121 protein-coding genes and 7 tRNA genes (2 of these 128 cut by a window edge) are annotated in these 112,152 nt (G+C 50.7%); 34 read left to right on the forward strand and 94 right to left on the reverse strand.

Translation table 11 applies throughout. The features are described 5' to 3' along the window. From ACFOUO_RS07020 to ACFOUO_RS07060, 9 genes are all read right to left on the reverse strand, one after another. A protein-coding gene (locus tag ACFOUO_RS07020; RefSeq protein ID WP_380704776.1) for a lysine N(6)-hydroxylase/L-ornithine N(5)-oxygenase family protein crosses the window boundary here: on the reverse strand, window positions 1–328 show its start. 1,001 nt of this gene lie to the left of the window's left edge; 328 of the gene's 1,329 nt are visible here — the first part of the coding sequence; it begins with the start codon at window positions 326–328; its stop codon lies off the left edge, out of view. A 31-nt stretch (window positions 329–359) separates the two neighbouring features. Further along, the gene (locus ACFOUO_RS07025) at window positions 360–1,868 is read right to left on the reverse strand and encodes a pyridoxal phosphate-dependent decarboxylase family protein (RefSeq protein ID WP_380704778.1); all 1,509 of its coding nucleotides are present in this window, start codon (window positions 1,866–1,868) and stop codon (window positions 360–362) included. A 50-nt stretch (window positions 1,869–1,918) separates the two neighbouring features. Next, window positions 1,919–2,374: an OsmC family protein gene (locus ACFOUO_RS07030; RefSeq protein WP_380703631.1), complete on the reverse strand. Its 456-nt coding sequence runs from the start codon at window positions 2,372–2,374 to the stop codon at window positions 1,919–1,921. A 4-nt stretch (window positions 2,375–2,378) separates the two neighbouring features. Continuing rightward, window positions 2,379–3,530: an N-methyl-L-tryptophan oxidase gene (solA, locus tag ACFOUO_RS07035; RefSeq protein ID WP_380703633.1), complete on the reverse strand. Its 1,152-nt coding sequence runs from the start codon at window positions 3,528–3,530 to the stop codon at window positions 2,379–2,381. A 68-nt stretch (window positions 3,531–3,598) separates the two neighbouring features. Next, window positions 3,599–5,209, reverse strand: coding sequence for a class I tRNA ligase family protein (locus tag ACFOUO_RS07040; protein WP_380703635.1), 1,611 nt, complete (start codon window positions 5,207–5,209; stop codon window positions 3,599–3,601). Next, window positions 5,206–5,559: a cupin domain-containing protein gene (locus ACFOUO_RS07045; RefSeq protein ID WP_380703637.1), complete on the reverse strand. Its 354-nt coding sequence runs from the start codon at window positions 5,557–5,559 to the stop codon at window positions 5,206–5,208. The genes ACFOUO_RS07040 and ACFOUO_RS07045 overlap by 4 nt, the downstream gene beginning before the upstream one ends. A gap of 18 nt (window positions 5,560–5,577) precedes the next feature. Further along, a complete protein-coding gene (locus ACFOUO_RS07050; RefSeq protein ID WP_380704780.1) occupies window positions 5,578–6,027 on the reverse strand; it encodes a GNAT family N-acetyltransferase in 450 nt (149 codons plus the stop codon). A 246-nt stretch (window positions 6,028–6,273) separates the two neighbouring features. Beyond that, a tRNA-Ala gene (locus ACFOUO_RS07055) sits at window positions 6,274–6,349 on the reverse strand. A 110-nt stretch (window positions 6,350–6,459) separates the two neighbouring features. After that, window positions 6,460–7,098 (reverse strand): MBL fold metallo-hydrolase, encoded by a 639-nt coding sequence (locus ACFOUO_RS07060; protein WP_380703639.1) that lies wholly within the window; start codon window positions 7,096–7,098, stop codon window positions 6,460–6,462. Window positions 7,099–7,269: 171 nt separating this feature from the next. Between ACFOUO_RS07060 and ACFOUO_RS07065 the strand changes: the two genes are divergently transcribed. Beyond that, window positions 7,270–7,854: a YhcN/YlaJ family sporulation lipoprotein gene (locus ACFOUO_RS07065; RefSeq protein WP_380703641.1), complete on the forward strand. Its 585-nt coding sequence runs from the start codon at window positions 7,270–7,272 to the stop codon at window positions 7,852–7,854. 66 nt (window positions 7,855–7,920) lie between these two features. Here ACFOUO_RS07065 and ACFOUO_RS07070 read toward each other — a convergent pair whose 3' ends face one another. Continuing rightward, window positions 7,921–8,376 (reverse strand): pyridoxamine 5'-phosphate oxidase family protein, encoded by a 456-nt coding sequence (locus ACFOUO_RS07070; protein ID WP_380703643.1) that lies wholly within the window; start codon window positions 8,374–8,376, stop codon window positions 7,921–7,923. Window positions 8,377–8,552: 176 nt separating this feature from the next. Between ACFOUO_RS07070 and ACFOUO_RS07075 the strand changes: the two genes are divergently transcribed. Further along, window positions 8,553–8,744, forward strand: coding sequence for a DUF2197 domain-containing protein (locus ACFOUO_RS07075; RefSeq protein WP_380703645.1), 192 nt, complete (start codon window positions 8,553–8,555; stop codon window positions 8,742–8,744). Here the strand turns inward: ACFOUO_RS07075 and ACFOUO_RS07080 are convergent. The 8 genes from ACFOUO_RS07080 to ACFOUO_RS07115 all read right to left on the reverse strand — a co-directional run bounded on the left by ACFOUO_RS07080 (window position 8,741) and on the right by ACFOUO_RS07115 (window position 14,309). Then, entirely contained in the window at window positions 8,741–9,043 is a 303-nt protein-coding gene (locus tag ACFOUO_RS07080; RefSeq protein WP_380703647.1) for a hypothetical protein, read from the reverse strand. The two genes, ACFOUO_RS07075 and ACFOUO_RS07080, sit on opposite strands and share 4 nt — an antisense overlap. A gap of 202 nt (window positions 9,044–9,245) precedes the next feature. Continuing rightward, entirely contained in the window at window positions 9,246–9,530 is a 285-nt protein-coding gene (locus tag ACFOUO_RS07085) for a YlaH-like family protein (protein WP_380703649.1), read from the reverse strand. Between the two features lie 37 nt (window positions 9,531–9,567). Continuing rightward, on the reverse strand, window positions 9,568–10,410 hold the full coding sequence (locus ACFOUO_RS07090) for a deoxyribonuclease IV (RefSeq protein ID WP_380703651.1): 843 nt from the start codon (window positions 10,408–10,410) through the stop codon (window positions 9,568–9,570). 125 nt (window positions 10,411–10,535) lie between these two features. Then, complete coding sequence (locus ACFOUO_RS07095; protein WP_380703653.1) at window positions 10,536–11,318, reverse strand: glycerophosphodiester phosphodiesterase; 783 nt, start codon at window positions 11,316–11,318, stop codon at window positions 10,536–10,538. Between the two features lie 12 nt (window positions 11,319–11,330). Then, on the reverse strand, window positions 11,331–11,639 hold the full coding sequence (locus ACFOUO_RS07100) for an iron-sulfur cluster biosynthesis family protein (protein WP_380703655.1): 309 nt from the start codon (window positions 11,637–11,639) through the stop codon (window positions 11,331–11,333). 3 nt (window positions 11,640–11,642) lie between these two features. Then, window positions 11,643–12,308: an endonuclease III domain-containing protein gene (locus ACFOUO_RS07105; RefSeq protein WP_380703657.1), complete on the reverse strand. Its 666-nt coding sequence runs from the start codon at window positions 12,306–12,308 to the stop codon at window positions 11,643–11,645. Window positions 12,309–12,463: 155 nt separating this feature from the next. Beyond that, window positions 12,464–13,963: a leucyl aminopeptidase gene (locus tag ACFOUO_RS07110; RefSeq protein WP_380703658.1), complete on the reverse strand. Its 1,500-nt coding sequence runs from the start codon at window positions 13,961–13,963 to the stop codon at window positions 12,464–12,466. 154 nt (window positions 13,964–14,117) lie between these two features. Beyond that, window positions 14,118–14,309: a hypothetical protein gene (locus ACFOUO_RS07115; RefSeq protein ID WP_380703660.1), complete on the reverse strand. Its 192-nt coding sequence runs from the start codon at window positions 14,307–14,309 to the stop codon at window positions 14,118–14,120. Window positions 14,310–14,611: 302 nt separating this feature from the next. Between ACFOUO_RS07115 and ACFOUO_RS07120 the strand changes: the two genes are divergently transcribed. Both ACFOUO_RS07120 and ACFOUO_RS07125 read left to right on the forward strand, forming a co-directional pair. Continuing rightward, window positions 14,612–15,241 (forward strand): YktB family protein, encoded by a 630-nt coding sequence (locus ACFOUO_RS07120; protein WP_380703662.1) that lies wholly within the window; start codon window positions 14,612–14,614, stop codon window positions 15,239–15,241. A 140-nt stretch (window positions 15,242–15,381) separates the two neighbouring features. Then, window positions 15,382–16,845, forward strand: a complete 1,464-nt coding sequence (locus ACFOUO_RS07125) for an aminotransferase class I/II-fold pyridoxal phosphate-dependent enzyme (protein WP_380703664.1) — start codon at window positions 15,382–15,384, stop codon at window positions 16,843–16,845. Between the two features lie 78 nt (window positions 16,846–16,923). On the opposite strand, the gene ACFOUO_RS07130 is transcribed toward ACFOUO_RS07125, so the two are convergent. The 3 genes from ACFOUO_RS07130 to ACFOUO_RS07140 form a co-directional block, all read right to left on the reverse strand. Beyond that, window positions 16,924–17,052 (reverse strand): GapA-binding peptide SR1P, encoded by a 129-nt coding sequence (locus ACFOUO_RS07130; RefSeq protein WP_380703666.1) that lies wholly within the window; start codon window positions 17,050–17,052, stop codon window positions 16,924–16,926. Window positions 17,053–17,221: 169 nt separating this feature from the next. Further along, entirely contained in the window at window positions 17,222–17,521 is a 300-nt protein-coding gene (locus ACFOUO_RS07135) for a DUF3055 domain-containing protein (protein ID WP_380704782.1), read from the reverse strand. A 141-nt stretch (window positions 17,522–17,662) separates the two neighbouring features. After that, entirely contained in the window at window positions 17,663–18,103 is a 441-nt protein-coding gene (locus ACFOUO_RS07140; RefSeq protein WP_380703668.1) for a hypothetical protein, read from the reverse strand. Window positions 18,104–18,433: 330 nt separating this feature from the next. Between ACFOUO_RS07140 and ACFOUO_RS07145 the strand changes: the two genes are divergently transcribed. Beyond that, entirely contained in the window at window positions 18,434–18,871 is a 438-nt protein-coding gene (locus ACFOUO_RS07145) for a DUF1885 family protein (protein ID WP_380703670.1), read from the forward strand. 130 nt (window positions 18,872–19,001) lie between these two features. Further along, a complete protein-coding gene (gene dinB / locus ACFOUO_RS07150; protein WP_380703672.1) occupies window positions 19,002–20,222 on the forward strand; it encodes a DNA polymerase IV in 1,221 nt (406 codons plus the stop codon). Window positions 20,223–20,294: 72 nt separating this feature from the next. Here the strand turns inward: dinB and ACFOUO_RS07155 are convergent, their stop codons facing one another. The 7 genes from ACFOUO_RS07155 to ACFOUO_RS07185 form a co-directional block, all read right to left on the reverse strand. Next, on the reverse strand, window positions 20,295–20,828 hold the full coding sequence (locus tag ACFOUO_RS07155; RefSeq protein ID WP_380703674.1) for a phosphatase PAP2 family protein: 534 nt from the start codon (window positions 20,826–20,828) through the stop codon (window positions 20,295–20,297). A gap of 149 nt (window positions 20,829–20,977) precedes the next feature. Beyond that, window positions 20,978–21,052: transfer RNA gene (locus ACFOUO_RS07160), tRNA-Val, on the reverse strand. Between the two features lie 17 nt (window positions 21,053–21,069). After that, a tRNA-Ile gene (locus ACFOUO_RS07165) sits at window positions 21,070–21,145 on the reverse strand. 20 nt (window positions 21,146–21,165) lie between these two features. Continuing rightward, a tRNA-Asp gene (locus ACFOUO_RS07170) sits at window positions 21,166–21,242 on the reverse strand. Window positions 21,243–21,246: 4 nt separating this feature from the next. Next, window positions 21,247–21,322, reverse strand: a tRNA-Met gene (locus tag ACFOUO_RS07175). Window positions 21,323–21,394: 72 nt separating this feature from the next. Then, a complete protein-coding gene (locus ACFOUO_RS07180; RefSeq protein WP_380703676.1) occupies window positions 21,395–21,565 on the reverse strand; it encodes a hypothetical protein in 171 nt (56 codons plus the stop codon). Window positions 21,566–21,896: 331 nt separating this feature from the next. Beyond that, window positions 21,897–22,439: a phosphatidylglycerophosphatase A family protein gene (locus ACFOUO_RS07185; protein WP_380703678.1), complete on the reverse strand. Its 543-nt coding sequence runs from the start codon at window positions 22,437–22,439 to the stop codon at window positions 21,897–21,899. Between the two features lie 240 nt (window positions 22,440–22,679). Here ACFOUO_RS07185 and ACFOUO_RS07190 point away from each other — a divergent pair, with 240 nt between their 5' ends. Further along, window positions 22,680–23,189: a YjcG family protein gene (locus ACFOUO_RS07190; protein WP_380703680.1), complete on the forward strand. Its 510-nt coding sequence runs from the start codon at window positions 22,680–22,682 to the stop codon at window positions 23,187–23,189. Window positions 23,190–23,379: 190 nt separating this feature from the next. After that, complete coding sequence (locus ACFOUO_RS07195; RefSeq protein WP_380703682.1) at window positions 23,380–23,724, forward strand: hypothetical protein; 345 nt, start codon at window positions 23,380–23,382, stop codon at window positions 23,722–23,724. 50 nt (window positions 23,725–23,774) lie between these two features. Here the strand turns inward: ACFOUO_RS07195 and ACFOUO_RS07200 are convergent, their stop codons facing one another. Next, entirely contained in the window at window positions 23,775–23,978 is a 204-nt protein-coding gene (locus tag ACFOUO_RS07200) for a hypothetical protein (protein WP_380703684.1), read from the reverse strand. 62 nt (window positions 23,979–24,040) lie between these two features. Next, the gene (locus tag ACFOUO_RS07205; protein WP_380703686.1) at window positions 24,041–24,559 is read right to left on the reverse strand and encodes an AAA family ATPase; all 519 of its coding nucleotides are present in this window, start codon (window positions 24,557–24,559) and stop codon (window positions 24,041–24,043) included. Between the two features lie 129 nt (window positions 24,560–24,688). Here ACFOUO_RS07205 and ACFOUO_RS07210 point away from each other — a divergent pair, with 129 nt between their 5' ends. Further along, window positions 24,689–26,065: a sodium-dependent transporter gene (locus ACFOUO_RS07210; RefSeq protein WP_380703687.1), complete on the forward strand. Its 1,377-nt coding sequence runs from the start codon at window positions 24,689–24,691 to the stop codon at window positions 26,063–26,065. Between the two features lie 251 nt (window positions 26,066–26,316). Here the strand turns inward: ACFOUO_RS07210 and ACFOUO_RS07215 are convergent, their stop codons facing one another. From ACFOUO_RS07215 to ACFOUO_RS07230, 4 genes are all read right to left on the reverse strand, one after another. Continuing rightward, window positions 26,317–27,783: an SEC-C domain-containing protein gene (locus tag ACFOUO_RS07215; protein WP_380703689.1), complete on the reverse strand. Its 1,467-nt coding sequence runs from the start codon at window positions 27,781–27,783 to the stop codon at window positions 26,317–26,319. 167 nt (window positions 27,784–27,950) lie between these two features. Further along, window positions 27,951–28,964, reverse strand: a complete 1,014-nt coding sequence (locus ACFOUO_RS07220) for a G5 and 3D domain-containing protein (protein WP_380703691.1) — start codon at window positions 28,962–28,964, stop codon at window positions 27,951–27,953. A gap of 316 nt (window positions 28,965–29,280) precedes the next feature. After that, window positions 29,281–30,363, reverse strand: a complete 1,083-nt coding sequence (locus ACFOUO_RS07225) for a VanW family protein (protein ID WP_380703693.1) — start codon at window positions 30,361–30,363, stop codon at window positions 29,281–29,283. Between the two features lie 90 nt (window positions 30,364–30,453). Next, window positions 30,454–30,717: a DUF1294 domain-containing protein gene (locus tag ACFOUO_RS07230; protein WP_380703695.1), complete on the reverse strand. Its 264-nt coding sequence runs from the start codon at window positions 30,715–30,717 to the stop codon at window positions 30,454–30,456. A gap of 171 nt (window positions 30,718–30,888) precedes the next feature. Here ACFOUO_RS07230 and ACFOUO_RS07235 point away from each other — a divergent pair, with 171 nt between their 5' ends. Together ACFOUO_RS07235 and ACFOUO_RS07240 are read left to right on the forward strand one after the other, a co-directional pair. Continuing rightward, window positions 30,889–32,217, forward strand: coding sequence for a cytochrome ubiquinol oxidase subunit I (locus ACFOUO_RS07235; RefSeq protein WP_380703697.1), 1,329 nt, complete (start codon window positions 30,889–30,891; stop codon window positions 32,215–32,217). Window positions 32,218–32,233: 16 nt separating this feature from the next. Next, complete coding sequence (locus ACFOUO_RS07240; RefSeq protein ID WP_380703699.1) at window positions 32,234–33,247, forward strand: cytochrome d ubiquinol oxidase subunit II; 1,014 nt, start codon at window positions 32,234–32,236, stop codon at window positions 33,245–33,247. Window positions 33,248–33,276: 29 nt separating this feature from the next. Here ACFOUO_RS07240 and ACFOUO_RS07245 read toward each other — a convergent pair whose 3' ends face one another. The 7 genes from ACFOUO_RS07245 to ACFOUO_RS07275 form a co-directional block, all read right to left on the reverse strand. Then, window positions 33,277–33,999, reverse strand: a complete 723-nt coding sequence (locus ACFOUO_RS07245) for a gamma-glutamyl-gamma-aminobutyrate hydrolase family protein (RefSeq protein ID WP_380703701.1) — start codon at window positions 33,997–33,999, stop codon at window positions 33,277–33,279. 181 nt (window positions 34,000–34,180) lie between these two features. Then, window positions 34,181–34,408: a DUF378 domain-containing protein gene (locus tag ACFOUO_RS07250; RefSeq protein WP_380703703.1), complete on the reverse strand. Its 228-nt coding sequence runs from the start codon at window positions 34,406–34,408 to the stop codon at window positions 34,181–34,183. A 223-nt stretch (window positions 34,409–34,631) separates the two neighbouring features. Then, window positions 34,632–35,729 carry a flavodoxin-dependent (E)-4-hydroxy-3-methylbut-2-enyl-diphosphate synthase gene (gene ispG, locus ACFOUO_RS07255; RefSeq protein WP_380703705.1) on the reverse strand — a complete coding sequence of 366 codons (1,098 nt, stop codon included), beginning with the start codon at window positions 35,727–35,729 and terminating at the stop codon, window positions 34,632–34,634. A gap of 135 nt (window positions 35,730–35,864) precedes the next feature. Next, on the reverse strand, window positions 35,865–36,110 hold the full coding sequence (locus ACFOUO_RS07260) for a YkuS family protein (RefSeq protein ID WP_380703708.1): 246 nt from the start codon (window positions 36,108–36,110) through the stop codon (window positions 35,865–35,867). Between the two features lie 11 nt (window positions 36,111–36,121). Continuing rightward, entirely contained in the window at window positions 36,122–36,289 is a 168-nt protein-coding gene (locus ACFOUO_RS07265) for a hypothetical protein (RefSeq protein ID WP_380703710.1), read from the reverse strand. Next, window positions 36,289–36,492: a YqzE family protein gene (locus tag ACFOUO_RS07270; protein ID WP_380703712.1), complete on the reverse strand. Its 204-nt coding sequence runs from the start codon at window positions 36,490–36,492 to the stop codon at window positions 36,289–36,291. The genes ACFOUO_RS07265 and ACFOUO_RS07270 overlap by 1 nt, the downstream gene beginning before the upstream one ends. Before the next feature lie 42 nt (window positions 36,493–36,534). Further along, entirely contained in the window at window positions 36,535–37,080 is a 546-nt protein-coding gene (locus tag ACFOUO_RS07275) for a shikimate kinase (RefSeq protein ID WP_380703714.1), read from the reverse strand. Between the two features lie 375 nt (window positions 37,081–37,455). Between ACFOUO_RS07275 and ACFOUO_RS07280 the strand changes: the two genes are divergently transcribed. The 3 genes from ACFOUO_RS07280 to ACFOUO_RS07290 all read left to right on the forward strand — a co-directional run bounded on the left by ACFOUO_RS07280 (window position 37,456) and on the right by ACFOUO_RS07290 (window position 41,435). Further along, entirely contained in the window at window positions 37,456–38,700 is a 1,245-nt protein-coding gene (locus tag ACFOUO_RS07280; protein ID WP_380703716.1) for an amidohydrolase, read from the forward strand. Beyond that, window positions 38,675–39,472, forward strand: a complete 798-nt coding sequence (locus ACFOUO_RS07285) for a PhzF family phenazine biosynthesis protein (protein ID WP_380703718.1) — start codon at window positions 38,675–38,677, stop codon at window positions 39,470–39,472. The genes ACFOUO_RS07280 and ACFOUO_RS07285 overlap by 26 nt, the downstream gene beginning before the upstream one ends. Before the next feature lie 151 nt (window positions 39,473–39,623). Next, a complete protein-coding gene (locus ACFOUO_RS07290) occupies window positions 39,624–41,435 on the forward strand; it encodes a S9 family peptidase (RefSeq protein ID WP_380703720.1) in 1,812 nt (603 codons plus the stop codon). Window positions 41,436–41,537: 102 nt separating this feature from the next. Here the strand turns inward: ACFOUO_RS07290 and ACFOUO_RS07295 are convergent, their stop codons facing one another. Then, a complete protein-coding gene (locus tag ACFOUO_RS07295; protein ID WP_380703721.1) occupies window positions 41,538–42,242 on the reverse strand; it encodes a DUF421 domain-containing protein in 705 nt (234 codons plus the stop codon). Window positions 42,243–42,408: 166 nt separating this feature from the next. On the opposite strand from ACFOUO_RS07295, the gene ACFOUO_RS07300 reads away from it, so the two are divergent. Next, entirely contained in the window at window positions 42,409–43,752 is a 1,344-nt protein-coding gene (locus ACFOUO_RS07300) for an esterase/lipase family protein (RefSeq protein WP_380703723.1), read from the forward strand. Between the two features lie 50 nt (window positions 43,753–43,802). On the opposite strand, the gene ACFOUO_RS07305 is transcribed toward ACFOUO_RS07300, so the two are convergent. The 7 genes from ACFOUO_RS07305 to ACFOUO_RS07335 are packed head-to-tail and all read right to left on the reverse strand — an operon-like array spanning window position 43,803 to window position 47,948. Next, window positions 43,803–44,192 carry a hypothetical protein gene (locus ACFOUO_RS07305; protein ID WP_380703725.1) on the reverse strand — a complete coding sequence of 130 codons (390 nt, stop codon included), beginning with the start codon at window positions 44,190–44,192 and terminating at the stop codon, window positions 43,803–43,805. Then, a complete protein-coding gene (locus tag ACFOUO_RS07310; protein ID WP_380703727.1) occupies window positions 44,189–44,713 on the reverse strand; it encodes a pilus assembly FimT family protein in 525 nt (174 codons plus the stop codon). Before ACFOUO_RS07310 ends, ACFOUO_RS07305 begins: the two co-directional genes overlap by 4 nt. Further along, window positions 44,650–45,015, reverse strand: coding sequence for a type II secretion system protein (locus ACFOUO_RS07315; protein WP_380703729.1), 366 nt, complete (start codon window positions 45,013–45,015; stop codon window positions 44,650–44,652). Before ACFOUO_RS07315 ends, ACFOUO_RS07310 begins: the two co-directional genes overlap by 64 nt. After that, entirely contained in the window at window positions 45,012–45,464 is a 453-nt protein-coding gene (locus ACFOUO_RS07320; protein ID WP_380703731.1) for a GspH/FimT family pseudopilin, read from the reverse strand. The genes ACFOUO_RS07315 and ACFOUO_RS07320 overlap by 4 nt, the downstream gene beginning before the upstream one ends. Then, window positions 45,454–45,795, reverse strand: a complete 342-nt coding sequence (locus ACFOUO_RS07325; RefSeq protein ID WP_380703733.1) for a competence type IV pilus major pilin ComGC — start codon at window positions 45,793–45,795, stop codon at window positions 45,454–45,456. Before ACFOUO_RS07325 ends, ACFOUO_RS07320 begins: the two co-directional genes overlap by 11 nt. 25 nt (window positions 45,796–45,820) lie before the next feature. Next, window positions 45,821–46,855: a type II secretion system F family protein gene (locus ACFOUO_RS07330; protein ID WP_380703735.1), complete on the reverse strand. Its 1,035-nt coding sequence runs from the start codon at window positions 46,853–46,855 to the stop codon at window positions 45,821–45,823. A gap of 4 nt (window positions 46,856–46,859) precedes the next feature. Further along, window positions 46,860–47,948 (reverse strand): GspE/PulE family protein, encoded by a 1,089-nt coding sequence (locus tag ACFOUO_RS07335; RefSeq protein WP_380703737.1) that lies wholly within the window; start codon window positions 47,946–47,948, stop codon window positions 46,860–46,862. 307 nt (window positions 47,949–48,255) lie between these two features. Between ACFOUO_RS07335 and ACFOUO_RS07340 the strand changes: the two genes are divergently transcribed. Genes ACFOUO_RS07340 through ACFOUO_RS07350 form a run of 3 tightly spaced genes read left to right on the forward strand, consistent with a single transcriptional unit; the run spans window position 48,256 to window position 49,971 of the window. After that, the gene (locus tag ACFOUO_RS07340) at window positions 48,256–48,861 is read left to right on the forward strand and encodes a TetR/AcrR family transcriptional regulator (protein WP_380703739.1); all 606 of its coding nucleotides are present in this window, start codon (window positions 48,256–48,258) and stop codon (window positions 48,859–48,861) included. A 30-nt stretch (window positions 48,862–48,891) separates the two neighbouring features. After that, a complete protein-coding gene (locus ACFOUO_RS07345; protein WP_380703741.1) occupies window positions 48,892–49,320 on the forward strand; it encodes a GNAT family N-acetyltransferase in 429 nt (142 codons plus the stop codon). 21 nt (window positions 49,321–49,341) lie between these two features. Then, window positions 49,342–49,971, forward strand: a complete 630-nt coding sequence (locus ACFOUO_RS07350) for a YczE/YyaS/YitT family protein (RefSeq protein WP_380703743.1) — start codon at window positions 49,342–49,344, stop codon at window positions 49,969–49,971. A 55-nt stretch (window positions 49,972–50,026) separates the two neighbouring features. Here the strand turns inward: ACFOUO_RS07350 and ACFOUO_RS07355 are convergent, their stop codons facing one another. After that, window positions 50,027–50,521 carry a GyrI-like domain-containing protein gene (locus tag ACFOUO_RS07355; RefSeq protein WP_380703745.1) on the reverse strand — a complete coding sequence of 165 codons (495 nt, stop codon included), beginning with the start codon at window positions 50,519–50,521 and terminating at the stop codon, window positions 50,027–50,029. 279 nt (window positions 50,522–50,800) lie between these two features. On the opposite strand from ACFOUO_RS07355, the gene ACFOUO_RS07360 reads away from it, so the two are divergent. Beyond that, window positions 50,801–52,306: a Na+/H+ antiporter NhaC family protein gene (locus ACFOUO_RS07360; protein ID WP_380703747.1), complete on the forward strand. Its 1,506-nt coding sequence runs from the start codon at window positions 50,801–50,803 to the stop codon at window positions 52,304–52,306. 115 nt (window positions 52,307–52,421) lie between these two features. Here ACFOUO_RS07360 and ACFOUO_RS07365 read toward each other — a convergent pair whose 3' ends face one another. Then, entirely contained in the window at window positions 52,422–53,342 is a 921-nt protein-coding gene (locus ACFOUO_RS07365; protein WP_380703749.1) for a proline dehydrogenase family protein, read from the reverse strand. A 210-nt stretch (window positions 53,343–53,552) separates the two neighbouring features. On the opposite strand from ACFOUO_RS07365, the gene ACFOUO_RS07370 reads away from it, so the two are divergent. The 3 genes from ACFOUO_RS07370 (at window position 53,553) to putP (ending at window position 58,417) form a co-directional block, all read left to right on the forward strand. Continuing rightward, entirely contained in the window at window positions 53,553–54,932 is a 1,380-nt protein-coding gene (locus ACFOUO_RS07370; protein ID WP_380703751.1) for a sigma-54 interaction domain-containing protein, read from the forward strand. Window positions 54,933–55,150: 218 nt separating this feature from the next. Then, the gene (gene pruA, locus ACFOUO_RS07375; protein ID WP_380703752.1) at window positions 55,151–56,698 is read left to right on the forward strand and encodes an L-glutamate gamma-semialdehyde dehydrogenase; all 1,548 of its coding nucleotides are present in this window, start codon (window positions 55,151–55,153) and stop codon (window positions 56,696–56,698) included. 252 nt (window positions 56,699–56,950) lie between these two features. Further along, a complete protein-coding gene (gene putP, locus ACFOUO_RS07380; protein ID WP_380703754.1) occupies window positions 56,951–58,417 on the forward strand; it encodes a sodium/proline symporter PutP in 1,467 nt (488 codons plus the stop codon). Between the two features lie 122 nt (window positions 58,418–58,539). Here the strand turns inward: putP and ACFOUO_RS07385 are convergent, their stop codons facing one another. Continuing rightward, on the reverse strand, window positions 58,540–60,243 hold the full coding sequence (locus ACFOUO_RS07385) for a thermonuclease family protein (RefSeq protein ID WP_380703756.1): 1,704 nt from the start codon (window positions 60,241–60,243) through the stop codon (window positions 58,540–58,542). 190 nt (window positions 60,244–60,433) lie between these two features. Then, complete coding sequence (locus tag ACFOUO_RS07390) at window positions 60,434–61,171, reverse strand: N-acetylmuramoyl-L-alanine amidase family protein (protein WP_380704784.1); 738 nt, start codon at window positions 61,169–61,171, stop codon at window positions 60,434–60,436. A 216-nt stretch (window positions 61,172–61,387) separates the two neighbouring features. Between ACFOUO_RS07390 and ACFOUO_RS07395 the strand changes: the two genes are divergently transcribed. Together ACFOUO_RS07395 and ACFOUO_RS07400 are read left to right on the forward strand one after the other, a co-directional pair. Continuing rightward, window positions 61,388–61,462 (forward strand) — tRNA-Gln (locus ACFOUO_RS07395). Between the two features lie 124 nt (window positions 61,463–61,586). Further along, window positions 61,587–62,411 carry a metallophosphoesterase gene (locus ACFOUO_RS07400; protein ID WP_380703758.1) on the forward strand — a complete coding sequence of 275 codons (825 nt, stop codon included), beginning with the start codon at window positions 61,587–61,589 and terminating at the stop codon, window positions 62,409–62,411. 45 nt (window positions 62,412–62,456) lie between these two features. Here ACFOUO_RS07400 and ACFOUO_RS07405 read toward each other — a convergent pair whose 3' ends face one another. From ACFOUO_RS07405 to ACFOUO_RS07415, 3 genes are all read right to left on the reverse strand, one after another. After that, window positions 62,457–63,569 carry an MGDG synthase family glycosyltransferase gene (locus ACFOUO_RS07405; RefSeq protein WP_380703760.1) on the reverse strand — a complete coding sequence of 371 codons (1,113 nt, stop codon included), beginning with the start codon at window positions 63,567–63,569 and terminating at the stop codon, window positions 62,457–62,459. After that, window positions 63,554–64,153, reverse strand: coding sequence for a YkoP family protein (locus ACFOUO_RS07410; RefSeq protein ID WP_380703762.1), 600 nt, complete (start codon window positions 64,151–64,153; stop codon window positions 63,554–63,556). The genes ACFOUO_RS07405 and ACFOUO_RS07410 overlap by 16 nt, the downstream gene beginning before the upstream one ends. Before the next feature lie 117 nt (window positions 64,154–64,270). Further along, window positions 64,271–64,939, reverse strand: coding sequence for a TerC family protein (locus ACFOUO_RS07415; RefSeq protein ID WP_380703764.1), 669 nt, complete (start codon window positions 64,937–64,939; stop codon window positions 64,271–64,273). 139 nt (window positions 64,940–65,078) lie between these two features. Here ACFOUO_RS07415 and ACFOUO_RS07420 point away from each other — a divergent pair, with 139 nt between their 5' ends. Then, entirely contained in the window at window positions 65,079–65,351 is a 273-nt protein-coding gene (locus ACFOUO_RS07420; RefSeq protein WP_380703766.1) for a 4a-hydroxytetrahydrobiopterin dehydratase, read from the forward strand. Here ACFOUO_RS07420 and ACFOUO_RS07425 read toward each other — a convergent pair. From ACFOUO_RS07425 to ACFOUO_RS07455, 7 genes are all read right to left on the reverse strand, one after another. Continuing rightward, entirely contained in the window at window positions 65,348–67,003 is a 1,656-nt protein-coding gene (locus ACFOUO_RS07425; protein WP_380703768.1) for a M20/M25/M40 family metallo-hydrolase, read from the reverse strand. The genes ACFOUO_RS07420 and ACFOUO_RS07425 overlap by 4 nt on opposite strands. Window positions 67,004–67,098: 95 nt before the next feature. Further along, on the reverse strand, window positions 67,099–68,295 hold the full coding sequence (thiI, locus tag ACFOUO_RS07430) for a tRNA uracil 4-sulfurtransferase ThiI (RefSeq protein ID WP_380703770.1): 1,197 nt from the start codon (window positions 68,293–68,295) through the stop codon (window positions 67,099–67,101). Next, complete coding sequence (locus ACFOUO_RS07435) at window positions 68,292–69,455, reverse strand: cysteine desulfurase family protein (protein WP_380703772.1); 1,164 nt, start codon at window positions 69,453–69,455, stop codon at window positions 68,292–68,294. The genes thiI and ACFOUO_RS07435 overlap by 4 nt, the downstream gene beginning before the upstream one ends. 212 nt (window positions 69,456–69,667) lie before the next feature. Beyond that, entirely contained in the window at window positions 69,668–70,702 is a 1,035-nt protein-coding gene (locus tag ACFOUO_RS07440; protein ID WP_380703774.1) for a LacI family DNA-binding transcriptional regulator, read from the reverse strand. A gap of 201 nt (window positions 70,703–70,903) precedes the next feature. Next, window positions 70,904–71,410 (reverse strand): DUF1641 domain-containing protein, encoded by a 507-nt coding sequence (locus ACFOUO_RS07445; protein ID WP_380703776.1) that lies wholly within the window; start codon window positions 71,408–71,410, stop codon window positions 70,904–70,906. A 2-nt stretch (window positions 71,411–71,412) separates the two neighbouring features. Beyond that, window positions 71,413–74,349, reverse strand: a complete 2,937-nt coding sequence (gene fdhF / locus ACFOUO_RS07450; protein WP_380703778.1) for a formate dehydrogenase subunit alpha — start codon at window positions 74,347–74,349, stop codon at window positions 71,413–71,415. A gap of 240 nt (window positions 74,350–74,589) precedes the next feature. Beyond that, a complete protein-coding gene (locus ACFOUO_RS07455; RefSeq protein ID WP_380703780.1) occupies window positions 74,590–75,546 on the reverse strand; it encodes a helix-turn-helix transcriptional regulator in 957 nt (318 codons plus the stop codon). Between the two features lie 86 nt (window positions 75,547–75,632). Here ACFOUO_RS07455 and ACFOUO_RS07460 point away from each other — a divergent pair, with 86 nt between their 5' ends. Both ACFOUO_RS07460 and ACFOUO_RS07465 read left to right on the forward strand, forming a co-directional pair. After that, on the forward strand, window positions 75,633–76,580 hold the full coding sequence (locus ACFOUO_RS07460) for a DMT family transporter (RefSeq protein ID WP_380703782.1): 948 nt from the start codon (window positions 75,633–75,635) through the stop codon (window positions 76,578–76,580). A gap of 97 nt (window positions 76,581–76,677) precedes the next feature. Further along, a complete protein-coding gene (locus ACFOUO_RS07465) occupies window positions 76,678–77,025 on the forward strand; it encodes a general stress protein (protein ID WP_380703784.1) in 348 nt (115 codons plus the stop codon). A gap of 90 nt (window positions 77,026–77,115) precedes the next feature. Here the strand turns inward: ACFOUO_RS07465 and ACFOUO_RS07470 are convergent, their stop codons facing one another. The 17 genes from ACFOUO_RS07470 to ACFOUO_RS07550 form a co-directional block, all read right to left on the reverse strand. Next, entirely contained in the window at window positions 77,116–78,345 is a 1,230-nt protein-coding gene (locus ACFOUO_RS07470) for an FAD-dependent monooxygenase (protein WP_380703787.1), read from the reverse strand. Window positions 78,346–78,373: 28 nt separating this feature from the next. Beyond that, a complete protein-coding gene (locus tag ACFOUO_RS07475; RefSeq protein WP_380703789.1) occupies window positions 78,374–79,060 on the reverse strand; it encodes a TetR/AcrR family transcriptional regulator in 687 nt (228 codons plus the stop codon). A gap of 164 nt (window positions 79,061–79,224) precedes the next feature. Further along, window positions 79,225–79,587, reverse strand: coding sequence for a DUF3888 domain-containing protein (locus ACFOUO_RS07480; protein ID WP_380703791.1), 363 nt, complete (start codon window positions 79,585–79,587; stop codon window positions 79,225–79,227). A gap of 107 nt (window positions 79,588–79,694) precedes the next feature. Continuing rightward, a complete protein-coding gene (locus ACFOUO_RS07485) occupies window positions 79,695–80,561 on the reverse strand; it encodes a VOC family protein (protein ID WP_380703793.1) in 867 nt (288 codons plus the stop codon). 189 nt (window positions 80,562–80,750) lie between these two features. Then, the gene (locus tag ACFOUO_RS07490) at window positions 80,751–81,929 is read right to left on the reverse strand and encodes an MFS transporter (RefSeq protein WP_380703795.1); all 1,179 of its coding nucleotides are present in this window, start codon (window positions 81,927–81,929) and stop codon (window positions 80,751–80,753) included. 113 nt (window positions 81,930–82,042) lie between these two features. Next, complete coding sequence (queF, locus tag ACFOUO_RS07495) at window positions 82,043–82,462, reverse strand: preQ(1) synthase (protein WP_380703797.1); 420 nt, start codon at window positions 82,460–82,462, stop codon at window positions 82,043–82,045. Between the two features lie 143 nt (window positions 82,463–82,605). Next, entirely contained in the window at window positions 82,606–84,120 is a 1,515-nt protein-coding gene (locus ACFOUO_RS07500) for an AbgT family transporter (RefSeq protein ID WP_380703799.1), read from the reverse strand. Then, a complete protein-coding gene (locus ACFOUO_RS07505; RefSeq protein ID WP_380703801.1) occupies window positions 84,113–85,495 on the reverse strand; it encodes a M20/M25/M40 family metallo-hydrolase in 1,383 nt (460 codons plus the stop codon). Before ACFOUO_RS07505 ends, ACFOUO_RS07500 begins: the two co-directional genes overlap by 8 nt. Window positions 85,496–85,597: 102 nt before the next feature. Beyond that, complete coding sequence (locus ACFOUO_RS07510; RefSeq protein WP_380703803.1) at window positions 85,598–86,782, reverse strand: CaiB/BaiF CoA transferase family protein; 1,185 nt, start codon at window positions 86,780–86,782, stop codon at window positions 85,598–85,600. Window positions 86,783–86,801: 19 nt separating this feature from the next. Further along, window positions 86,802–87,734 (reverse strand): hypothetical protein, encoded by a 933-nt coding sequence (locus ACFOUO_RS07515; RefSeq protein WP_380703805.1) that lies wholly within the window; start codon window positions 87,732–87,734, stop codon window positions 86,802–86,804. Continuing rightward, on the reverse strand, window positions 87,685–88,491 hold the full coding sequence (locus tag ACFOUO_RS07520; protein WP_380703806.1) for an enoyl-CoA hydratase/isomerase family protein: 807 nt from the start codon (window positions 88,489–88,491) through the stop codon (window positions 87,685–87,687). The genes ACFOUO_RS07515 and ACFOUO_RS07520 overlap by 50 nt, the downstream gene beginning before the upstream one ends. Before the next feature lie 144 nt (window positions 88,492–88,635). Continuing rightward, the gene (locus tag ACFOUO_RS07525; protein ID WP_380703808.1) at window positions 88,636–89,295 is read right to left on the reverse strand and encodes a GntR family transcriptional regulator; all 660 of its coding nucleotides are present in this window, start codon (window positions 89,293–89,295) and stop codon (window positions 88,636–88,638) included. 348 nt (window positions 89,296–89,643) lie between these two features. Beyond that, window positions 89,644–90,264 carry an N-acetylmuramoyl-L-alanine amidase family protein gene (locus tag ACFOUO_RS07530; RefSeq protein ID WP_380703810.1) on the reverse strand — a complete coding sequence of 207 codons (621 nt, stop codon included), beginning with the start codon at window positions 90,262–90,264 and terminating at the stop codon, window positions 89,644–89,646. 16 nt (window positions 90,265–90,280) lie between these two features. Then, entirely contained in the window at window positions 90,281–90,487 is a 207-nt protein-coding gene (locus tag ACFOUO_RS07535) for a hypothetical protein (protein ID WP_380703812.1), read from the reverse strand. Window positions 90,488–90,577: 90 nt separating this feature from the next. Continuing rightward, window positions 90,578–91,555: a hypothetical protein gene (locus tag ACFOUO_RS07540; protein ID WP_380703814.1), complete on the reverse strand. Its 978-nt coding sequence runs from the start codon at window positions 91,553–91,555 to the stop codon at window positions 90,578–90,580. Window positions 91,556–91,920: 365 nt separating this feature from the next. Next, window positions 91,921–92,688, reverse strand: coding sequence for a 2,4-dienoyl-CoA reductase (gene fadH, locus ACFOUO_RS07545; protein ID WP_380703816.1), 768 nt, complete (start codon window positions 92,686–92,688; stop codon window positions 91,921–91,923). Window positions 92,689–92,693: 5 nt separating this feature from the next. Next, complete coding sequence (locus ACFOUO_RS07550) at window positions 92,694–94,439, reverse strand: acyl-CoA dehydrogenase family protein (protein ID WP_380703818.1); 1,746 nt, start codon at window positions 94,437–94,439, stop codon at window positions 92,694–92,696. Between the two features lie 224 nt (window positions 94,440–94,663). Between ACFOUO_RS07550 and ACFOUO_RS07555 the strand changes: the two genes are divergently transcribed. Next, window positions 94,664–95,332 carry a CBS domain-containing protein gene (locus ACFOUO_RS07555; protein WP_380703820.1) on the forward strand — a complete coding sequence of 223 codons (669 nt, stop codon included), beginning with the start codon at window positions 94,664–94,666 and terminating at the stop codon, window positions 95,330–95,332. A gap of 41 nt (window positions 95,333–95,373) precedes the next feature. Here ACFOUO_RS07555 and ACFOUO_RS07560 read toward each other — a convergent pair whose 3' ends face one another. The 4 genes from ACFOUO_RS07560 to ACFOUO_RS07575 form a co-directional block, all read right to left on the reverse strand. Continuing rightward, window positions 95,374–96,567 carry an McrC family protein gene (locus tag ACFOUO_RS07560; protein ID WP_380703822.1) on the reverse strand — a complete coding sequence of 398 codons (1,194 nt, stop codon included), beginning with the start codon at window positions 96,565–96,567 and terminating at the stop codon, window positions 95,374–95,376. Further along, entirely contained in the window at window positions 96,560–98,149 is a 1,590-nt protein-coding gene (locus tag ACFOUO_RS07565; protein ID WP_380703824.1) for an McrB family protein, read from the reverse strand. Before ACFOUO_RS07565 ends, ACFOUO_RS07560 begins: the two co-directional genes overlap by 8 nt. Window positions 98,150–98,262: 113 nt before the next feature. Next, a complete protein-coding gene (locus ACFOUO_RS07570) occupies window positions 98,263–98,475 on the reverse strand; it encodes a hypothetical protein (RefSeq protein WP_380703827.1) in 213 nt (70 codons plus the stop codon). After that, window positions 98,472–99,260, reverse strand: coding sequence for a ParM/StbA family protein (locus ACFOUO_RS07575; RefSeq protein ID WP_380703829.1), 789 nt, complete (start codon window positions 99,258–99,260; stop codon window positions 98,472–98,474). Before ACFOUO_RS07575 ends, ACFOUO_RS07570 begins: the two co-directional genes overlap by 4 nt. Before the next feature lie 243 nt (window positions 99,261–99,503). On the opposite strand from ACFOUO_RS07575, the gene ACFOUO_RS07580 reads away from it, so the two are divergent. After that, a complete protein-coding gene (locus tag ACFOUO_RS07580) occupies window positions 99,504–99,755 on the forward strand; it encodes a DUF454 family protein (RefSeq protein ID WP_380703831.1) in 252 nt (83 codons plus the stop codon). 100 nt (window positions 99,756–99,855) lie between these two features. Continuing rightward, window positions 99,856–100,284 (forward strand): organic hydroperoxide resistance protein, encoded by a 429-nt coding sequence (locus ACFOUO_RS07585; RefSeq protein WP_380703833.1) that lies wholly within the window; start codon window positions 99,856–99,858, stop codon window positions 100,282–100,284. 48 nt (window positions 100,285–100,332) lie between these two features. On the opposite strand, the gene ACFOUO_RS07590 is transcribed toward ACFOUO_RS07585, so the two are convergent. The 5 genes from ACFOUO_RS07590 to ACFOUO_RS07610 all read right to left on the reverse strand — a co-directional run bounded on the left by ACFOUO_RS07590 (window position 100,333) and on the right by ACFOUO_RS07610 (window position 104,100). Then, window positions 100,333–101,877: an AbgT family transporter gene (locus tag ACFOUO_RS07590; protein ID WP_380703835.1), complete on the reverse strand. Its 1,545-nt coding sequence runs from the start codon at window positions 101,875–101,877 to the stop codon at window positions 100,333–100,335. A gap of 117 nt (window positions 101,878–101,994) precedes the next feature. Further along, window positions 101,995–102,672: an O-methyltransferase gene (locus ACFOUO_RS07595; protein WP_380703837.1), complete on the reverse strand. Its 678-nt coding sequence runs from the start codon at window positions 102,670–102,672 to the stop codon at window positions 101,995–101,997. Between the two features lie 8 nt (window positions 102,673–102,680). Next, window positions 102,681–103,136, reverse strand: coding sequence for a DinB family protein (locus tag ACFOUO_RS07600; protein WP_380703839.1), 456 nt, complete (start codon window positions 103,134–103,136; stop codon window positions 102,681–102,683). Between the two features lie 140 nt (window positions 103,137–103,276). After that, a tRNA-Gly gene (locus tag ACFOUO_RS07605) sits at window positions 103,277–103,350 on the reverse strand. A gap of 144 nt (window positions 103,351–103,494) precedes the next feature. Then, window positions 103,495–104,100, reverse strand: a complete 606-nt coding sequence (locus ACFOUO_RS07610; protein WP_380703841.1) for a hypothetical protein — start codon at window positions 104,098–104,100, stop codon at window positions 103,495–103,497. Between the two features lie 208 nt (window positions 104,101–104,308). Here ACFOUO_RS07610 and ACFOUO_RS07615 point away from each other — a divergent pair, with 208 nt between their 5' ends. Beyond that, a complete protein-coding gene (locus ACFOUO_RS07615; protein ID WP_380703843.1) occupies window positions 104,309–104,890 on the forward strand; it encodes a YqaA family protein in 582 nt (193 codons plus the stop codon). 57 nt (window positions 104,891–104,947) lie between these two features. Here ACFOUO_RS07615 and ACFOUO_RS07620 read toward each other — a convergent pair whose 3' ends face one another. Beyond that, window positions 104,948–106,567 carry a peptide ABC transporter substrate-binding protein gene (locus ACFOUO_RS07620; RefSeq protein WP_380703845.1) on the reverse strand — a complete coding sequence of 540 codons (1,620 nt, stop codon included), beginning with the start codon at window positions 106,565–106,567 and terminating at the stop codon, window positions 104,948–104,950. 168 nt (window positions 106,568–106,735) lie between these two features. Here ACFOUO_RS07620 and ACFOUO_RS07625 point away from each other — a divergent pair, with 168 nt between their 5' ends. Next, window positions 106,736–107,653 (forward strand): C40 family peptidase, encoded by a 918-nt coding sequence (locus ACFOUO_RS07625; protein ID WP_380703847.1) that lies wholly within the window; start codon window positions 106,736–106,738, stop codon window positions 107,651–107,653. Window positions 107,654–107,655: 2 nt separating this feature from the next. Here ACFOUO_RS07625 and dacB read toward each other — a convergent pair whose 3' ends face one another. Continuing rightward, complete coding sequence (gene dacB, locus ACFOUO_RS07630) at window positions 107,656–108,972, reverse strand: D-alanyl-D-alanine carboxypeptidase/D-alanyl-D-alanine endopeptidase (protein ID WP_380703849.1); 1,317 nt, start codon at window positions 108,970–108,972, stop codon at window positions 107,656–107,658. Between the two features lie 106 nt (window positions 108,973–109,078). After that, window positions 109,079–109,357 (reverse strand): DivIVA domain-containing protein, encoded by a 279-nt coding sequence (locus ACFOUO_RS07635; protein ID WP_380703852.1) that lies wholly within the window; start codon window positions 109,355–109,357, stop codon window positions 109,079–109,081. Window positions 109,358–109,485: 128 nt separating this feature from the next. Between ACFOUO_RS07635 and ACFOUO_RS07640 the strand changes: the two genes are divergently transcribed. Beyond that, entirely contained in the window at window positions 109,486–109,659 is a 174-nt protein-coding gene (locus tag ACFOUO_RS07640) for a hypothetical protein (protein ID WP_380703854.1), read from the forward strand. Between the two features lie 39 nt (window positions 109,660–109,698). Here the strand turns inward: ACFOUO_RS07640 and ACFOUO_RS07645 are convergent, their stop codons facing one another. Together ACFOUO_RS07645 and ACFOUO_RS07650 are read right to left on the reverse strand one after the other, a co-directional pair. Continuing rightward, window positions 109,699–110,205 carry a YhcN/YlaJ family sporulation lipoprotein gene (locus ACFOUO_RS07645; RefSeq protein ID WP_380703856.1) on the reverse strand — a complete coding sequence of 169 codons (507 nt, stop codon included), beginning with the start codon at window positions 110,203–110,205 and terminating at the stop codon, window positions 109,699–109,701. Between the two features lie 131 nt (window positions 110,206–110,336). Next, complete coding sequence (locus tag ACFOUO_RS07650) at window positions 110,337–111,020, reverse strand: zinc metallopeptidase (protein ID WP_380703858.1); 684 nt, start codon at window positions 111,018–111,020, stop codon at window positions 110,337–110,339. A 686-nt stretch (window positions 111,021–111,706) separates the two neighbouring features. On the opposite strand from ACFOUO_RS07650, the gene ACFOUO_RS07655 reads away from it, so the two are divergent. Further along, window positions 111,707–112,152 carry the start of a cation:proton antiporter gene (locus ACFOUO_RS07655; RefSeq protein WP_380703861.1) on the forward strand. 790 nt of this gene lie beyond the right edge of the window, so the window shows 446 of its 1,236 coding nt (coding positions 1–446); it begins with the start codon at window positions 111,707–111,709; the stop codon falls past the right edge of the window.

Here is a 112,152-nt window from a genome sequence, read left to right on the forward strand (position 1 = left end):
ATTGACAGTAATGGTTGTACTCCGCTCTCGGAATGTGAAACTGTTCTAGAAAGTAAAACTGATAGAGACGATTTCTCTGTTGCAAATAGTTCAAAAAGCTGTATGGACTTGTCACATCCACCATACTTACCAAATCCGCCAGAAAAGGTACTTGCAAAGTGGTCCCTTCAATGAGCATACCTTCATGCCAAGTGAATTGTTCCTTCTGTTCAAAGAATATGGCATCGACTTCCGGAGCTTTCTTTAATAAAGCGGCTAATCCTAAATTAAAGGGACCCAATCCGATGCCAAGCAAATCATAGATTACCTTTTCGTCTCCTTGCTCCATTTTTTCCACCCTCTCGGATCCTTCTCATGAATCATCCTGCTATATCTGATTTGTTGACCGTAAGCTTTTTCCCTAGCAAGGATATTTCCTGTAAAACCTCTTCAACATCGCTTAATTTGGTCCTTGGGTTTAAAAGTGTAAATTTCAAGCATGTTTTTCCGTGAACGCTCGTTTTTGCTATCACCGCCGAACCTTGTTGAAGCAGGGATTGTTGGATTTCTCGGTTCAATTGGTTCTCTTTATCGACATCACCCATGCCGGTAATATACCGAAAGACCACGGCGTTCAACTCCGGCGTTCCCGTAATCACTTCAAAATCTGGGATCCCTTTTATAAGGTTTGCCACCTCATTGGCTAAATCGATCGTATGATCGATCATCTTGCCGAAGTTTTCCACACCGACGATTCTCAAAGAAGCTAAGATTTTCAAAGCATCAAATCGGCGAGTGGTTTGTGTGGACTTCCCAACAAGGTTAACGATCCCTTCCCACTCATCGACCTTTGGATTTAAATAATCCGCATGGAGCGTGATCAATTGCAAATGAGATCCTTCTTTCAGCAGAAAGGCTCCACAGCTGATCGGCTGATAGAAAAGCTTGTGAAAATCAACGGCGATGGAATCTGCTTCCCCGATGCCATGCAGTTTAAAACGGTGCCGATCACTTAAAATTAACGCTCCTCCATAAGCGGCATCCACATGAAGCCACAGCTGATTTTTTTTGGCCCGTTCAGCGATCCTTGCGATCGGGTCGATGCTTCCAAAATCCGTCGTTCCGCATGTCGCCACAATGGCAAAGGGAAACAACCCTTCTTCGAAGAGCTGATTCAATTTTTTGTCCAGATCCTTCAAACACAGGCGAAAATCTTCATCCGTTTTAACCGGTATCACGGCTTCTTCACCGAGTCCCAGTTGAGCGGCTGATTGCCTGACTGTAAAATGGGCATTTTCTGAACAGAGGATCCGCATCCGATGCGCTTCTCTGGGTAAACCTTTGGTTTGCACATCCCATTTGAATTGGGTTTGGCAGAAATGATCACGAGCCAGCAACAATCCCATATAATTGGATTGTGTTCCGCCGCTTGTAAAGATGCCGTCGGATGCTAATGAATAACCGAATTTCCTGCAAAACCAACGAACCATTTCTACCTCAGCATAAGTAGCGGAGGGACTCTGATCCCAAGAATCCATTGATTGATTCAACACACTAATCATCATCTCAGCGGCAAGAGAAGCAATCAGAGGTGGACAATGCAAATGGGCGATATTTTTGGGATGGGAGACGCGTACGGTATGGTGCAAAATTGTTTCTTGAAGATCGCTGAGGACATCGTTGATCGCTTCCCCTTTTTGTGAGACAAGCATCAGATTTTGGCTGGCTTTTTCCAATTCAAGGGGCGTCTTCCCGCTGTATGGAGTCAAATGGGTTGCCACTTCCGCCATGAGCATCTCTTTTGTTAACCGGACAGCTTCCTCATAAGCTGAAAGCCCACTTTTCCCCTGATGAAAAAAATACCCGCCAAAGGGATCCGTTTTTCGCATATATTCCATGGATTTGGCAACTCCCAACTAATGAAATGAAGACCAATGTTTTAAATTTTAACCCACTCAGATGTCAAGTGAATGTTCGCATCGATTAAGAGATTAAATATGGGACACCTTGCTTCCACTTGCTCTTTTAGTTCCTGGAGTCTATGATCCGGTTCCGTCGTATGAATCGTGATTACATGATGGATGCTTTTGAAATGCGTACAGATATCGGGTTCCCCCATAAACCCCCGGGTATCCACAATTCCGCTGCTATCAAAACTGATCGCCGAAAAAGAGAAATTACATTCTTTGGCCACGAGCGGGATCATGATGCCATTACATCCATTTAAGGAAGCGAGAATGAATTCCAGCGGATTTGGAGCCTCATCCTTTCCGCCTAGCTCTTCGGTATCATCCAAGGATAAAAGCGGAAAATCACGAATCTGAAGATCCGTTTTCACGTCACCAGCCCATGTCCCCTTCACACGAAGCTCACAGATCGAATCATTCGTTTCCACTCGATCACCTCTTTATTGAATATCGATGATCAAACCGCTTTATCGAAAAAGGGGATAGATCATAGGTACTTTGGCCTGACACGATAAGCTCGCTTAAGATCTCCCCCACCACACTCGAAAACTTGAATCCATGACCGGAAAACCCTGCTGCAACAGCCACATGGGGATATTCCGGATGCAAGTCAATGATGAAGTTTTCATCAAGGGTCATCGTATAGATGCAAACTTGACCTTGCTTCAATCTTTTGATATGCGGCATATAGGTATCCAAAAACCCTCTCAAAGGCTCCTCGTCCGCTCCCTCAAACTTACGAATCCTTTGATCCGGATCAATCGCTTTCCCATCGTTATGAAATCCCACTTTTATTCCACTGCCATGGAAACTTGGAAAGCCGTAAAATTGGCCACCTTCTACATGAAAGTTAAAAGCCGGAAACCGCTTTGCTTCATATAATTCTTTTGCAGCATCAAACCAAGCAAAGGCTGTCCTTATCGGATGAAGCGGAACCTGGATATTGACTTGAGAAAATAGCTTCGGAGACCATGCTCCCCCACATAAAATCAAAGCATCTCCCAAAAACGTTCCCTCATCGGTTTCAACCCTTACCCCCTGTTTCAGTACCGATAGGTTTTTTACAGGGTGCTGGGTCAGGATCGTTGCACCATATGCCAAAGCCTGCTGGCGGTAGGCCCGTATACATTCTTCACTTTTAAGCACCCCAGAAGCCGACTCTAAGCAGCCGATAGTACTTCCGGGCAAGGTGATCCCAGGCCATCTGTCCATGATTTGCTGTGAATCCATGATTTCAAGGGGGAGAAGGAATTCCTTTGCAGAGGAAATCACTTCGTGAATAAATGCAGATTTCGAATCGCCCACATTTAATACACCTGTGTTATAAAATAACTTCTTCCCCACTTGCTCTTCTAAATCCAACCACAACGCTTGTGCTCTCAAAGCTAACGGTACATAATTCTTTCCTTCACCATAAGCGTGTCGAATGATTCTCGTATCTCCATGGTGACTTCCTTTGTTATGGGGCGGATTTAAAGAATCCAGCAAGAGGGTTTTTCTTCCGTTTTTAGCCATAAAATAGCCTGCAGACATCCCCATCGATCCTGCACCAATAATAATCACATCATAGTTCTTCGCACTCATCCTCTACCACCTAATGACTGGTCTCTTTTACAAATGGCCTCCCTGGCTCACAGGGAGGCTTTTACTCTTTAATCATGCAATATCGAGGAGGCGGTTTCTTTGAAAAACTGGTTTTCATAGCTGTCTAGCTTATTTAGTACTGAATTTTGCAGGGACTTTTCTACAGGCAGAGGGGCCTGATCGAGGCATTCCCATTTGATTGGATTGGAATCTTGATAACCCAGGTACTCCCCAAGATCGGAACTGAATATCGGCGTAATGGGAGCTGAAAAAACAGCTAACGCCCGTAAAAAGTAGTACGCATCGATGGCACTTTGTGTCTGTTCTATGATTTGATCGGCTCCAACCATGAATTGGTGAAGATCATCCGCCGCGTTTTTCAGCGAAAAGGATTCCACCCCGTAACAAGCCGAAAATTTTCGACGGAAATGGGCTATATGATCTTCAGCAGCGCTCGATATCTCCTGACCCTTGGAGTTCCTGCCGCATAAGGAGGTGAGTTTAGCCAAATATGCATGCCATTCTTGACCGATGCGCTGTTCGACGATTTGCGTATACTCCGTTAAAGAAAAATGCGTCTGCCGGTTTTCTGGGTTGGAGTAGCACAGATAATACCGCACCCAGTCACTATGCTCGGTTTCTAAAAACTCAGAACCCCAGATCGCATTCCCACGGCTTTTCGAAAATTTCGCCCGATCCTGTAAGTAAAATTGATTGGTAATTAAGCCATCGGCCGCTTTGTGATTACCTAAAGCTGCTAGCATGGCTATATGGACGACAGCATAGTAGAAGCTGTTATCAAACCCAAAAAACTGTACCATTTCCGTTGGGCTGTTTTTCGCCCAAAAGTCCTGCTCCAAACCGTTTTCTTTAGCCCAGACACTCGCTGTCTCCATGTGTCCCGGCAACATTTCGAACCATACATTGATTACATGACCTTCAAAATCAGGCAGAGGCACGGGGACGCCCCAATCTTCTAAGTTGGTTATCGGAACATCCGGAAGCTTCTTCGACAATAACTCTGAATATAGCTTTTTCAATTGGGGCTTCCACTGATAACTATGCTTCTCGTAATAACGCGTTAACTCTTCTCGGTAGTCTTCGAGTGAAAACACCACGCGTTTGAAGGTTTTGATCACAGGAGGATGATGGCATATGGTGCATTGGGGATTCTTCAGATGGATCGGATCACTAGGATGGCCACACTCTTCACAATAGTTTCCTCCCGATGGCGCATCGCAATGAATACACGCCCCCTTTACATAAGCCTCGAATAAATAGCGATTACATTCTAAACAAAAACAAGTAGGCTCTTCATTGACTTGAAGTTTACCAGCTTTGTAAAGGTCGAGGAAAAGCTTTTGTACTCGTCGGAAATGTTCTGGTCTTCGGGGGCTTGTAAAGCAATCCATCCGAATGTTCGCAGCCAGCAAAACATCTTGAATCCGGGACGAATAATCACCTATCGCTTCTTCGACGGTTCGTTTTTCTTCAATCGCTTTGGTTACACAATAGCTTTGGTGATCATCGGTGCTGCATAGATACACGACATCGTTTCCAAAACTGCGTTGAGCTCGGGTAAAAACGTCTGCCCCCAAATACGGCCCGGATAAATGACCCAGATGCAACTCACCATTCGGCGTTGGGGGAGGAGCAGTAACCAAAAAGCTTTTTTTCATTGTCCACCCTCCTGGGGGATATCCCATGATACGGTGATAAAGACCAATCGCGCATCATGGGGGTTACTGATCTGATGCTTGGAAAAGGCGGGGATATATACGACATCCCCTTTTCCTATCGCTCTTGCTTCATCATCGATGTTCATCACTCCGCTGCCCTCAACGATAAAAAACGTTTCAGCATCATGATGATGATGCGGGTCTGTGGACTGGCCGGATTCGACTATGACCCAAGCCGCTTCGAAGGGGGTAGGAACGGTGATATCCTGATTGGGATACAAATACCGCAATTGGACGCCATAATCATTAACGATAAACTCCGGTTCCAATTTCTGCACATACATTTTCATTCACTCCCCCTAAACTAATTACTTGATTTCGTAGTTTAACCAAACGGATTTTTCGGCCCCCATTTTATTGTAAAAAGATTGGGCGGCTAAATTATCATGGGCCGTTTCCCAAATCATATGGGAATAACCGTTTTCTCTAATAAAAGAAAGACAACTTTTGAATAATTTTTCGCCGATTTGGCGACCTCTTTGATTGGGTGATACAAATAAATCATACAGAAACGCCATTCTCTTCACTTCTAAGGTGTTAAAAGTAAAGTACAAAGTAGCGAATCCAACTAACCGATTGGTTTCTGTTTCGGCAACAAACTGAATGCCATCCCACGGATGTTCCAGGAGATGATTCACTAATTTTTCGAGTGAACCATCACTCGGACGGGGGTATTTATAAAAATCGACGATATATTCCATCATAAGGGGCAACAAGTGTGGGACATCCCTCTTTTCGAGTTTTCTGATCCTTTCCAGGAAACCTCATCCCTTCCCTGTTTTTAGTAAATGAATGAAACAATATACAGGATACATTATTTTTGGTATTATGGCAACGCTTTTCGCTATTTTTTAAAATTACTGTTTCCGACACAAATGAAAACGCTTTCTAATCGTTTTTTAATAGTTAATTAATAATTCCCTGCAAAACGAGTTTTCATTTTCCGAAGGGGATTTTTCATTTCTAACAAAACAAAAAACCCCCGAGATCTCGGAGGTTTTCTTTGGTGGAGCATAGCGGGCTCGAACCGCTGACCTCTACACTGCCAGTGTAGCGCTCTCCCAGCTGAGCTAATGCCCCGCACTTTTAATTTTATGGTCAACGAGAATTATTATACACAAAAAAGGAGGTCTGTGCAAGGTTTTTTCAAAAAAAACGGGAGGGAATTTCATCCACCCCTCCCGTTCTCCTTATAGCATACCCGCCAAAAAGGGATTGGATTGCTGTTCTCTACCAATCGTGGTGACCGGTCCGTGGCCGGGATAAACGCGAGTCTCTTCGGGAAGCTCCATCAACGTGTCATGAATGGTTCGCATCAATGTACGGTAATCCCCACCTGGGAGGTCCGTACGGCCAATGGAGCCGGCGAAAAGAACGTCACCGCTGAATACGAGTCCGTTCAGGTGATACGAGACACTCCCTGGGGAATGGCCAGGAGTATGGGCGACGGTGAATGTTTCATCCAGGAAGACCAACGATTCCCCTCCCTGAATAACACTCTCCGCTGGCTGACAGCGGGTTTCCGCGATTCCAGGAAAAAGCGCTGAACCGTTCAATTGCGGATCAGTCAACCAATCCGTCTCCTCCCGGTGGATATAAACAGGAGCACCCGTTAATTCTCGCACCGCTTCCAACCCGTCAATATGATCAAAGTGAGCATGGGTCAGCAAGATCCCCTGCACGGACAGATTCCGTTCAGTAATCCGTTCCATGACCTGCTGTGGTTCACTGCCCGGATCAATGACAAGCGCGTCTCCTCCTACCTCCTTGTAAAGGAGATAACAGTTGGTCATCACTGGACCAAGTGTGAAACTTTCTACTTGAATCAAGGAAAAAACCACCTTTCATAACGCAGCGCTTCCCTTCCATTCTACATCGAAAAACAAATGGCTCCAAACGGAGATCTTTATCCCGGAGAAAGGAAGCATGGGATATACATGGTTTTTTCGTAGAGGGTTACACTATGTCTAATAACCCGACCTGGAAAGGAAGGAACAGCCATGATCCGAATCCTGACTCTCCTCCTGGCGGTGGGCTTCCTGTTCGGATGTCAGCCGGCAAATAAACCACCGGGCAACGAATCAGCCCCTCCCCCAGGAAATGCACCTCATACCCAAAGGGTGAAGCAGACCGCTCCAGACCCTCGTCAAGCCCAAAATCCACGGGCAAAAGCCCGAAGGATGGTGGAGATCGCCACGGATATGCCGCAAGTAAAGGGAGCGACGGCGGTAGCTGCAGGCAACTATACCATCGTAGGGATCGACGTGGATCCAGCTCTCGACCGGGGACGTGTCGGCACCATCAAATATTCTGTGGCCCAAGCCTTAAGAGAGGATCCTCAGGGAGCCAACGCTTTGGTAACAGCAGACACGGATCTGGTACAGCGGCTTCGAGAACTGGCCGACGACGTGAACCATGGCCGCCCCCTCGGTGGGATTGCCGAGGAGTTGGGGGAAATCGCCTCCCGGATCATTCCCCAACCCTCTAAAGATACCCCTCGCAAAGAACAAACGCCGTCCCGCACAGACCAGGAGAAGTTTAACCAAACTCCCAACCCGAAACCACCGAAACGGGACTCCCGCTGATGCAACAAAAACAACTTCCGAACAATGAACAATCCCGGAGTATCGACCTCCGGGATTGTTCATTTCTCAGCTGCGCTTCAAGGCTTCCAAAACCTGTCGGTCCAATTTGTCGGCAGCTTCTTTGTCATAGGTTTTTTCGACTTTTACTTCTTGCACGATCTTCGCCCCGTAAAACATCACACTCTTCACCGTTTCCACTTTAAGTTCGAGGCAGGCCAGCTTAATCTGAACCCCTTCGAGGGGTGCCTGAGTCACTGTCGCCTTTCCCGTAATTTCATAGGTGGTATCCGGCCCGATCATGGTGACACAAGCTCCAGGATGAACGGTTACATTGCCGATCATGCGGGATTTGTGACCCACAGCGATGCGGATTCGTTCGGTATCAGGGGCGTAAACCCAGGAAACAGCGTTGACTGCCGGTACCCCCGTCTCCTCATCGATGGTGGCCAGCAAAACAAACTGTTCCCCCTGCAATTTTCTAAGCAAGGGCTCTGTCAGGGCATGAGAAATCAATTCTGCCAAATCGCATCCTCCTTCACGGGGCCAGACGGATTTTCGCAGACCCGTCCAGGTGTTGTATACTGAAAAGTGCAGACCGGCTTACCTCTCCGCCATGTTAAGATCACGGAATCCAGGGGCCGATCATCACATCCAGTCCCGGCTGGAAAGTCGGGCGGAAAGGAAAGAAGGAGCGCGTCATGAATGTATCCTGTGTGCTGTGCGACCGATTGTTTTCCCCTACGTCTTTCCAGGAGAAAAAACTACGCAAACATCCCCACCGAATCTTCCTCTGTCCTGATTGCCACCGGCGTATTTCGGAACGGACACGCGCCCGCAAGAGAAGTCCACAGACCCGCCGCAATTATGGAGTGAAAGGTTCTGAGGCTTAACCCTCGCGTTCCGGGCCGCAATCAAAAGCCTTGTTGTATTTCGGCTCCGCCTCGATGCTTCGAAGCAACTGTTCCACTTGCTCCCGTTCAAATTCCCGGCATTGTTCCTGCCCCTTTTGCTGCCAGCGAACCGTGTAACGGTCTTTTTCCATCATCACGTACAGCTCTTCCACCCCATGATCTTCGGCAAGGATCTCATAGAAAAAGCGAGTTGTCTCCTCTGCTGAACGATCCTGAGGACGGGCATTCCATACCACGCGAATTTGCAACCAGTTAAACAGAGCATCCTCGAGCCTCACCTTATTCCCCTCTCTCTTTCCACCAGTCATCCGGACCTAAACCCGGTAAGCTCTGCACTCGGGGGTTCTACCAAGTCCAGGCCGGAATGAAAACGGCCTTTTCCCGACAGGTCATGACCTCCAAACCAGGATAACCCGTTTCCCTTTTCGAGGAAAAACCTCCGAACTCCTTTTTTCCGTTAGCCTGGTGGTACAAGTTTAACTAGGATTTGTCCGTTTGATCGTTCCGATGGCTTATTCCCATCCGGATCCGAGCGATGGCAATCAGGATAACTGTCACTGAAAGAATCTCCAAGATGGGGAACCTCAAATAAAACAGGATCCAAAATAAAACACATCCAATCGCAAGGACCATGTATACAATGAGGGACTTAAGCACAGGCAACCGCCGGGCAAAGGCTACCTTGTAGATGATTGCGGTCATGGCCAGGATAACCAGATAGGATAGGAGAGGTATCTCCCTCAGCCATTCATTAATCCCTTCCATCTCCAACCTCCTCTCCCTGGGGATCAGCCGATCCGTCTTAGGTTGTCGCCCCCTCCTTCAACCGGTGCAGATAGCGAATTTCCTCTGCGTATTCATCCTCTTTATCCACCGGGGTCTCTAGGATGACAGGAATCCCTTCCAGGCGTTCACAGCGAAGGAATCGGGTCAGTGCTTCAGCCCCGATCTCTCCTTGGCCAATCTTTTCATGACGGTCTTTCCGGGAACCGAAGGGCGCCTTACTATCATTGAAGTGGATAGCCACCAGGTTGTCCAGATAACCGGTTTTCTCCATGGTCCCAATCAGGTCTTCGAAGGTGTCCAGGTCCCATGCACCCGCTGCAAAACCGTGACAGGTATCGAAGCAGAAGCCGATTTTTTCCGGGTGATCGGTCGCTTCCCTGATTTCCACCAGCTTTTCAATGGTCAACCCCAGCTCTGTTCCTTGGCCAGCGGTGTTTTCCAAAAGAAGCAACGTTTTTCCATCGTAGTCGGCCAAAATCTCATTCAGGGTCTCCACCATCAGCCGAGTACCCTTTTCCTCTCCTTCACCTACGTGCTTACCGCAATGGACGACAGCACCGACGGCCCCGTAGGTTTCCGCGATGTGCAGATCTTCTTTAATCGAGCGCACCGTCACCGCGTGCAAATCTTCTTTCGGGGTAGACAGATTGGTGATGTATGGGGTATGGGCGACCAGGGTGATGCCTCGATCCCTACAAAACTCTACCCCTTTTTCCGCGTCGGCGTAGTCCACCTTTTTCGGTCGTAACCCCCGGGGATTTTTCGTAAACACCTGGAAAGAACCCGCCCCTAATTCCAGCGCCCGTTGGCTCGCCTTGTAAAAGCCTTTGGCAACGCTGATATGACATCCCAACTGCATCGCATTCCCTCCTCTAAACAAAGAAGCGCCTCACGTGCCGCGGGCGCCTCTCGAACCTTTTTTATCATACCATTTTCAGCGGACAAGCCGCAACCAGACGGGATCGACCGGATAGTAAGAGTTACTCAACCGGCCTCTCCAGGAGTACCGATTCCACAGGATGTGGAATGGCATTCCTTCGCGTCACGGATTTCCTTTAGCAGTCGGTCTACTTTATCCGTGATGATCGCATCCACTTCTAGATGGATCATCCGCCGCATTTCCTTGGTTTGATTAACCGTAAAAGGCCGGACGGGAACTCCCGCCTCCTTAGAACGCTTCACCATATCTTCGACGGTCGTCGGCCAGTAGGAATGGATGGAAGTCGCCCCGACGTTCCGGGCGTAATTCCATGGCTCGAACAAGTTGGCCATGTATAAGATCGCTGCATCCACCTCCGGCCGAAGATCCCGTATTTTCCGCAGGCTGTAATGATTAAAGGAAGAAATCACGGTGCGATCGACCAACCCGAAACGGCCGATCCACTCCAGAACGGCTTCCTCTAGGCCCGGATAGGCTGTTTTATTGTTCTTCAGTTCAATGTTAACAGACAGACCTCGGTCGGCGACCAGTTCCAGCACTTCCGAGAGCAAAGGAATTTTTTCCCCTCGGAACTCCCCGTCAAACCAGCTACCCGCATCCAACCTCCGAATTTCTTCTAGGGTGAGTTCTCGCACCTTCCCTTTTCCATCGGTTGTCCGTTTGACGGTCTCATCGTGGATGACCACGATTTGATCATCCCGAGTGAAGTGAACATCCAATTCTAAGCCGTGGGCCCCGGCTTCCGCTGCCTTCCGGAAGGCAACCATCGTATTTTCCGGAGCCACTGCGGAAAACCCGCGATGGGCATAAACAGTTATGGGATGCATGCCAATCTCCTTCTATAGATGAATATGATTCAAATAGATCTGGTTTCGGCTTTTTAGTGAAAAGGCGTCTTTCTCCAGCTGATGGGATACCATCAGTACAGGATCGAAAAATTCCCGGCTCCGGGGATCAATGAGAACCGTGATTCCTTCCGTCTTCAGAGAGATATCATCAGAACGGGGGGAGTCCCAGTTCATCTCGAACCAGACATCTGCTCCGCAACCGCAGCCTTCATTCAGCGCTGCCAGACGCAAGCCTGCCTGGGGCTCGGGTCGCTTCGACCTCAATACGCCGGCCGTTTGCGGATCGATATGGACTTCCATCGGTTAACCTCCCTTGCTATATCGGTCTTCCGAGAACTTGCACGAATGTTGAAGGGGGCAACCCGTGCAGCGAGGTCGACGTTTATGACAGTGCTCTTTACCCAATTCCACAAGGAGGGCATGGAAGAGTTGCTGATCAGCAACCTGGGAAAGAGTCCTCATCACCTGCGTTCGAATCTCTTCATAGCGAGGCTCGGAAACACCCTGCCAGCGGGAGATAATGCGCCGGGTATAAGCGTCACCGATAAATGTAGGTTTTTCAAGTACATAGAGCAAAACCATGTCCGCCGTCTCCGGTCCAATCCCTCGGATGGACAAAAGCTCCCACCGAAGTAGGTCCCCATCTCCGGCAAACGCGCCGTCAATGCCTCCGTGATCGAGAAACCAATGGGATAGGCCTCGGATGGCTTCCGCCTTTGCCCGCGGAAAGCCCGCAGGCCGGACCCCTTCTTGTAGGGTTTCCACAGGGGCGTCCAAAACAACTCGAGGACAAGTGAGGCCCATCAGCCGAAGGGAGTCAATCGCCCGGACGGCATTTGTCCAAGCGGTATTTTGCACCAGGATACTTCCCAAACCTTTTTCAAAGGGATGAAGAAGTCCCCACCACGCTTCGACGGTCCAACCCGGCTTCCACTTACGCAGCCCTTCGTATAACGCCTTCCATTCCACATCTTCGCCCCCTTTCAGGACCGAAGATTTAAGAAATCATTGGCGTCAGTATAACTCAAAACGTGACCCAATGCACGTTCTCACGAGATCTTCTTCCCTCTAAAATAGAAGCAACCCCCCCTTTCGGGGCGGTTGCTTCTGTCTGTTAACGAGGTTTACTTGCCGGGAAAACGCATCGCCAGCTGCGCCAGGGTTCGTACGGCTACTCCCGTCGCTCCCTTAGCATGGATACCGTCCCCTTTTTTCGAATCGGCTGTCCCTGCGATATCCAGGTGTGCCCACGGCGTTTCTTCCGCAAAATTCCGCAGGAACATCCCTCCTTGAATCGCTCCCGCCGGACTTCCTCCCTCATTTTTCAAGTCAGCGATATCACTTTGCAAGTACTCCCCATATTCTTCATACATGGGAAGTTCCCAAACCTTTTCTCCTGCAATGCGCGCCGCCTCCTTCACTTCTGCCGACCACGTTTCATCATTAGTCATTAACCCGGTGGCCGTATGGCCGAGAGCCACGATCACCGCCCCCGTCAGAGTGGCTATATCCACCAGGGAGGTGGCCCCCAGACGCCGAGCGTAGGCGATCCCGTCAGCCAGGATCAGCCGCCCTTCGGCGTCCGTATGCTGAATCTGGATGGTTTTCCCGCTGAATGAACGGATAACGTCACCAGGACGATAGTTATCGCCGCCCACCATATTTTCACAAGCGGGAATGACTGCGATAACATTGCAGTGGGGTTTCAACGTGCCGATGGCTTCCATCGCTCCCAGCACAGCAGCGGCACCAGCCATATCTCCCTTCATCTCTTCCATCCCACGGCTCGGTTTCACCTGGATACCGCCGGAGTCGAAGGTGACTCCCTTTCCTACCAGCCCGAGCACTTCCTGACTGTCGGGTGCCCCCCGGTATTGAAGGACAATCATCCGGGCTGCCTCTCCGCTTGCCCGGGTGACGGCGAGGAGCGCATCCATCTTTAGATCCGCAAGACGGTTCTCATCCAACACTTCCACATCCAACCCTTTTTGCTCCGCCACTGCTAGCGCTTTTTCCGCTAAAGCAGAGGGAGTCAGCCTGTTGGCGGGTTCATTGACCAAGTCACGGGCGGTATTAACAGCAGAGGCAAAGGCTCTTCCTCGTTCTATACCCGCTTCGAAAGCTGAATCGCTGACCCCTTCCATGGCAAGCCAGACCGATTCCAGGCTCTTCTGTTCCCTTTTTTCCGTTTTAAAGCCCCGATAGCGATAAACGCCCAATTCGGCACCTTCCACCACAGCCTGAACGAGATCGGCGGAATTCCAACGTCCGCTAAGATTCCGGGAGCAGCCGACGGCCATCTGCTTCACTCCGGCCTCCCTCGCCCGGCGAGCAGCAGCGGCGATTCCGTTCCGAAGCTTTTCCAGATCAAGGCCACTTTTTTTCCCCAGCCCCAGGATCAACAAGCGTTTGGCAGGAATTTTCCCCCAGTTGTGAAGGAGAGTAACTTCTTTATACTTACCCGTCACTTCACCTTCGGTGATTAGTTGGGAAATACGATGATCCAGCGCTTCATCCACTTCCCCCACACAACCCTTGACCGATTCCTCATCTTGGGTGTGGAAGACGACGAGGCAATCTGTTGCCAGCGAAGTCAGCGATTCTTTCGTGACTTTCCACTCCATTGAAGCACCCCTCCCGAATGATTTCTTTTCTCTGTTCAGGCATTTCCCTGGATGGAGGCATACAAAAAGTGCATCCCAGGGGGACACACTTTTCTTCGACATCTGAAGGGAATATCCTCTTTTACAGACCAAGGGCCTGAGCGTTGCTTCCCGTTTACAAAGCTTCCAACATGAGCATTTCCTGACGAAGTTCCCGGAGGCGCGCTTTACACTGATCGATGCGATGGGTGTTACGCTCGATCATCGCCTCATGCAGCAAGGCCAGCTCGTAATCCAGTTCCAGTCGCAACACAGGGATCCGCTTTTCCGGCTCCCGACACCGAAACGCTTTGATCACATCTTCCACGGCAACGCTGCACCCCTTTTCCATCAATTTTCTGTTTGTATTCATATCCAACATTTGGCATGTATCAAACTCTGGCTACAGGATGCCCGTCTCCACCGAGAAATAAACCTCACCTCATACCAGTTTTCGGGTTGTTTTTGATCGAATATTTTTTCTATTTTACGCATGGTTTTCTCCTGTGGTCACGGTGCTGTCCCAGATTGGGATGATTCCGGCAAGCGCCCGCCGGAGCAAGTTTGAGCACCTGTCCTTTGTGATATGATAGACGGGAAACCTTATCTGATGGTGGTGAGAAACGAAACATGGCATTTACAGGGTTTGAGATTTCCGATTTTGATGTCTTCACCATTCCTGGATTGGATCCCCGGATGGAAGAGTTGAGAGAACGGGTTCGCCCCAAGTTACAAGCACTAGGCGAAGCTATCGCTCCGCGGCTGAGTGAACAGACCGGGGAAACCATGTATGTGCATGTTGCGAAGCACGCCCGCCGGAGCGTCAATCCCCCCGACGAGACCTGGGTTGCTTGGTCCGATGGTAAGCGGGGGTATAAATCCCGTCCCCATTTCCAGGTAGGCCTGCGGGAGGCCAACCTATTTGGGATGTTCGCCCTGATCTACGAATATCCGAACAAGCCCGGCTTCGCTCGGGACATGCTGGAACAGCTAGATGAAATCCTGCCTGCCCTCCCTGGTACCTTCGTGGTCTCTCCCGATCACACCAAGCCGGAAACCCATTCGCTGACCGAATTGGGCAAGGAAGGCCTGGAACAGATGCTAAAACGCTTGGGGAACGTCAAAAAAGCGGAGTTTTTGATCGGCATCGAGTTGAACCGCGAAGACCCGACGGTCCGGAATGGAGAAAAGCTGATAAGAAAAGTGGAAGAAACCTTTACTACCCTGCAACCCTTGTATCAAATAGCCTCGCTCGCCTAACCGGCATTTGTCTTTCTCCCCTCACCTCCGTGGGGGGGATTTGTTTGACTGGCCCCTTTCCTTTCATTCCTCTCTTTTCCGAAAGGTTCGACTTTGCTATACTCAGCTTTATGGAGTTTGAATGAAAGGCAGGCCTGCCCTTGAACACCAGACAGGAACGAACCCCCCTCTTCACCCGATTAAAGGAACACGCAGCCCGAAACCCGGTCCAGTTTCACATCCCTGGCCATAAAAAGGGCCAGGGAATGGATCCGGAATTTCGCGCCTTTATGGGGGAGCCCGCTTTATCCATCGACCTGATCAACATCCAGCCTCTGGACGATCTGCATCACCCTCATGGCGTGATCCAGGAAGCTCAGGAGCTAGCAGCAAAAGCTTTCGGCGCCGATCACACCTTTTTTTCAGTACAGGGCACTAGCGGCGCTATTATGACGATGGTTATGTCCGTCTGCAACCCCGGGGAAAAGATCATCGTTCCCCGAAATGTCCATAAATCCGTCTTATCTGCGATCATCTTCGCGGGGGGACATCCGATCTTCGTTCACCCGGTTATGGATGAAAACCTCGGAATCGCTCATGGGGTAACCCGCCGGGATGTGGAACGCACCTTGGCTCTCCACCCAGACGCCAAGGGGGTTCTCCTGATCAATCCCACCTATTTCGGGGTGGCGGCCCACCTGAAAGAGATCGTGGAGTGCGTTCACAGCTACGATATCCCTGTCTTAGTGGACGAAGCCCATGGGGTACACACTCACTTTCATGATCGTCTCCCCCTCTCCGCTATGCAGGCAGGAGCCGACATGGCCGCCACCAGCATGCACAAGCTGGGCGGTTCGCTCACACAAAGCTCGGTCCTCAATGTCCGCGAAGGAAGAGTCCATCCCCAGCGTGTCCAGACCATCATCAGTATGCTAACCACCACTTCAACCTCCTACCTGCTGATGGCTTCCCTGGATACTGCCCGCCGTCACTTGGCCATCCGAGGACCGGAACTGATTGAGAAAGCTTTGCGTCTAGCGGATACCGCCCGCAAGCGGATCAATGAGATTCCTGGTTTTCGTTGCGTCGGGCGGGAGTTGGTCGGCTCTGAAGCCACCTATGACATCGATGAGACCAAACTAATCATCCACCTAGAAAGTCTAGGTATCAACGGCTTCGAGGCCGAGACATGGCTCCGAGAAAAGTGGAACCTCGAGGTGGAATTATCGGATCTGTACAATATACTCTGCTTAATTACTCCCGGAGATAACGAACAGACCATCGACACGCTCGTCCGTGCCCTCACCGACCTGTCCCAGGCGTTTTACACCGAGGAAAAGCGGTTCGGCGGAGCCGTCAGAGTTCCGGAGATTCCCTTGTTGGCCGTCTCCCCCCGGGACGCCTTCTACGCAGAGACCATCTCTGTCCCCTTCGCAAAATCAGCGGGACACATTATCGCCGAGTTTATTATGATCTATCCTCCAGGGATCCCGGTATTACTTCCCGGAGAACAGATCACCCAGGAGAATATCGATTACATCCTAGAGCACATGGAGGCGGGTCTCCCTGTCCAGGGACCCGAAGATCCAAATATCCGCATGGTGCGGGTCATACCCGGGAGATAACCCGCAGCGGAAAGCTCCCTCTCCAAACAAAAAAAGGCCCACAACCTTCGGTTGTCGGGTCCTTTGTTTATTCGCTGATCATTCGTGATCATGGTCAGAACAATGTTGGTCCATGCAGCCGGAGCATCTGCCGTACAGCGTGCCGGCTTTTTCCCCGTCGACGTAACTGATCACTTCGTCACAGGTCTGGCAAATAATCGCTTCCATCTCGACATCCCTCCGGGTGGATAAAAGTCTGTAAGCGCTTCAATTAATGTGTCACATTGATTATATTATGATATACCAATGCTGTCAATGGGTTCATTCAGTGATCCGACCGCCTGTTTCCGTCCATAAAAAACGGGCGAACCGGTAAACGGTTCGCCCGTAGGAGCCCTCAACCCGATTCCGCCTCCGATTCCAGGGTGAGCGCCGGTAAGTTGTTGCAAAGAAAAGCAGAAACCTCTTCCGCTTCTTCTCTTGACTTCAAATTAAAAAGTTTCTGGAGGTACTCGAGATTGTCCACATCATCTAGAGCGAGGAGCGAAGAACGTCCGGTCTGCATACAGACAACCAATGGTTTTCCAAAAAACATCCGTGAATAGACGATACCAAAATCGTATCGACCCTGGTCAGAAACAAATCCGACAAAGCGAACATTGGCTTGTTCCGTCTCATCATACAACCGCTCGTGCAGAATCATCCGATCTCCTCCCCTATATAGCATCCTATGCAGCGAAGATCCTTTTCAAACATTCCGAAATTTATACTAACAGAGGGTTGTCTTTTTGATTTACCCGGCCTGACCGGATGGTAAACCCTGTTTTTCACTGAGGTTTCAGGAGTTACACTCTTCCACTTTGCTTTCAAAAAGAGAAGCCAGCTCACAGAAAAGGGCGATATCCTCATCATCGATACTATCCGTTGAATCCCCGATGATGACCAGTTCTCCAATCAAGTGGTGACTTCGGTAAAAGGGGACGTAAACTTCCGTACGTCCACCGACTTGTTCACGTACCACGCCGCCCCTCGCCGCCGCCAAGCTGAATAAACCCTGTCCAAACCGAACGACAGGGGATAGGGTACTGCTCCCTGCCCGACAAAAACACCGGAACATTCCCGGAGCCGTTAGGTAAATTCCCGCATAGCGATAACCCGGCACTCTACTGTGAAGAGTCTGGATGACGAACCGGTACAGCGTATGCACTTGCCGATCCACTTTGTCTGACACGACGCCGATCTCCGCGCGGAGCTCATCCAGCAGGTCCGCTTTTCGCATCAGGTTCATCCCCCATGCTATATCGAGTACATAATAGTTTAACACAATGATTCCTGCAAAACAATATAGTTTCCTAATATTTTATTGATTTCAGTCAAGTCTTACACGCTTGGCTTTCCCTTCTCTTTCACCTGGGATTGCGATCCCCATACTAGACCGGGCCTCCCCCCTTTCAGTCGACTTTTCTTCTACCCGAGGAATTTATTGGTATGTTAAAAATACTAACTGCCCGTCTCTTTTGAAAAATTCCGCTGAAAGCGCTCTCTGATCGTGCTAATATAGGGAGTGTGCCACTTCCGCCCATCCGGGCGATACCAAGAGACCGAGGTGATGGAAGAAGTGGGCAAAAGCGCCTATATCAAGCTGGTCCAAGGGCCTTCCCTGCAAGAGCTCACATTGGAAGATGTGAAAAAGGAGCTGGATCGCTACATCGGGATGACCGCCTTAACGGGGGAGCAGCTCGGCTGGCAATACGCCAACGCCGCTTTTCCTTACACGGTAGAGGAACGTTCCGAAGGCGAGATCCGATATCTTTTGCTGAAAGGAAAGGATCCTCACCTCTACAAACACCTGATCCTGGGTGTCGGTAGCGAAGCGTTACCGGCAGGCGGCGAACGCCCCTTTATTCAACTCGCCCTTCCCGACGATGCCACCCACGGTGATACCGCCAAAGCCAATGAGTTCAGCCGCTATCTCGCTCGGACTTTCCAAGCAGAACTCCATATGCTGAACGGTCGAGTCATGCATTTTAACCCGCGAAAACCGTAAGGGTATTTCAGAAGCCGGTGGACAGCCGGCTTTTTTATTTCCTCCCTTTTCCACTTTTCATTTTCTCTTTCCCGGCATATGCTAGTAACGGAACACATGTTCCTCGTATGATGCATGGGAGGGAAGCAACATGACCGAGGGAAACCGAATTGTTCTGTTAGCGGATATGAACGCTTTTTATGCCAGTATCGAGCAGGGAGCTAACCCGTCCCTCCGCGGAAAACCGGTCATTGTATGCGGGGATCCAGCTCGCCGCCACGGGATTGTTCTCGCTGCTTCTTACGAGGCGAAAGCATACGGTGTTCAAACGGGAATGGCTGTCTCTCAGGCTACAGAACTATGCCCCGCAGCACAGCTTGTTCCCCCTCGCATGAGAGCCTATGTGCAGATGTCGGTACGCATCGTTGACCTCTTGAAAGAGTTCTCTCCTCTCGTTGAACCCTTCTCGATCGATGAGGCTTTCGTGGAATTGACGGGCTGCGAAGCCCTTTTCGGCGATGGAAAGACCGCTGCCGTCCAGATTCAGGAACGAATTTTATCGGAGACCGGCATTCCTTGTTCCATCGGTGTAGGCCCCAACAAACTGATGGCTAAAATGGCAGCAGGATTCGATAAGCCCAGGGGGCTGACCGTCCTGACACCTGGGGATGTAGCCAACCGGCTGTGGCCCCTCCCCGTAAAGGAGCTCTTTGGTGTAGGGAACCGAATGACCTCTCATTTCCATCGGATGGGGATCCGTACCATCAGAAACCTGGCCCACACAGATCCCGGCCTTCTCGCCCACCGTTTCGGCGTCATCGGACGGGTGTTACACCAATCCGCCCACGGGATTGATAACAGCCCCGTCGACCCCTGTTCCCTAGATGGAAGTCAATCGATTGGCCACCAGTTTACTCTACCCCGGGATTACCACTTGGAGACGGAACTTTCCCTTGTTTTGCGTGAGCTCGCGGAAGAAGTGGGCATCCGCGCCCGTAAAATAGGCTGTGTCGGTCGTACCGTCTCCCTTACGCTGAAAGGAACCGACTTCCGTTCTATCCATCGCTCCCTCACTATGCCCGCCCCCTCCAACATCGGTCGCCGCCTGTTCCAAACAGCGACGGAGCTTTTCCACCGCCACTGGAACCAACATCCTGTCCGCCTCGTCGGAATCACTCTGAGCAACCTTTCCCCTGATCAAGGGACTCAACTCAATCTCTTCGAAGAGACGGACAAGGAACGCCGCCTTACCGAGACCCTTGATACCATCCGGGAAAAATTCGGGTCCGGGAGTATTTTCCTGGCCCAATCCCTATCCGAGGCCAGCGTGTTCAATGACCGAAGAGGAAAAATCGGGGGCCACCGGATATAATCCCCGACCGAAACAAAAAACTCCCAGACTTTTCCGGGAGATCGATGTAGGTTCAAATGTAGAACTGGAGCCTCAAAGCATCCCCAATCCGTAATGGCTACCAACAGCAAAAACCGATCCCAACCAGGCACCGACAACCACATCGGTTGGGTAGTGGAGACCCAGGTACATCCGAGACAGCCCGACCACCCCCGCCGCAGGAATGGCAATCCAAGCCGTCCAGGGAGCATGAAGGACAAAAACCACGGCGACGGAAAAAGCAGCGGTGGTGTGGCCGGACGGAAACGAGTAATCCGTCAGGGGATCGGGAAATGTATTCAGCCCATGCAGGTGGAGATAGGGCCGCACCCGCTGCCAGAAACTTTTGCAAAGACGGACAGCCAAGTGACTTCCGGAAAGAGCGATTAGTCCTTCTACAGCCCAATACCGGAGCGGAGAGGTCATCAAAACCAACCATCCCAACAAGAAGGACAAAGTGAATCCCGCTCCGCCAATATGGGTAAAGCGGGGCATGAGCCAGTCCATGGTCCGACATTTCCACTGCTGGTTGATATGGCAGATCCACCGATCGTCGACATTCCGCAGTCTCGTCACCAACCGTTTCATGCCTCATCCCCTCTTTTACCATCCTTCATTTCCATCCTACCGGAATGGTTTAAAAAAAGAATAAACAAATTGTTAACCTTGTATGGAAGGACCTTGTTGCATAGTCAAAGAAAAGGCCGCTCCCCTGTATGAGGAACAGCCTTTTTAGCTGGTGGGCAGTACTGGGATCGAACCAGTGACCTCTACCGTGTCAAGGTAGCGCTCTCCCCCTGAGCTAACTGCCCGGATAGATTTCCGATGTTGGTGGGCCCAACAGGACTCGAACCTGTGACCGATCGGTTATGAGCCGACTGCTCTACCAACTGAGCTATAGGCCCGCTAAGATAAATATAAAAGTTGGCGGAGCTGACGGGACTCGAACCCGCGACCTCCGGCGTGACAGGCCGGCGTGAACTCCAACTTCACCACAGCTCCAGGTTGGTTGCGGGGGCAGGACTCGAACCTGCGACCTTCGGGTTATGAGCCCGACGAGCTACCAACTGCTCCACCCCGCGGCAGCGACAATTAATAATATACATCATATCTCGAACCAATGCAAGGGTTTTTACAAACTTTTTTTGTTACAGTCATTTCCAAACGTATCGGACTCCGTAACGGCCCCGCTTGGATTGGAAAACTTCCACCTCCGCGGGGCTGTCGTATCCGTATACCCACCAATCTTCCTGCATACGGGCTGCCAGGCACCGTGCTTGAAACCGGGTATCATAAAGCTTGGCCCAATAAATCCAACAGGACACAGAGGGCTCCTCCTTTTCCAGCTTCTAGACCAGCCGCCCTCAGGACCGCCGTCTGAGCCTGTACTGTCTTCCTTTGCGGTCACCCCCCCAAAGGTATGGTTAGTCTGCCATTTTCCTCTCGGTTTCATCCCCTGTTACAAACGTACATTTTACGCACTGTCGCTTGCCTTTCCTCTTCTTCGAACATACGATGAATGAACAGTCGGATCCGATTGTTGATCCATCTGACCTCCATGGACAGATGTTCCCTCCTCTTTCACCGGGCTTTTTCGCCCGGGTTTTTTACGTAAAAAAGCCCGTCACCCGATGGAGACGAGCTTTCGTTTCCTCATCAACCGGCGTGCTGTTCCCCGGCAACCGCTTCTGAAGCCTCTTCCTCCTCGTCCCGAATCCGGTGAGCCAGACGGCTGGATGCGGAAGCCGCGATACTGGCAACCAGATCGTCAAGAAAGGTGTGGACGGGCCCCTCCTTTTTTGTATCCAGCTTCTCGATCAGACCGATTTTATGTTTATCCAGATAACCGAAGGTTGTCACTGCGATACTCCCGTAACCGAATACCGAGCCTAAGGCGAGGGTTTCGTCACAACCGAACAGCCCTTCATCGGTTTCGATAATGGATTGGAGCGGTTCTGAAAGCTGGCCTTTTTCCGCAAGCATGTCCAGCTCCACTCCAACCAGGATAGCATGCTGGATCTCTCGCTTTTCCAAGACGGCGTGGACGCTCTCCACACAACTGACCATGGTCAAGGTCTCGCTGTAAGGAGATTGCATGCGGTAGACGATCTCAGCAATTCCTTCGATGGTAACACCGCGTTGATGCAGCCGTTCAAGGGCCGCGGTTTTCACTTCGCGGCTATGGACCTGCCTCTTCATTCCTTCTCCTCCCTCCGGCCTTCCTGCGAAGACCTGCATTTATCTTAACACAATTCCCAACCTTCAACATTCCCTGTCCTCTCGATACGAAGGGATGCTTTATACCATCTGGGATAGGGGGTATAATAAGAAAGAAGGAAGTGTGGAAGCAAAACTTGAGGCTTTCCGGAAGCCGGACGGCTAGCAAACCCATGATGGAACCCTTCATCTTTCATAGGTATAAAAAAGGAGGGAACAACCATGAAATATGGTGTCGTCATATTTCCTGAGAAAAAAATCCAAGACATCGCCAACTCCTACCGAAAGCGCTATGATCCTCACTACGCCTTGATCCCGCCTCACATCACCCTCATGGAAGCCTTCGATATGAATAAAGCAGACCTCGATAAAGCGACGACTCATCTGGAACAAGTGGCGCAAAATACCACCCCTTTCGAAATCGCTTTCCACAAGGTCAGTACCTTTCATCCGACCAATAACGTCATATACATCGCCGTCAAAGAAAACGATGCCATCAAGAATCTTCACGAACAAATCAACTCCGAGGTGTTGTATCACCAACGAGCCTACAAATTTATCCCCCATATTACGATTGGACAGAAACTGCCTGAAGATGAGTTGCACGATATTTACGGTCGTCTGCGAATGGTCAACGTGGACCTGAAAAACCAGGTCGACCGCTTCCACCTTCTCTACCAACTGGAAAACGGCTCCTGGACCATTTACCAAACCTTTTTGCTGAGGGGCTAAACACAATGGATAAAAAAATCACCTTCTCTAAGGTTTAAGTGGGATCTCATCCTACCTTAAGCTCACCCGCCCTGCTGCGGGTGTTTTTCATACACAAAAATAATTTCCGAATACACCGAATTGACCGGTTATACCAGGGAATTCAACGGTATACAATGAGGAACGAACCCAACGGCGAGGAGGTTCCGACTTGAACCTGAAGATTAAGCGTATCACCGGTCTGGTGCGCACCAGCGGTCAAATCGATCGCACCCTCAGGTCACAAGGTTTTATCAGCAAAGAGAGACTACCCCCTGTCTATGATATCCGGATTCAAGACAGCGCCTCTGGCCGGGCCTACCGGCTGCGGATCCCCACACGAATCTATCTCGGCGGGAACGGGAAAAACGGATCGTTCCTTCGCCTTGGAAAGCCCTCCATTGCATGCTCGGACGGCAAAGGGAACATTCCCGACTCCGTCTTCGAAGCCGCCAACCATATCCTGGCTGAAATCGTCTCTTACCTGCAACCCAGCCCGGGCTCCTCCCGATATTAAAACGGAAAAGCAACACCCCTGAAGGGGTGTTGCAACACTCAACATTCTTTTCAGGTGCGCTTTTTGACCTCTTCTTTCACTCGGTCACCCAGGTCTTCGGCCTTTTCCCGAGGAAGAGAACGGGTGTCTTTATCGACTCCCAGTTCACCGGCCACCTCATTCATCATCTGCTCGATTTTCCGGTCGTCGGCGGTTTTTCCTCGAGCTTGCTCTTGCCCATGCTGCTTGGATCTGTTCCTATTGAATCCAAACAAAACGAACGCCCCCTTCATGATTTTGTTGAGTGCTTCCTTATTATCACTCGCCTCTCTTTTCATTATGTGCGTTGGATCAAGGAGATTTGGACCTCTTTGATCTCCTCTTCCGTAAGGATGTGAATGTTATCAAAGTCCTCTTTGGGAATTTGCTTTTTAGCCGTCTGAAGCTGCTGATGATAACGGCGAATCACCGCTGGGGCCACCACACGGTCCCGGCGTTCATTTTGCCCGAGACAGGTCTCGAGGCGGAAATCCAATACGATAATAGTTGTCTGAAACCCATATTCCCGAGCCAGTTTGACCATTCGTCGCCGCAGATCCCGGGAAAGCGCCGTAGTATCCAGCACGGTCATCTTCCCAAGGCCCAAACGAAGCCGGGTAATATGCGTCAAAAGGGAAAAGGCTTCACCGTGAACCTTCATATTGTTGACATCATCACACACCATGGCTCGGCATTCATCGGATGAGACCACTTGAGTAGGAAGGAAGTGCCGGCTGGCAAACGTAGATTTTCCACATCCAGGAGCGGAACAGAGTAGAATAAGGCATTTTTCCGGAAAATGAAGCGTCACCGGCACAGGGATCCCTCCTTAATTTGTGGCAGGATCATCCATAGGATGAGAGCTACAGGGAACGATTATACTGTGTTACACTAAATCAATGTTATGACTCAATCATCCCTGGTTCTACAGGAGGTCGAAACAGACTTGGCACAAGACTCTGCAGAAAACCAAGGCCAACCGAGAGAACAATGGTCCGGAACCTTCGGTTTTATCCTCGCATCCATCGGCTCGGCAGTCGGATTGGGAAGCATCTGGCGCTTCCCCTTCGTCACAGGTGAAAACGGCGGAGGCGCATTTGTCCTCATTTATCTCGCCTGTATCCTTCTCATGGGGATCCCCGTCCTGCTCTCCGAGATCGTCCTCGGCCGAAGCACTCAACGCAACCCTGTTGGGGCCTTCCGGAGAAAAGCACCTGATACCCCCTGGTTTCTAGCCGGTTTCATCGGTATTACAGCCACCGTCCTCATCCTCGCTTTTTACAGCACAGTCGGCGGGTGGACTCTCGCCTATACTTGGGATGCCCTTTCCGGGGAGTTCGGTTCAATCACGGTCGGCCAAGCGGAGGCGCGTTTCGGTTCTTTCATCGGGGAGCCGGAAACCCCTTTATTGTGGCAGGCTCTTTTTATGGCTTTAACGATGGCAATTTGCTATTTTGGACTAGAAAAGGGAATTGAACGAACCAACAAGTTTTTGATGCCCATGTTGGGCGTCCTGCTTTTCGTTCTCGTTCTTCGTTCTGTTACCCTGCCTGGGGCCATGGAAGGTGTGCATTTTCTCCTGTATCCTGATTGGTCCGATGTCTCTCTCACGACGATTTTCGAAGCTTTGGGAATGGCTTTTTTCTCTCTGAGTGTCGGGGCTGGGGCTATGATTACTTACGGGAGCTTCCTCTCCAAAAAGGAAAGTGTACCAAGTGCCATTGGAAATGTAGCCCTTTTTTCCACTTTGGTTTCCTTGGCGGCGGGCCTCGCTATTTTCCCCGCTGTCTTTTCCCTTGGCTATGAACCCAGCACAGGACCGCCTTTGGTATTTATCACCTTACCGGCTGTGTTCGCCCACATGCCCGCAGGTGCCTTGTTTGCCGCATTGTTTTTCCTTTTGTTGACCGTTGCTGCCCTTACTTCCGCCATTTCTTTGTTGGAAGTTCCGCTCCGCTATGCAGGAGACGAATTCGGCTGGCCCCGCGGAAAAGGAACCCTCCTGATTGGCGGATTCATCTTCTTGCTCGGGATTCCGGCAACGTTGTCCTTTAATCTTCTCTCCGATGTAAAAGGATTGGCGGGACTGCCCATCTTCGATTCAATGGATTTTCTCGCTTCCAACGTATTGCTACCCCTTTCCGGCTTGGTCATCGTTCTTTTCGCCGGTTGGAAATGGGGGGTTTCTCGTCTACTTTCCGAGGCAAAGGGAACATCGGATAACGGAATGCCTTTTAAATTCATGTGGGGATTCATTCTCCGTTGGATTGCCCCCGCATTAATGGCTATTGTGTTTATATTCCAGATTGTTTCCAGTTTATAAGCCTCTGTTTTGAGTATCCCTGCTGATAGCAGGGATTTTTTTGTGGGAAGGAATGCTATTCCATGAAAAAAAGCCCGGTACAGAGTATAACCAGGCCAATGGGATTTACAGCATGAACCTCTCCCACTTACGCTAACGCTAAGAAGTGGGAGTTTCTCACCATCAGAACCAAAAAAAGCTCTCATGTATCGAAAGGGTTTGCCTTCCATACTCGAATCGAACTGATTCGGAAAGCCCTTTTGGATTCCTAATTAAACGGTTTCTACCTGAGCCATGGGAAGGAATGGGTAAACTGTCTCGATTTCCGTGAAGCAGCTTTCGTTGTCATGGACAGCGACGGTTCCTCTTACCCAGAATCGGTTCTCCATCCAGGAGGGGGGTAGCCCACGCAGGTTCATATGCACGGGAACCCACTTTTCTCCCACATCCAACGTCGCTCCAGCCGGTGATACAGAAAGCATATAGGTTCCGCCCAAAGTGGGTTCATGGATATTTCCCTGCATCACCCCGTTCTCCTTCAGCCAAAGTTTGGCGTCAAAAGCGAGGGGGAGAGTCCGAATCAGTTGCCGGTAGACCTCAGCAAAGGAAGTGTACACATCGCAGATAGCTTCTTCCTGAAGCCAACGAAATAATCCCTTCAACGTGTTGAGAAAGATTTTAGACCGTACGGGACTGCTCTGCTCTTGATCGACATACCAAACACTAAAGAAATGGGAAAGGCTTTCTTCTGTCAGAAGTGACCAAGTGAAAGATTTCCCAAAATGGGTGGCAATATACGTCCGAAACAAATCCAGGGAATGTCTGTACAACTCCTGAGTTTTCTTTTGGAAACCGCTCACGAACTTCGAGTCAAACTGCTCCAGTTGAAGCTCGACCATCTCGGGGATTCCACGGTCTTCCTCAGGAAGGGGAAGAACACGGGGAAGCCAATCTTTCGGTTCAGTTGTTTCAATCTTTTCAGCTGTGGGGGCGGCTTCTTCCGCTGTACCGGTGGATGCCATCATCTTTTCCAGTTGTTCCATCTCCTGTGCCCTTTGCATCAACCAGCCGATAACTTGCAACCCGTTCCGGTGCCAAAACTCCTGCTTCAGTTCTCCTTCTTTCTGCGCCTGATTTTTTAAGTACACAAAGATCTCCCCTCTCATCTCGTCCCCGAAAGATGTATAAGGGCCAAACAACTCGTAACGGTTTCCTAAGCGGGAGAGGCGAGCAAACATAAGCGTTCCACGCCGGGTCGGCTCCGCGACCCGAACCCGGTATTGTTCATGATCGGTTAGTGATTGGAGTGTAACTTCACCCTGATTGACATGCAGAATCTCATAACAGCACAGATGTATGTCACACAGTTCTTCTGCGATCCGGAGGGCATCCGGTTTATTTTCTAATGTGCTTTTCCAAGCATCGACAACACGCTGTCCATTGAGACAAGGAGCGTCAAACAGCAACCAAAAGCGAAAGGAATACGTAAAATTCGGAGGGATGGGTTGATTAACCTCCAGATTTAAATCCTCTTTAAACTTTCTCGACCACTCATATTCTGATTCCCTGGAGAGCTGCCCCTCAAACCAGCGGTTCAGCTCGCTCACCACTTGGGTTTTGGTGTTCAGCTCTCTCTCCTCGCGGAGCTGTTCGGCCGATTGTATAGCGACGACCCGCTCACAGCATTTTTTGTATTTTTTTCCGCTCCCGCAGGGACAAAGATCGTTGCGTCCAACCATATAGACACATCCCGTCAAGAGTCCTTTTCTGTAGTATATATGAAATCCATGCACCATTACAAAAAAATTTGGAAAAGACTGATGCAATTACCACTGAGAAACCCTCGGCTTATAATAAAAAGAAAAACCCCGCGGTGTAAAGGCCCGCAGGGCATTTCCATCACTAACTATTCGAGGATATAAGCCGTTACATTGCGTCGGCCCCATTGGATGGCTTCCTCACGTGTATCAAAGAAGAGGTCGATAACATTTCCATTGACGGCACCGCCCGTATCCTCAGCTACAGCTTGGCCATACCCCGGGATGTACAATCGGGTGCCCAGAGGGATGACGCTGGGATCCACAGCGACCGTTCCGCGACGGGGAGTTGTTCCTGTTGCGGTCTTATTGCCGGTGGCAGTATAGCCGGTGGTTTCCGCCGCCATCGTCTTCTTATATTTCAACCCGGCGATCCGGGAACCGGAGGACAACTGTGTATCCTCCTTTTCGGCAGCGGTTTCCTTTGCTTCTCCTGAACCCACCATGACAACCTCGGCCACAGGATCGACTTTTTCCACCAGCTTCTTGTCTGTAACCATCGATTTTCCATTTTTGTAAATCGCGATTACCTGATAGATGGATTTCCCTTTTTTTCCCTTTTTGGCGACTTTCTTTTCACCTTTCGGTAAATCGGGGTCTTCCTTTTTCTTGGTGTCGTAATCGATGGGTTCCACTTTCTTCTGAACCCGTTTTTCGACTTTGTCGATGATGATCGCCAGATCATTGGTAATCTTTTGATCCATCGTAGCGTTCATCTGATCGCTTTTATCAACCTTTACCTTTTGTTCCTTGAGAAAATCGCCGACCGTGGGCTCGGTCGTCTTCATCTTTTTCTCTTTCTTACCTCCCACTTTTAGTGAGACAGAACAATTACAGGCGAGGTTGACTTTGGTCCCGTCCTTTTTGATAGGGCTATCCCACTCTACACTGGGCTTATATTGACTCTTTAGCTTGGCCGGATCAAAACCTTCCTTCTCCAGGGCGTCTGACAGCGATCCGCTCAGGACGTCTGTTTGGACAGTTTTCTCTTTATCGCTGAACGTGATGGTTACTTCCTTGTTCATCATCGCATAACCGATGGCGGTACCCGATAAGAGTAGGATGGTGGTAACCCCCAAAAAGATGACCAGGGTTTTTTTCATCCAATACCTCCTTCGTTCTCCGACTGGTCGAAAGACGTTTTATATTATAGCAGAGTGACTAGCAAGGATCTATGAAAAATTTTCAATTAATCCCTCGGAAGTGTCTGAGTACATGGAATCAAGACCGTCAAATTCGGTGATAAACCCTTCCCCCAACAAGACTATCCGCAATTTTCATTTGCATCAACTCCCATCCTGGTGAAAACGAAAATAAAGGACCTTCTTATTTTTAAGCCTATGAATGAGTAGGAAATTCGTGTCAAGAAAAACAGGAAAAAAGGCGGGAAAAGCCCGCCAATCAGATAAATGCTCCTGGTCAACCGGAAATTTCGAACCTGGTCTGAGGCAGAGGGGCTTTCTTGTATTCCTTGGCCCTGTTTAGGGGTTGACGCCTTTTTGGTTTCGGTACCTTTTCTGTTTTTGGCTCCTCTGCAGGGGGCTCCGGTGTCGGACGAGGCTTGTAGAGGATATCCGAGGAACCGTATATCGAGACGGTCAGCAACCCACCTTTAGCTTTAGCGCGGATTAGGATGGGTCGGTTCAACTGATTTTGAAACCGAAAGTCCGGTCCCCCCCAGGAGACTGTAGCATCCTGTCCAGCGGGGACATAAGTAACCTGTTTGCTATGGCTCACCCGTTGCAGGATCCGAAGTCCAGCTCTTTCAACACTGTTGAACAGCGTGGTCGAAGTCTGGCATATCCCACCGCCGATCCCTTCTGTATACTCCCCGCGTACAATGACAGGTGCCGGGCGGTAACCCCGCTCCGTCGTTCGAACACCAACAACTTGATTAAAAGAAAAGACCTCGCCCACCGGAATCACTCGATAATCAATAGCAAGGGTGGACAAATCAATATTATGTGTCCGATTCTCATTGTGTGGATTATAACGGGTTGTGTAAATGGAAAGCCGTTTTTCCCGAATCCGCTTCAGTGTCGTCGTGGTGATCGGCGGCTTCCAGACCTGAATCGGTGCTTCCAGGGTCCGACCCGTGTAATCGTGAATATGGTCTAGCCATCCTTCCACCACCGACCGATCCAGCTTTCGGCCATCACGGTGAGAAAGAATTTTCCCCTTTTCAAAATGAGCAGATTCGGGTGGGCGGTTCACCTCTTTCTCCACATCAGACAGCCACTGGTAAAAAGCCTCCCGGTCCAAGGTGGTGGGATCGATTCCATCAAACCCCACACTAGCGAGATTTAAGCTCCATTCCTTTCCCTCATAAGCCATGGAAAAACGGGTATCGGGTCGATCACCCTCCTCTTCTAAGGAACGGGATAGATCCGATTGCTCCAGGGAAGATGGTTGTTTTGTCTGCGGTGGATAGGAGTGGCTAGAACTACATCCGCAGATCAAGAGCAGTACCATATACATCAGGATCGTATACTTCAACTTCACCCATAATCACCCCCTCTTGTCCACTTTTTAGTCTTTGTCGAAAAGAGGAGGTTCACTGCTGGCAACATCATACAAGGGTTGGGATCTTTGTCAACGGGAGAATAACCAAGTCAGCAAGATCGTCTGCAGGAGAAAAAGGGTCGGGATTCCGTAACGGAAAACGCCATGGCACGTCTTGTGCCGAAAATGGTACATACCAGCCCATACACCAGCAGATCCACCCGCCGCGGCTGCCAATAAGAGAGTTCTTTCTGCAACCCGCCATTCTCCCCGCTGGGCTTTTCTTTTATCCCAGCCCATCAGTAAATAACTCCAACCATTGATCAATATCAGATAAATCCACAGAAGTCCCATATTTCCAAGAGTAACCCAAGCTTTCCGATTTGGCCATACATCGAATGGCTGATATTTATCCGCAAGAAGTCATGACCGTTTCATGAACGGCTAAGTTTGTGTATTATTTCACATACTGAATCGGGTATAGTTAGGGTAGAAGCAGATTGAAATGGATAGGAGGAGACATTCTTGGATCCCGCAACGTTGAGTCGAATATTGACCGCAGAAACCCTCGCTTTTCACATCATCTGGGCCACGATCGGCGTCGGTGTGCCGATTTTCATCTCCCTCGCCGAAGGATGGGGCATCTATAAGAAAGATAACCATTACATCTTGATGGCCCGTCGTTGGACACGCGGCTTTGTCATCACCGTAGCTGTAGGAGTTGTAACCGGAACCTGCATTGGATTAATGCTGAGCCTTTTGTGGCCTCGCTTCATGCAGCTTGTAGGTAACCTGATCAGCCTGCCCTTATTTCTGGAGACCTTCGCCTTCTTTTTCGAAGCCATTTTTTTGGGGATCTATCTGTACACGTGGGACCGGTTCAAAAAACCCATCATTCACTGGCTAACCTCTATTCCGATTATCATCGGGTCTTCGCTTTCTGCTGTCTTCATCACCACCGTCAATGCCTTCATGAACACCCCAGCGGGCTTTGAAGTAGGGAAAGACGGGGGGTTCACCAACTTTCAGCCACTAGAAGCCATGTTGAACCCGGCCACGCCAACCAAGGTGGCTCACGTTCTCTCCTCAGCTTATGTCACTTGTGCCTTCCTGCTGGCAGGGATTGCAGCTTGGCATTTGTTAAAGGGCAAAAGAAGTCTCTACTTCAAAAAAGCACTCAAACTGACCATGATCGGCGGGTTTATCTTGGCACTACTCACCGCCCTCGCCGGTGACCTCTCTGGAAAATTCCTTGCGGAACACCAACCGGAAAAACTGGCCGCGGCTGAATGGCATTTTGAAACGCAGAAAAAAGCCCCGTTGATCCTGGGCGGCTGGCTGGATGAAAATAACGAAGTAAAAGGCGCGATTGAGATTCCTTACGCCCTCAGTATTTTGGGTAAGGGGACCCCTAACGGGGAAATCAAGGGGCTAAACGAGTTTCCGAAAGATGAGTTGCCACCCCTTTACGTTCATTATCTCTTTGATGGAATGGTCGCAATCGGCTCATACTTGATCTTGATCGGCGCCATTTTTCTTTTCCTGTGGTGGCGGAAGAAAAATCCGTGGGAAAAACCTTGGGTACTGCGGGGAATCGTATGGGCTGCACCCCTTTCATTTATCGCGATCGAATTAGGTTGGATGTATGCGGAAATTGCCCGTCAGCCGTGGATCATTCGGGGATTCATGAAAGTAACGAAAGCAGCCACCACCGCTGAACACGTCGGTGTTTTGCTGGTGATTTTCACTTTGCTTTATGCATCCCTCGCTGTTATTGCTGTCTCCGTCCTCATCCGTATGTTTAAGGGTAAAAACCCGGAAAAAGAGCTGGAGGAACGGGGTATCATTTTATAGAAAGGAGGCGTCTGACTTGCCCCTTGAAATTATCGGTATCACGGTTTTGTGGACATTCCTTTACGGATATCTGATTGTGGCCTCTATCGACTTCGGGGCCGGCTTTTTTTCCTATTACAGCATGGTGACCAAACAGGAACATATTATCAATCAGGTCATCAACCGCTATCTTTCCCCTGTCTGGGAAGTAACCAATGTCTTTCTCGTCTTTTTCTTCGTCGGGATCGTCGGTTTCTTTCCGGATACGGCTTATTATTACGGAACGGCCCTTCTGCTTCCTGGGGGGATCGCCCTGTTACTGCTGTCGATTCGCGGTTCCTTTTACGCTTTCGCCAATTACGGGGCACGCAAGAGCCGAACCTATATGTTCTTGTATGGGATGACTGGTCTTTTTATCCCGGCTTCTCTATCAACAGTGCTCACTATCTCCGAAGGGGGATTTATCGAAAAAACAGGAGAGTATATACGCTTCATTCCTTGGAAACTCTTTACCAGTCCCTATTCTTGGTCCGTTGTTTTCCTTTCTTTAGTCAGCGTCCTCTTCATCAGCGCTAGTTTTCTCACCTACTACGCCTTTAAGGCGAAGGACAGCCAAGCGATGGAAGCCTTGCGTAAGTATGCCCTAGCCTGGAGCGGTCCCACCTTGGTGGCCAGTGTCGGAGTGTTTGCTGCTCTCTCTCAACACAACCCCGGCCATTTTTCCAATATGTTGGACATGGCCTGGATGTTTCTTCTATCCCTTCTCTGTTTTCAGGGTGCTGTATGGCTGATCTGGAAACGAAAAGCCCTCGGTTGGTCTTTTATACTGGTGATGTTCCAGTTTGCTTTCGCTTTTTTTGGATATGGAGCCTCCCATCTGCCTTATCTGCTGTATCCCTATGTGACTGTCCAGTCGGCGCTGACCAATTCGGTCATGGGGACAGCCTTGGTGGTCGCTTTTATCGCAGGACTTTTGTTGCTGATCCCCTCTCTGATCCTGCTGATGCGCCTGTTTTTATTCAGTGCTAAATACGTTCAGGGAGAAAAGTGAAACCGCAGACCTCAGTCTGCGGTTTCCCCTTATGTTTGAACCTTTTGACTTTCACCGGCGCAAGCACGGACAAAAGCGTTGAAGATCTCCTGGGAGACGGAATCGGTGGCGGCAGTGTTTTCCGGATGCCACTGAAGGCCGAGAAGGAAGGAGGTGCTTACGCCTTCAAAGGCTTCCACCACCCCGTCCGGAGCAACTGCGGATACGCGACAGGTTTCCGGGATATCCCGAACAGCCTGGTGGTGAAAACTGTTCACCCTTCCTGTTCCCCATCCAGTGATGCGATGCAACAGGGTACCTTCCATGACCTCTACCCCGTGGGCAGGGTGATCTCTCGGGGCTAACTGTGCATGTTGAAGCAGACCTTCCCGCTGATGGGCCAGGTCTTGGTACATATTTCCTCCCAGGGCGACAGCAAGGATCTGACAACCTCTGCAAATAGCCAAGATCGGTTTGCTAGCTTTAACCATGAAACGGACAAGGATGATTTCCATCCGATCCCGTTCCGGCTCAACCTTACCCAGGCCAGGAAGCGGTTCCTCCCCGAACAGTACAGGGTCGATATCCCCGCCTCCAGTGAGAAGCAAACCGTCAACTTGAGTAACAAGGTCCCAAAGAGCCCCTTCATCGAGGGTAGCGGGAAGCAGCATGGGGAGCCCCCCTGCACGGTAAATCGCATCGCTATTATCCCTGTGAAGCGTCATCCTTTTGTCTTCCTGCAGAGATAACGTCAGACCGATCACAGGCCGCATGGGTTTTCTCTCCTTTTCCGCCCTCTGTCACAGCGGGGCGGCGGGATTCTCTCTCCCAGTATAGACCCAGCCTCCACCCTCGGTGAGAAAATTTCCTTGCTAAAAAGCGCCGATAGCGGCCTTTCCCTCCGGATCGGTGCCTTCGGCGCTTTTTATTTTACGGTTTTCCTTGGAAAATCCCTCATTCCACGTTGTGGGCGGGTGTTCTCTCTTCAAATAGAAATTTGATGGAGTAAATGCCAGCCAAGCCGACCAGAGAATAGATCACACGACTAAAGCCGGAGGATTCGCGTGTCGCATCCCCACCGAACAAAGCCGAGACCAAGTCCCACTGAAACAGACCGACCAACAGCCAGTTCAACGCTCCAACAATAACTAAAATCAAAGCGATTCGAGACAAAGCGTTCATGGTTCAAAAACCCTCCTTTTTATGGTCTTAGTATGTAAATCTTGGGCCAAGCCTATCCACCCGGATAAAAAATTTTTATCTGGTCCGGCCCGAAAGCCGAATTCAATTTCGTTTCATCCCAAGTGCTTTCTGGTGTTAACAGCACAAAACATCCTATATATTACCATTTTATATATAAAAAAAAGACCCCTCCCCAAAGGCGATGGGTCTATCATGTCCATGATCAGGCTTTTTGTGCTTCCAGTTCCTGTTTTTTTCGATGCTCTTCGGCCAGCTTGTCGATCTCTTTCTTCAGTTCTTCCACCATCGTTTCCTCCGGTACCTTACGGATGATTTCCCCATGGCGGAAAAGGAGTCCTTCCCCACGAGCTCCCGCGATACCGATATCGGCTTCCTTTGCTTCCCCCGGGCCGTTGACGGCACAGCCCAGGACAGAAACCTTGATCGGCGCTTGGATTTTGGAAATGTATTCTTCCACCTCGTTGGCGATTTTAATAAGATCGATCTCGATCCGACCGCAGGTGGGACAAGAAATCAACGTAGCGGCGTTGGCAGCCAGGCCAAAGGTCTTCAGAAGTTCACGGGCCACTTTTACCTCTTCCACCGGGTCGGCGGAGAGGGAAATCCGCATGGTGGAACCAATCCCTTTAGAAAGGATAGCCCCCATACCGGCGGAACTTTTCACGGTACCGGAGAAGAGTGTCCCCGATTCGGTGATCCCGAGGTGAAGCGGATACCGAATGGTTTCTGCCGCCTTCGTGTAAGCTTCAATAGCCAGACGGACGTCAGAAGCCTTCAAGGAGACCACAATATCCTGGAAATCTAAATCCTCTAGAATCCCGATGTGGTAAAGGGCACTTTCTACCATACCCTCCGCTGTTGGGTAACCATACTTCTCTAGGATCCGCCGCTCCAGAGAACCGGCGTTTACGCCAATCCGCATCGGAATGCCGCGCTCCTTAGCGGCTTTCACAACTTCTTCCACCTTTTCCCGCTTTCCGATGTTCCCCGGGTTGATTCGGATTTTATCGATGCCACCTTCGATCGCCTTCAGGGCCAGCCGGTAATCAAAGTGGATGTCGGCAACCAGCGGCACATTGATTTCTTTTTTGATGTGTGGGATCGCTTCAGCAGCCCGCATATCGGGACAGGCCACACGAACTATCTGGCAGCCCGCTTCAGCCAGACGGTTGATCTCTTCCACCGTCGCTTTTACATCGTGAGTTTTGGTCATCGTCATACTTTGGATCACGACCTGATCATTGCCGCCAATCTGGACATTGCCTACTCGAACCGGTCGTGTCTCCGTGCGATGAAACATGTTATAATCGCCCCTTATTATAGAGAGACTCAATCTTGCACTTCGTCTATTATATCACTTTGCATCCGAAAAAAAAGGAGCCATTCTTACTTAGGCTCCTTCCTCCTACAATTTCATCCTTTGTTCATGGAACCTTTACGAAAGGTTCAGACGCGATTGGACCATCTGGTATACTTCTTCCGGAGTCATACCCTCGGCGTTGATGACAGCCATATCCGAAGCCGTATCCTGCATCCCCATCATATCCTTGTCCCCACCGGTGATGACACAGCAGTTGCATCCGTCTTTATCCGATAGGGAAACTACTTGGCACCCTTGGCTCTGCAAATAATCACTTACATTCTTCAAGCTCTCTTCAACAGCGACACGTTGATTGTTCATCTCCATCCTCCTTACGGAGCGGTTCGGGAAGGATTGTCTCCATCCTCAACATAGGCAATGAGAGCCACATTGGCTTCCAGCATCCGTTTGAGTTCCCGTTCCGCCTGTTCAATTTGTTCCAAAGCATCCGATCGGTTCTTCAGATTGACTAATTTAAATTTGTCCGTACTTCGGTCCATCAGGAATCACCTTTTACCAAACGGGATTTTTGTTTTCGGGCATACATCCTCAAACCGAAGGGGACCATGCCAAACCAGCGGAATGCCCAGGATGGCCGTTGTGCCCGTCGTTTCTGTTTGGCTTCTTCTCGTTCGGCTTTCGGTGTATCCATATAACGGACCATCCGCTGAACCCAGAATTTCAGATAATCCTGCGAAGACACGGGATCACCCCCTGGTTCTAGCATAACCAGAGGGTGATCCTTTCAATCCCCTTCCCCATCGGAGCGAGAGAGAAACGCTTTCCATTCCTTCCAAATCCATTCTGCCGCTTCTTTTGGACTCATCTGTGTCGTATCTAGTTTCCGGTGAGCGAAATCATACCGACCCTGCCGTTCCCTTTTTAACCGAGCCACCCGTTCCCTCACATCCCCGGTAAGCAGGGGGCGGGAACGGTCCGCTGACAATCGGCGTGTCAACTCTTGTTCGGAGGCGTCCAAAGCAACCACCCAGCCTTTTTCTCGAAGCAAACGGACATTATCCGGACGGAGAACGACCCCGCCCCCCGTGGTAATGATCTGTGAACGACGACCGAGCACCTGTTGCAATACCTCGTGTTCCCGTTCGCGAAACCCTGCCTCCCCTTCCTCTTCGAAAATCTGAGGGATCGACATATCCGCTTTCTTTTCCACTTCACCATCGGTATCGGTCACCGGTAACCCTGTTTTTTGACCGAGATATCGACCAACACTGCTTTTTCCCGTCCCCATAAACCCGATTAGAACTAAGTGTCGTTGCTGTTGCTCTGTCATCTGTTCACTCCTGTGTGCATGTTTCGCCCATTATAACACGGAGATTCAGGAGGAGATTGGCGTACCCGGAGCGAGGACTTTCAAGGTAAATGGTGGTACAATATCCGTATCCATACGATATGGAACAGGGAGCGATCTAGTTGGGTCAAATTGCTTGGCCTGGCCTCATAGTTCTTGTCCTTGCGCTTCTTTTCCTGTATTTTGCTATTAAGAACTGGATTCGCTTTTTTTGTAACCGAAAGTGAACCGTTATGCTTTTTCTACCCAATCGTTGATGTCTTACGATATGCCCTTCCCTTCGTCCCCTTCCGGCAGAGAGGCTGATACCACCAAATCGAAGGGGATAGAGAAGCAGCCGGAGAAGGAGGAACCCCCATGAACGCATCCTGGACTGATTCTAAAAAAAAGCGGGAACTCCTCGCTCAAGTTATCTTCTGGCGGAGACACCTTCACCAATATCCGGAACTCTCTTTCCAGGAACGAAAAACAGCTGATTTCGTCTTTCATACGTTATCTTCATTCAGGGGTTTGACGATCACCCGACCCACGCCAACCAGCGTCTGTGCCACTCTAAAAGGAAACCTCCCCGGCCCTACTGTTGCTCTCCGAGCCGATATGGATGCTCTGCCTATCCAGGAAGAAAATGATGTCGACTACGTCTCACGCCATCCAGGTGTGATGCACGCATGCGGCCATGATGGTCACACAGCCATGCTCCTCGGTGCCGCCCGATTTTTCACCGATATGCGGGAAGAGCTTCGAGGGGAACTCCGTTTCCTCTTTCAGCACGCCGAAGAAATCCCGCCCGGGGGAGCGAGAGACTTAGTGGCTGCGGGTGCAATGGAAGGCGTTGACGCTGTCCTCGGAACCCATCTTTGGTCCCCCCTTCCCACGGGAAAAGTGGGCGTTGTCTACGGGCCAGCTATGGCCAGTATGGACACCTTCATGATCACCATCCGCGGTAAAGGCGGTCATGCCGGTGCTCCACACCAAACCGTGGATAGTATTGCCGTCGGTGCCCAAGTGGTATCCAACTTACAGCATGTAGTGGCCCGCAACATGGACCCCCTCTCCTCCACGGTCCTCTCCATAACCAAATTCCTTGCCGGAACCACCCACAATATCATCCCTGGCTCCGTCCTGATCGAAGGTTCCGTCCGAACATTGGACGAGGAAGCTCGTCAGGATCTCCCTGCTCTCATGGAGCGAGTCATCCGCGGCATTACCTCCGCCCATGGGGCCGATTATCAATGGCATTATAAGCAGGGGTACCATGCTGTCGTCAATGAAGGTCGAACCACACAACTCGTGGAAGAAACGGTCCGTGAATGCCTGGGAACCGAAGCTCTCGTCCACATGGATCCCATTATGGGCGGAGAAGATTTTTCCGCATATCAGCGAGAAGCTCCGGGTGCCTTTTTCTTTACCGGGATCGGCAACAAAGGAAAAAGTACCGACTATCCTCATCACCACCCTCGCTTCAATATTGATGAAGACGCGCTGGAAACCGGGCTCATCGTATTGATCCACACAACCCTCCGCTTATTGGAAAACGAGGACCAACCCAACATCCATGACCTGGGAGGTTCGCACCATGGGCCAAAGCATCATCCAGGTTAACGCCTTTACAAACCGGCCTTTTACCGGAAACCCTGCTGCCGTATGCATCCTACCCAACTCTAGGGAAGACCGTTGGATGCAGCAGATCGCCAAAGAAATGAACCTTCCCGAGACCGCCTTTCTCTACGAACAACCAGGCGGGTACCGACTACGTTGGTTTACTCCCCTTGAGGAGGAAGACCTTTGCGGACACGCCACCCTGGCGACTGCTCATGTCTTATGGGAACAAGAGCGGGCTGATCCGGCCCAAACCCTCTATTTCCATACAAAAAGCGGCTTGCTGACCGCCCACCGGGAGGGAGAATGGATCGTTCTTGATTTTCCTGCTGAGCCAATCCGCCTGTTGCCCGAAATCCCCGCCGCCCTGAAGGATCGTTATGGAGATATCATCAAACGAGCAGGATCTAACCGGTTGGACCATTTCCTTGAGTTGGAATCGGAAACAGAGGTCCGCCGCTTCAACCCTGAAAAAGCCCTAGGAACCCTGCCGATCCACCGCGGATTGATCGTCAGCAGCCAAGGGGATCAGGGTCCGTATGACATCGTCTCCCGCTTTTTCGCCCCCAACCACGGTATTTCCGAGGACCCCGTCACCGGTTCCGCCCACTGCGCCCTGGGGCCCTATTGGACGGAGCTGTTGGCTAAAGATGAGCTCCTCGCTTTCCAGGCTTCGGAGCGAGGCGGCACGCTTCGCGTGCGTAACCGGGGGAATCGTGTCCAGTTGCTCGGGCAGGCAGTCACGGTATGGAGAGGAGAGCTAGCGAAAGCATGAGAAAAGAGGGTTTGTCAGTAGCCTTAAGCAGCTCCGGCTGCTTTTTTGTTTTGGCACGGGTACACCATGAAATGCGATAGGAAGGATATATGCAGAAGAAGGTGAATACGAGTTAGGGAGATTGAACATGAAAGAACAAGGAGGCGGTCCAATGAATCGCCAACAACCCCTGAAAGATACGCTACGCCGATACATGGAAATCCGCTCGGCATATGCCCCCGCTTTCAGCTGTGACAACCGGGAAATGCTGTTCCTGTGTACCATTAGCGGAACCCCACAGGTTTGGAGTCTTGGACCGGAATCCCCCTGGCCGAAACAACTCACCTTTTTTTCCGACCGGGTCATGGATGGATTCCCTTCACCGACTGTTGAGAAAATCTGTATCCGTATGGATCAGGGGGGAAATGAACGGGCCCAACTGTTCCTCATGGGGTCGGATGGGCAGAATTTGGAGAATATATCCCAAGACCCTGACCATATCTATCTGTTCGGTGCCTGGTCTCCCGACGGTCGTCGTTTTTCCTATAGTTCCAACCGCCGGGACTCTATCCATTTCGATATCTATCAATATGACATTGATAGCGCAAGCCATCGATTACTTCATCAAAGCGATCATACGAACTATGCCGGGCAATTTAGCCCTGACGGAGGGAAACTCCTTTTCTCCCGCCATCATACGAATGCGGATAACGATCTCTATCTGCTGGAGATCGAAACGGGGGAGATCACTCTCCTCACTCCCCACGACCGTGAATCGGTTTTTCATCACGCCTGCTTTGCCAAGGATGGCAAGTCTCTCTACTTATTGTCAAACCGGGACAGTGAGTTTACCCGAGTAGCCCATCTTTACCTTGACAGGGAACACTGGGTTTGGCTGACAGATGACCGTTGGGACGCGGAGAATCTTACTTTGTCCCCGAATGGAAACGCCCTCGCTTTCAGCCTTAATATCGAAGGAACCTCCCGAATCGCTATTTGGGATTGCAAGGCTTCCCAATCGATCGCCTTGCCGGAAATTCCCCAGGGGTTTGTCATGGACCTAGAGTGGAATCGAGAGAGCTCAGCTCTCGCTTTTACACTTAGCAGCCCCCGATATGCCAATGAAATATGGCAGCTCGATTTACGGAAGAATCATTTGCTCCGACGGACATACGCCTCTATCTCCGGAATCCCTCAGGAACGTTTCATTCAACCTGAATGGGTCCACTTTCCTTCCTTTGATGATCTCTCGATTCCGGCTTTCTACTACCGCCCCAACCATCAGAAAACACCTTACCCGGTGCTCGTCTGGGTGCATGGGGGGCCGGAATCCCAAAGCCGAAACAGTTTCAACAGTCTGATCCAATTTTTCCTTCAGCAAGGAATCGCGGTGTTCGTGCCCAATGTGCGAGGAAGTGATGGATACGGTCGGACCTATGTACACTTGGATGATGTCCGTAAGCGGATGGATTCCGTAGCGGATTTGGCTAAAGGGGTGGAGTGGCTAGTTTCCCATGGAGATGCTGATAAGAAATCCATCGCTGTCATGGGAGGAAGTTATGGTGGGTTTATGGTTCTGGCTGCCCTTACCCACTATCCGGACTTATGGGCGGCAGGGGTGGACATTGTCGGAATTGCCAACCTTCGAACGTTTATCCAAAACACCAGCCCTTATCGCCGTCACCTGAGAGAATCTGAATACGGCACCGTGGAAAGAGATGGTTGCTTTTTTGACACCATCTCCCCCATCCACCACGTCGACAAAATCAAGGCTCCTCTTTTTGTTATCCACGGGGCCAACGACCCTCGGGTCCCCGTCGATGAAGCGGAACAAATCGTCAGGGCCCTTCGAAAACGAAGCCATCCGGTAGATTACCTTCGTTTCGAGGATGAAGGACATGGCTTGGTCAAGTTGGAAAACAAGGTGAAAGCGTACGGGGAAGTTGCGAAGTTTCTTGATCGGTGGTTATTGAACGAAATGTGAGAAGGAAACAAAGAGGTGAAAAAAGGGGCCTCTCCCTAGAGTGGGAGTAAGGCCTCTTTGCGTGGAGGTCACTCGATCAAATGCACCGGGGATCGTTCGAAGTTATTGGTTATCTTTCTTTGTACCATCATCCCGAAAGTCCATATACAAATTTCCGTCCGTTTCCATCAGAACATAAAAGACCTCATCAATCGAGTTGACAGGCTTTTGTTTTCGAACCTCCTTCAATAACCATTCTTCCGATTGACCGATTTTACGTAGATTTTCTGCAATCACCTGGCCGTCCACTACTAGATCAAGCGGTTCTTGGGGTACCGATGATGGCTTGAATACATTTTTAGGCGTGGTTGGCTGATAATCCGGCTTCATCATGACTGAAAGGGACCCGTCGTTTTCCAGGATGCCAAACTGGACCTTAGACATGTCAAAGACATCTTTTTGTCGCAGTAACTCCATGATCTCCCCCATCGTAAACCGGGTTTTCTTCATGTTGTCTTCCATAAGCTTGCCCCCCGAGATCACAAGGACAGGCTCCCCCTCCAGCCATTTCCGGGCTTTGCGACTTTTCATAGCGATAAAGGACATAGACAGAGTCAAAAACCCGAACAAAATCAAGCCAAACCAATGATAGCCCATATTGCGATCCAAATCTGTGGCCATGGTAGCCGCAATGGAGCCAAAGGTAATCCCGTTGACGTATTCAAAAAAAGTCATCTCGGCCATCTGTTGTTTTCCCAGGATCATCGTCAATACCATAATGGTTCCGAAAGCAAGCAGCGTTTGCAACAGAATTTGAAGATATTCCATGATACTCCTCCTACCGTAACGTCTCCCTATGTCCTTGTATGGACTTTCCCCCCTTTTTTTATACAACCAAGCGTGGGTCGAGCACCCCATATGGGTTCCCATAAGTCATAATTTTCGAAATTAATAATATTTATTAATCGGACTAACGGAATGGAGGTTGGCAGGTATGATGTTTTTTTACCGTCTCATCATGTCGGGGGTGGCGGTGATTCTCTGCAGCGGGCTTTCCATAGGATTAGCTCACGCCACAGAATTATCGTCCACCAGACTCCCGTACCACTCATCTCTGAAAGCGGCTAGTCAGGAAAAAAAGATCCGCCCGTCCGTGAAGTTTACACCCGTCAACAGTTCCCCGCAGAACACCTATCCCATCATATTGGTTCACGGTTTGGCCGGTTTCGACGACCTTTATGGATTTTTTCAATATTGGGGAGGTCTGACCGATATTGAAAAAGATCTGCGGAAGCGGGGATATCACGTCTATACGGCGGATATCGGCACTTTTTCGAGTAATTGGGACCGGGCGGTGGAGTTATATGCCCAAATTAAAGGGGGACGAGCTGATTACGGGGCTGCCCACGCGAAGAAACACGGGCATGATCGCTACGGAAGAACCTACCCTGGCCTCTATCCAGAGTGGGGGAAAGTCGACGAAAAGACAGGGAAAGTGAACAAAGTCCATCTCATCGGCCACAGCTTAGGTGGACAGACGGTACGAACTTTGGTTCAACTTCTGGAACACGGGGACAAAAATGAAAGCGCTTTCAAAAAGGGCGTTGGCCTGTCTCCTTTATTCAATCATGAGCAAAAATCATGGGTGTCTAGCGTGATGGCGATTTCCAGCCCTCATGACGGGAGCACCTTGACTTATCAGATTGAAGAGATGATGCCGAAAGCTCAACAATTAATCGCCGCTTTTGCGGCTATTTCGGGAAACCGCAGTTTCGTTGATTATGATTTTAAATTGGACCAATGGGGACTAAAACGGCACCCCGGAGAACCCTTTAACGATTACATGAAACGGGTGTGTAAAAGCTCTATCTGGAAGAAGACCAAGGATAGCAGTGAATGGGACACCAGTTTGCCGGGGGCCATTGAATTAAATCAGTGGGTACAAGCACAACCGCAAGTCTATTACTTTTCAGTGGGAACGGAGCAAACCTATCGCAGCCCTTTTACAGGACACGAAGTCCCAGAACTCCTGATGAATCCCGCTTTTTACTCCTTTTCTTTCTATATGGGAAAATATACACGCAACTTCGATGAAATGATCGTGGACAAAGGGTGGTTCAAAAATGACGGAATGGTCAACACCCGCTCGATGGCGGGTCCGACAATGGGATCGACTGACCTCATCGTTCCATACAACGGTACACCCCAGATCGGCAAATGGAATTACCTTGGGACGATGAAGTCCTATGACCATGTCGATATTATCGGAATGGGGATACGCGATATGAGACCATGGTATCGTGGCATGGCCGCCTTGCTCGCCTCCCTCCCCGAATAAACCCGAGGGAATCAAAAAAACGGGATGAGCGATGCTCATCCTTTTCCATCCTAGCGACTCCATTCCCGTATTTGACAGGTTTCTCGGTCTACTTCCACTCGAATCGTCTGCTTGATTCCTCTCCCTCGAGCAACGGAAACGAGACGGATCGCATTCCTTGCCCGCCCCTCCACTTGGGTTTTGGCTTGGATGCCGTTTATACGGGTGGTAATCGGAGTGATGTTTTTTCTAGAAGTGCACAGGTGGTTCTGTATGCGGGCCAGACCGCTTTCGGCAGCGTATTGGGCTCGGAGTGTCTTCCACTCGGCTGAAACCGTGTGGCCTGAGCGAAAGAGTTGGGAGAGGGCTGCTGTCAGCAGGATAAAAAGCAGAACGGAAACCGCCAATACGAAGGGAAGGGCGATACCCCGTTGATCGTTGAAGGGGAACCATCCGGTCATGGAGAAACCCTCCCCCGAAAATACCTTCGGATCGAGAGATCACTGTGCCAGTTTTGCAGTCGGGTCTCCACCCACACCCCTTCACGGTCAGGCTCAAACCCACTGAAGTAGACGTTCTGCAGAACGATTGTCGTACCGCGGAACTTCCTTTCGCTCGACGGTCGAATGCTGCGAATCAAGCGTCGTCGGTATTGTTTGTAACGCACCGTATCTCCGGAGGGAAGATCGAAGAGGAGCCACCCTTCAGAAGAGAGGCGAAAACGCCTCCCCCGGCGCACCTCGTTCCGAACATCAGCTGTAAACTGGGCGACCTCCGCCTGCAGTTGGTGACGATAGAATCCTTTTTTCAGTTCCTTTTCCATGACATATTCCAGGGAAAAGATGACCGGAATCAGGATCACCAAGACAGCCATTACCACAGCCAACTCGACATAGGTGAACCCCCCTTGGCAACTGCTTACGGCTGGTACTGAACGCTTTTTAAGGAGAGTTTTCGTGCCCGTTTCTCGCGGTCCTTCCACCGCACCTCCACCTCGCTTCCCGTAAGTCGAGGGCCGATTCGGCTTTTCCGCCACTTTATCCGGTACCGAACCCCGTTGCTTTGCTGGACCCGCTTCCCACTAGCCGGGGCTTCCAGAGAGGAGCGCTGAACCTCTTCCATCCGGGACTCCAGAATGGCCATCGCCTCCATCTGACGTCCCCGGGAAACCAGCTGGCCGTTTATCTCTAGGGCTACCGGCAGGGCCGTGGAGAGCAGGATGCCAACGATCAACATCGCTGTCACCGTTTCTGCCAGGGTAAACCCCTTCTGATCCCAAATCACGGATCCACCTCCACCTTGGGCCGGCCCGAGGCTACCTGTACAATCACACGCCCAGCCTGTGTACTGCCGACAACCAGCCGGAAAGTGCCACCTCGCACCTGCCCCGTAGGCCGAAAGGTGACCCGATTTCCCGGGTAGTTGCTCGTCAGTTTATATCGCGGCGGAATTGCTTCCCTCCGTAGCGTCCGTCTTCCTTTCTTCACGGTGTAGGTCTGCCTCTTTTCGTCCAGCTGTAACACCGTTTTCTCCTCGGTCAATCGGGCCTCCCGCTGGGCCAGGCGCAGATCCTCCGCTAACCCTCCCAGGAAGAGTTCCCGCTCCAAACGATCTCCCCATTGGACAAAAGCGGGCACAGCGAGAGACACTAAGAGACCAATCAGAGAAAGGGTTAAGGCCAGCTCTACCAGCGTCCAGCCCTCTTCGTCGCTTTTTAAACGGTTAGTCACCATGTTTCGTACACTTCACCCTTTTTTCTACTGAGGCCCCTTTCCGAATCGTATATTTCCCCTTGGCCGGACAAGTCGGCTTCGTACGAAGGTAACCTCGGCGGTGTAAGATAGCAACACTCTTTGGATAAGAGCCCATTTCCAGATAATGATTATCCGCCTGGGAACCGATCAGTTTTCGGTTGGCCTCACAGGCCCGTTCCTGTGCAGATTGGCCCGCGGCCTTCAAATTGGGCAGGGCGATTGCGATAATCACCCCGATGACAAAGATCACTACCAACATCTCAATCAAAGTAAACCCACGTTGATCCTTTAACAACTGTTTTCCGTTCATCCCTGGGCACCTCTTTCATTCGAGATCATATGGCTCGGACTAGATGAAGCATCGGAAGAAACATGGCGAGTACCGTTCCCGTCATCACTACCCCTATCCCAAAAATCAACAGAGGTTCCAAACTGCGGGTAAAGCGTTGCATCCGCTCCCGGATCATCATCTCCGTTCCCCTAGCCAAAGTGAGCAGGGATTGATCCAGCCGCCCCGCTTCTTCCCCGAGAGCAACTAGTTGTTTTAGAGAGGGAAGAAAAAGGTTTCCCTCCTTCGCTAGGCTTTTATGGAAAAATTCGCCCCCCAGCAGTCTCTCTTTCACCCGATGGACACCCTTAGCCAAGGGATACCAGGGGCTGAAACATTCCACCATCTCTACGGCCTTGAGAAGAGGAACGCCTGACCGGAGTAATGATCCCAGCTGAACGGACAGGTAGTGTGTAAAACGGAGGGCAAAATAAGAGCGCACCAAAGGCAGGCGGTACCACCAGGCCATCCATCGGCTCCGCTCCCCTGGGGGAAGACGACGAAGGATAAGAAAAATGAGAGCACCCAACAAAATAGCAGCCCCTGCCATATAGAACCCTCCCCGTACAATGCTATAGAAGGAAAGGAAGAGTTGTGTATACAGAGGCAACGTGAGCCCCATCGTTTCATACATCTCGGTAAATCGGGGTACCACCGTCGTCACCAGAAAGAAAAATGCGAATCCGACTAGAACCAACACCACCGCCGGGTAAGTGAGCGCCTGAATCATATCCCTCACCAGCTTCCCCTGTTCCCTGTAGTAGCTTTCACCCTGCCGTAGACCAAAGGCATAATCCCCATGTTCCTCCGCCGCCTGTAAAAAGGAAACAAAAAGGAGCGGCAACCCCTCCTCCGCCAACGCATCCGGCAGGTTTTTCCCCTCATCCAGCCCCTCGGTGATCCGGTCGGCTTCCCCCTTCTTCAAGATTCCCTGCTCCCCCAATAGGCGGACACTGGGCAGCAACGGAAACCCGGCCTCCAGGAGATTGGCCAGATGTTGGCTTAACGGAACGATCCGGTCATGGTTCCATCGGGATTTCACCCACCTACTCATAGGAATCCACGACCCGGTGATACTCTGAAATCGTCGTCTCCCCGGTCATTACCTTCTCCAGGATCACATCGGACAACGAGCGCATCCCCGCCTTTTGGAAACTTTGTCGAAGCCGAGAAAGGGGAGCACGCTCCACAATCATGGGTTGGAATTCCTCCTTTAGGGAAAGCACTTCGAAAGCACCCGTCCGGTTCCGATAACCCATTTGACGACAATCGTGGCATCCCTTTCCGCGACAATCGCGGCAAATGAGACGGACCAGCCGTTGGGCGGCTACTCCGATCAAGGAAGAGGCAATCCGGTACGGCTCAATGCCCATGTCGAGGAACCGGGTGATGGTAGAACTGGCATCTGCCGTGTGCAATGTCGACAACACCAGGTGCCCTGTCAAGGCTGCCCGGATCGCGATGTCCGCCGTCTCCTGATCCCTGATTTCCCCCACCATGATGATGTTGGGATCTTGGCGTAAAACGGCCCGCAAGCCTCTGGCAAAAGTGAGACCCGCCTTCGGGTTAATCTGGATCTGGTTGACCCCGGACAACTGAAATTCAATCGGATCCTCTAAGGTCACCAGGTTGACTTCCTCCCGGTTCAACTCCTGTAGGATGGCATACAAGGTCGTGCTCTTCCCCGCTCCCGTCGGCCCCGTGACCACTAGCAGCCCACTCGTCCGTTTGATCAGCTGAGTCAACCGTTTTCTTTCCTCCTCCCCCATCCCCAGCTCCTGCAAGGACATCAGTTCCGATCGGTTACGAAGGAGCCGGAGCACCACCTTTTCCCCATGGAGTGTCGGCATACTAGATACCCGGACATCCACGCGCTCACCGTCGACCGTCAGGGTTAGCGCCCCATCCTGGGGTAGCCGTTTCTCCCCGATGTCCAAATTCCCCATCACTTTCAACCGTGAAATAAGCGGGTACATCGTCTCCTTCTCCAAGCGATCGACCTGAACTAAAAACCCGTCTACCCGTTGCCGGATGCACAGATGATCCGAACGCGGCTCGATATGTAAGTCACTCGCCCGCATTCGAACCGCCTCTTCCAACAAACCCGAAACGTAAGCCGCCGCATCCAGTTCCACCACCCCCTAAATGATTCCATTGTGTTGCATGACCAATTTCTACAAAAATATCCAATCCCCTGCCGGTTGATGTCGATTTTTTTCGAAAAATGACCCTTTAACGCTGATGTCTTTTAACAGCCTCCAAACACAGCAAAAGCTCCGACCCCAAATTATGGGTCAAGCTTGTGCCGGTTCCGAAATATGGACGCCTCCATGGACAAGGTTTGATTTTTTTATTGCTCCCTTTTTTGTAAGCCTTGCTTCTGGTCGCCCCTTCCTATATAATGTGCCTAACTAATATTCGTTAGGCAATGGAGGTGATCCAATGCATACAGCCGATCAAATAAAAAAAGCGGCACGTAAGCTTTTTTCCCAACACGGATACAAGGAAATTACTGTTTCAAGAATCGCAGAAGAAGTGGGAATTAAAGCCCCCAGCATTTACTCCCATTACAAGAACAAAGAGGATTTGTTTCTTCAGGTTTTTGAGGAAACCATCCTCGAACACGTCCATCATGTTAAAGAAACGATTAAAAAAACCGAAAATATGGATGTAGAACGACAGTTGTTCCATATGCTTTACGAAGCTTCTCTATATTACACGCATGACGAAGACAAGATTCAGTTCTTGAAGTACACCATGATTTTCCCACCCCAAAAGTTAAAAGCAGAAATAAAGAGAAGCTTTTATGAAGCTGAAAAGATGTTTTCCGATATGTTGCGACGCTTATTTGCAGAGGGAATGAAGCAAAAAAAAATCAGAGAACTTCCCATGGAGCACCTTCTGAGTTCTTTCTACTGTTTGTTGGACGGGCTGTTCACACAACTCCTTTACAACAACAATCGGACAACCTTCGAGGCGAAACTCCAGCATCTCTGGTCGATCTATTGGACGGGCATACGGTCTTCCTCTCTAGATTTATGCGAATGATCCATCATCAAGCGAAAAGGTGGAAACCAGATGAAAACCAAACGTGTCACAACATCTTCAGAGTTAGAAGAAGTCTTTCGTATAAGAACCACGGTGTTTGTGGAGGAGCAGGGGGTTCCTCTTGAAGAAGAAATCGATGCGTTTGAGAAGGAAGCTGTTCACGTTCTTGCTTTTTACCATGAGCAAGCGGTTGGTACAGGACGATTACGAATCGTCGAGGATACGGCTAAGCTGGAAAGAATCTGTGTGTTGGATTCCTACCGTCAATATGGCCTCGGAAGAGCGATCGTCCACGCTCTAGAGGAAATCGCCAAAGAAAAAGGCCTAACCAAAGTCAAGTTACACGGCCAAACCCATGCCGAGCGTTTCTACAGCCAGTTGGGATATCAAAAGGCCTCGGATGTCTTTATGGAAGAGGGGATCCCTCATCGGTTGATGGTCAAAGATCTGGGTCAATAAGAAAGGAGTTAGAGAAGGGACATGCAAGAAATCCGTACAAGGTTTCTCTTTTATATAGTGGGGATTCTGTCCTTCACCCTCGGGATTGTTTTAACCATTCAGTCCCATCTAGGGACATCCCCCTTTGATGCCCTCCTTGTCGGTTTGTTTCAAACGGTAGGTCTCACCCCGGGAAGTTGGGAAATGATTATCGGAGGAATCATGGTTCTCTTCAACGCCATGGCACAACGCCAACCTCCCGAGTACTTAGCGATCCTAACAGCTGTAATCACCGGTGTCTTTATAGACTTTTGGCTTTGGCTTTTAGGGGGATGGGTTCATCCCGACATGGTAATCAGTCAGTCGTTTTGCGTCGGTTCCGGATTGATACTGGTAGGACTGGGGATTGCCATCTATCTAAAAGCTCATTTCGCTCCACTTCCAATCGACCGGATGATGCTGGTAGTGCAAGGCTTGACCGGATGGAATGTAGCTGTCTCTCGTACCATGATCAGCATCGCAATCTTGGTGCTGGCGTTTATGTTTCAGGGACCCATCGGAATCGGAACGATATTGAGCGTGATTTTTACAGGAACGCTGATCAAATGGTTCATCCCTTTTGTCGCGAAAATGAGCGCATGGGTATGGCCTAGCCAATATCGTAGTGAATAGGAAAAACCGGCCCGAGTAAGGTGGCCGGTTTTTGCTTATATAGGCCAGCCATCCTTTACAAAACAGCTGGTTGGTCTACACCGATATAGATCTCCACAATCGCTTGCTCGGGATTGCATGCCCGTCCATCATAACGTTCAAAATCATACAGGAAACTTCGGTGAATCTGGTCTGTCTGCTGAAACCACTCCCAGATCTTCATCCATGTTTCTGGAACCACGCGGGAGATTGGACCCTTGTTAGAAGTAAACACTGCATAGGTCGACACAGGGATATGTAGCTCCTCGATACCCTCCGCCATTTTCACGTGATCGCTTGGACACCCCGCCAACACACGATAACTTCCGTTAACCCCCTCTTCATAACGGTGGTATACCCCATAGACCACCGGAGCCGTATCTCCGGCGTTTATCGTCCATATCTTACGGTTGTGAAATCGTTCCCACAGATGAGGGATTTTCGGTTCTGCTCCCATTTCACAGGCATTGTCTGTCGTAACAGAAATCCCTCGAACATCAAACGCATCGACTGTTACCCATTGCAGTTCCATCCATGGTTCCTCCAATCTGGATAGGTGCCAACCACCACGAAGGGAAGTATTTCACTCCTCCTTTCCCATTCGGCACGACTGTTGTGTATCCTTTCAAGAAAAATCGCCAAACCTAACGAATAATGTATTCCCTTCTGATGCCGTCAGTGTTGAGAACCCATTTCCATATTTCGTCCCCCTCCTTTTGTGTCTGTTTTGTTAAAATGGGTAATGGGGTTTTTGGCACAAGTTTAACCGAATGATTCGAAAGCGATTTCAAATGAGTTGTGGAGGGAAACCATGGAACCTACTAACGAAAATTCGAACAATCGTGAAGAGCAACTTGCAGAAGCCGTCGGCAGTAAAAAAGTCCGGAAGCTGGACTTCCGGCTGGGAGGTTTCGGCGCTGCGGTGCCGATGCTGTTTTTTGTTATTTGGGCTGTGTCCACCAGCCTGCTAAACATTACCTCCGAATTGGGACTTGTTCTGGGTGGCGTGCTTGGTCTGGCTCTCGGACTCTTCCTGTGTAAAAGCAAATGGGAGAATTATGCCCAGGGCATATTTGACGGGATGGCTCAGCCTGTCGGTGTCGTCGCCATTATCGCCTGGTTCTGGGCAGGGATGTTTGCCCAGGTTCTCCGGACCGGCGGCCTAGTGGAAGGGCTCGTCTGGCTAGGTGAAACTTCAGGCATGACAGGAGCGATGTTCACCGCTCTCACCTTCCTTCTCGCCGCTGTCTTCTCCACAGCAGTCGGCACAGGATACGGTACCACCGTGGCCTTTTGCACCCTGATGTACCCGGCGGGAATCGCTATGGGCTCCGATCCGGTGGTTCTCTTTGCCGCTATTTTGAGTGGAGCGGCATTCGGTGACAACCTAGCCCCCGTTTCCGACACCACCATTGTTTCCGCCGTCACCCAAGATGCGGATGTACCGGGTGTGGTGCGTTCACGGTTTAAGTACAGTATAGTAGCCGCTATACCGGCCTTTGTTCTGTTCCTCGTATTTGGTGGGGGGACTGCCCACGGAGTGGATAACCAAGCGGCAATGGCAATGATGCACGAAGCCTCCAATCCAACCGGGCTCATACTTTTACTTCCTTTCGCCTTGGTCATCTTCCTCGCCTTAAGGGGTCAGCACCTGATCACTTCGTTAACATGGGGAATCATCTCTTCCATCCCCTTGGTTCTAATTGCGAATCTGGGAACACTGGGGGATTTTATCCGGTTTAACCCCGACTCGGATACCATTGTAGAAGGAGCTCTGGTGGAAGGCATCTCCGGATATATGAATATGGCCATCCTCATCCTATTAATTGTAGCCGCTTCTCATTTGTTGGGACTGGGCGGTACGATGAATGCCATTTCCAGTGCTTTAACCCGGTGGATCCGTGGGATCGTCCGTAGGGCTGAATTGGCGATCTGGGGAATCGTAACGATCCTAAACAGCGCCATCACCATCAATACCGCGGCCGAAATTGCCGCCGCACCGTTCGTGCGGGAAATTGGTGAAAAATACCGAATCCACCCCTACCGGCGGGCCAATTTCCTCGATGCCGTCAGTTCTGCTCTCGGCTATATCTTTCCTTGGAGCGCAGCGCTTCTCCTCGGGTGGACGACCATCAGTGACTTGAAAGGCAAGTATGACTGGCTGCCAGTCGTTTCCCCGACAGAGGTCTTCCCCTATGTCTTCCATGGCTGGTTCTTACTTCTCGTGATGCTGTTCGCCGCCCTTACTGGATGGGGCCTCCGCTTCAAAGGAAAAGCGGGCGAGGAATTAAAAGAGCCTCCCCAGGATGAAAGATAAGAAACAACCCCATCCGTCGACAGCAGCTTGAACAACTCCGGCTCTGTCGGCGGTTTTTTTCGTAAAAAAACCGCACAACATGTGCGGATGTACAAATTAGATATCGGCCTTCCTTTCAGGATTTGAACATCGACTTTAGTACGAAGCCGACATTGGCCGGCCGTTCAGCGAGGCGACGCATAAAATAGGCGTACCAGTCTCGGCCAAAGGGCACATAAACCCGAACGGGATATCCTTCCCTCACCAAACGTTCCTGCAACTGTGTCCGAATCCCGTATAGCATCTGGAACTCATACTGGTCTTTTTGGATTCCCCGGTTCGCGATGAATTGCTTCATATGGTCGATAACCGTGTCATCATGGGTGGCAATGGCAGTAAAGCATCCATTGGTCAAGTGCATCTCGAGAAGATGAATAAAGTTTTTATCCACATCTGCCTTATCTGGGAAAGCAACACGGGGCGATTCTTTATAGGCCCCTTTGACGAGGCGGAGATTGACTCCCTCTTTACCGAATACTTCCACGTCCTTCTTGCTTTTGTACAAGCAGGCTTGGATGACCAGACCGATGTGGTCTGGAAATTCGGACCGCACCCGGTTAAACAATCGGAGCGTGGCTTCATTGTGGGCATAATCTTCGATATCGATCCGGACAAAATAGCCATACCCGGCTGCCCGGGCAACGATCCCACGTACCTGTTCCAGGCAAAACGCTTCGTCGATGTCGAGGCCCAATTGCGTAAGCTTAATGGATAAATAGACGGTAAGCTTCTCTTTGGCCGCCGCATCCAAGGTCCGGAGGCAATCTTTTGCCGCTTCTTCGGCCTCTTTACGTGTAAAAACGGATTCTCCCAAATGGTCGAGGGTTACTTTGAAGCCTTGTTCATTGAGTGCTTTCGTCTTCGTTACAGCATTGTCAACCGTTTCCCCCGCCACGAACCGTCGGGCTCCAAAGCGCAGTCCGTAACGTTTTGCCAGCCGATTGGCCGATTGATTTTTAGCCATATACAAAAACATATTTCGCATGATTTGTTCCATCCTGAACACCCTCCCGCGGAAAAAATGAACCTGTCGGTAACCAGATAGCACGCAAAAACCGTGCCATGTTTTACCTGACCGAATCTTCGCCGAAAGAGTGGACGCAAAATAGACATGGTTGTTAAAATTGTGTTAAGGGACTGTTCAAAAAGTGTCTAAACATCTGTAAGCCCTTTCATAATGAAGTCAATTCAACGGGAGGTCGATGGAATGCCAAACGATCCGATCGACAAGGTCGTTTTATCCACGCTTCTAGAAAGTGTGGAGGAAGCCGTCACCATCGTGAATGAGGAGGCCAAAGTTCACTACTGGAACGAAGCAGCGGAACAACTCTATGGCATTTCTAGAAACGAAATTGTCGGAAAGTGCATCCTCGACCTCCCGTGGAAATCTCTGATGATACAACGCGTTCTGGAGAATGGTATCCCTATTCGCCACGCATATCACGAGCCCAAGCCAAACGTGCACGTACTCATCCATACCACTCCCATTATCGTCAACGGCAAAATCAAAGGTGCCATCTCGACGGAACGCGATGTCACGCAAATCGTTCGGCTCGGCCACGAATTAATGCACCATTCAAGCCGGGTGGACGAAACAGTTGAAAACCCTCCTGTGCAAGGGGAGAGCCAGCCGTGGCACCGCATTTTCGGAAGAAGTCCAGCCATCCTGGAAGCCATCAGTATGGCACAAAAAGTGGCCAAAACGGAAGCCAACGTGCTGTTGACCGGGGAATCAGGGGTCGGCAAGGAACTGTTTGCCCATGCCGTTCATCAATCCAGCCTGCGGGCAGAGGGCCCATTTATCGCGATCAACTGCGGGGCCATCCCTGCTCCCCTCTTTGAGAGCGAACTTTTCGGATATGTACCCGGTTCTTTTACCGGAGCAGCCCGGAAAGGGCAGGTTGGAAAGCTGGCGCTGACAGACGGGGGGACCCTTTGCTTAGATGAAGTGGGGGAACTGCCTTTGGAGATGCAGGTAAAGCTCCTGCGTGTCTTGGAAGAAAAAAGTTTTTACCCGATCGGCAGTAATAAACCCGTTCGTGTCAACGTACGAATTATCGCCGCCACCAATCGGGATTTGCTGAACGAAGTGCGACAAAAGCGATTTCGGCCAGATCTTTATTACCGATTAAACGTCGTGAATCTCCACATCCCCCCTATTCGCGAACGAATCGAGGACATCCCCATACTGATGCAACATTTTTTACGAGAGTTCTCCGCAAAATACAACCGCCCCATCCCAGAGCCAGAACCCCAAATGATGATTCACCTCATGCAGTACCCCTGGCCGGGAAACGTAAGGCAACTGCGAAATACAATGGAACGGCTAGTTATCCTTGCTGTGGATGGGAAAGCCCAGCTCGAGCATTTGCCGGAGGAAATCCGTTCAGACGAGCCCGGGGCCCTTACTGAGAGAGGCCATAACACGCCCATGCAAACTTCAGCACACCGGAGAAAGTTGAGTCGGACCGAAATCGAACGTGCGTTGGAGCGAACATATGGCAACAAATCCGCTGCATCGAAGGAGCTCGGCGTGTCCCGAGGCACCTTGTACAATTATTTGAAACGGCACGGCATCAATAAATAAAGAAAGTTAACAAGGTTCAATCCATGGGTTTAAACAACAATGTTCAATAAGTGTTCAATGATGAAAATCCAGCCCTCCCGTAAAACCGGTCAAACGTGTTATTTTCTCATCAGATCCTACTTGGCATGAAAATTGTTAATTACCAATACGGAGACGGGTTTGACTGGCTAAGCACCGCAACCGAACCCGTAATCCCCTAACCCAAGGAGGCTGAACCAATGAATCTTACACCCTATCAAAACGAACCTTATCTGGACTATACGGCACCTGACAACAAGGAAAAAATGCGACAAGCGCTGGAAAAAGTCCGAAACCAATTAGGACAAACCTACCCGCTTTGGATCGATGGAAAAGAACTCCGAAGCGATAAGGTCGAGCAATCGGTCAACCCAGCCAGACATAAAGAAGTCATTGGCTATGTGAGCCAAGCGGATGCTTCCGCTGTCGAGAAAGCGATTCAGGCTGCTTCCTCCGCTTTCGAAACCTGGCGACACACTTCCTTTGAAGAGCGGGCCCTCTACTTGGTGAAAGCAGCGGCGATCATGCGCCGCCGCAAGCAGGAGTTGTGTGCCTGGCAAATCCTCGAATCCGGCAAGAATTGGGCAGAAGCGGACGCCGACGTCGCTGAAGCGATTGATTTTCTCGAATTTTATGCCCGTCAGGCGGTCCGCCTGGGTAAGGGTCAGAAGTTGCATCCTTATCCAGGGGAAGATAACCGCCTAGAATATCTTCCTCTGGGTGTCGGTATCGTGATCCCGCCATGGAACTTCCCCCTCGCTATCCTGGCAGGAATGACGACCTCTGCCATTGTCACAGGAAATACCGTCCTCTTAAAACCGGCTCCCCAGTCTTCGGTGATGGCAGCGAAGTTTATCGAGATCCTGCAGGAAATCCACCTTCCCCAGGGCGTTGTCAACTTCGTACCCGGCCCGCCGGAGGAAATTGGAGATCTCATGGTCGGCCACCGGGATACGCGATTCATTTCCTTCACCGGCTCCAAGGCCACCGGTTTGCACATTGACGAGCTAGCTCACCGAAAACTGGATGGTCAGCGCTGGTTAAAGCGTGTAATTGCCGAGATGGGCGGCAAGGACGGGATCGTCGTCGATGAAACCGCAGACTTGGATGCTGCCGCAGAGGGAATTGTTAAGTCTGCTTTCGGCTTTCAGGGGCAGAAGTGCTCTGCCGGCTCCCGGGCCATCATTCATGAAAAAATCTACGACGAATTGGTCAAAAAAGTGCTGGAAGAAACGAAGGCCCTCAAGATGGGAGCTCCGGCAGACAATTATCCAGTCGGTCCCGTCATCGATAGGAAAGCCTTTGACAAGGTGACCGGTTACATCGAAATCGGCAATCAGGAAAATACGCTTCTCCTAGGCGGTCATGCCGATGATTCCGAGGGTTATTACATCCAGCCCACCATCTTTGGCGACTGCACCCGGGAATCGCAGATCATGAAAGAGGAAATTTTCGGCCCTGTTCTCTCCCTTTGCAAAGTGTCCAGCTTTGAAGAGGGGATCGACGTATACAATGATACCGAATACGGCCTCACGGGCGGTGTGTTCAGCCGTGATCGCTCCCGCTTGGAATATGCCCGTAAACACATGATGTGCGGTAACTTGTATCTCAATCGTAAATGCACGGGAGCCCTCGTCGGCGTACAACCCTTTGGCGGATTCAACATGTCCGGTACAGATTCTAAGGCAGGTGGTGAGGATTACCTGCTTAACTTTGTACAAGCGAAAGTGGTCACAGAGGCATTTTGAGGGATTCCTTCAAAGGGGGCCATCCGTACGATAGGGGATATGGCTTATCATAGAAATAAGCGGTACGGTCCTTTAAAAAAGGACCGGAGCTTTCTTGACTCCATTCGCAATTTCATGCTTACTTGAAGTACGCATACGGGATTATGATCGAGGCCGTCGGGACGAACATTCCGGCGGCCCGACCATGATCACCAAAACAACGTGCGTTCCCGGCACGAAAGAGCCCTTTGGTTATAGAAAGGAGAAGATAGCATGGAATATGGCGTTATCCTATCCATTATCGGATACTTACTTCTTATGCTCGCGATTGGTTATTTCGCCTATAAAAAAACATCGGATCTCTCTGATTATATGCTTGGAGGACGAAACCTCGGCCCTGCGGTAACCGCTTTGAGCGCAGGGGCATCCGATATGAGCGGCTGGCTGTTGATGGGACTTCCGGGTGCGATGTACGCTACAGGATTGAGCAGCGGTTGGATTGTCATCGGACTGACAGCGGGTGCTTATCTCAATTGGCTGTTTGTCGCTCCCCGGCTGCGGACGTATACGGAAGTTGCCAACAATTCGATCACCATTCCCGATTATTTTGAAAACCGATTCAAGGATGGGTCCAGGCTCCTTCGAATTGTTTCCGCTCTCGTCATCTTTATCTTCTTTACCTTTTATACCTCATCGGGGATGGTTTCCGGTGGAGAGCTATTCAAGAGCTCCTTTGGCATGGATTATCTGTGGGGGGTATGGGTGACAGCCGGCGTTGTCGTCCTGTATACCCTATTCGGAGGATTTTTGGCCGTCAGTTGGACAGATTTCGTACAGGGAACCATTATGTTCATTGCGTTGATTCTCGTTCCTATTGTGGTCATTACACAAACCGGGGGACTCGGTTCGACTTTCGATGAAATCCACTCGATCGACCCCGCTTTGTTGGACGTGTTTAAAGGGACGAGTATCATCGGTATCTTTTCCCTTTTAGCCTGGGGTCTGGGATATTTCGGTCAGCCGCACGTCATCGTCCGATTTATGGCCATCGGTTCAGTGAAGGAGATGAAAAAAGCCCGTCGCATCGGGATGGGGTGGATGATTTTTTCCATCGTGGGTGCCATGTTCACCGGCTTGGTCGGGATCGCCTATTTCAACCAGTCCCAAATGACTTTGGATAATCCGGAAACGGTTTTCATCGTATTGTCGCAAGTATTGTTTCATCCTCTTATCACCGGCTTCCTCCTTGCTGCCATTCTGGCGGCTATCATGAGCACCATTTCGTCACAGCTGCTGGTGACCGCCAGTGCCTTAACGGAGGATTTTTACAAATCGTTTTTCCGCCGTTCTGCCACCCAGAAAGAGCTGGTTTTAGTGGGCCGCCTTTCTTTATTGGGCGTATCCATCATCGCCCTCTACCTGGCGCTAAACCCGAGCGAAACCATTTTGAACCTGGTCGGTTACGCCTGGGCAGGATTTGGTTCTGCCTTCGGCCCGGTCGTCCTGCTTAGCCTGTACTGGAAGCGTATGAACAAATGGGGGGCACTGGCAGGGATGCTCACTGGGGCATTGACCGTGATCGTGTGGGAGCAAATCAAAGCCTTTGAAAACATCTATGAGATGATCCCCGGGTTCATCGCCTGTACCATCGCTATCATTGTCATCAGCCTGATAACCCCTCGTCCGGAACCAAAAGTGGAAGCCGAATTTGACGAATCGGTCAAGCAAACCACCGTATAGAATCCTTGGTGTTTAACCGATCCGAGCAAAGAAAAAGCCCCTCCTCTTTTTATGGGAGGGGCTTTTTTGTATCCGCTTTCACTCAAAGGCTATCGTTCATGCATCAACGGGTAGCCATGGTTTTACCCTGCATTCGCCCCCAATTGCTCTTTCACTACTTCGGGTCGAAGGAGGTCAGGGAAAGCTTCGATTTGCTCCTTAGCTGATTCCGAGAGACGGTGATAACAGGTTTCTCGGAGGATGTCCCATTTCATCTTATCCACTGCTCTTTCTACTTTCTTTTGATGAAAAAGGATCGCCCGTGGATTTTGATCCTTTATGGCTTTTTCCAGCTTTCTTAAGTGGCATTCAATCGTGCTTAATCGCCATGTCAACCTTCGATAAGTCCATTTGCTCATTTCGCCTTCACCGTACAATCGGGTCAGTAGCGACTGAAAATCCTTCGCTCGCTCCAGACGAGAGAACGGCAACGGACGATAACCCGCACGCTCCGCTTCTTCTTCGTCATTGAAAAACACACGATTTTCATCGGGGACGGAGGCCCATTCCCGTGCTGGTACCACATATCGGGTTCTGAAATCACCGACAGGACGGTACAACTCGCTCCCCCGCTCTCTCGCCCGGAAAACAAAGGGTAGCTCCAGCAAGGGCTTTTCTCGGTTCCAAATCCCAAGCCCTTTTTCCTTCGCTTCCTTCAACGCTTGAGAATACGCCTTCACTGTATTCCCTTGAAAAGGCCAGATAAAATACGTGGAGGCAGCCCCTTTTCTCACCATCTCCATATTGGTGTTTAACTCATCCTTGTCGCGGATTACTTCTGCCAATATACGGCCATAACCATCCAGGGCTTCTTCCCCTATCCTCAACTTAACTTTATCTCCCGACGACAGGAGTTGACCCAAATGTTCCTTCGCTCTTAATCCATGATCCAACTGATTTTGGTCTCGCTCATCCTTCACTTTGTGGTAGGTTTCAGGTGTATCCATATTTAAAAAGCGGACCGTGGAGGTTCCTAAAACCGGATTCGCCAAGTGAATCGTATCCCCGTCCACCACACGCTCCACGACAGCTGCCACTTCTTTTCCTTCTCCGATCGGCTTCTCCTTTTGCACCTTGGACAACCGGATATCCCGCTCAGAACGGGGAAGGATCTGATAGGTATTTCCATATTGGCTGGAGATGCCTGTCACGTGAATCCATCGGTTGGATTGAATGTTACCTAGATCGATGCCGGTGCTTTCCCAAACCCGTACGGTAACCACCCGCAGATTTTCATCGATCAGGATCAGGTTTGCTCCCCCGTTTATGTATTCCGGCACTCGAAGCATATACCCTTCTAAGGTCACCAGTTTCCCTTCCAAAGCTTCGGCAGTCGAGGGTTCGGTGTAGTCCGATAGGTTCACGGGTTCAGCCTCGACCGAACCGCCCCTATTTAGGACTTCAACATCTTCCACCATGATTTGGGTAACTTTGCGATACTCCCCGACTTTCCCTGTGACACGAACCCGATCCCCTTCGCGAAGCGAAGGGTACCGCTCAGCCTGGTGACTGAATAACTGGATCCCTGCCTCCTCGTCCTGTATGTATACCGAGAGTTTGCCCGGTTGCAGGAGACCATTGTCCACATTGACGACTCCTTCTGTCGTCACGTTCTTTCCGATCAGAGAACGGGCTTCCTTGATGGAGACCGCACCGGATTCTGTCGCTTCCGCAACAGTAATCGCCGTGTTTCCCTTTTCAGCTCCGGCTACAGGGGCGAATATACCCGTGACACCCATCAAGAGGATCAACATAACAACCGTTCGCTTCCACATGGCATAACTCATTTGTATAACCCTCCTTTTTTATCGAACAACAGATTTCAGATAGGACACTAAGCTATCATACACCTTTTTTCATTCGATGACTTATAAATTTTTGTAGAACTTATGTTTAAATTTAATCAGTTGAAATGAAAAATGACAGATCCTCCTTTTGCGTAGAGGAAATCTGCCATCCTGTTCATCCACCGAAATATTACGTTTTTCGAACACGTTCGTAGGTAATGGTGACTTCAGTTTCATTGCTTGTCAGTCCCGCCTTAGCAGCATAATATCCCGATTGTAAGGCGTTCATTGGGTAGTCGAAAAAGCCGACCATTTCTCCGTTTTTGTATACATGCCAATAATCCGGAACGGGCTCGTTCTCCGGCACCGTCGTCCCCTTATGCTGAAGATTGTAGGCTTTTGCAATCCCTCGAGAATATGCTTGCGCCAATCGCCGCAGAAATTCTATATCCTTCAGGAGCGCATTTTCTTCCGGATTGGTAATGAATAGATTCTCAAACAGAATGGCAGACATATGGGTATAGCGAAGAACATAAAATCCCGCTTCTTTTTTCCCCCGATCACGAATGCCGGCGTCATCGAGGAAATCCATGACAGATCCATGGATGATATCCTGCTTCCGAGCGGCGTTGGTCATATTCTTCCTCGCTCCGTATACCACATAGGACTCGAAGCCCTCGGCGGACTTATTGCTGAAACTGTTTGTATGCAAGGAAATAAACAGGTTCGCACCGGAAGCGTTCGCAATCTCGCATCGCTGGTCCAGACTAAGGTAACGGTCATCCCAACGGGTCAGACTCACTTTAACCCCTTCGTAATGTCCCAACTCTTCATTGATCATTTTGGAAAGTTTCAGGGTCACGTTTTTTTCCTCGATACCGTAACCAGAGGCACCAGGATCGTAACCACCGTGACCAGGGTCGACCATGATATACACCACTGGCCCTCACCTCATTCATAGGATACCTTTACTATACCTCACTAAACAGAAAATTTCAACTATTTTTTCAATTAATAGGAAATCGACAAGCCTCCCCGGCGTCACCCAACACCGGGTATTTTTTGTCCTCCCTGTATAAATCCCATTTTTTCTGCACATCTTAAATTTGCCGGCACCCATTTGCCGGAAAACTGATAGAAAAGATGGGGAGTAGCCAAGTGGTAAGGCAACGGACTTTGACTCCGTGATTCGCAGGTTCGATCCCTGCCTCCTCAGCCAGGAAAACCTTGGATGAATTCCAAGGTTTTTTCACGTTTTTTTAACGTAAATAGGCTCGACGAAAGCCTTCCAATGAATTAAGATAGTAAGGTAGCTTGGAGTAGATTGGTGGTGAAAAACAACAATGACGATTCTGACAATCGCCGTCATCGCCGCACTCACAATCATCTGGGCAGTCGCCCGTTTTAATACGTTCCGCCCGCTCATCAAACGAGTCAACATAGAAATCTCCCATCCAATGGACCACAACGGACTGCGTATCTTGCATTTGTCCGACCTTCATATGGAAAAACTCTCGATCAGTCCGGAATCTCTCCTGGAACGCATTAAAGGGGAGCCCATCGACTTGATCGCACTCACCGGGGACTACTTGGACACGGCCCCCATGCGGGCCCGTTTCCTGGAATACCTGGAGAAGATCCAGACACTTAACCCTCGCTATGGAACCTATGCTGTCTTTGGCAACCACGACTACTGCATCGCAGACCACTTGCCTGCTCTACAGAAAGAAATGGAGAAACGCGGCTGTATCGTTCTGAAAAACGAACACCGCAGCATCGAGTTAGGTAACCGAAAGCTGAACATCATCGGCATCGATGACTACTACACCCGTCGCAGTGATGTGGATCAAGCTTACCAAGGTGTTGAAGAAGGAATAAACCTGGTTCTCACCCATGATCCCAACATTGTGCTGGATATGGGTTACCACTTTGATTACCTGCTGTCCGGTCATTTTCACGGCGGGCAGATCCACTGGCCGAAGCCCTACCATCTGAAAAAAATGGGGAAACTACCCCATTTGAACATGATCAGTGGGCTCCATTATCATGAACAACGTGCGTTCTACATTAGTGATGGCCTGGGACAGACAGGAATTAATCTCCGTCTGCGTTGCCGTCCGGAAATCACCCTCCACAGTCTGGGGGGCGGCGTTTCCATCGATGGGTAAAAGCAAGGAAAACCGACCGCCGCTGGTGGTCGGTTTTTTTATCCTTCACATGTGCTGCAGGATGATCTTGACAGCATCTCGTGCTGAATGGGGTTTCCCTAACTGCCGTGCTCGTAGGCTCATCTCTTCCCACCGCTTGGGTGCTTGCATCAAGGGATGGATATGCTGAGGGATCGCGCCGGGACAATCCTGGCGTAAAGCCACCCGTTGTTGTATAAGAAAACGGCTGTTTCGCTCTTCTTGTCCTGGAATAGGACGGCAAATCAACATCGGTAACCCGGCAGCGAGGCATTCAGAACTGGTTAGCCCACCGGGCTTGGTGACGATCAAATCAGCCGCTCCCATCCAGTCGGCCATCCCGTGGACATATCCAAAAAGATGGATGTTCTCCGACTCCCCGAAGCGTGCTGTCAGACGCTCGAGGAGGCTCTTGTTTTTACCCGTAATCACCAATAATTGGGATTCCGGCATATCTGCTTGGAATTGGGTGATAGCTCGTTCCAATGGTCCAAGGCCCACCCCGCCTCCCATCAACATGATCGTAAATGGATCGGGTTTGATCCCCTTCTGTTCCCGTACCTCTTCCTTGGAAGGGCGATCCTTGGCGAAATCCGGGTCGATTGGGATCCCCGTCCGATAGATCCGTTCCAAAGGAACACCGTATTTTTGATGGAGCTTTTCTTCTACGTTCTGATGGGCTACCAGATAGAAATCCACCGCAGGATGAACCCAGAAGCCGTTGACGTCAAAATCAGTGATCGAGGCTCCCAGACGAAACGGATGGGTAAGCTTCTCTTTCACCAGCCCAGCCGCCCCCAAACAAAAAGCATGAGTACAAATCACTACTTGCGGCTGAATCTGTTCCAGATAATCTTGTAGTTTCCGGGAGATAACTTTACTTAAATGATCTCGTAAAGCTTCACTAATCTCCTCTTCTCGGCTGTAAGCTGCCCCCCACAAACCAGGGGCATACTGGAGCGTGTTTAGATAAACCTTGCGTACGACTCCTTCCAGTTGACGACTGAAATGGGGAAGTCCACAAGAGATATCAACCGCCACACTGGGAGCTTCATGATCCAAGGCTTTAGCAAGCGCCTGAGCCGCGCGAAAATGCCCGTTTCCGCCAATCGTTTCAGTTAAAATCAGGACTTTTTCCATGTCGAAGACCCCGCATTGCAAAGCTTTTCTAGTTGATCACGTGTAAGAAAAACCCTTTTCGGAGCCGGGAAATGTTTCTCTTTCCAGGATCCCCGCCAGCGACCCGGGCTGCACATGCGGACAATCCACCGGAAGTAAAAAAATTTGAATCGCCGGATACGGGGATCTTCGATCTCCTTAATCACGAAACCGAGACGTTCTGCTCCCCGGTGCAATAGGGTCGTCCCCATCAGCACTCGAATCATAGCCGAGTGGGGGTGTTCATTCAGGTAACTGGCGAGAGCCGGCAAGGATTTGTGGGTTTCCCGCAACACCAGCCGAGCCATACCCACCTCCCCGTCTACTCCGTCATAGACAGCTTTCTCCAATAATTGAGCGATTCGCAGATTATGAAGATGTAATTTTGCGTACCAGTCCCCCGGTTCCAGCATGATGCGATCCCCGATGATGACCGGTTTTCCCCGGTAGCGTTTTACCACGATCCGAAACAGATTCCCCTGCTGGCGATCTACGTATTGAAGGCGGCTGGCCAGACAATACATCCGGTCCCAGATCCGCCACGCCGTCAAAAAACCGGCGGTCACCTTGTTTTCCCCCTTCCCTCTGACTATGCCGCCATAGTATCCGTCAAAAAGGGAAAAGGCATACAGCAGTCAACTCACCATTCCGACAGGAAAATCAGCTTATGCTCGACCGGTTTCTTACCGGGGTCTAGTCCGACGGTGCTTCAACCCATAGCCAAATATGAAAGTAAGAGCAATCAAAAGGATGGGAACCATCCCGGAAAGATAAGGAGTCCCTCCCAGTAGATTCCTATGGATGATTGGGTCCTCTACCAGCAGTTGCCCGGCGGTGTATGCCAAGATCGCCGCTCCGATGTAAACAAGCCATGGCATCCGGTTCATAATCGAGGCAACCAATTTGCTCCCCCACATCAGAATGGGGATACTGAGTGCCAGGCCAAAGAGTACCAGCCAAAAGTTCCCATGAGAAGCGCCAGCCACGGCCAGGACATTATCCAAACTCATGACTACATCCGCGATTAGAATCGTCTTGATAGCCGATTTTAGCCCATTACCCAGTTCCACATGGGCCTCCCCCTCCTCCTCTGCCAGAAGTTTGACAGCAATCCAGAGAAGGAGCAGCCCACCGATGGCTTTTAACAAGGGAATCTCCAATAACCAAACGGCGACAAGGGTTAAAGCCACCCGCAACAGCACGGCAGCCAGCGTACCGTAAAAGATCGCTTTTTTTCGCTGGACGGGTGGTAACCTACGGGCTGCCATTCCTATGACAACAGCGTTATCACCGCTTAGTACTAAATCGAGAATAACAATATTTAAAAAGCCAATCCAAAACTGTGCATCCATCTGTTTGAACAACCCTTCCTAACTTCCTCTTTTCCACTTGTTCACTACCCTGATTGTTTTTCCTTAAACGTCCATACCACATTTACTATTGATCCTAACAGGGTAAGGAATGGGTAGATCCCGATAAGGAGGAATCAAAATGAAAATGTCCGACCAGGAAATCGCCTCCCGAATCAAAAGCTTCGCCGGGTGGGAAGTACAAGACGATCGTCTCACCAAAACCTTCCGCTTCCATTCCTATATGGAGGGGGTAGACTTTGTCAACCAGATAGCAGCCGCCGCAGAAAGCTTGCAACATCACCCTGATTTGCTTCTCGGTTACTGCCAGGTGAAAGTTGCTGTCACCACCCATGATGAAGGGGGAATAACGGAAAAAGATTTCGAGTTGATCCGCCGCATCGAGAGGGGTTAGTTATTTGGCTCAAGGAGATTTTTGATCACGTGATAGTTAAGTTCCGGAACCACCTGCATGGAATAGGGGATCTCTACCCTCTCCCACTGTTTATGGGCATCCATCCCATAGGGACCGATATTGACTACCGGAACATCCAATGATCGAATAGCGTCGACATCCATCTGATGTTTTGTGCCCCAAGCGGGCATATTTTTCGTGAGAGCCTCGATGCCTTCCTTATCATCACTGATTGCGACAAAGCTCATATCGGAAATATAAGGAAAAAAGTTACGAACCTGAATCGGATGGGGACAATCGGGCTGTGCCCGTTCCACCGCTTTGCGGACGGACTGGATCATGCGTTGATCTTTCTCTTCCGCCTCAGACAATACAACACGGGGCATATAGACCGATGAGAAGAAAAGAACAATCGCCGGTCCTTTCCCATCCCACCAGTTCCATAGTTCTTCCACCATACGGCAGCTATATTCCCTGAGATCCAACTCCTCTTCATTGAGGAGGTTCATCGCGTAAACACGCATACTCTCTTCAAATTCCGTCCCATGCAACTTTCGACATTGCTCAAACAGTTCTTCATAGGTAACAACCAGAGACGGCCATTCCCGGGTTTGGTAAGGATCTCCCGTCAGGTCGCAATAGCGCCGGTACCGCTCCCGATAGAGGTCAAAAGCGTCTTCCAGTGCCTCTTCAGCCGTCTCTTTCAACCGTTCCAATACATCCTTGGGCGACCAGCTGTGAACGAAGAAATTATAATAAACGAAAGCGGACAAAGGAGTCTGGACATCATACTTTTTCTTCAAATCCGTCTGTTTTAGAGAAACGGGGGGCAATGTCACCTCCCCATACAATTCATCGCAAAAATCCGGGTTGTAATCAATGCGGCGCGTCAACTCAGCCGCCACCAGATTGGGATCAAACCCCTCGAAAGCTTGCCCTGCATGGGTTTCTCTTCCGACGATAAAGAAGGAAGGCAAGAGTTTTCCCACCGTTCCCAAGTAGACGTACCGAGCGGGATCTCCGTCAAAACGGGGGGAAGTGTAGTCGGTATTGATCGCTCCAACGTAACTCAGCTCTTCCTCCCGTGCCAGATGCTCCAAATCTCGAACGGCTGAGAGAATGCCCCGTGAATTATCCTCTTCATCACAGGCGACAAGAAAGAGGACATTCCCGCTTAATTCCTCCCGGTGACCGGCAAAATATCGGGTCAAAACCATATTGGCTGCAACACCGCTTTTCATATCGACCGAACCACGGCCCGCCAGCCATCCACCGTCCGCTAAATCCTCCGTAACACGGGGAGCCGCCCCTCCAACCTTCCATTTGGCGAGTAACTCATCCGGCGAAAAGGCAAACCGTTTCCATTTCCCGTAATCTTCCACCCCGACGGTGTCCAAATGTCCCATCAGAATAACCGTTTCTTGCGACGAAGATACCCCCTTGACCAAAGCAGCCACATTATATCGTTCTCTTTCATCCCCGACGGTTTTCCACAAAAGGAGGTGACCTGGATTCTCCTGAAAATAGGGGAGTTGCCGGAAGTACTCGAAAATGTGGTAGGCGATATCCCGTTCGCCGATCGTACCGTTGATACTGGGGTGCCGTACCAACTCTTTGGTCAGTTCCAATGTCTCTTCTCTCCAGGAACGCATAAGTTCTCTCCTTTCCTTCTTTTCAGCCGATTCAGAATCTGTTATTTAAAGCTAGCCCCGCTAAAAAAAGCGGGAGCTAGATACCGGCTAGAGGGTCAAAAGTAGGAAAACTCCTCTTCTTCCCGTTCCGGAGTCAGCCTGATCGTCTCGATGCCTTCCACCGCCTGTTTCACCAACCCCTCTACATCCAGCTTTTCCTCCATCGATTCACACATCGACAGATTCGGCTTTGTAACGGGTGATTTGGGTTGAAAGACGGTACAACAATCCTCATAAGGCTGAATGGAAGTTTCATACGTTCCAATCTTCTTCGATATCGTCATGATCTCCTGTTTATCCATTCCAATAAGGGGCCTCAATATCGGGATCCGGGCTACATGATTAATCACATTCATGCTTTCCAAGGTCTGGCTTGCTACCTGGCCCAGACTTTCCCCAGTGACCAAGGCAAGAGCCTTTTGACGACGGGCCGTTTCTTCAGAGATCCGGACCATCATCCGGCGCATAATCGTGATTAAATAGGAATCCTTGCATTTTTCTCGGATCTGGGTCTGGATCTCCGTAAAGGGAACGATGTGAAGATGGACAGTGCCGGCATAGCGGGTGAGATGCTGGGCGAGATCCACCACTTTTTGCTTGGCCCGCTCGCTGGTGAAGGGGTAACTGTGAAAATGGACCGCCTCCAAGGAAGCACCTCTCTTTAAGGCCAAATAAGCCGCCACAGGGCTGTCGATTCCCCCGGAGAGCATCAGCATCACTCGTCCGCTGCTTCCCACTGGCAATCCCCCCGGGCCGGGGGTATCCAAACCGTACAGATAGGTTTCCTGCCCACGGACTTCAATGCGTAACTCCAGTTCCGGATGATGAACATCCACCCCGATCCCTTCGATGTGGCGGAGCACCTCTCCGCCGACGGTGCGGTTAATCTCCGCCGACGGATGGGGAAAGGTTTTGTCAGCTCGCCGCGCGATAACTTTAAAAGTACTGGGCTGAGGATTCAGTTCCTGAACCAGACGGACAGAGGCCGCTTGAATAGCTTCCAGATCGGATTTTACCCGCTTTGCCGGACAGATACCGACGACGCCAAACACTTCCGTGAGTGCCTGGATCACCGGTTCCATGGGCTGGCCTTCCAGTTCCACAAACATACGGCCAAAGGTCTTGCTCGCCTTTACACCAGGGAACGGCGTTAATTTGTGACGAATGTTCTGTAAGAGACGGTTTTCAAATTCGGAGCGGTTTTTCCCTTTGAGGGCCAACTCCCCATATCGAACTAATAACAAATTGTTCATGATTCATGCACCTTCATTACTTGTTGTAGTCTGGGAATAACCCGACGGAAGATTTCAGCGGTGCGATGCACGTCATCCTCCGTCGTTTGATGTCCCATGCTGAGACGGATCGTGCCAACAGCCGTTATGGCATCGATACCCATCGCGGTTAGGATACGGCTCGCCTTTTCCCCTTTGGAAGAGCAAGCCGACTGACTGGAAACGACGACTCCTTCTTCTTCCAGGGCGTGGACCATCACTTCGGACTTAAGGCCTGGAAAGGACAGAGAAAGGATAAAAGGAGCCCCTCCCGCATCCGAGATATCCCCGTTAATCCGAACGTTCGTCAGTCCCTCCTTGCACAGCTGGATGAGTTCCCGTTTCCACTGCTGGAACAGGGGGAGCCTCTGCTTTCGTCGCCCGGCGGCCAATACCGCCGCTTTGGCGAATCCAGCAATCCCCGGCACATTTTGCGTGCCGGAACGGAATCCCTCTTCCTGGCCCCCGCCGGACAGGAGAGGGGAAAGTCGAACACCTTCCCGAATGTATAAGCAACCCGTCCCCTTCGGCCCGTGAAACTTGTGCCCTGAAAAGCTCATGAGATCGACGCCCCATTCCTGAGGGCGAACATCCATCTTGCCGAAGGACTGAACCGCATCCACATGGAATAGAACCTTCGGATGGCCCGCTAAGAGACGCCCGATCTCCGGAATCGGCTGAATAGTCCCTGTTTCATTGTTGACATGCATTACGGAGACAAGGACCGTCCCGTTTGTCAGGGATCGTTCCACATCTTCCGGTTGAACACGCCCCTTCTCATCCACCGGCAGCCGGGTTACCCTCCACCCTTCCCTCTCCAGTTGTTCATAAACCTGGTGAACGGAAGCATGTTCCACCTGGGTCGTAATCAGGTGGCGACCCCGGTTTTGAAACTGGAGGGCTACTCCCTTGATCGCCATGTTATTGGACTCCGTCCCGCCCGAGGTGAAAACGAGGCTGCGTGGTGAAACACCCAGTACCTTGGCTGTCGCTTGCCGCGCCTGTTTTACGAGACGCTCGGCTTTCCCCCCCAGGCCATGAAGCGAAGAGGGATTCCCATATACGTTTTCCATGACCTCCGACATAACCCGGATCACTTCCGGGTCAGGGCGCGTGGTAGCACTATTATCCATATAGATCATGACTCATTCAATCCTTCTATCGGTTTCGGTTTTCTAGTGTCAAGCCTTCTGCCATCATACCATAGGTAAGCCCGTCCTCCATAGCCTCCCGGATCCCACCGAGTGCTATACCGTTCAACAAGATCTTCGCCCACAGAGAAAACCGGTCACCGTGATGGGGGACCGGCTACTCGATAGGTTCTACGAACCCCAGGATCCTCGTCTGTCGTGTTTTAGTCGATAATCGGAGCCGCCTCTTTCTGTGTCGATTGGCGAACTTCCAGTAAGGATGGAAGCACTACTTCCTTTTTTACTTGCCGTTTTTCCGGCTGTTCCAACCCCTCGATCAGCAGACTGATCGCCTCCATCCCCAGTTCATAGGAAAGAATGCGTACACTGGTCAACGGAGGGTAGGTATAGGGCATCATCGGTGTATCATTAAATCCGAGAATACCCAACTCCTCCGGTACAGAGATGCGATAATGCCGGGCAAAACGCAGAGCGCCGAGAGCGAACAAATCATCAGAAGCCAGAACCGCATCAAAAGCCACCCGATTTTCACGAAGGGTACAGAGGGCAGAAAATCCTTCCTCTTCCGAGAAATCCACAGACACGATGCGTTCCGGCTTAACGGGGATCCCCCTTTCAACCAGAGCCTGTTTATATCCCTCTAGACGGTCCAAGCTGACAACCAGATCCCTAGGTCCACTGATGAAAACGATGGACCGATATCCCTCGTCTAGGAGGTGGCAGGTTGCCTCCTTGGAAGCCTGTCTATTGTCATTATTGACGGAGAGGACAGGAATACCCATACTGCGTCCGATCACAACAAAGGGAGCTTCCTCTTTTACCAAGGCTGAGATAAGCGTATCCTTCACCCTGGAAGTAGAGACGATCAAACCATCCACTCGCCGTTCTCGGATCAGTTGGAGGCATTTTTCTTTCTCTTCTTGTTCATCCCTGCTGATGGAAAGCAGGATATTATAATCCTTTTGTTGGGCGATGGAGGATATCCCCCGCAAGACCTCAGAAAAAAAGGGATTGGAAAAAGCCTGATCCGCGCGACGAGAGAGAGTGAAGCCAACGCTCCTCGTATTGCTTCGCGCCAAACTCCGGGCAATGGCATTGGGAACATAGCTCACTTCTTCCATCGCATACCTTACTTTTTCTTTCGTACTGGCGCTAATTCGGCTGCTACCTGCTATTACTCGGGATACCGTAGAAGGGGAAACCCCGGCAATTCTAGCAACGTCCTTTATCGTAGCCATGGCTCTATTCTCCTTCTCTCCCTGGTTCGATACACAAGCGGATGAAACCGCTTTCATTTTTTATTATAAACGATTGTTAGCTCATTTTCCTGTATTTTTCTCGTATTTACCATCTTTTTCACCAGGAGCAAACGATCCAAAGATAAAAATAAAAACCCACAGATAAACCCGTGGGTGATTGAAAAAATCGAGCAAACCGGCTTAATCCGGTTGCTGCTCTTTCACGGACTCCGCAACGGAGAGAGCAGACCCGATTCCCTTCAGCATGGCGAGGATGAAGGAGAGTCCCTGGGCCACTTCGGGATCCTTCAGCGTGCGCAGAAGATCCCAGATTCCCTCCACAGGTGGGGCTTCCCCCTGTTCTACCCTTCTCCACCCCCGTTCCATCCCTTCGGAGAGGGAAATGATCAAACGGCTGTCCATTTGCATCAAGGCTTGGAACAAGGCACTTCCTACTTTCAGCCCCTCTACGGCTCCCGGTCGGTTCGCTTGCTGGATCAGTTGCTTGACAAGAACATCCCCCCGCTCTAAAGCGGCGGTTCCCATTTCAAGCGCTCCCCTCCGATCGAGCCATTCCAACAACTCCAATGCCCGTTCCAAACTACCCTGCCGTTCGGCCAATGACTCCAGCAGGGCCTGCAACTGTTCCTCCCGTTCCACTCCAGACTCCAGCGGTTTCTCCTCAACTCTATCCATCCGTTTCGCCACTCTTATCCTCCTTTCCGTTGCGTAACGAGGGGTGTGTAATCTTCCCGGTTCCACTTTTCCTCTACCTCGACCCCCGACCGAGGATTAGGGTGAGCCCGGCGGGGGTTCCCTACTTTCATAGGCGATTCCCCGCTTCGATTCAATACCTCCATCCGCACGGAAAGTTCTTTATAAGCGGGCGTTCGGGTATGCTTGTCATGGTGACTGCCGGTGAGACGGTTGATCGCTCCTTCTCCAGCATCGTTCATGGGGATATAGAGTTCCTTGCCTTGCACCCGATCCGTGACCACCGCCCTCAACTTGACTGCACCCCAAGGGGAGACGAGACGCACCTGAGCCCCTTCAGAGATCTGGCGTTCCCTGGCGAGATCGGGAGAGATTTCCACGTACGTCTTTGGCACTTTCTCCTCCAACCCCGGAACGCGCTGAGTCATGTTCCCTTCATGAAAATGCTCCAACATGCGGCCATTGTTTAGATGCAAATCGTATTCCTCGGAAAACCGTAAGGGTTCTGTCCAGGAGACGGGCAGGAAGCGGGCTTTTGCCCCTGGGCGCGGGAACCCGTCAGTATAGAGGAGAGGGGTGTCGCTTCCATCAAAATGCACAGGCCATTGCAGGCTTTGATACCCATCCAGCCGCTCCCAAGTAACCCCTGCCATCAAGTCGGTCAGAGTGACGGCCTCTTCCAGGATCTCTTTTGGGTGGGAGTAATTCCAATCGGCTCCCATCCGGTTTGCAAGGTCGACGAGAATCTCCCAGTCGGGCCGGGAGTCTCCTAGAGGAGACAGGACCCGGCTCAGGCGCTGGATTCGGCGTTCCGTATTGGTGAATGTCCCTTCCTTCTCCAGACTTGGACTGGCCGGTAGTACCACGTCAGCGTATTTGGCAGTCTCTGATAAAAAGACCTCTTGCACGACGAGGAAATCGAGCTTTTCCAATGCACGGGTTACATGGCCAGCGTTGGCATCCACCAAGGCGATCTCTTCCCCCTTGAGAATAAGCGCCTTCAAATCGCCTTCATGAATCTTTTCGATCATCGTGAAATTATCGTAACCCGGACCCGTGGGCAACTCCTTTCCCCAAGCCTGGGCAAATTTTTTTCGGATGGATTCATCCGCCACGCTCTGGTAGCCGGGGAGAAGATCCGGGGCACAACCAAAATCGCCGGCTCCCTGGACATTATTGTGGCCCCGCAAAGGATACACACCGGTGCCGGGACGGCCCACCTGTCCTGTCGCCAACGCCAGGTTGCAGATGGCGGCACTTGTTTCGCTTCCCCCTGTGTGCTGGGTCACTCCCATCGCCCACAAAAAGCAGACCCGGTCGGCGTCTCGGATCATTCGGGCAACCCGCTCCAGTTCCGTGCGGGAAACCCCTGTGATTTCTTCTGCGTATTCCACCGTATAGGGAGCGAGGGATTCCTTCCAGTCTGATAAACCCTCCACCCAACGGTCGACGAAGGCTTCGTCATGCCAGCCACGGTCGAGAAGAATGTTCGACACGGCGGCCAACCAGACCAGATCCGTTCCGGGAGCGGGTTTTACCCACAGATCCGCCCGGGCAGCCAAATCATTTTTGCGGATGTCCCCCACCAGTAATTTTTGTCCCCGCATCTTCTGAGCTCGGCGAATCCGCGTGGATAACACAGGGTGGGATTCCGCTGGATTGGCTCCGATCACCACCACCAGGTCGGCACGAGCAATATCAGTGATCGACCCACTGTCTCCTCCGTACCCCATGGTGTTACGCATCGCCCAAGTGGCCGGCGACTGGCAATAACGGGAACAGTTATCGATGTTGTTGGTCCCGATCACGGAACGGGCAAACTTCTGCATCAGGTAGTTCTCTTCGTTGGTACATTTGGAGGAGGCGATACAGGCGATCGCATCGGGGCCATGCGATTCCCGAATCTCGTCCAGACGCCCCGCCACTAGATCCAAGGCTTCCTCCCATTCCACATGAACGAAACGGTCCTCTTTTCTCACGAGGGGTTTTACCAACCGTTCTGAGCTGTTAACAAAATCCCAGCCGAATTTTCCCTTCACACACGTAGAGATCTGATTGGCAGGTGCCTCCATCCGTGGTTCTACTTTCAGGATCTTTCGATCCTTTGTCCAGACATCAAAGGAACAACCAACGCCACAATACGTACAAACCGTTTTCGTTTTGCGTACCCGTGCCTCCCGCATCTCCGCTTCCAGCTCCGAGACGGCGAAGATCGGACCATAGCCGGGTTCAACTTCCTTGGTTAACCGGATCATCTCCGTCAATGTCCCTTTTTCCAGGCCGGAAAGAAAGCCCGCCTCCCCCAGCATCGATTTTTCCATTAAGGCATTACACGGACAGACGGTGACACAGTGACCACAGGATACACAGGACGATTCACCGATCGGCACATCTTGATCCCAGACAACCCGTGGGGATACCGCTTTCCAATCGATGGACAAGGTCTCGTTGACTTGCAGGTTCTGACACGCCTCCACACACCGCCCGCACAAAATGCACTGGTCGGGATCATAGCGATAAAACGGGTTGGAATGATCCTCTTCATAAGGCTTGGACACAAAGGGGTAACGCTGATGTTCCACACCCATCGCAACAGCCGTGTTATGAACCGTGCAGTTGCCGTTATTGTTGTCACATACGGTGCAGTAAAGCTCATGATTTTTCAAGATCCGGTCCATCGCCTCATGCCGGGCAACCCGGGCAGCTCCTCCGGTCCGAATCTCCATTCCCTCTCCAATCGGTTCAGCACAAGCCCTCACCAAGCGACCATCCACTTCGGCGATGCATGTATCACAAGTTTCAATCGGCCCCAATGCGGGGTGGTAACAGATGTGGGGATGGTTCTCCTCCACCCGGAGGATCGTTTCCAATACCGAGTCCTCTTCCCCCGCCCGAACCGAGCAGCCGTTTACCCGTACTTCGATCCCTTTCATCCTATGGCCCCCTCTCTCGAAAGAACGCCGCGAAAACAGGCGAAGCCCGTTCTCGCGGCGTCCGGTTTCCCATCCAACGGGGATTCAGCAACCGTAATCCACTGAGGGCCAAGGCCCCCGTCTGAGGCATCGGCCCGTTATTTGTATTTTCTTCATTTACAGAATACCAAGGCCATCTACGGGGCGTCAAGGTAACCTTGGTGAACTCCCATCCTGTCAACGTTCTTTTGTAAGGGTTTCTCAATACAATGACAATATTTGCTTCGCCCGATTCACCATCTTTTCACCCAGTTCATCCGGTTCGATAACCTTCACCCTCTCTCCCAATTGCAGAAGATGTCCCAGGGCGTCTTCTTCGGAAAGAAAATGGACGTTGAAAACCATCTTTCCGTTTCGAGTGAACGGGGAATCAATATGTTGGATGCGATTCCCCAATTTCTCTTGGACTCGTGCTACATGGCGTTTAGGTACCTTTACGATCACAGAATAGGCCTGAGAATGTTCATGTTCTAAACACCATTTTATCCAGTATTGCGCCAAATCGAACGCCTTGGGACAAACAAACCGTTCACTCGTAACCTTTACGTATTGCACTTGAGAGACCCGATAGACATGGATATCCATCTCCGACGCAGTAGCTCCTACCATGTACCAAATGTTCGATTTTGCAACCAGACCATAAGGTCTTACAATCTGGGGCTGAAGGACCCTTCGGTTAAATGAATAAGTCAGTTGAATACACCGGTTTTCCCACATCGCGCTTTCAATGGCAGGAAGCCAGGGAACCGATTCTTTCTCTTGAAACCAGTGGACGGGGTCCAAATGAACCCGTTTATATAGTTGATCCGCTTCATGACGGTGCTTGACAGGAAGACCCTCTAGAATCTTTCGCAAAGCGGTCTCGAAATTTTTCCCCGCCCCCAAATCGATAAGGGGACCAGGCAAACGATTGATGAACAGATCACGAATTTCGGCATGGTTTAAAAAGGACAACCGTTCCCTCAATTCCCTATTTAACAGAAATCCCCCCTGTTGGCCCCTAACCGCATAAATCGGAATCCCGGCCCCGTTAAGGTCATCGATGTCACGATAGATCGTTCTTTTCGACACTTCCATCCTTTCCGCCAACTGGTTAGCCGTCACCGGTTGATGACTATTGAGCATTAAGAGAATCCTTAAAAGCCGATCTGCCCTCAAAAAGAACCCTCCTTTTTTTCAATGTTGACAGGAGGTGTCAACATTGAAGCGTAAAATGAACCTAACTTATCCGAGGAGGCTTTTTTATGTCCAACTTGCTGAAAATGGTTTTGGTAGCCATGTTTTGGGCTGGTTTGTATCCGATTGGTCATCATGCTACGGAAACGATGCACCCCATAGCCGTTGCCTTTTATCGCTTTTTGTTCACAACACTTTGCCTAATGCCCATTCTTTTTTGGAAAGAGAGGCACACATGGAAGATTCAAAAGAATGAGTGGGTCCCTCTTCTCCTCTTGGGCATGACCGGGATCTTCTCCTATAACAGCTTTTTTTTCATGGGACTTCAGTCGGCCGGCGCAGTGAAATCGGCTGTCATCATTGCAGCAATCCCGATGGTTACCACGGTTTTTACTCGTCTCCTTTATAAAGATCGATTAACCGTTCGCCAAATTATCGGGGTTATCCTGTCATTTTCCGGAGTGATTTGCGTTGTTACCGAGGGAAACCTTCAAGGAATCACGCAAGTGAATACCGGTGATATATGGTTACTCGGTGCGGTACTCACTTTTTCGATTTACACGCTTTTGGGCAAACGATTCATGGCAAGCATGTCTCCTCTAAAAACCACGACTTATGCCACCTTTTTCGGCACGATCTATTTCGCTTTTACGGTCATTTGGGTACGTCCACCTTCCATACAGACGTTTACACTTGGTCAATGGTCCGCTCTTTTGTACATGGCCATTTTCGCCACAGTTATCGCTTTTGTTTGGTGGAATGACGGTGTTTCAACATTGGGACCCGGGGTCACCGCTATTTTTCTCAATTTGGTTCCTGTTTTCACCTTCATCTTTTCCACGATCACAGGAGAGCCCTTTCGCTTTATGCACCTTCTCGGAGCAGTGTGTGTGGTATGCGGCGTCAGTTTGACCTTATGGTTTGGGAGTAAAGAAGCGAAGCCTGATTCCCTTAAACCTAAACCCTCCGAGAAAAACCAGCAACCATCCTTCACCCATGGATCTTCATCGATTTGAGATGAACGACCCTTAACAAACAAAAAAATTCCCCGTTTTACTCTCCCTCCATGCGTGGTAGAGAACAAGTAACCACATAGAAAGAGGGTGAATGATCATGAAACCAATCGTGAAGGAGTTTCGAAACGACGAAAAGTTGGTAGCAACGGTCAAGGATTTAGAAGCTCATGGCATCAACTACAAAGACATTTATATCCTCTCTCACGATGAGGAACGGACCAAACGGGTCGCTGATAAAGCGGATGCCAATACCGTCGGGATCCAGGAAATGGGCCTTGGGACCTCCGTCGGAAACCTCTTCAACAAAAAAGGAGCTGAGCTCCGTAACAAATTAGAAGAGCTCGGCTTCTCCGAACTGGAAGCGGATCACTACGAGGAACGCCTCGACCAGGGTGTCATCCTGCTGATGGTGACCGACCATGAACAGGTGAAGGAGATCTTCTGAATTGGACAGAAAATGAAGATACGCCATAAATGAATGATCGATAAAAAATGCGGCCTCTTCCCGAATTCCCTGGGAAAAGGCCGCGTTTTTTTATTGAATCGCCCTGAACCGGTCTGCCGCTACTTTCAGGGGTTGATCCCCCCAGGCGATCAGGTGCTGCATCCGATGGAAGAGCGGGGTACGGGCCAACCTGGGTAACAGCTGGCGTCGCAGCCATGCCTCTAGTGGGTGGCGTGTCCCCAACAGCCTAGCCTGCATCCGTTGCATCTGCTGAATTCGCCGGATGGACGGACGGCGTTGGGCTTCAAAGGGGGTCAGCTTTTTCTGAGGAAGAATTCCCCTTCCTCCTGCCAATGCCTCAAGGATGATCGGATGGGCGACGACAGCATCTTGGATCGCCAGACTATTCCCCTGGCCTGAAAAGGGGGAAGACGTATGAGCTGCATCGCCGATAATCATCAGCCCAGCCTCCGTCCAACGCTTTGCCCTGCCGCTGATAATTTGGAGGAGCGAACATTGGCTAAAGTCAGTTAATTCTCTTTCCAGGTGTTCTTTCAATCCGGGATCGACCGAGGAAAGCTTCTCCCTGAAAGCTTCAATCCCTTCTTTCTTTAGAACGGGGTAGCTTCCTTTGGGTATAAACCACCCCAGTTGAACCTGGTCAGGGTACATCGGGACATAGATAAGCATTCCTTCCTCTTCCACTCGGAATTGCATGGGGATCTCTTTTTTCCGAGGAAGGGGGACAGAAAGCCATACGAGATCGAGCCGGTGCGGCTCCGTCCTTTGCGGAATTTCCGCTAACCTCCGGACGGTTGAATACCGCCCGTCAGCCCCAACGGTCAGCCGAGCACGCAGTTTCTCCTCTCCGGCCGCTGTCCGCAACCGAACCCCTGCCGTCTTTCCCTCTTCCCGCAACAGGCCAATCACCTGGGTTCCTCCCCGGTAAGAAAAAGTGGGATAACGAGACGCCTCCTTGATCAACAATTCAAGGAGGGGCGGCTGAGGCATGTTGATCCCATAGGGATAGTCGTCGGATAAACGATCCAGCCGGATTTCAAACAACCGCTGTCCCCTGTCGTAAAAACAAGGCCCTTTTTCTTTTCGATGACCAAGGGAAAGAATCGTTTCCAGGAGACCCATTTGGTGAAACAACTTTAACACGAGAGGTTGGAAAAAGTAGCCCCGGAATTCCCGAGACAGGTCTCTGTGCCGCTCCACGAGTACCGTCTTCACTCCACTTCGGGCCAATAGGTAAGCGAGAACCGTTCCACCGGGCCCCGCACCAGTTACAACCACATCCGCATCCCACGATTTCATCGGGTTCCCTCCCCAGAGAATTTGCTCCTCATCCCTTCTCCCTTTGCCCGGCAATCCCGTGCAACAGGGCTTCAGCGGTCCAGGCGATTTCCTTGTCCTCGTCCTCCTGAACCGCTAGCCCCGGAAGCATGTTCTTGGTTAGGATCAATCCAAAGCCCATGGAGAAAATGCTGCGGGCGACAACATGGGTGGGCAGATCCTCCCGGATTCGCCCTTTCTCTTTCCACTCCTCGACCCGTTCCTCCATCACCCGGTAAAAGGCTTTAGCCACATGTTTCTGTATCGCCTCCCGCAGTTCGGGCTGGAACAGGCTCTCTACCAGGATGATCTTGATTTTTTTCCAGTTCTGTTCCACCAGATGAACGCGATCAGCGTACAGATCCTGAAAGATCTCCGCCAAGGGCCGATCCTCGCCTAGGATTTTCAACACGGGCCGCAAAAGATACGGGGCTGCCACCTTGGAGATGGCCGGAATCACCAGGTGCATCAGAAGGCCTTTTTTCGTTCGGTAATGCTTGAAAATCGTTGCTTCCGCTACCCTGGCCCGTCGGGCGATGGCATTGGTGGAAGCCCCCTCGAACCCTTTCTCCGAGAAAACGTGAATGGCCGCTTCAAGGATCCGTTTCTGTTTTTCCGTCTCTTTGTCTTTTTCCAAATCGAGACCGTACTCTTCCGAAACCAATCGAACCCACTCATCCCAACCGTTCTCTTTCATCGCTTTCCCCTTTCTATTAGTGAGTGCTCACTCTCCAACATTGTATAACGGCCCCCTTCCAACTGTCAACAAAAAGTAAGCAGTCACTCTCCTTCTATCGGTTCCTAGTTGATCTGCCCAAATTACCTGGCCACTGACTCCTCTGAAGGCTGAGTCTCAACACTCTACTTCCCCAACCAGCTAGGTACGTTTCGATGCTGGTACTTAAGGACATCAACTCGATCCGACCCCACCCGCATCGTCACCGTCTCCCAACCCCTAGTCAGGCGTGGAGTCCCTTTATGCGTCTCCACTCGCACCTTGACGAGGAAATTCTTCCCCTCCGATTGAAGCTGGTTCATATGCAGGATCTTCATGCCTCGGATCTCCCTCGGCTCTCCGTAATGACCGACGATGGCATTTTGCAGGGCCGGACGCAGCACTTCTTTTAGTTTCTCCCCCGAAGGAAGGGGATCTTTTGCCGGTCCCGCCCCTCCCAACAACAACGCTAGGCACATCAGCAGGACCGTCGGAAATTTTGCTTTCATACCGTCCACTCCTTTTCCTTTTATCCCCAGTCTCTCCCCTTCTTCTACGACTCATCCCCACAAAAAAAGCCGCAACTCATAAGAGGCGGCCAGTCTGTTTGTGGAGTTCAATTTGCGGCGGAAAGCTGAATACGGATTCCAAAGGGATCTGTCACCCACAAGGTTTCCTCCTGTACCTCGATAGGAATACCGAGACCCTTTAGTTGTTGAGCTACCCGTTTGATCTCTTCCCAGTTCGGGGCAATCAGTGAAAAATGTTGCAGACCCACCGATTTTGGAGGCGGCGGAGGTGCCCCTTCCCCAGCCCAGGTGTTGAGCCCGATATGGTGATGATACCCCCCCGCCGCCACAAACAGAGCTCCATTCCAGCGGATGGTAGGCTCAAAGCCTAATCCTTCGCAATAAAATTGCTCAGCTTTTTTTAGATCCCCCACATGGAGGTGAATATGGCCGATACGGGTCTTTTCTGGGAATTCATTCCAAGTTCGATTTCCCGCTAAGGAAAGCAGCCCTGCCATATCAAGCGGATCGCTGACCGCTGGCAACTTATCCTTTTCATTCTGCCGCCACTGGTTTCGAGGACGATCGGTGTAGATTTCGATCCCGTTTCCATCGGGGTCCTTTAGATAGAGGGCCTCGCTGAATTGGTGGTCGGAAGCCCCCAAAGGCAGTTCTATTTCCAGTAGGTGCTGAAGACACCGAGCTAAGTCCGTCCTTTCCGGCAACAGGATGGCAAAATGATACAACCCCATCGTTCCCGGCGGTTTGGGCTGAGCATCGGTTTCTTCCTCCAAGGTGATCAAAGGAATGACCCCGTCAGCCGTAAGCCTAACGATGCGCAGGTTTTTCTCCAGTATTTGTAAACCAAGCGTATCCCGGTAAAACCTGAGTGAACGTTCCAAATCACCAACAGTCAGATGAACGTGACTGATCGTTGTCGAGGGATGGATCGTCTTCTTCACCGGCGTACCCATATCAACCTCTCCTATCCAGAAGGAATGTTGTAACACTATCCATTACAACAACTCCAGAAAATTGGACGAATGCTTCGTACCTCCAAAGCTTCCTCCATTTGTAACTATTATAGTTACAACAGAAGGAAAATGCAATCTCCCTTGCAAGGGAACAGCCAGGCGATCCTGCCTGGCTACCCGTTTTCTGTTTTAAGCCGACCCTTCCACACGGCGGCCTTGGCTGGTATCCAGCCTTTTCACCCACAATAGGATACCCGCTCCGCACAGCGTGAACGCCCCGTATAAGAGATAGGTTGTAAAAATATCAAACCCGTCCAGGATCATTCCTCCGATCAAAGTGAAAAACCAGTTGCCCAGCCCGGTTCCGACTGCGGAATAGAGGGAGATCGCCGTGGTTTTGACTTCCTTGGGCGCTAAATCACGGATGTACTGAAGAGCCGCTGGGATAAACAGTCCCACGGACAGACCCTGACTTACCGTCGTCAGATAGACCCAGAAAACGGAAGGCTCCAGGGAATAGAACATCCACCGGGCAGCAGAAACCAACGCGGCAAACAAAGCTACTGTCAACAATCCCTGCCGACGAATCCAGGCCCCAGCGAACCGCATCACAGGTGCTTCACTTCCGGCAGCGAGGAGGAAACCAAGGCCGACCCCGGCTAACGTCCCGCCTAAGTCCTGAAACAGAAGGCCAAAATAAACATTGTTCGCCTGAACCGGTCCGAAGATAAGGAAGGTCGCCAGTAAAAAAAGAGGAAACTGGCGGACTTTCATCAACCGGGTGAGGCCCGTGCGGAGGTCGAGATCAAAAGAAACTTTCTCCTTCGGAAGCCTAAGCCCCGTCAGGGCACACAACCCCATCGCCGCTGCGAATCCGATGAAAATCATGGGAAGGCCCGCCGTTTCCGTCCACTTCCCCATGACGAAAGCAGCACTGGCAAAACCGATCGCGCCCCAAAGGCGAAGACTGCCATAGTCACCCCCTACCCGATAGACATAGTTCATAGTGATACTATCGGCAATGGGAACGATCGCCGCCTGAAATACCGCCAGAAGGGCTGCGACAACCAACATCCATCCATAGTCATCCATCACCAGGTAACCGAGCCCCGTCATCCCGGTCATGGTTACCGTTAGAATCAACACCTGATTAGAACGCTGGGTATAGTCACAGATCACACCCCAGACTGGCTGAGCCAATACCATCACGACAGGCCCAAGGGACAAGATCATTCCAGTCTGTGTCCCAGTAAGTCCCACATCCCGAAAATAGAGACCAAGCAGGGGGAAAAACCCGCCGAACCCGAAAAAGTTAAGAAAGTAAAAAGCGCTGAAAGTGATTCGTGTCCTATTGCTGCTTGGTTGCATCCTGTTTCTCCCTCTCTATCTATTCCTTCGGCTTCCGTGGGCACCGCATGGTTGTCAGGTGCTCTCCATCCCATTTTACGCAAAAACAACCCGGGCGCAGCCCGGGCTTTTCTTTAATCTTGATCGTTATACTCCGCCGTCACGCGGGTGCCTAGGCCGCCACGAGGATTCCAGAGGGCTTCCACCTTCATCCATTTCGGCTGGATAACTGCCACTACTTCCTCCAGGATGCGACGGGTGGCGTGTTCCTGATAGATACCGACATTTCGATAGGACGTCAGATAATATTTCAAGGACTTCATCTCGATGAGATACCGGTCGGGAACAAACGTGATCGTAATTTCGGCGAAATCGGGCAACCCCGACCAGGGACAAACCGAAGTAAATTCACTGGTTGGGATTTCTACCTCTACATCTTTCCCCGGATATTCGTAGGGGATCGTCTCCAAGATATCCGTCATGATCGCCGATTCATCCTGGATATCGAATCGGATGTCACGGTATTTGCTGTGGTCCACATTCACTTTTCCCATGGCCATTCTCCTCCTTCACGCAAGTCCGGGCCAAATCCCCATTCCCTGCGTCCCTAGTTTTATTTTAGGAGAGGGGGGAATTGCGAACTCTCCATAACTTTTTTATTGTACCAGAATCCATTGCTGATGTGGAGAATAGCTTGTTAAAGATACATCTGAACCCCTGGCCCTACTGGTATTTCAAAGAGGGCAAAGATGCCCAACATGAGACACCATACCACGATAAAAGCCACTGTGTAAGGAAGAAGCAACGACACATGCGTGCCTAGACCTGCTTTTTTATCATATTTTGCTAAGAAGCCTAGCATCACCGCCACAAATGGGTTAAGCGGTGTGATCATATTGGTTGCTGAATCCGCAATTCGATACGCCACCTGTATAAAGGCAGGGTGATAACCCAGCAACATAAACATGGGAATAAAGATCGGCGCCAACACCGACCAAAGGGCCGAGCCGCTAGTGATCAGTAAGCTCAAAATTAATGTGATCAAAGTAAACAGGATTACCGACGGAAAGCCGTCCATTTGAATGGATTTAAGCAAATCAGCACCGCCGACCGCGATCCAGACGGTCAAATTACTCCAATTGATATAAGCGATAAATTGGGCAATGACGAAAACCAATACAATAAATCCGGCCATATCCTTTATCGATTCCGTCATGTATTGGACCACATCGGATACACCCGAAATTTTCTTTAAGGTGACACCGTATGTGACGCCAGTCAGGACGAAGAACCCCAACAGGAAGGGAATGATACCATCCCTAAAGGGAGAATCGACAAGGATGCCGCCGTCCTCTCCTCGGAGAGGGGAATGGGGGAGGAATAGGACGAGAGCAATCATGCCGATATAGAGCAATGCGACCATAGCCGTATTTCGAAGAGCTCTCTTCACAGAGGGATTCAGGTCAACCAATTTTTCCTCGAAATCTTCTTCCTCTTTATAGGTCCCTAACCGTGGTTCGACAACTCGCTCTGTAATGAAACCCCCGACAAAAGTGAGTACAATGACCGAAAGGGACATGAAATACCAGTTGTCCGTTATAGTGACGATTTTATCCGGGTCCATCACTTTCGCCACTTCTGTGGTGATTCCTGATAGAATGGCATCCGTTCCCCCGATAAAAATATTTGCGGTAAAACCACAGCCTACACCTGCAATCCCTGCAGCCAGACCCGCTATCGGATGGCGTCCGAAGGATCGAAAGATCATCGCGGCTAAAGGGGGAATAACGATATAGGCCGCATCGGAAGCCAAGTTGCCTAAAATGCCGATGAACAATACCGCATAAGTAATGACCGATTTTGGTGTATGGGTCAGGGTTCTCTTGATAGCTGCTTCTAACAAACCTACCTTATTTGCCAGCCCGATGCCGAGCATCATTACCAAAACTAAGCCTAATGGCTTAAATTCAGTAAAGTTGGTCACCATCGACTCTAGGATATAATGCAAACCATCGCTGGAGATTAAGCTCTTAATGGCAATCTCCTTTTCCGTACCTGGATGGACCACAGCCAAGCCCAACAGACTTCCCACCCAGGAGACGACAAAGACAAAACCGATGAGATACAGGAATAAGGTAAAGGGGTGAGGGATACGATTGCCTGTACGTTCAACCCAACCTAAAAACGACATCAGACTCTTCGAATTATTCATGCCCTACACTTCCTTTCCTGCTTTTTGCATGCTCTCCAAGTTCATGGATGACATGACATGTACACGCGATACCGTTGAAGAAATTCTCCATTTTGATATTTTCGTTGGGAGAGTGGTTTGCTTCGTCATAATTAGCGTAGGGAACAACAATAGAAGGTGACCCCATTATTTTCGTCCATACATAGTCTGGAAGGGTCCCGCCTAAACTGGGCTGAAGGATTGGCTCTTGCTGATAGGCCTTGTAAACAGCTTTTCGTATAATGGGAACCATTTCGTGGTCAGCGGGAGTCCTGGAAGGCGGTGTTTTCCCCCACAGCTTCACTTCAATCTCGGGAGAATGCTTCCGGACATGGTCGACAAGCTTTTGATAAATATCCTCCGGATCTTGATCCCCTACCAGTCGAATATCCATTTTCGCCGCTGCTTGGGACGGAATGATTGTCTTCATGCCTTCTCCGCTATAACCTCCATGGAACCCAGCAATATTGAAAGTCGGTTCCATCATCAATCGTTGATGATAGGTCTCCCCATCCAGATCGAAATCACGAAATCCAATTTGTTCTGCAATCGACTCCCGTTCAAAAGGAAGGGTGCGCAACAATTGAACCTCCAGATCAGACGGTTGGCGGACATGGTCATAAAAGCCGTCGATCAATACCCGTCCACTGGGGTCGCGCATGGATTGAAATAAGCCGATTAGTTTCCATATCGGATTGGGAACGATATTGCCTTTATTACCGGAGTGATTATCCCAATCAGCCCCTTTGGCGGTTAACTCCACTTTGAGATTCCCTCTAACTCCTAACAAAATAAGGGGTTGTCCACTTTCATGGGAGGGCCCGTCAGCGGTATAAACCAAATCCGCCTTTAGAAGATCTCGATGTTCTTGGACAAAGGACGCTAGGTTCACACTCCCCTTTTCCTCTTCGCCTTCAAATACACATTTGATATTGATCGGAAGCGCCCCATATTCGTCTAAATACGTTTGAATGGCAAGGACTTGTGCCATAAGCTGGCCCTTGTTGTCCCCAGCTCCCCGGCAATAAATCTTTCCATCTCGAATCGTCGGTTCAAAGGGTGGGGACAGCCATTCTTCGATGGGATCAGGAGGTTGAACATCATAATGTCCATAGATAAGAAGAGTGAAATCGCTATCATTTCTGTTGACTTCACCATATACGACAGGATGCCCCTTCGTTTCAATCAGACCGGATCGAATGCCAGCTTCCTCCATCATCCTTTTCAGTAGGTTGGCACAATCCGCCATGCCCACATTTTGTGAACTGATACTCTCTTGGCGTAATAGGGTAAATAGCTTTTTCAGATATAGATCGCTTCGGCTCCTGATCCGTTCATGAACGCGATGCAAGCCCATTTTCCCCCCTCCCATTTCAAATGAATTCTGAACACTTATAATTATACAGGTATTAAAAGTCGATTGTCGACTAGTATTTGTTGGCATCCTCCGGGCTCCTCCCTATAAGATCCCCTTTTGTTTCAGGACTTGAATATCCGATCTGGAATAACCCAAGCGTTCTAAAATCACCTCATTATGCTCGCCCAACTTCGGAGCTGGATGGTCGATGGAACCGGGGTTCTGTGACAATTTGATGGGAATCCCAGGCATCATGATCCGACCGGCTACGGGGTGTTCCTGATGGACGATCATTTCCCGCGCTAGTACCTGAGGGTGTTGAACCACTTTCTCCACATCATTAATGGGGCTGGAGGGAATGCCTTCTTTCTCAAAAAGTTGCAACCATTCTTCTGCCGTTTTTTCCACCAAGATTTCCCCCATGAGATTCTTAAGTTCATCCCAGTGACTCGTTCGATCCGCATTGGTTTTGAACCGGGGGTCCTCCATCCACTCCTCCCTGTCCAAGATACAGCACAGTTTCCTCCACAAATGGTCGTTCCCAGCCGCCACAACGATATATTCGTCAGAGGATTTAAAAACCGCAAAGGGCGTGATGGAAGGGTGTCGATTCCCCGTCGGCTTTGGTGACTCTCCGGATACGGCGTAGCGAGCGATGGCATTTTCCAGTATAGCCACTTGACAGTCCAGCATCGCAACGTCCACTTTCTGCCCTTTCCCACTCCCATTTCGTCTATGGACAGCGGCTAAAATTCCGATAACCGTAAATAAACCAGAGGTGATATCGCCGATGGAAGCACCCACCCTTGTCGGAGAGCCGTTTGGGAAACCGGTGAGACTCATAATCCCTCCTAACCCCTGTACAATGAGATCATAGGCCGCTTTGTTGCTAAAAGGTCCTGTATGGCCGAATCCAGAACTGGCAGCATAGATTACGGAGGGATTGATCTCTTTTAATGTTTCATAGCCCAAACCCAATTTTTCCATCGTTCCCGGGCGATAGTTTTCCAATACAACATCAGTGTCTTTCACTAGTTCCAGGAAAATCTCTTTTCCTTCGTCCGTTTTCAAATTGAGTGTCAAACTTTTTTTATTACGGTTCAGGTTGATAAAATAAACGCTTTCCCCATTGACGAAAGGCCCGTACCCCCGGGCATCATCGCCACCGAAAGGAGTCTCCACCTTAACGATCTCGGCGCCTAGATCCCCGAGAATCATCGAGGCGTAGGGACCGGCCAGCACCCGGGTTAAATCTAACACCTTCATTCCCTGCAATGCTTTTTCCATCCGTTTTCTCTCCTTTTTTTCATGGCGTATCTTCGTGTTCAATCAAACGTTCCGGCACCCTCAGATCATCCATGACAATCTGAGGAGGGTAGAGAGAATACAGTTGCATCCTTTCAAAAGCCGCACAAATGTGATACTGGATTTTGCGGCACACGGCCATTAAATGCTTCCCATACGCCAATCTGACGTGAACAGTGACATGTCCATCCCTTGGGTTCACCACCACTTTGCGGATCGAGGACAGGCCCTCCACTTGACAACAACTTCGATAAACAATATCCCGAATACAACTTTCTCGAATCGTTACCCGTCCCAGCTGAAAAGGGGGGAAAACGACCGTCGTTTCTCCAATGGCCGATTTTCCGCCAGCGAAAACGGACTGAGCTTTACCAACCCATTTGCTTAATAAATTTCGTTCGACTTCAATCTTGGGCACAGGAATGACATGTTGACCTTCCGTATGACGGATATAGCGGGCATATTGGATCTCCTTGGCGGTGGCGACTTCATCAATCGCAATCCATCGGATCGGTCGAGGCAACTCCAATACGTCAACGATCCGATCAATCATGTTAAGGGAAGTACCCAAAACCAATAGTTTATCGATGGCATTCGCCGTAATGGCTGCCCGAACCCTTTGAGCGTGTTCTGAATCGAAGAAAATGGCTCGTTTGATAGCGGCGATCCGATTCAACTCATATTTGGCAGATACCCCTGCGATTTTCTGGCCGTGAAGGATGAGTAGCCCGTCGTCAATGATCGCCGGGATGCCCATCCGGTGTGCAAGCAGCAAAGCTTTGCTGCTCTTTCCCGAGCCGCTGACGCCGTAAAATCCGTAAACCTCCATTGTTGATGCAGAAGCCTTCCATAAAGGATCCTGCCTCTCTCCCTTCTGTATATGCTCAGGCTTTTTTCTTTTTATCGGTAAACCGAGGAGGTCTTTTTTCGACAAAAGCCGCGACACCTTCAGGAAAATCCTGTGGATCCACAAACTCCGGATACGGCCTCGTTCCCGGGGCGGGTTGGATGATCGGTGTACAGAGGGAGACCGCCTCTTTCACACCTTTGAGGGAAGCTGTGGACTGTGAAATGATTCGGTGGGCTAGTCGCAAAGTTGCTTGTTCTAGCTTTTCCTCATCGTTGACATAATTGATAAGCCCCCAGCGAAGCGCTTCGTCTGCATAGAGCATCCGCCCAGTATAGACCAAATCCTTCGTCAGACTGGGGCCGATCAATCGGACCAGGCGATGGACGAAGTTTTGATTCAAGGTGATACCCAATCGCCCAATCGGAATTCCCAAACGCGCACGGGGTGAGCCAATGCGGATATCACAAGCAGCAGCCAGTACCATCCCCGCTCCGATAGCAGGTCCGTCGATCGAAGCAATCGTTGGGATCGAAAGCCGTTCCACAGCGGAAATCGCCTCTTCCATCAGCATAAAGGCACGCTCCGCTTCTTCCACCCCCAAACAGTGAAATTCTTTGATATCGGAGCCAGCAGTGAATTGCGGACCGGCACCACGAAAAATCACACACTGGTTTCGACTGTTTTTTTGAATGCTTTGTGTGATCGCTTTCAATTCCTGCCACATGTTCATCGTCATCGCGTTTTTGTGCGTAGGTCGGTTTAAGGTGACAATGGCCAAACCTGCCCCTTCTAGGAGCACGATCTTTCCATTATCTTCGACCCGGTGTATGGCAACACGCATGGGTCCCCCTCCTTTTCTCCTATACAGAATTGTCAAAAATCAGGGATTAAAACACTAAACGACGGTACAGACGGGCTATTTTTAGTCGATTGTCGACAATTTTTATAAAAAATTTTTCCACCCCCCTTATTAGCCCCCTTCCTATCAGGATGTTTTGAAATATTTTTCTAAACGGCGGATGGTTGCAAGGTTGTGCTTTTCCAAAATCGTTTTGGCTCCTCCGATATCCTCCCGCAATAGAGCCTCCACAATCTGTTCATGTTCTTTTAGGGATCGCTCCATGCTTTTGTTCTCCCAAAAAGAGATATTCACCAGCACGCGAAGGGGTGTACTTATGCGAAAATAAGTGGTTTCAATCAATTTGCTGTCTCGAAACCGGATAATCGATTCATGGAAAATCTGATTCAGGCGAGAGTATTCGTCTTGGTTATTTTGAGCCACCCGTTCCCGCATCGATGAAACAACCTCCTGCATCTTTTGCAGGTGATCTGCTGAGCGTTGCGGGTCAAAGCGTTCCAAGGCCATTCCTTCCATAAGAGAGCGCAGTTCAAACAGATCCGATAACTCTCGATAGGAATATTCCTTAACAAAACACCCTCGGCGGGGAAGCCGTTCCACCAAACCAATCACTTCCAAAATATAGAACGCTTCCCGCACAGGAGCTCTGCTAGTGCCGAACTGTTCCGCCAATTCGCCTTCCCGTAGCTGTTCGCCTGGTTTGAACTTCTGGCTGACCACTTGTTCTGTGATAAAATTAGCAATTTGGTTGGGAAGGGATCCATCGAGCATCATTTTCGCTGTCATCGTCTATCCCCACTTTTTAATTGTCGACAATATACCTTCTATATCAGCGTAGCATACTTTGACTCCCATGGAAAGCAAAAATGAAAGCGCCTCCACGACTTCTCTCATGAATGGCTGAAGCCGTGACCTTCTCAGATCATCGGGTGGAGCAATCCGCTACCCTCTCCCGTAGGCTCCGCCCGAGCCTAAAGCAAAATTGGCTAACTTCGGGGACGAAGCCCTTGTTCCGATAAAGAACGTTTCGCATTGCATTGATATCCCATCCGCTCTATAGCCACAGCTCCAAGTATGAATCCATTTCAAAAAAGGAAGCCCCGTCTGAGGCGGGGCTTCGCTCGGGTTGAATTTTCACCGTACAGGGAGGCGATTCTCCCGTTGAAGAAGAAGGGCAGCGCCTTCAGCGATGGTAAAAGCCAGGGCATCGCGGAATCGGCTGTGTCGATACCAGCTCTTCTCTCCCGCATGGGTAAGATAAAACAGTTCCAGTTGAATCGCTGGGCAGGGAGCCTCCTCCAGGAGGGGTATCCACCCTCTATAGGACTCGGAATCATATTTTTTCCCCCGGTCCCAGATGCCAAAAGGACGGAGGAAAGCCGCCACGTGATTATGAAGGCGCGCCTGAAGGGATCGCAAGTCGAGGCCTGCACAGCCGCTGATATAGGTCTCAAAACCTGCTTCCATGGGGTTCTCGGAACCGTTTGTATGAATGCTTAACAATAAGTCCGCTTCTATGTCTTCAGCCTGCCGGATTCGCTCTCTCCAATCAAGAGCCGTATCCCCTGCCCGTGTCAAAAGGCCTCTCACCTTTCCATGCCGGTTTAGATAGGCCGCGATGCGACGGGTCATATCCAGACAGACATCTTTTTCCGAGAGGCCATAGGCTTTCACCCCATACTCCACGCCCCCGTGACCCGGATCAAGACAAATTATGCTTTCCTTCACATGGTCTGTTTTCCATCTATCACTCATGGGACGTGTACCGCCTTTAGGCTTCCAGCCGGTTGCTTTTCTGTATTTCTTCGGTCAATTGAGCGATTACTCGTTTCTGTGATTTCACCTTTTCCCTCAACTCCTTGTGAAAACTCTCCTTCCAATTTTCAAGAACTGCTTCTTTTATCTCGAGCCTCAGCCGTTCCAGTTGGTCAATCTCCATCTGCAATCGCTCTTCCAGCCGATCTCTACCCTCTGTCATGTGACCGCTCCCCTTTGCATTTCATCCGACTTCACTGATATCCCCGATTCCACCCCGATCCAAACCTCCAGGATGGTATTGCGGGACGGATCAGTGGCGGGATTTCCTCTTCCGAACCCGTAAATAGAGGAGACCGGCGACCAGGAGAACGGACAGCCAGGCAACAGCCCAATAGTAAACAACCCTACGGGCGGCGTATTTATGTTCGGGATCAGAGAGACGGCCGCTCTCCACCATTCCTTTGACGGCTTCAGTAGCCTCTGCAGGAGTGACGAACCGGTTGTCGTAGGCTTGATTAATACGGTAAGTTCCGCTTTTCCCCTCACGAACCCACAACCGCTTTGTCTCGTGAATCGCCACCGGACTTCCGTCCACTTTGCCGTTGAAGACCGTGCGTACGAGGTACTTTCCTTTTATCAAAGCAAGGGTAAAACGGGGTTCCCCCTGGTGGAATTGCAGAATTTTTCCGTTCATACGAGCCACCGCAAGAAACCAATCCCCTTTCACCTTCTTACCGCCGACTCTCGCCCGAATCGTGGTGGGACCGTGTTCGTCCTTTCGATCAGCCTTCATCTGGATTCCGGGGATGACCAGATCGTAACGCCTGGACTCCGCTTTTTCCTTACCGGTGGATTCATCCTTCCAAGTGATGATAATCCTCCGTTTACCAGGATTCTTCATAGACAAGAAAACTTCCCCATCATGGGAGGGAATTCTCCGGTGCCTCCTTTCCAATCGGTGGGTTCCATCAATCCCTTTCACTCTTTGGTAAATAGGATAAATAAAATGCCATGTGCCGGAACTCGTTTTCCTGTCTTTCAATCTCGCGTGGATCCGCACTCCTTTGACCCGACCCGTCTGCGGATCGGTGATCAGACAGTGGCCTGTCTGGATTTGGCTATCGTCGTCGGATCGTTCTGCCGCTTCTTTCGGGCGTTTCCCCTTCTTCCTCGGCAAAGCGGGGTAAAAGATCTGGTCCTGTATAACAGGGTGTTCTATCATCACCCCTGTATCCGGGCTAGGTGTGGTTAAGACGAATATCATCATGGACGTCATCCATACAACCACGCTTGCAACGACTCCTTTTTTCCGGTTCTCCCTAGTCAGCTCTCTCTTGCTCCCTATGTATTCCCGGCAGACCCGTGTTTTTATCCATCCCTATAAACGAAAAATTGATCTTATGGGTTCGGCTGCCCCTGACGGATTGACATCGCTGAATCCATTGTTAACCGTATCCTCTACACCTCATCGTTACACTGAAAGAGCCGACCCCCTAGAGGGACGGCTCTATCTAGAAAAGGGCGGGAATGAGAGAGATGTCTGTATGACGGTTAACACGGCCATACAAACTCTCTTTCTCTTCCATACCCGCTGTTGTATCCAATAAACATCCATTCAAAAAATTTCAGAAGGGAAGGACGCCCTCTTCCTTATCAGATAAAGCGCGCACCATTTATCCACTGGCCGCCATCCATCGTGATACAGTCACCGTTAATGTAGGCGGCATCCGGGGAAAGGAGGAAGGCTGCCACTCCCGCAATTTCCTCCAACTTGCCGAACCGGCCTGCGGGAATGCCCGCCAACACCCGCTTGTGCATACGCTCATCGAGGATCAATTTCTCCACTCCGCCTGTTTTCTCTACAGCACCAGGAGCGATACAGTTGAGGCGTATGCCGTATTTGTGACCCCATTCCACTGCGAGTGTCCGTGTCATCGCCAGTACTCCCGCTTTTGCACTGGCGGAATGAACCACGCCAGCCGCCCCAGTCCAGGCATAGGTGGCGACGATATTTACCACGGAGCCAGACTTTCCTTCAGCGATCCAATCTTTAGCCACCCGCTGTGTACAGTTCCATGTACCGTTCAAGACAATATCGATGACAGCGTTCCAGCCGTTAGCGGAGAGTTCCTCTGCCGGGACGACAAAATTTCCCGCTGCATTGTTGACCAGCGCATCAATAGGGCCAAAGGTTTCCCGTGCTTTTTGCACGGTCTCCTCCACCTGCTCCGGCTTTCGTACATCCATCGAAACAGTCAGAACCTGCCCCGCCAGCGAGGACATTTCATTCTGGGCCGCCTCCAGTTTCTCAGGATTCCGCCCCGTAATGACCACATTAGCTCCATCGCGACAAAAACGAGTGGCCATCGCCTTTCCCATACCGCTGGATCCACCGGTGACAATAATGGTTTGTCCTTTCATTTCTCTCACTCCCATGCTTTTTGTCCTTCCAGGGCTTCTCCCTTATAACGAACCGCCTCATCGAAAAGATCGATCGCTGGAGACACTCTGCTGCGAATATCATAGACATCGGGACAGTAGGTTCGGTCCACATAGTATCCGGCGATTTTCGCCAGCCGAAACGAACCCGTCGTCTCCTTGTCGTAATCGGCTTCTTCCAAGAGATATACGGCGCTAGCGAGGTCGATCCATTTGTCGGCTAAACGCCGAGCATGTGCATTCTGCACCATTGGATCAGCACCAAGGAGGTACTGGGTATCAAGAATCACCTCCTCCACCTGATCTCTCACACACTGAACGGCTGCCCCTAGCTCCGGCTGCGTGATCGTTTCCAGCGTCTTCCGCAGGTTATCCAGAATGGCACTTCCTCCACCTATCCGGACTGCCTCCTTCCCCAAAATCTTGAGGATTTCCAGTGCCATAATGTTGGAAGGCCCTTCCCAGACGGTATTCACCTGAGCATCCCGCAAAAGACGTGGAGTTACATGTTCCTCGATATAGCCGTCTCCTCCGAAGAGCTCCAAGGCCTGCTTTGCGTGGATAACGGCATTTTCGCTCAATCGATACTTGCTCATGGCCAGAAGAAGACGTAATAGGGCGCTTCTCTCCTCGGTTTGTTCTCCGTATGTATGGCAACGGTCCATCATAAGCAGCATCCGAGCCGCTAAAGCCCAACCCGCTTCGATATCCGTTGCCATATCCAGAAGGGTTTGCCTCACCATAGGGTAATCCGCCAAGACGCTTCCGAATGCCGACCGTTTCGAGGTACGGATGGCTGCCTCCAGGAACGCCCGGCGGGATATGGCCAGCGCCCCTGATGCCGTACACATTCGTGAAACGTTTAGGGCTTCTGCCATATATTTGAACCCTTTACCTGGATCACCAATGAGGAAAGCTTGAGCCTTGTTCAGCTCCAATTCCCCACTGGCTACCGCCCGAACTCCCAGCTTATCCTTAAGGCGACGGATGGTGATGTTGTTTTTTTTCCCGTTGTCCAGAAAACGAGGAAGGAGAAAAAGCCCTAACCCCTTTGTTCCCGGCTCATCAGAAACCCGCGCGAGGGTAATGGCCACACCAGCGTCGCAGTTGCTGGCAAACCATTTCTGCCCGGTAAGGAGCCAATGGTCCCCCACCCGGACTGCGCGGGTCTGGGTCGCCCCCACATCCGAGCCCCCTTGAACTTCTGTCAGAAAAGTGGCTCCTTGTTCCAAGATCCTGCGATCCATGCTGACAAGGGGAGAAAGATACTTCTCTTTCTGCTCGTCACTGCCGAACTTCTCCAAGACGAAGGCAACAGACATGGTCAGCGTAACCGGACACGTGAACCCCGTCTCTGCCCCAGACATCAACATGTGAAGAAGCTGGGTATAGAAAAAGGGGATTTTTGCCGGAACATCTTCCCGATAGCGCCATCCGACCACCCCCGACTCAAACCCTTCTGCAACGGTAGCCAAATACCCCTCGTTATACCAGACCTCGTTAACTTCCTCCCCCATACGGTCATACCGGATGAGCCTGGGCTTTCCTCCCCGGTCCGTATGGCGGGCCCTAGTATCCATGGGGCCGGCAGCGTACGCTCCCATACGAAGAAGATTCTTCTCTCCCCACTCCTGGAAAGGGGCCAGATATCGTCGGAGATAGCGCTTCATGGTGTAATCGCTTTCATACCAATTGACCGCATTTCCGTCCTCATACTGGCTGTAGTCGATCACAACCTCATCTCCTTCACCCGCCAATCGTGGAATCGATTGACCGACGATAGTGAGTGAATACTAATTCAATGCTATCGAAATCCATCGGAGTCGTCAACAAACGATTTTGAATTTTCCCCGATGAAATCTACATCCGATCCAACCGTTTATCTTTTTTTCCAATAAAGGAGATTGCCCGGCAACGACGAAATTTAGGAGGGGAACCGATCGACAGGAGGAGATACATGTTGTTTATCAAACAATGTCTGACCCCACGAGAAGAGATCGCCACCGTGACACCGGAAACCTCTATCGGGGAACTATTAAAGGTCTTGGAGAAATATGGCCTCGATTCTATCCCCGTCGTTGACGGAAAAGGCCTGTTCATCGGTATCACCGGTTACAGTTACGTCATGAAATCCCTCCTCGAAAATGACAGCCTCTTAACCAGCTTGGAGGAAAAAGCGGTGAAAGACGCTTACCACGCCATGGACCCGATATCCATCGACAGTGATTTCGAGGAGACCCTTCCCGTCATCGTCCGCTATCCCTTCGTTCCCGTCGTCGATGAAGACGGCTTCACTTTTCTCGGCATCGTGAAGATCAGCAACATCGAGGCAGCCCTCGCCTCCACTTACGGCCATGATCTCCCCGGTGTGCGGTTTCTCCTTGCCGTCGTTCTAGATGCCCCCCACGAGCTGGAGCACATCGTAGAAGCGGTGAAAGACTTTGACGTCAATATCATCAGTCTCGTCACCTTCGACGCCGGTGACTCCGCCGCCCGTCGCATTATGCTGAAGGTAAGCCCCACAGAGCATGTGCCAGCCATCCATGAGAACCTGGAAACCCGGGGCTTCCGGGTCCTGAACGTCTCAAAGGCAGAGGGGGCCGATTTTCAGCAGAATCCTATTTGATCTTACCTAAAGAGACAGCCTGCCGAAGCAGGCTGTCTTTTTTAGATGGAGCTCTCTCTTTGAAACAATTCCTTCACCAACCGCTCTCCGTTCGCCTCCAAATCTCCCATCAAAGAAAAAGGGAGCACCCGGATTCGGATGTCACCAAGCTGATAGAACGACGAATGGTTCTGAACCATCGGATAGATGAGGATAGCTTCATCCGCCTTGCGGGTCAGAGCATAAGCGGCAACCTGAGCCAAATCGGCGGCAGAAGGCTGGGCTGAACGTTTGTATTTGGTGTCCAGCACAGAGTGGACGGAACCGTCAGGACGGCGGATCACGAGATCGATCGCAAAATGGACGTCTTCCCCGTCCCCAAGCCGGACTCGCTCCTGGACATTGAGCCGATATCCTTCCGGAAGACGGCGGGATAACCAGGCAGCGACATACCGCTCGTAGAGAGCTGCCATATCGATAAGGAAAGGAACCACCTGATTCTCCCCTGCCCGATGGCCGGGGAACATATGAGTAAGGAACAGGCGGCAGACAGTGTGCATGGCTTCATAATCCTTGTTAAGCCGATGGTAGTGCCGCCCTTCGCAGTCTCGGGGTTGCACCGGGCGCAGGGTGACCTCCCCCCAGAGGGCGTGAAATGCCCGCCGGGCCTCACGCCGCGCTTCTCTTCCCAGCCAGGAACCGAGCGCAGACCGATAAAGGGTCCAAGCCAGGATTTGATTCTCTTCATGATCGGCTTCCAGTCGCCGGTAACGGCAAAGGAAACTCATCTTTCCTGAACGCCCCGCATCTGCGGATGCTTCCCACTTGCCCCGGATCGCAGCCAATCGCCCTCGCTTTTCCGTATATTTCCGGTACAACCCTTTCCGAGAGCGGTGAATGACCATGCGGGCAAGGTGCTCCACCAACTGGTCAGCGAATCCCTCAAGGCTTTTCGCTTCTGCCAATCCCTCGGGAAAATGGAAACGGGTGAATCCATAGACTTCCGCCAACATCTGAAATAGATGGTCGGCCGGAACCTTTGGCAATAGACGGAGCCCCCGTTCGCGGGTGAGGGGCAGGATACCCGCCCAGCCTCGGGAAACCAATTGCCAACGGTGTCCTGTTTTGGGAGACGGGAATTCAACAGCCACCTGCTTGCCGTATTGTTCCCAAAGGATCGTTCCCGCTTCATCGCTCCAAGCTTCCCGTGGAAAGGTGACCGGCTCGTGTTCAGTCAGCGTGATCCATTCACGCATCCCGCAGTTCACATTCCACTTCGCGCCAGCGAAAACGATCCACTGTGCCAGGTTGATCGAAAAAAACTTCCTCCAGGTACGGTTCGATCTCCATTCGCCAAATTCCCTCCAATTCCGTCGGGAGATTCGGACGCAGAAAAAAAGAAACCCCAATGTCAAAATCTGAATCTGCAATCTGTCGGTTGACCGATTCCAAAAGGCTGATCAACGGTTCAACATCGTGTCCGCGATGGCCATGGTACCGTCTTAGGATATGGTAATCCGTCCGGAGTGGTATCATAGCGAAACGCCGGCGTAGAGCATGATCCACGAGAGCGATCGACCGATCCGCCGTGTTCATCGTACCAAGAATGCGAACTTGAGGCGGAACACGCAACGTTCCTCCGCCAGCCAGTGGGATCTCCCGATCACGGTACTCCAGAAGAACCATTAGCTCGCCAAAGACCTCCGCCAAGTTGGCCCGATTGATTTCATCGATAATCAAAACGGAAATCCCTTTTTTGTCCCTCGCTTCCTGGCAAAACTCCACAAATCGTCCCGGTACCATCTGATGGTGGAGAGACCCGTCCCGGGAGGGAACCGGTCGAATCCCCTGGATAAAATCTTCATAGGCGTATGCCGGATGAAACTGTACAAATGTGCGTATCCCGTCACCCCCGCCAATCAGGTGATCTGCCAATTTTTCGGCGAGATAGGTTTTACCGGAGCCGGGGGGCCCGTACAGAATGGCCTGTCCTTTTCGGTGGACCGCTTTCACCCACAGCGCCAGTTCCTCTTCGCTCCGGTAGGTATCCGCCGCAAGCCTGGGAAGGGAGTATACGGGTTGTATCAATGGATCTGATTCTCTTGCAGAGAAGGATTCGTCTCCGTAAAGAGTGATCAGGTGATGAACATCGACCAGGTCGAAAACGGGAAAGCCGCCGGCTCGTCCCTCATCCAGGATGAATCGGGCCGTTTCGACGAACAGCTCATATTTGTCTTCTACCCAGTAGGGGATAGAGAGGTTCATACTGGCCAAAAAATCGCTATACTCCTTCGGGCGGTATGGGATATAGCGATCTGGATCCCAGGCGGCCAAAAGCAGCGCGATCAGCCTGGGATTGATGCTGGGAGACTCTTTTTTCCCCGCGGGAAACCATCCTCTTTCATGATACTCTCCGTAGATCCGATTGATTTCTTCCCGAAAGGAGCGGACACGGGCTTTTAGGGCTGCGCTCTTGTCAAACAGCGTGACAAACAACTGCTGAATTTTCCAGGTGGAGGTTTGCTCTAAAAAAACCCGAAAATCGTCTCGCTGAATAAACCCTTGCCAAGAAAGGAGCTGATCCATAGATCGGATGAAATCTTGCCCTTCTTCTGCCCCGCCCAGCCCCTTGAGCAGACCTTCGCGAGTTTTTTCCGGAGCCTGGAGAACATCGCTTAGAATGGGGCTCAAGACATCGAATACCTTTAGGATACAATCCCGTTCATCCCAGAGATGGGGCTCCTCTTTGCCGGATCGGACGTTGGCGAACCAGCGGAGAGCCTCTTCCACTTGTTTCCTGTTCAGTTCTTTTCTTATCTGTTCCAAAACAGCTCCCATCAGATCGCCTCCTTTTTATCCGAAATGCAAAAACTTCATGGATCCATTTCCACAATGAACGAGATGAATCCTTTCGAAACCATGAAAAAAGCAGGCTTCTATCGCCTGCTTTTTCACCCGAAAGGGACTCCACTGTTACGTATGTCTTCCCCTTGATCCCGAGGCTCTTCTTTCTCCGGTTTCTGATATCCATAAGCCCAGGAAAAAAGAAGTTTTTTCACTAGATCACTAAAATCTTCCCTATTTCGACTAACCATATCGTAAAGCGCTCGGTCCGACCGTTCCGCCATGTCAAAGGAGACACACTTCATTTTCTTGTAACTCACCGAATCATGGCCTTCCCAATTTCAAAATAGCCCCGGACATTAGCCATTTGAGGGTCCTCCAAAGCAAAGGCGTGACGGAAATGATCTTGGACGAAGGGCTCCAGTTTCCTCGCCATGCCTCCAACCAACATGACAATATCTCCGTTAGACCAAGTTTTAGAAACGGTTCCCGCGATCAGGTCGGCCATCTCTTTAAGATTGGATACCTTGACCGTCTCCCATCCGATCGGCAGGGTTCCCGATTCCCGGTCGATAAATACTTTATCCCGGAATGTGGCATAGTTGGTCGTCTTGGCCCCGACATCGATGATGCGAACGAGTCCCATCCGAGGCGCGGAAAAAAAGGCGCCGCCCCCCTCGATCGTGGTGTATACCTTCTTCACATAAAAGGTTCGCTCCACCTTGTTCAACTTGACATGGTGAGGTCCCTCCAGGAGCCGTTTAATCGCCTTCTGTTCAACATCGGTGAAGTTACCGATGGGAAGTCCCGTCACCAGGATGATTTTTCCATGGCTGCCCGCCAAGTGTAGACCGGCCATGGTCAGGATCAGGGTTTCTTCCACCGCCTTGGTCTCCTGCATCGCCTGCCGGGTGAACTCCCCCTCCCTCTCCGCCAGTTTACCGACGAACCAACGCCTTCCCTGGTATTCTAATTCAATGTCCCCTGCCAAATCCTGCCGATAATTCCGTTGCCTCCAACCACTTACTTTGCTGGGAAAGAGGAAGGCTTGCCCCTCTGTGATCACTTTGACATAACTTCTTCCACAATCCACCGCCACAATCATGCCGCATCCCTCCGACACATGTATACGCGCCTTCCCGGCCCGTTATGAAATACGGTCCCCTCGTTTGAGTATATGGCGGCAAAGCTGAATTTTTCCCCTATTTAGTGACACCCTTTTCTCCCCAATTCCGTTGAATCATGTGAAAGAAAAGCAAGCATGACTACAAAGATCCAGGGGGTAAATAATAGATAAAGCCCCGTCTTACCGACTTTAAATCTGTGAAAGAGAAGTGGTTTTCATCCCATGACGAAAAAACGGTTCAAAATTATCTGCGGTCAAATATTAGGATGGTTTTTCGTGTTGCTCGGTATCGCGGGAATCATCCTTCCCGTCTTACACGGTGTTGTATTCCTGATGCTCGGTTTCTTGATCTTGTCAAAAACATCCCCTTGGGCCAAACGAATGCTTGATCGCCTGGAAGCCCGCTATCCTTTGGTATCGAAACAAATGAACAAACTCCGGGAGCATCCTAGACTGAAACGACTCCTCCCCTGACTTGAGCGGCTATCCGCTTACGGTACGATTTACCCCCAAGTTTGAAAAAAGGGCTGGGCGGTAAGAGTATGGGTAGAACTAAGGGAAGGGAGCATCTGACATGAAACCCCAATACACTGCCCGAGCCACAACTGTTGGCGGTCGGGACGGCCGTGTGAAGTCTTCAGACGGCATTCTAGATCTGAATATCAGCATGCCAAAAGAGATGGGCGGCTCTGGCGGACAAGCTACTAACCCTGAGCAACTCTTCGCTGCCGGCTACTCTGCCTGTTTCGGAAGCGCTCTCGCCCTCGTGGCCAGAAAACACAAGGTAACGCTGGACAAGGATCCGGAAATCACCGCCGATGTATCCATCGGCAAGGATGATGCGGACGGCGGATTCAAGCTGGCCGTGAAGCTCACCGTCAAGATTCCCGGCGTCTCCCATAAAGAAGCCCAGAAGCTCGTAAAGGCCGCTCACGAGGTCTGCCCTTACTCCAAAGCTACCCGCGGCAATATTGACGTTCAACTAGAAGGCATCGGATCGTAACAGTCTAAAAACACCTCCGCTATTGGCGGAGGTGTTTTTCATACTGAATCAATTTAGAAACAGTTCCACACCTGGACCAAGGGGAAGGCCCAACAAGATCCAAAGAATCAACATGGCCGTCCAGACTCCGAGGAACGCGAGGGCGAAAGGAAGCATCATTGAAAAGAGGGTTCCAAAGCCCGCCCGCTTATCATACTTAGCCATGAAAGTTAGGATGAGAGGGATATACGGATTTAGCGGCGTAATCGTATTGGTCGAAGAATCCGCAATCCGATAAGCAACCTGAATCAAAGCCGGATCGTATTGGTTGGCCACCATCAACATCGGAATAAAAATCGGCGCCATCAGCGCCCATTGAGCCGATCCGCTAAAAATAAATAAATTGAGAAACGCCTGCAGCAGGATGAAACCGATTAAGGCTGGGATGGATCCAAGGCCCAGCCACTGGATGAAATCCGCCCCACTCCGCGCAAGCCACAACCCTAGGTTGCTCCATTCAAAATAGGCGACAAACTGGGAGGCGGCAAAGATAAGGACAAAATAGTGGGCCAAGTCTTTCATCGCGTTGGCCATCCGTTCAGGGATATCACCGGCGTTTTTTATCTTGCCGGCAGGGATCCCGTAAGCAACAGCCCCGAAGATGAATAAAAACAGGGTAAAGGGAACGATTGCATCCAGGAAGGGAGAGGGAACAATCCCGTCGGTCTCGGGGTTTCGCAAGGGTGCTCCCTCGGGGACGACGGTAAACGCCAGCAGAACCCCATAGATTAGGATCGTCCATCCGGCGGCTCGCAACCCTTTTTTCTCCTCCGGTTTTAGTTCGTGAATATCCACGTCCACCTCCTGTTTATAGACCCCAAGCCGACGCTCCACGATCTTATCAGTGACCAACCCTCCGACCAAGGTCAGGACCGGAACCGAGGCAATCATAAAAAAGTAGTTGTCCACCGGCGTAACGTCTGCTGTCTTATAAACGGATGAGGCAACTTCCGTCGCAATCCCTGAGAGAAGAACGTCCGTCGGGGTGATCAATAGATTGGCGGTAAATCCTGAGCCTACACCTGCAAACCCGGCAGCCAGACCGGCAAGAGGGTGACGTCCCACCGCATAGAACATCATCGCCGCTAGAGGCGGTATGATGATAAAAGCAGCGTCAGAGGCCAGGTTTCCGATAATACCCGCAAAAACCGTCGAATACGTCAGGAGACGCCCAGGCATCTTCATGATGAAAAGACGGAGGCATGATTGGATAAAGCCAACTTCCTGCGCCAGGCCGATCCCGAACATCAGCACGGTTACCAGGCCAAGAGGAGCAAAACCGACAAAATTATCAATCATACCCTTTGCCAGCCAACGAATTCCTTCATCGGACACCAGGCTTTTGACCTGAATCATCCCCTCATCGGGATCGGGATGCTTCATCTCCACTCCCAGGCTATTTAATAAACAGGAAGCAACGATCACGATAAGAGAGAGGATTGTAAACAGCCAAAAAGGATGGGGCAGTCGATTCCCAGTTTTTTCAATCCAACCGAGAAATCCCGACTGATTATGCCCCGGATCGTGTGCAAGCTGTGGCAGCTGGTTAGACATCCCATTCTCCTTTCATGTGAAAAATCCATCGGGTTATTCCCTCTCCTCCAAGGGGGCAACCGCAAAAAATCCCACCTGATTTTCAGGCAGGAATCCCTTTCTAGGTTTTTGTAGCGATTATTTGACCCGAGCGACGGCCAGCCCATCTCCCACCGTCAACAGGGTGGCATCCAGGTGTTCATCCTGGGAGAGAAGGTTATTGGTGCGTCGGATTCCCTCCACATCAGAGTCCTGATTCGAGGAGTCAAAAATGCGATCCTGGAGGAACATATTATCCATCACGATGAGGGCACCTGGGGTACTCATCCGGATGGCTTTCTCCAGGTAATAAGGATAACTTTCTTTATCCGCATCGATAAAAAAGAAATCAAACTGTTTTCGCTGGGACTCCAGAGACTCCAGACTTTTTCGGGCATCTCCCACTTGGTAGCGCACTTTATTTGAAAGGCCCGCTTTTTCAACATTTTCAACGGCGAAAGCGGCATGGTCCGGATTGATCTCCAGAGAGATGAGATGGCCATCTGACGGCAATGCTCGAGCCATCCAGATAGAACTGTATCCCCCTAACCCCCCAATTTCCAACACATTGTGGGCCCCGCAAATTTTGACCAACATATAGAGGGCTTTACCGACAGAGGGAGGCACAGAAATCTGGGGCATCTCCCGCTTTTTCAGTCCGACAGTGATCGATTGCAGGACATCATCTTCTTGAGCAAACCATTCGTTCACATACTGGTCCCGATCCATGCAATCTCCTCCCTTTTCCTGCTGCTTCGAATTGAATCCCCTAACCACGATTTCCTTTAGATTCGAAACGACGGCGGTGTTAATCCGTTCATACGAAGATAGATGACCAATTGCCCCCGATGATGGGCCTCATGAAGGATCAACTTCATCAGGAGTGCTTTCCGGGTAATAAGTTGCTCCGAAATCGGGGTCTTCACCTTTGCTTCCAAGTCTTCGATCTGGCTGATCCAACTCTCATGCAGGGGGGTGGTTGTCCGAAAAGCATCTTTGACAGCAGCAAGATCCGGGTGGTTTTCGGGGGCAAACGCCGAACTCTTTTCCCAATTCCCCTCGATCATCCCGCGCAGAAACCATTCTTCGGCATATAGGATATGGAGAAGTTGCTGCCGAAAACTCATGACATCCCCGGCAGGTTTATAATCTCCTTTTTCCTCCGGCATGGCATCCAAGATGCTTTCGGTGTAGGCACGGGAACGCTTCCAATCCTGCAAAATCTCCTCTTTCGCTTTCATGATGTCCCCTCCCCCTTTTTCAATCTATTTCAACTTTTATTTTCCATCACCTGCATGGACTTGTCCACCCCAGTCATTTCTTTCCCCTCAGAGGAATGATAAAAAGACCGCTACACGAAAAAGTGCAGCGGTCTTTACGTTGGAGCGGATGACGGGAATCGAACCCGCGTTACCAGCTTGGGAAGCTGGAGTTCTACCATTGAACTACATCCGCCTGATATTTATCGTCCATTTCCTTGTAGCGACAATTGTTATTATAACATGATATAAATTCGGAGAGCAAGTTTTTTTCGATTCCTCCTTAACAGGCGGAAGCCACCCCATCACGGTATGGGGTGGCTTATTTATTTCGCCTTGTTTAGAAGCCCACAATCGGGGCGATAAACACCGTCAGAATGATCGCTACAGAACCGAGGCCTACTGCCCACCAACCCAGTCTGCTGCCACGCCGGGCGCTAATAATGCCCAATACGATTCCAGCTGGGCCCAAAAGGAAGGGGACCAGGAAAAAGGCGAGTACGGACAGGATGATACTGACCGTTCCGAGAACGTTGCCCTGATCCTGAGTTTGTGCACCCTGTTCGTCCCTCTCCCTCGCCATCGGACCCGCCGTTGGAGCTACCTCGGCAGCTGCCTCTACGTCATCATTCCTTCTGGGGCGTTGTTCTTCGGTATCTTGACCAAATTCAACATCGTCATTTCCGAAAGCACCGACACCGCTGCCAAACTGTACTTGATCCGCCGCGCGGTCAAGGTCCTCTCCTTTATATTCCACTTCGTCAACTCCGCCTTCCGGCGACATTCTACCCCGATAAGTCACTTCGTCGGCAGCGGGAAATTCATCGCCAATCTCCTCATCCACCCGCACCACATCCGGGGAGTCTGTCGGCTGGTCAACAGCCACTGGCGTTTCAAAATGGCGTTTATCCTTCTCTTTCTGATGCTTTTTCTTGTTCTTGCTCATGGGATATCCCTCCCCTCTGTCCGATCTGTTTTTAGTATGCTCCCAGATGCACCAGGTAAAATGGCAGTTTGATGCAAAACCGAATACGGTGACAGCGCCTGTGATCTCCATCGATTGGAAAAATCCAAAACAAAGAGTGAACTCCTTGTGGGTTAAACAGGCCCATGCTAAGATGAAAAGGGCATGAGAACAGGGAGGATAGAACTTCATGATTTCATACTGGTTCGATGCGATTGTGGAATGGTGCCTTGCTTATGGCTCATGGGGTTTGGCTTTTGTTTCCTTTACTGAAGCTTCTTTTTTTCCGATTCCTCCGGATGTACTTCTCATCGCTCTTGGGATCGCGCAGCCTGAACTAACTCTATGGTTCGCCCTGGTTACCACCATCGGTTCGGTATCCGGTGCTGTGTTTGGCTGGTGGATTGGTCGTCGATTTGGCCGCCCTGTGATGTTGCGCTTTTTTAAGCAGGAGACGGTGGAGAAAGTGGAAGCTTATTTCGACCGGTATGGCGGATTCACGCTGGCGATTGCCGGGTTCACCCCCATCCCTTATAAAGTGTTTACGATCGCCTCGGGAATGAGCCAGGTAAAAAAACGGGAACTGATCCTGTGGTCCATTCTCGGGCGGGGGTGTCGCTTTTTTCTGGTAGCGTTCATTATCCTCTGGCTCGGCCAAAAAGCCAAAAGTTTCATCGAAGAGTATTTCGGCCTGATCACCGTCGTTACTGTGGCTGTTGTATTGTTGGGTTACTTGCTCTACATGGTATTCAAACGCCGCTCCCATGCCTGATAAGGCAAGGATCCCCCATTCTTTGTGAATGGGGGATCCCTTGTTTTTTCAGCCTTTTTAGCCCTTAATCGTTGTGTAGCGATAGTCATTGGGACCGACAGGGTGATTAAGAATGTTTTTTACTTCAGGCTTCTGCATGGTGATGTCGCTATAGAAGTATAGCGGACAAATCGGCATCTGCTCCATCAGAACTTCCTCCGCTCGGTGCAGAGTCTGCATACGTTTGCTTTCATCGACCTCCTTGTAGGCACTTTTGAGAAGCGTATCGTATTCCTTATCACTCCATCCGGTCTGATTCATGGGATGCCCGGTTTGAAAACTCTCCAAGTAATTGTAGGGATCGTTGTAATCCGGCAAAAAGCTGGAACGGGCGACGATGAAATTCCCGTTTGAACGATTTTCCATGAACACTTTGATTTCCTGGGCTTTCAGGGAAACGTCAGCATGAAGGTTTTTCCGCCACATTTCCTGAATGGCCTCGGCCACTTTTTTGTTTTTATCACCCTTGTTATACAAGATTTCTATCTGGGGCAGCTTATCCAATCCTTCCTCTTTCATTCCTTCTTTTAAAAGTTCTTTCGCTTCCTCCAGATTATTTTCTGGGATCAGTTGATTTCCGCCTTCTCGGAAATCACCCGATTCCGTTATGGTCCCGGGAGCGACATAGGCGTAGGCCGGTTGTTGTTTCCCTTGCACCACCTGATCGACAATTGCCCTACGGTCAATCGCCAAAGCGAACGCACGCCGAATCTTCGCATTGGTAAAAGGCTTTTCTTTAACATTGAACCGGTAGAAATCCAGTCCCCCTGCCTCCGACACCTTTGCCTCCCCTTTTCCGATTATCTTACTTTGTAGATCAGGCGGAATCGAGGTATTGTCGAGGTAATGAAACTCCCCCATTTTAAATTGCTGGTAGGCGGTGGTTCCCTCCTGCACCATGGACCATTCGATCCCGGCTAGCTTCACATCTTCAGCTTTACGATAATAATCGTTTTTCACTGCGGTAATGTTATCTTCATGTTTCCATGATTTCATTTTGAAGGGGCCGTTGGTGACAAAATCCTTTGCTTCACTAAAGGGATATTTCTTCCCTTTCACCCCTTTTTTATAAACCGGAACAAATGGAGTGTAGGCCGTTAGCTCTTCAAAGTATGGGGTTGGTTGCTCCAGTTCCACAATCAGGGTCTTATCATCCCTGACATGAATCCCTACCTCTTCGGCACTGGCCTTCCCAGCATTGTATTTTTCCGCATTTTTGATGACGTTCATCAGAAAGGAGGCATTCGAAGCCGTTTTTGGATCCATCACCCGTTTCCAGGCGAACGCAAAATCCTGGGCGGTCACTTCTTCGCCGTTGGACCATTTGGCCTCATCTCTGAGTGTAAAGGTGTAAGTTTTCCCGTCTGCTGATTTTTCGATCTTTTCAGCAACGGCTGGCTGAGGTTTAGAATCCTTGTCCAACCGTGTCAATCCTTCATAAAGGTTGTTCACCACTTCCATCGAGTTCCCGTCAAAAGCTTTGGCGGGATCGAGTGAGGTCGGTTCACCGGCCGCCAGGTTCAGTTTCAACTGCCGCCTTTTCTCCTCTATACCGGCGTCTTTACCTCCACCGCAACCGACAGCAAAAGTACTCACCAGAAACAGAATCGACACGACAGCCGTCCATGTTTTTCGCATTTGCCAATACCCCCTAGCATTTAACACATGCCAGAAATTTCATTCAATTTTTTTCGATATCTCCACTCAAAACTCCTCCCTTTAAATAAAATCAGGAGAAAAGAGGAGATGTCCTCTTCCCTCCCGAAAACATGGAACGACCCACAACTCATCATGAAGGAGGCAATGATGACGATCCGTTATGCCTGTGTTCCCGTCGCCAATTTATGGACTGCTCCCGAAAAGGTCCGAGAGGTGGACCTCCCCTCACTGGGTAACCCCGAAGGTTTTCATGACTGGCTGGGAAGGATGGACCTCGACAGACGAAAAGGACTCTATGGCCGACTTGAATCCCAGCTCCTCTATGGGGAACCCGCTCTGGTTCTTGAAGAGCGAGAGGGTTGGGTCCGGGTCTGTCTTCCCCGCCAATTTACACACAAGGACAGCCGAGGGTATCCCGGTTGGGTCCCTGCCGCTCATCTGGGTTTTACCGCCGAATACCATCGCGCTCAGGAGGAAGGCCCCTTCATCTTCGTCACGGCGTACAGGAGCCATCTGACCCTAAAAAAAGGCGAAACTCTCACTGTCAGCTTTATGACACGCCTTCCCAAAATGGATGAAAAAGACGGAGAGGTGATCGTTCTTACCCCTCAGGGAGAGAAGGGACGAATCCCGGTTTGCGATATCACTGTCACCCACCGACCCCCTGTGACGGCACCCACCGCCAGGGTGGAAACGGCACGGCGCTTCCTGGGCCTTGCCTATTTGTGGGCGGGAATGTCGTCTTTCGGATTTGATTGCTCCGGTTTCGTCCATCGGGTTTTTGAAGCCAACGGCGTGTCAATCCCTCGGGATGCCGGAGATCAGTTCCGCTTCGGCCAGAAGATTTCTTCAACGGAGGAGCTTCTGCCCGGGGATCTGGTCTTTTTTGCCCATGAGGCGGGCCGGGGAGCTATCCATCATGTCGGGATGGCTATCGGTGATAACCGGTTCATCCACTCTCCTAACACCGGCAACCCTGTCCGACTCAACAATCTTGCCGATGAACCTTACCGGTCGGAATTTTGCGGGGGGGCCCGCTATGACGGCACGGAACCTCTGGAATAGGCTTACCGGAAAGAGGCCAGTCGTGCTAAAAACATATCCTGAAGCCGCTCACCGTTCTCCTCTTCCAAGAGACCGTTCACCATGAGGGAAAAACCGTAGCGGGGTAAACCGCTTCGGAGTAAGTAGCCGGTCAACGTCTTCACGCCCGCCAGACTTCCTGTTTTTGCCGCTACAGTAGTCCCTGCCGGAAATTCCTCTACCCTGTCAGCCAGGGTGCCATGAACGCCGTAAAGGGAGAGGCTGTCGAGAAAAATGGGAAAATCCTCTCGACGGAGGAAAGTGCGCAACAATTCCGCTAGAGCCCGGGGGGAAGAAAGATTATAGCCAGAGAGGCCGGATCCGTCGGTATAGACTGCCGGGCCGGTAAGTTTCCACTTCCCTAGTGTCTCCCTCACCACTTCCAAGCCCGCGGTTTCATGGTCTACGCCCTTACCTTCCAAGCCAAGGGTACGTAGGAGGATCTCCGCTGTTAGGTTATCGCTGTCCCGGTTGACACGATGCAATACCTTAGAAAGGGGCCGGGAAGCATATTCTACAGTTATCCTCGTCCCGGATTCCGGCACTCCCTCTCGTACCTCCCAGCGGTCTGGAATAAGAATTCCGGCATGTCGACAGGTTTCGACGAACACCTCAGCGAAAAAACGGGCTCCGCACCAAACAGCTCCTGAAACTTCGGGCTCCCGGCGGGATAGCCTTCCTTGGAGACGAAAGCGGTGGGTATTCCCTTCCCGTTCAACCGTTACGTCGGAGTAACGGGCTTTTGTCCAAGATAGGTGTGGAATCACTTGCACAGATGGGAGTTCCGGATACCAGGATAAACGGGACGCTTCCCCCTCTGGGGCAGCCCGAAATATGATTCGGTTCCCTTCCATAATCAAGCTTTCCACTCTAGCCCCATAGCCCTGAGCAAGATCATCCCAAGCCCAACCGGTTCCCCAAGGGCGACCTGTCAGCCAGCTGTTATCAAGAAAGAGGACAGGGGGAAGTTGGGTCATCCCTTTTTTCTTCAAGTGACGCGCCACAATTAAAGCTTCTTCCCAACCGAAGCCAGGATCTCCCCCTCCGTGAATACACAAAGCTCTGTCATGGACGGTAAAACGGGTAGTCCAGCAGTAGTTCTTACCCAGGCATTCCAGGGCTGCAATACTCGTCCACAATTTGTTATTGGAGGCAGGAAGAAAAAGCTTCCCCGCGTCCAATTCCGCCTGCCGGCCCGTACGGATGCAAAAAAGGGCACACCCGACCCGTGCGCCCTCTTCCTTCGTCTCTTTTTCCCAAGCTGCTGATGCCTCGACCAAGATCTTTTCCCAGGTTTTCATCTGGCTCCCCCCGCCGTTTTCAACTCCCCACCTTCGTTGGCAATCGAAACCTCAACCAGGATAAACCGGATTCCTTCCCAAGTATGCGCTTTTCGTTCTTCTGTTGCTAACGGCGCAGGATATGCTGTTCCAGTCGCTCCAGGCGGCGCATGATATCATGGATCTCCTGGGTCCGCTCACCCGCTAGCGGCTGCGGGGCAGATCGTCCTGTTTTGCTCTTTCGCTCTTTTTTAAGCTGTTCCTTTAGGTCAACGTTCTCTTCCAGCAGGGCTTCGAAGTTTTTGATTACTACATCAAGAAACTCATTAACTTCATCGACATCATAGCCCCGGAGAGAGGTTTTGAAATCTTTGTTAAAAATATCTCGTGGTGTCAAACGTTGCATCTATACACTCCTCCCGTTTACTGGAAATCGATGAAATCAACAACCATTCAACACATCGGGAAAGCCCGACTGAGAGTGTATCTGAACAATCTCTAACTAGGGGATCCCGGCTTGTTGCAGAAATTCGAATGATCAGACAACCCTCACTGATCATTCTGCTCTTCTGGCTATCCGCTTTCCCCCATGTGGGGGTTTTTCAGAATCTATTGTACCATACCCCCGAAAAGGCAGGAAACAACACGAAGGGGATTCCCAACCAAAAGAAAAAGACCCTGTCGGGTCTTGAGACTGCTGACAAGTAAAGGAGCCAGCCACTTGAAACCTTTTCGTTGAATAAAACCTTACCTTCCTTGGGGGAAAGTGCGCTGGACGAGATCCATGAATTCGTCCACCAATCCGCCGAGAGGTCTACCTTCTCTGGCTTTTCGAGCATAGTCATTCAGAGAATCAACAAAACCGGGGTTGGCCGAGACGTATACGCGTTTCAAGCTGTCATCCACACGTTTCGCTCGCTTCGCTACCTTGTTCTTGACATGAGTCGTCAAACCGCCTTGGTAGTTCTTTTCGAAAACCACACCTACATAGGCAGTGTTGTCGGTTACCATAACCGTCGCACTATCGATCTCTTTTAGTTTCGCGATGGAATCGGCCACATTGTCAGCCGCCTCCATTGTTTGACCGGCTCGTGTCCGATTGTATCGCACCGGTTGCCGATCAATGTCGTCTCTGACTCCTTGCTGCTGTTCCCTCGGTTGACTTTCCGGCTTCCGCTGCATGGCACAGCCAACGGATGTGAATGCGAGGGTCAAGGCCATCAAGAAAACTAGCCATTGGATACGCAGTCGCATCATGGTACCTCCTTGTGTATGGTTAAGATTACGGTTAGTATCTGACCCCCCGAAAAAAATATGTACCAAAAAAAGAGCCGTATCAAAAACGGCTCTCTTTATACTTCCCCTGATATATCGGCCCTTTCTCCTCATTCATCACTGGAGAGGAACAGGAGGATAAACCGAATCAATTCCAGTACGGCATACAGCGTGGATGCGACATAGGTCAAAGCAGCGGCACCGAGAACCTTGTTCACACCCCGCTCTTCAATATTACGGATGAAACCCTCTTTGATCATAATGTTCTTGGCACGGCTACTAGCGTTAAATTCTACCGGCAGGGTCACCACTTGAAAAGCGACGGCGGCTGCATAGAGAACGATCCCGATAAGAAATAACCCGGTCATTTGTAGGAACAGACCTGCCAGAAGGAGCCAGGGGGCAACCCCTGACGCGATATTGGCGACGGGGAACATGCGGTGACGAAGCACCAGGGCCCCATAGGCTTCCTTGTGCTGGATCGCGTGCCCGCACTCGTGAGCGGCGACGGAGACAGCGGAAATGGAATTGCTGTTATAAACCGGCTCCGACAAACGAACCGTGCGTGAGATCGGATCATAATGATCCGTCAACATACCCCGGACCGGCTCAACCGGAACGTCACGGAGACCATTTCGATCCAAAATGCGGCGGGCAACTTCCTGTCCGGTCATCCCTGCGGATGCCTCAACTTTGGCCCATTTTTTAAAACTGCCCTTGACCCGGAACTGTGCCCAAATCGTCAAAACGAAAGCCACCAGGACGAGGATCAGCATCAATATATGGATGTTCATCGCTCATTTCTCCTTTTTATGGTAAAATTGCATTTTATGGTTGATCGGTTTGGCTCCTAGAATGTATCGCCCTGAAACTGGCGTGGTATAGTCCAAATCCTTCTTTGCCGATACTGTATAGCGTCAGACCGTTGACGTATCTGCCGAAAATAACTGAGAAAGCGCCTAGCCTGGCGAATAGAGGTGGGACGCGCAACGAAAAGGCCGCGTCGGGAAGAAGCAGCTAATTCGCATTGTCTCACGGCCCCCGGCTGTGGAGGGACCGCTTCCCCTAAAGGGATCACTAACGACAAAAGGGCGGTAAAGAGAAGAGATTGCCAGAATGGAACCATCAGTGCCCAACACCTCTTCTTTATAGGGCTTCCCACGTATATTATATCATATCCCAGCTCCAGACTTTCCTTCCCGCCCATTTATCGGCATACGGTTTCATGAAGATGTCACAAAATTGATGACAAGACCTCCAATGAGCACTCCCGTGAGTAAGAGGACAACCCACAACCCTGTGTTGGATTTACCCACTTTTATCCCTCCGTACCGGGCTTTTTGAAACCCTTTTCTTGTAGGTTATTACAAGTACACGAAGTTGTAAATAACCGGCGGCGACAGAGCAAATATCCAGTGAACACCTTCTAACACTCTGATAAAATGGTGGAAGGCTATATACGATTCAGAGGAGGTAGGAGATGGACCTGATCTACCAATTTGTAGACATAGACAAATTAAAACAATACCATTTTCTCTTGGAACTCGTAATTATTCTAGCCGCCGTCAAACTGGCCGGCCACATGAGTAAACGAATTGGTCAGCCTTCAGTTTTTGGCGAACTACTGATCGGGATCGTCCTCGGTCCCGCCATCTTGGGCTGGATCCACGTCGATCCCCAGCATCCCGGGCTAATCAAGGAGTTAGCGGAGGTCGGGGTTATTCTCCTTATGTTCCTGGCGGGTCTGGAGACAGACGTGGATGAATTCAAAAAAACGGCTTACGCTTCCTCCCTCGTCGCGGTGGGAGGCGTGATCTTCCCGTTGATCGCTGGTTTTGCCATTGGTTTGGTCTTCGGTTACGACTATTCCACTGCCATTTTCATCGGCACCCTGCTGGTCGCAACCAGCGTCAGTATTTCAGTTCA

This window comes from Salinithrix halophila (assembly GCF_042650125.1).
Classification (GTDB): Bacteria; Bacillota; Bacilli; order Thermoactinomycetales; family DSM-45169; genus Salinithrix; species Salinithrix halophila.

Bases quoted from the DNA above. Each gene is read 5' to 3' on its own strand.
- ACFOUO_RS07575 (WP_380703829.1), bottom strand. From the start codon at position 99,260: ATGATTGTGGCGGTGGATTGTGGAAGAAGTTATGTCAAAGTGATCACA.
- ACFOUO_RS07470 (WP_380703787.1), bottom strand. From the start codon at position 78,345: ATGAAATCGTGGGATGCGGATGTGGTTGTAACTGGTGCGGGGCCCGGT.
- ACFOUO_RS07645 (WP_380703856.1), bottom strand. From the start codon at position 110,205: ATGCGACTGCGTATCCAATGGCTAGTTTTCTTGATGGCCTTGACCCTC.
- ACFOUO_RS07520 (WP_380703806.1), bottom strand. From the start codon at position 88,491: ATGCGTGTTGCCATACACCGGGTCGAAGATAATGGAAAGATCGTGCTC.
- ACFOUO_RS07560 (WP_380703822.1), bottom strand. From the start codon at position 96,567: ATGCGTGAATGGATCACGCTGACTGAACACGAGCCGGTCACCTTTCCA.
- ACFOUO_RS07085 (WP_380703649.1), bottom strand. From the start codon at position 9,530: ATGGAAGGGATTAATGAATGGCTGAGGGAGATACCTCTCCTATCCTAT.
- ACFOUO_RS07635 (WP_380703852.1), bottom strand. From the start codon at position 109,357: ATGCAACGTTTGACACCACGAGATATTTTTAACAAAGATTTCAAAACC.
- ACFOUO_RS07535 (WP_380703812.1), bottom strand. From the start codon at position 90,487: ATGACAGAGGGTAGAGATCGGCTGGAAGAGCGATTGCAGATGGAGATT.
- ACFOUO_RS07530 (WP_380703810.1), bottom strand. From the start codon at position 90,264: ATGAGTGATAGATGGAAAACAGACCATGTGAAGGAAAGCATAATTTGT.
- ACFOUO_RS07505 (WP_380703801.1), bottom strand. From the start codon at position 85,495: ATGGGCTTGCATCGCGTTCATGAACGGATCAGGAGCCGAAGCGATCTA.
- ACFOUO_RS07555 (WP_380703820.1), top strand. From the start codon at position 94,664: ATGTTGTTTATCAAACAATGTCTGACCCCACGAGAAGAGATCGCCACC.
- ACFOUO_RS07260 (WP_380703708.1), bottom strand. From the start codon at position 36,110: ATGAACAATCAACGTGTCGCTGTTGAAGAGAGCTTGAAGAATGTAAGT.
- fadH (WP_380703816.1), bottom strand. From the start codon at position 92,688: ATGAAAGGACAAACCATTATTGTCACCGGTGGATCCAGCGGTATGGGA.
- ACFOUO_RS07440 (WP_380703774.1), bottom strand. From the start codon at position 70,702: ATGGCTACGATAAAGGACGTTGCTAGAATTGCCGGGGTTTCCCCTTCT.
- ACFOUO_RS07615 (WP_380703843.1), top strand. From the start codon at position 104,309: ATGATTTCATACTGGTTCGATGCGATTGTGGAATGGTGCCTTGCTTAT.
- ACFOUO_RS07415 (WP_380703764.1), bottom strand. From the start codon at position 64,939: ATGGATGCACAGTTTTGGATTGGCTTTTTAAATATTGTTATTCTCGAT.
- ACFOUO_RS07250 (WP_380703703.1), bottom strand. From the start codon at position 34,408: ATGAACGCTTTGTCTCGAATCGCTTTGATTTTAGTTATTGTTGGAGCG.
- ACFOUO_RS07340 (WP_380703739.1), top strand. From the start codon at position 48,256: ATGCATACAGCCGATCAAATAAAAAAAGCGGCACGTAAGCTTTTTTCC.
- ACFOUO_RS07040 (WP_380703635.1), bottom strand. From the start codon at position 5,209: ATGAAAAAAAGCTTTTTGGTTACTGCTCCTCCCCCAACGCCGAATGGT.
- ACFOUO_RS07480 (WP_380703791.1), bottom strand. From the start codon at position 79,587: ATGAAAGCAAAATTTCCGACGGTCCTGCTGATGTGCCTAGCGTTGTTG.
- ACFOUO_RS07525 (WP_380703808.1), bottom strand. From the start codon at position 89,295: ATGACAGCGAAAATGATGCTCGATGGATCCCTTCCCAACCAAATTGCT.
- ACFOUO_RS07290 (WP_380703720.1), top strand. From the start codon at position 39,624: ATGAATCGCCAACAACCCCTGAAAGATACGCTACGCCGATACATGGAA.
- ACFOUO_RS07095 (WP_380703653.1), bottom strand. From the start codon at position 11,318: ATGCATCCCATAACTGTTTATGCCCATCGCGGGTTTTCCGCAGTGGCT.
- ACFOUO_RS07245 (WP_380703701.1), bottom strand. From the start codon at position 33,999: ATGCGGCCTGTGATCGGTCTGACGTTATCTCTGCAGGAAGACAAAAGG.
- ACFOUO_RS07145 (WP_380703670.1), top strand. From the start codon at position 18,434: ATGGAAGAAGTGGGCAAAAGCGCCTATATCAAGCTGGTCCAAGGGCCT.
- ACFOUO_RS07305 (WP_380703725.1), bottom strand. From the start codon at position 44,192: ATGACCGGATGGTTCCCCTTCAACGATCAACGGGGTATCGCCCTTCCC.
- ACFOUO_RS07500 (WP_380703799.1), bottom strand. From the start codon at position 84,120: ATGAATAATTCGAAGAGTCTGATGTCGTTTTTAGGTTGGGTTGAACGT.
- ACFOUO_RS07625 (WP_380703847.1), top strand. From the start codon at position 106,736: ATGACGATCCGTTATGCCTGTGTTCCCGTCGCCAATTTATGGACTGCT.
- ACFOUO_RS07065 (WP_380703641.1), top strand. From the start codon at position 7,270: ATGATCCGAATCCTGACTCTCCTCCTGGCGGTGGGCTTCCTGTTCGGA.
- ACFOUO_RS07435 (WP_380703772.1), bottom strand. From the start codon at position 69,455: ATGATCTATATGGATAATAGTGCTACCACGCGCCCTGACCCGGAAGTG.
- ACFOUO_RS07405 (WP_380703760.1), bottom strand. From the start codon at position 63,569: ATGGAAAAAGTCCTGATTTTAACTGAAACGATTGGCGGAAACGGGCAT.
- ACFOUO_RS07600 (WP_380703839.1), bottom strand. From the start codon at position 103,136: ATGAAAGCGAAAGAGGAGATTTTGCAGGATTGGAAGCGTTCCCGTGCC.
- ACFOUO_RS07370 (WP_380703751.1), top strand. From the start codon at position 53,553: ATGCCAAACGATCCGATCGACAAGGTCGTTTTATCCACGCTTCTAGAA.
- ACFOUO_RS07220 (WP_380703691.1), bottom strand. From the start codon at position 28,964: ATGAAAAAAACCCTGGTCATCTTTTTGGGGGTTACCACCATCCTACTC.
- ACFOUO_RS07215 (WP_380703689.1), bottom strand. From the start codon at position 27,783: ATGGTTGGACGCAACGATCTTTGTCCCTGCGGGAGCGGAAAAAAATAC.
- ACFOUO_RS07110 (WP_380703658.1), bottom strand. From the start codon at position 13,963: ATGGAGTGGAAAGTCACGAAAGAATCGCTGACTTCGCTGGCAACAGAT.
- ACFOUO_RS07230 (WP_380703695.1), bottom strand. From the start codon at position 30,717: ATGGGACTTCTGTGGATTTATCTGATATTGATCAATGGTTGGAGTTAT.
- ACFOUO_RS07490 (WP_380703795.1), bottom strand. From the start codon at position 81,929: ATGCAACCAAGCAGCAATAGGACACGAATCACTTTCAGCGCTTTTTAC.
- ACFOUO_RS07355 (WP_380703745.1), bottom strand. From the start codon at position 50,521: ATGGAACTGCAATGGGTAACAGTCGATGCGTTTGATGTTCGAGGGATT.
- ACFOUO_RS07140 (WP_380703668.1), bottom strand. From the start codon at position 18,103: ATGCGAAAAGCGGACCTGCTGGATGAGCTCCGCGCGGAGATCGGCGTC.
- ACFOUO_RS07610 (WP_380703841.1), bottom strand. From the start codon at position 104,100: ATGAGCAAGAACAAGAAAAAGCATCAGAAAGAGAAGGATAAACGCCAT.
- ACFOUO_RS07620 (WP_380703845.1), bottom strand. From the start codon at position 106,567: ATGCGAAAAACATGGACGGCTGTCGTGTCGATTCTGTTTCTGGTGAGT.
- ACFOUO_RS07130 (WP_380703666.1), bottom strand. From the start codon at position 17,052: ATGGAAGCGATTATTTGCCAGACCTGTGACGAAGTGATCAGTTACGTC.
- pruA (WP_380703752.1), top strand. From the start codon at position 55,151: ATGAATCTTACACCCTATCAAAACGAACCTTATCTGGACTATACGGCA.
- ACFOUO_RS07565 (WP_380703824.1), bottom strand. From the start codon at position 98,149: ATGGGAGCTGTTTTGGAACAGATAAGAAAAGAACTGAACAGGAAACAA.
- ACFOUO_RS07265 (WP_380703710.1), bottom strand. From the start codon at position 36,289: ATGGACCGAAGTACGGACAAATTTAAATTAGTCAATCTGAAGAACCGA.
- ACFOUO_RS07460 (WP_380703782.1), top strand. From the start codon at position 75,633: ATGTCCAACTTGCTGAAAATGGTTTTGGTAGCCATGTTTTGGGCTGGT.
- ACFOUO_RS07390 (WP_380704784.1), bottom strand. From the start codon at position 61,171: ATGGTCGACCCTGGTCACGGTGGTTACGATCCTGGTGCCTCTGGTTAC.
- ACFOUO_RS07155 (WP_380703674.1), bottom strand. From the start codon at position 20,828: ATGAAACGGTTGGTGACGAGACTGCGGAATGTCGACGATCGGTGGATC.
- ACFOUO_RS07360 (WP_380703747.1), top strand. From the start codon at position 50,801: ATGGAACCTACTAACGAAAATTCGAACAATCGTGAAGAGCAACTTGCA.
- fdhF (WP_380703778.1), bottom strand. From the start codon at position 74,349: ATGAAAGGGATCGAAGTACGGGTAAACGGCTGCTCGGTTCGGGCGGGG.
- ACFOUO_RS07120 (WP_380703662.1), top strand. From the start codon at position 14,612: ATGGCATTTACAGGGTTTGAGATTTCCGATTTTGATGTCTTCACCATT.
- ACFOUO_RS07280 (WP_380703716.1), top strand. From the start codon at position 37,456: ATGAACGCATCCTGGACTGATTCTAAAAAAAAGCGGGAACTCCTCGCT.
- ACFOUO_RS07350 (WP_380703743.1), top strand. From the start codon at position 49,342: ATGCAAGAAATCCGTACAAGGTTTCTCTTTTATATAGTGGGGATTCTG.
- ACFOUO_RS07485 (WP_380703793.1), bottom strand. From the start codon at position 80,561: ATGGGTACGCCGGTGAAGAAGACGATCCATCCCTCGACAACGATCAGT.
- ispG (WP_380703705.1), bottom strand. From the start codon at position 35,729: ATGTTTCATCGCACGGAGACACGACCGGTTCGAGTAGGCAATGTCCAG.
- ACFOUO_RS07275 (WP_380703714.1), bottom strand. From the start codon at position 37,080: ATGACAGAGCAACAGCAACGACACTTAGTTCTAATCGGGTTTATGGGG.
- thiI (WP_380703770.1), bottom strand. From the start codon at position 68,295: ATGAACAATTTGTTATTAGTTCGATATGGGGAGTTGGCCCTCAAAGGG.
- ACFOUO_RS07190 (WP_380703680.1), top strand. From the start codon at position 22,680: ATGAAATATGGTGTCGTCATATTTCCTGAGAAAAAAATCCAAGACATC.
- ACFOUO_RS07400 (WP_380703758.1), top strand. From the start codon at position 61,587: ATGACGATTCTGACAATCGCCGTCATCGCCGCACTCACAATCATCTGG.
- ACFOUO_RS07345 (WP_380703741.1), top strand. From the start codon at position 48,892: ATGAAAACCAAACGTGTCACAACATCTTCAGAGTTAGAAGAAGTCTTT.
- ACFOUO_RS07475 (WP_380703789.1), bottom strand. From the start codon at position 79,060: ATGAAAGAGAACGGTTGGGATGAGTGGGTTCGATTGGTTTCGGAAGAG.
- ACFOUO_RS07320 (WP_380703731.1), bottom strand. From the start codon at position 45,464: ATGGTGACTAACCGTTTAAAAAGCGACGAAGAGGGCTGGACGCTGGTA.
- queF (WP_380703797.1), bottom strand. From the start codon at position 82,462: ATGGGAAAAGTGAATGTGGACCACAGCAAATACCGTGACATCCGATTC.
- ACFOUO_RS07045 (WP_380703637.1), bottom strand. From the start codon at position 5,559: ATGAAAATGTATGTGCAGAAATTGGAACCGGAGTTTATCGTTAATGAT.
- ACFOUO_RS07510 (WP_380703803.1), bottom strand. From the start codon at position 86,782: ATGGAAAAAGCATTGCAGGGAATGAAGGTGTTAGATTTAACCCGGGTG.
- ACFOUO_RS07425 (WP_380703768.1), bottom strand. From the start codon at position 67,003: ATGCGTTCCTGGAGAGAAGAGACATTGGAACTGACCAAAGAGTTGGTA.
- dacB (WP_380703849.1), bottom strand. From the start codon at position 108,972: ATGAAAACCTGGGAAAAGATCTTGGTCGAGGCATCAGCAGCTTGGGAA.
- ACFOUO_RS07185 (WP_380703678.1), bottom strand. From the start codon at position 22,439: ATGAAGAGGCAGGTCCATAGCCGCGAAGTGAAAACCGCGGCCCTTGAA.
- ACFOUO_RS07420 (WP_380703766.1), top strand. From the start codon at position 65,079: ATGAAAATGTCCGACCAGGAAATCGCCTCCCGAATCAAAAGCTTCGCC.
- ACFOUO_RS07580 (WP_380703831.1), top strand. From the start codon at position 99,504: ATGACGAAAAAACGGTTCAAAATTATCTGCGGTCAAATATTAGGATGG.
- ACFOUO_RS07640 (WP_380703854.1), top strand. From the start codon at position 109,486: ATGATCAGACAACCCTCACTGATCATTCTGCTCTTCTGGCTATCCGCT.
- ACFOUO_RS07590 (WP_380703835.1), bottom strand. From the start codon at position 101,877: ATGTCTAACCAGCTGCCACAGCTTGCACACGATCCGGGGCATAATCAG.
- ACFOUO_RS07650 (WP_380703858.1), bottom strand. From the start codon at position 111,020: ATGAACATCCATATATTGATGCTGATCCTCGTCCTGGTGGCTTTCGTT.
- ACFOUO_RS07100 (WP_380703655.1), bottom strand. From the start codon at position 11,639: ATGGAAGTCCATATCGATCCGCAAACGGCCGGCGTATTGAGGTCGAAG.
- dinB (WP_380703672.1), top strand. From the start codon at position 19,002: ATGACCGAGGGAAACCGAATTGTTCTGTTAGCGGATATGAACGCTTTT.
- ACFOUO_RS07385 (WP_380703756.1), bottom strand. From the start codon at position 60,243: ATGAGTTATGCCATGTGGAAGCGAACGGTTGTTATGTTGATCCTCTTG.
- ACFOUO_RS07465 (WP_380703784.1), top strand. From the start codon at position 76,678: ATGAAACCAATCGTGAAGGAGTTTCGAAACGACGAAAAGTTGGTAGCA.
- putP (WP_380703754.1), top strand. From the start codon at position 56,951: ATGGAATATGGCGTTATCCTATCCATTATCGGATACTTACTTCTTATG.
- ACFOUO_RS07585 (WP_380703833.1), top strand. From the start codon at position 99,856: ATGAAACCCCAATACACTGCCCGAGCCACAACTGTTGGCGGTCGGGAC.
- solA (WP_380703633.1), bottom strand. From the start codon at position 3,530: ATGAGTGCGAAGAACTATGATGTGATTATTATTGGTGCAGGATCGATG.
- ACFOUO_RS07325 (WP_380703733.1), bottom strand. From the start codon at position 45,795: ATGAACGGAAAACAGTTGTTAAAGGATCAACGTGGGTTTACTTTGATT.
- ACFOUO_RS07090 (WP_380703651.1), bottom strand. From the start codon at position 10,410: ATGCAGTTGGGATGTCATATCAGCGTTGCCAAAGGCTTTTACAAGGCG.
- ACFOUO_RS07285 (WP_380703718.1), top strand. From the start codon at position 38,675: ATGGGCCAAAGCATCATCCAGGTTAACGCCTTTACAAACCGGCCTTTT.
- ACFOUO_RS07025 (WP_380704778.1), bottom strand. From the start codon at position 1,868: ATGCGAAAAACGGATCCCTTTGGCGGGTATTTTTTTCATCAGGGGAAA.
- ACFOUO_RS07300 (WP_380703723.1), top strand. From the start codon at position 42,409: ATGATGTTTTTTTACCGTCTCATCATGTCGGGGGTGGCGGTGATTCTC.
- ACFOUO_RS07365 (WP_380703749.1), bottom strand. From the start codon at position 53,342: ATGGAACAAATCATGCGAAATATGTTTTTGTATATGGCTAAAAATCAA.
- ACFOUO_RS07295 (WP_380703721.1), bottom strand. From the start codon at position 42,242: ATGGAATATCTTCAAATTCTGTTGCAAACGCTGCTTGCTTTCGGAACC.
- ACFOUO_RS07075 (WP_380703645.1), top strand. From the start codon at position 8,553: ATGAATGTATCCTGTGTGCTGTGCGACCGATTGTTTTCCCCTACGTCT.